Origin of the sequence: Streptomyces brasiliensis, from assembly GCF_014647875.1 — a bacterium.
GTDB lineage: Bacteria > Actinomycetota > Actinomycetes > Streptomycetales > Streptomycetaceae > Streptomyces > Streptomyces brasiliensis.
On the sequence record NZ_BMQA01000018.1, the window covers coordinates 1 to 112,843 of the forward strand.

Genomic DNA, 112,843 nt, shown 5'->3' on the forward strand with positions numbered 1-112,843 from the left:
GGGCACGGCCGGTTCTGAGGGGGCTCCGGCGCAGCAATGCGCCGGAGCTACCCGACGAGTACTCCGGCGAGAAGGAACCCAAAGCACTCCAGCGGTTCTTGAACCTCACCCCTTGGAGCGCGGATCTGATGCGGGAGCTGGTCCGCGACTACGCCATGGAACGCTTCGCGGATCCCCGGGGTGTGCTGATCGCCGACCCCACCGGATTCGAGAAGAAGGGCAACAAATCAGCCGGGGTCCAGCGGCAGTACTCCGGCACCCTCGGACGTGTCGATAATTGCCAGATCGGGACGTTCCTGGCCTACGCCAACCGTCGTGGCGACCGTGTACTGATCGACCGGGAACTCTACCTGCCCAAGGATTCCTGGGCCGTCGACTTCGAACGCCGTCGGGAGGCCGGGATCCCGGAGGAGGTGGCCTTCCGCACCCGTCCACAGCAGGTCCAGGCCATGATCGAGCGCGCTGTGGCAGCCGGGGTGCCGTTCTCGTGGTTCGCCGCGGACGAGGAGTTCGGCCAGAACAGGATCCTGCGCAGGTACCTGGAAGCAGAGGGCATTGCCTACTGCATGGCTGTCCCGAAATCCACCGACGTGAACACCGCGGGCATCACCACCAACCCCGACTCCCCGACCCGGTTAGACAACCTGGCATCACACCTGCGGCCCAGGGACTTCTCCCGGCGCGCGTGCGGGATCGGAGCGAAAGGATTCCGCACCTACGACTGGGCCGTAATCACCGGACGGGACGGGCACCAGTACGTCGTCCGCCGTACCATCGCGGACGGGGAGACCGACTACTTCCACTGCTACAACCCGCGCGGGGAATCACTGTCGGAACTGGTGGCGGTCATCGGACTGCGCTGGCCGATCGAGGAGTGTTTCGAGGCGGCCAAGCAGCAGGCAGGGCTGGACAACTACCAGGTACGCAAATACGACGCCTGGCATCGCCATATCACCATGGCCATGCTGGCGTTGGCATTCTTGGCCGCGATGGCCCGAACCCCGCAAAAAGGGGCTCTTCATGCCTGGGCGGTGACCACGGGCCACGAACACGACGGCTCGCGGCCCTGACCACCGCCGAGGTCCGACGACTGTTCAACCTGATCGGCTTGACTCCCACCGCCATCGACCAGGGACTTCGCTGGTCGATCTGGCGACGTGCGCATCAGGCGGAGGCACGACGGCACCATTTCCGAAAGCGGCTAAGACTCCAGATGATCAAGATCTAGCCCTGGAGTACTAGTGCTTGACCACATAGACACCTCACCTTGCTATGCCGTCAAGTTCTCGGGATGAGTCCTCCGGACAAGGCACGGTCGTAGAGCCGCTGGTGCCACTCGTTGGCGTCGGGTGCGGGTTGAGTGGTGAGCACGGGGTTCGGGCCGGTCTCGATGAGGTGGAGGAGCGTCCAGGCGACGCCGTAGCAGTCGTCCGGGCCGAAGCAGGAGACGAGCGCCCCGGCTTCCTCTTCCGTGACCGGCTTCGAGATCGCGTTGAGCTGCCGAACGCGTCTGTCGATGTCTTCTTCGGTCGCGTCCCAGTCGGGGAGCGGGCCGTCGGCGATGAACGTCTGTACTTCGGGTCGCATGTGTGAATGATCGGCTTCCGTCGCCACCGCGAGCAATGCCTCTTCAGTGGTCACGCGGCTGTTGCCTCTGCCGGAGACGGCGCGGGGAACGCGGACTGCTCGTTGAAGAGTTCGCGCTTCTGGAGGCAGTGGTAGAGCCGATCATGCGGTTGAAGAGGTTGCGTTGGGCGGCTGCGTGCCAGTCTCCGTGCTCGCGTCGCATGGCTGGTTAGCGTCACTTGGTGAAAACCCGGTCGGAGGGGCGCGGGGCCAGGGACTCGACAATGCGCCGCCCTGTTCCGCTCGGGTCTGCTGGAACTGCTGCGCGAGAACGGCAGGGACCAGCTGATCCTGTGCGGGGTGTACGCCCACGTGGGCGTGCTGAGGACGGCGCTGGACGCCTCTCGCACGATGTGCAGCCGTTCCTGGTGGCCGACGCGGTCGCCGACTCCTCCCTCGATCGCCGATCACCGCGACAACTGCCGCGCTCGGTCGGCGTGCGGACGGCACGCCGACGCCGCTCCCCGGCGAGGCCGGGGAGCGGCGAAGTGTGAGGCCGTGGCTCCGGCGCTGCACGGTCAGCTGCCCTGCAACCCCGCGAGGTTGATCCGGCCACCCTGCAGCTGCGCGTGGTGCGGGGCGGCAAGCGAGGCGTCGGTGATGTACAGCTCGGTGCCGCGCACGGCGGTGGCGGTGGGGCTGGCCAGCCCGTCGGCCGCAGTGAGCACGGTGGCCTTCGTGCCGTTCGGGTAGACCACGTCCACCTTGTCCTGCGTGTTCACCGTGGCGAACACGATGTCGGAGCGGGAGGACAGGAAGTTGAAGTCGTCAATGCCCACCTCACCATCGGTCACCTGGTGGATGCGGCCCGGCTTCCCGGCAGCGGTCACGGGAACCCGCAGCAGGGTGCCCTTGTTGAAGTTCGTGACCCACACCGCCCCGTTGTGGTAGCGCAGCCCGTTGACGCCGATCGGCAGCGAAGCCGTCGGGTCCGGCGCGAGAGCCTGGTCGGTCAGCCACTTCCTGGCTTGGCCCCCTGCGACCGGGACGGCCCAGATCGTGCCCTTGTAACTGTCGGTGACGTAGAGTATCTGTCCGGCAGGGTCGATCGCGAGCCCGTTCGGCAGGCCGTCTGCGGGCAGGGCCGCGAGGCGGCTGGGGTGGCCGCCCGGGGGCAGCTTCCACACTCCTGCGCGCGAGGCGTCCTTGGACCACACGTTGTAGTAGATGGTCCCGTCGCTGCCACGGGTGTTCCCGGTGAAGCCGTCACCGAGGACGCCGGTCACCAGCACAGTCCTGTGCTTCCCGTTGGCGCTCAGGCGGACCAGCTCCGGCCGCTGGTCGGCGTAGCTGCCCAGCATGGAGACAGTGAGGGTGCTGTCCGGGTTGACGGTGATGTTCTCCGGTACCTCCCCGGCGGACCAGTCGAACGGGGCGACGGTCTTGACGGCAGTGACGACCGGCTTGGGGTGTTCCCGCCCCGCGGCGGCCGACGCGTAGGGGGCCGACACGAAGACGGCCGCTGCGGCAGCTACGGCCGCTGCGGCCGCAGTGAGGTCGAGTCTCTTGCTCATGGGTTGGGTTCTTTCTCTTCGCTGTTGTGCGCTGTTGTGCGGTGCTGTGCGGTGGTGGATGAGGCGGCCGTGGGCCGGGTCATCGCAGGGGTGAGGCGGGGGTGGGTACTACGCGGGTGACGACGGTCTTTTCGGGGATGAGCAGGCTGCCGACGGCCGGGCCGATCTCGTTCTTCCAGCGGTCGTTCTGGTAGACGGCCTCGTAAACGGCTTTGCTCTGCGTCTCGTCCTCGAACCGGCGGATCCACACGTACCCGTCCTCGTCCTCGTCGTCGACGAAGGAGGCGGTCACGTCCATGCCCAGCGAGGCCTGGAACGGGATGACCACGTCCTCCATGTAGCGCACCCATTCCTCGCGGCGGCCGGGCCGCGCCTGGTAGCGGCGGATCTCGTAGTACACGGTGCTGCTCCGTACTGTTTGCGGGGACGGTCAGTCGGTCACGGTGAGGACGAGCTTGCCGCGGGTGCGGCCGGCCTCGCCGCGGGCGTGGGCCTGGGCGGCCTGCTCCAGCGGGAAGGTCTCCTCCACCTCGACGGCGATCTCACCGGCGTCGATCAGGCCTGCGATCGTGGCCAGTGCGGGACCGTCCGGCTCGACCAGGTACGCGGTGACGCGTACGCCGGCCGCCTCGGCGGCCTGGGCCAGCTCGGGGGAGACGCCGGCCGGGACGGCGACCAGCAGGCCGCCCGGGCGCAGGACCTTCAGCGAGCGGGTGCTGGTGTTGTCGTGGGCGTCGCCCACCAGGTCGATGACGACGTCGACGTCCTTGACGGCGTCCTCGAAGCGTGTGGTGGTGTAGTCGATGGTCTCGTCGGCGCCGATTTCCTTGAGCCAGGGGTGGCGTGCGGCGCTGGCGGTGGCGATCACGTGGGCGCCCAGGTGGCGGGCGAACTGGACCGCGAAGTGGCCCACTCCGCCGGCGGCGGCCGTGATCAGGACGCGCTGGCCGGCCTGGACGTGGGCGGTGTTGACCACGGTCTGCCAGGCGGTCAGCGCCGCCAGCGGCACGGCGGCCGCGTGCGCGTGGTCGAGGGTGGCCGGCTTGCGGGCCCACTGGCGGGCCGGTGCGGTCACGTACTCGGCGTAGCCGCCGGCGGCGCGCGGGAACCACGGCATGCCGTACACCTCGTCGCCGACCTTCAGGGTGGTCACACCGAAGCCGACCTCCTCGACGACGCCGGAGACGTCCCAGCCCAGGATCAGCGGGAACGTCTGCAGTCCCGCCATGCCCTGGCCCTCGCGGGTCTTCCAGTCCACCGGGTTGGTCCCGGCGGCGTGCACCCGCACCAGTACCTCGGTCGGCAGCGGCTCGGGGCGCGCGACCTTCTCGACGGTCAGCACCTCCGCTCCGCCGAACTCGCTGATGGTGACTGCCCGCATGGTGTTCCCGCTCATGTTGTCCTCGCTCACGTCTGTCTTGCTCTTGCTGCAGCGGGGATCGCGTCCCCGCTGCACAAAGAGTGGCGTGCGCTCGCCAAGGCGGGTGAGTGGCTGGAGGGCCACCTGTCGTACCTTTCCAGCCATGTCACATCGCGTCGCTGTTCCCGCCCTCGACGGAGTCCTGCCGCTGGATCTGGGCATCCCGGCCTGGGTGTTCAACGAGGCCCGTAAGCTCGGCCAGGCGCAGTTCATCGAGCACCCGGTGCCGCAGGACACCGACCGCTCCACCTCGGTGACCTGCCAGTGGGCTGGACCGGCCGGCTGAGCCGATCACGCTGGAGGACCGTCCCACGGATCGCCACCGCTGCGACTTCGGCGACCCCGTCGCCCTGCGTCGACGCGCAGAGTGTCAAGACGTCGACCAGCGTCCCGGTCTCGAGCCAGGGCACGGACGCCGGGAAGAAGATCGTCGGCCGTTCTCCTGAGCCCGCACGAGCGCGTCCTTCATGTGCGTGAAGCGCTCTGAAGTTCCCCCAACTCCCGTGGTGGATGCGGTTATCTGCCGCCGTCCATCACGAAGGAGTTGGAGGTGCAATGCGCGCGCACAGGGTGCTGACGCCCGGGTCGACGACGGAGTCGTGGACGCTGCTGGGAGATGATCTGCGACCGGTCGATCCGGTGGAGCCGTTCCTGCAGCACATCGCCTCCGGCCGGCCCGGGCGGACCAGGACGATCAAGCTGAAGTCCGGGCGGAAGCACCTTCGCGTCCTGACCGCCGCCCAGGCCCAGAAGATCCTGGACTGCTGCGAACACCTGCGGAACCGGCTGTTGTTCGCCTCGCTCCTGGACACCGGGGTCCGCGTCGGTGAGGCCCTGGGCCTGCGGCACGAAGACATTGAGATCGCTGAGAAGCAGGTGATGGTGGTGCCGCGGGACAACGACAACCGGGCCCGGGCGAAGGCCGGCCGCACACGAGTCATCCCGGCGAGCGCGGAGTTGATGCGGTTGTACTCGGACTGTCTGCACCGCGAGTACGGCGCTCTCGACTCCGACTACGTCTTCGTGAACCTCTTTGCCGAACCAAACGGCCGTCCCTGGGCCTATCCGGCCGTCTATGACCTGGTCAGACGGCTACGGAAGACCACCGGGATCGCATTCGAGCCCCACCAGTACCGGCACACTGCGACCTGGCTGCTGCGTCGCGGGGCGGGCCCTGTCGGGCACTCCCGTCAGTGCGGCGGAGCGCGTTCTGGCCGTGGTCGGCCCTGGTCACTCCCGCCCCTGCCGACCTGCGCGCCGTCGCCCTTGCCGTACGCGGACACCGACGCTGCCCACGCTTGTCCGGAGGTGCCGCTGCCGGCACATCGTGCAGCCTCGGTGCGGGAGGACGGACGACCCGGCGCATCGTGCTGCACGACCTCGCGCACGTGGCCGCTGACCGCGTGACAATGACGCGCCGTCGGACGGAAGTTCGCGGCGTGTCAGCCGCGAGGCCTCAGCCCGTCGACGACGACGGTGAGCATGCGGTCGAGCTGGGGATGCTGATCGGGGGCGCCGGCCGCGGAGAGCACGCCGGTGAGAATGCCGCCGACGTCGACCGGATCGATGTCGTCGCGCAGTTCTCCTGCCTCGGAACCGGCCTGGAGCAGCATCCCCAGGATGTGCTGGACCTCGTCGCACACAGGTCCGGTGCCGAAGCGTCCGGAAGCGCTCATGGCGACCAGGGCTTCGCAGATGCCGCGCCGCTCGCCCGCCCACTCGGCGAAGTGGAGCATCCAGGTGAATAGAGCCTGGGCGGGCCGTTCGGTAGCCAGGAGGGCCTGCGCGTCATCGCGCAGCGGGCGGATCTGGTCACGGTAGATCTCTTCGACCAGATCCTCCCGGGTGGGGAAGTGCCGATAGAGGGTGCCGCTTCCCACGCCCGCGCGTTTGGCGATCGCGTCCAGCGAGATCGTCCGCCCGGAGGCGAAAGCCTCGGCGGCCGTGGCGATCAGGTGCTCGCGGTTGCGTCGGGCGTCGGCGCGCAGGGTCCTTCGCCGACACCGACGCTCTCCTGAGCACGGTGTCCGAACGTTTCGGCACTCTCGACCTGCTCTTCCTCAACGCGGGTATCTTCCGTCCCGCACCGGTCGCCGACGTGACGGAGGGGTCGTTCGACGAGCAGGTCGACGTCAACTTCAAGGGTCAATACTTCACCCTCCAGAAGGCCCTTCCGCTCATGAACGACGGCGGATCGATCGTCCTCACCGTGGGCATCGGATCCCGTCGCGGCAGCCCTGGCGCCACCCTGGGGGCGGCGACGCGGGGCGCCCTGCTGGCGATGCTGCCCTCGCTCGCGCTCGAACTGGCTCCGCGCAGGATTCGCGTCAATGCCGTGAGCCCCGGGGCGACCGAGACCCCGCTCTTCGACAAGCTGGGAGTCCCCCGAAGCGGCCGGGACGCCATGCGCTCGAAGATCCCGTTCGAACGCTTCGGATCCAGCCAGGAAATCGCGGAAGTCGTCGCCTTCCTCGCCTCGGACGCGGCCAGTTACGTCACCGGGCAGGACGTCGCCGTGGCGGGCGGCTACGGGCTCGGCATCTGAAGACCGGGCAGGCCGACCAACGGTCCAGGCTCGCGCACACCACGAACCACACACCTATCAGGAGAACAACGATGTCACTCACTCTCGACACCTACCGGCCGCTGGGCCGCTCAGGGCTGCTGGTCTCACCGCTGGCGCTGGGCGCGGCCACCTTCGGCACCGAGTGGGGCTGGGGCGCCGAGCGCGAGGAGGCGCGCAAGCTGTTCGACCGCTACACCGAGCTCGGCGGCAACTTCTTCGACACCGCCAGCACCTACACCAACGGCAGCTCCGAGCGGATGCTGGGCGAGTTCGCCCGCGGCAACCGCGAGCGGCTGGTGCTGGCGACGAAGTACTCGACGCTGCGCACCCCCGGTGACCCCAACTCCGGGGGCACGCACCGCAAGAGCATGATCGCGTCGGTGGAAGCCAGTCTGCGACAGCTGAACACGGACTACATTGATCTGCTCTACCTGAACGTCTGGGACTTCAGGACGCCGGTGGAGGAGATCCTGCGCGGCCTGGACGACCTGGTGAGGCAGGGCAAGGTTCTGTACGTGGCGATCTCCAGCGCCCCGGCCTGGCAGGTGTCGCGCATGCAGGCGATCGCCGACCTGCGCGGCTGGTCGCCGCTGGTCGCGCTGGAGATCGAGTACAGCCTGATCGAACGCACCGGGGAGCGTGACCTGATCCCCATGGCACGCGAGATGGGACTCGGCGTGGTCCCCTTCTCCCCGCTGGGCGGCGGGGTGCTCACCGGCAAGTACAGCCGCGAGCACCTGAAGTCGGCGGCCCCCGTCGCCGGGGAGACCGCGGGCAGCCGCATGAGCCTCAACGCCGCCCTCGGCATGGTCACCGAACGCACCCTCGCCATCGCCGACGCGGTGAAGGAAGTGGCCTCCGAGCTGGGCCGTACACCCGCCCAGGTCGCACTGGCCTGGGCCCTGAACGCCCCGGGCGTGGCGGCACCCATCATCGGCGCCCGCACCGTCGCGCAGCTCGACAACAACCTCGGTGCCCTGGACGTCGACCTCACGCCGTCCCAGCTGGCCCGCCTCGACGAGGTCAGCGCCATCGACCTCGGCACCCCGCACGCCCTGCTCGCCAGCGACCACATCCGCACCGTCACCTCGGGCGACATGAAGATCGAAACCCGCCGCTGACGCGCCCCACGAACGGCGACATCCACACGTATCACCATGTTTTCTGGAACGGAGCAACCTCGGCATGGGTAAGTACAGCGACAAGAACGTCGTGATCACGGGCGGCAGCAGCGGCATGGGACTCGCGGTGGCGGAGCTGCTGGTACGGGGCGGGGCCCGCGTGGTGATCACCGGCCGCTCCCAGGCCAAGCTCGACGCGGCCCGCGAACGGCTCGGCGAGAACGCCGTGGCCGTCCGGGCCGACGTGGCCTCACTGTCCGACCTGGACATGCTCGCCGACCTGGTGAAGAGCGACTTCGGCTCGGTCGAGGCCCTCTTCGTCAACGCCGGCATCTCACCCCTCACCCCCCTCGGGTCGACCACCGAGGAGATGTACGACGAACTGTTCGCGATCAACGTCAAGGGCGCCTTCTTCTCCGTGCAGAAGCTCGCCCCGCTGCTGAGCGCGAACGCCGGCGTCGTCCTCACCACCTCGGTCGCCAACGTCATCGGCCTGCCGGACACCAGCGTCTATGCGGCAGGCAAGGCGGCGCTGCGCTCGATGGCCCGCACCTTCTCCCGCGAGCTCCTTCCGCGAGGGATCCGCGTCAACGCGATCAGCCCGGGCCCCATCGACTCGGGCATCCTGGAGACGATGGGCTTGTCCCGGGAGGCCGCCGACGCGTTCAGGGCGGAGCGGACCGGGAGCAATCCCATGAAGCGATACGGCACCGTCGAGGAGTTCGCCACGGCGGCTGCGTTCCTCGCCTTCGACGCCACGTACACCACCGGCATCGAACTGGCCGTGGACGGCGGCGAAACCCAGCTCTGAGAGGCTGCCCCCGGCCGGCGGCGAACCACCGCCCCGTGCCTTCTTCACGTGCGACAACTCTGCCGTCCCGACCTGCGCCGCGGTGTCGGGACGGCGCCGTTCCTGACGACGGCCTCCGACGAAGCGGCCTCCGACGACAACCTCCAACCACGCGGTCGCACCGGCGCGGCACGCGCCGGGGCGGGTTCGGGTCAGCCGGGGGAGGAGCCGGTTCCCCCGCCGCCTTCACGGGCGTCGAGGAGTTCGTCCCAGTGCTCGGCCGCCCATCGGCACGCGGTGTCCAGCGGTTCCAGCATGCTGCGGCCCAGTGGTGTCAGCGCGTACTCCACCCGCAGTTTCGGGTCGTTGTGCACCGTGCGTGACACGAACCCGTTCCGCTCCAAGCCGCGGAGCGACTGGGTGAGTGCCTTCGGGGTGACGCGGGCCTGTGGCACGCGGAGTTCGGAGTATCTGCGCGGGCCGTCGTCCAGGCAGAGGAGGACCATGGCTGCCCATTTGTCACCGAAGCGGAAAGGCAGCAGCGAGGACGGGCACAGCTCGTCGAACAAGTCGGCCGGCAGCGGTGGCCGTTGCGTCATCGAGGGTCTCCCGTCTCCTGTCTTGGTATCCAGATGGTGACCGACCTCCTGGATATCTTCCGGAGCATCGACTCAGCGGGAGGTATTCCGACGCCGGGCAGGATCTCGTTTTCCAGGAGGATGGCCGCCCTCCTGCGCGGCAACTCCGCCGATCCGCACCCGTTCTCCTCCAGCAGGCAGCCGGCTCGCCGACCGCACCTCACCGGGGCCACCGGGCGCGAACGAACACCATCATTTCCATCTGTAGAGGTAAGGCAGAAGATCATGCGTGCAGCTCGTTTTCATGAGTTCGGCGGCCCGGAGAGCCTGGTGATCGAGCAGGCCCCCGACCCCCACCCCGGACCGCGGGAGATCCGCGTCCGCGTCACGGCGGCCAGCGTCAATCCCATCGACTGGAAGCTGCGCGCCGGCGCCCTGCAGGAACTGGTCGCTGTGGAGCTGCCCGCCATTCCCGGGCGCGACGCCGTCGGTGTGGTCGACGAAGTAAAGGGAGTGAGCATCGGCGACCGCGTCTTCGGACTGGGCGGTGTCACCGGCGCGGTCGCGGAGCTGTTCGTCCTCTCGGCCTGGGCACACGTCGCAAACACCTGGACCGACGAGCAGGCCGCGGGCGCCGGCCTCGCGTCCGTGACCGCGATGGGTGGCCTGAACGCGCTCGGTCCCCTCGCGGGACGCACTCTTCTCATCGAGGGTGCCGCCGGAGGGGTGGGCAGCGCGGCAGTCGAGATCGCGGTGGCTCGAGGTGCCACCGTGATCGGGACGGCCAGCGAACGGAACCACGCATTCCTGACCTCTCTCGGCGCCGTTCCGACCACCTACGGCCCCGGCCTCGCGCAGCGCCTCTCCGTTCTCGCTCCGCACGGCGTCGACATCGCCCTCGACACCGCGGCCTCCGGATCCCTGGACGACCTCGTCGCGATCACCGGCGACCCGACGCGCGTCGCGACGGTCGCCGACCCCGCAGGCGGGCAGCGCCTGGGTACACATGTGGTCGACGCGAAGAACGACTCCTCTCTCCTGTCCGAGGCCGCGGAACTGGGCCGACAAGGCCACTACACACCCCGTATCGGACAGATCTATCCCCTGGAGCGGATCGCCGACGCCCACGCGCACGCCGAGCGCGGACACACCCGCGGAAAGATCGTGATCCGGTTCTGATCCACACGTCGTCGTGAACGCGGGTCCACCGTCCCATAGGTCGGACGTGGGGCCCGGACAGACGGCCAGGCCGGCCGGCGGATTTCCCCGCCGGCCGGCCTGGCCGTCTGTCCGGGCCCTCGCCGTCGCGCTATACGGCCTGGGCCGTGGGCAGGATGGTCAGTTCGCTGATGTTGACGTGTCGGGGAAGGGCCGTGATGAAGGCGACGGTCTCCGCGATGTCCGTGTCGCGCAGGCACTCGATGTCGCGGAGCAGGCCGGCCATCATGTCGCTGGCGTCGGGGTCGGTGACGTGGTTGGGCAGTTCGGTGTCGACCATGCCGGGCTCGATGGCGCTCACCCGTACGTTCTTCGGGCCCAGTTCGACGCGGATCAGACGGGTCAGGTGGCTGATGTAGGCCTTGGTTCCGGAGTAGATCGAGTACTTCTCCAGGATGCGCGTCGCCGCGATGGAGGAAGTGTTGATCAGGTCGGCAGGCTTTCCACCTTCGGCGGCGGCGGTCAGGTGCGGGAGGAAGGCGGCGATCACGTTCATCACTCCCGTGACGTTGAGATCGATCTGCCGCTGCCAGTCGTCGACCTTGAGCTCGTCGATGGCGGAGATGAGCTGGACGCCCGCGTTGTTGAACACCAGGTCCGCCGGTCCGAGTGTGTTCGCCACCTGGCCTGCCGCCGTATGGACGGCTGCGCGGTCGGTGACGTCGACGGGCAGGGAAAGGACCTGCCCGCCCCTCGAAGCGATGTCGGCCGCGAGCGCTTCGAGCTTCTCCCGGCGGCGTGCGACGACGGCGACGGCGGCTCCGAGTTCGGCGAGCCGACGGGCGGTGGCCGCACCCATTCCGCTGGAGGCGCCGGTCACCACGGCCACGCGGCCGTCCAACGGCCGTCCGGTCAGCAGGGATGTCGGGGCAGATGTCATGGCGGGGTTACTTCCTGTTCAAGAGGTGCCACTGAAGGCGATCAGGCGGCGTCGTCGCAGGCGGTGGCGGCGGACTTGTCCTGCCAGGCCTTGAGGTCTTCCTGAAGGCTCTGGATCTTGACCAGCTGGCGTTCGATCGCGTCGCGTCCCAGGGCCAGATGCCCGGGGAGCTTGTCGCCGCCGACGACCTCGTGGATCAGGGCGGCGCCCTTGACGGGGTCACCGAGCTGGCGGTGGTTGGCGGTGTCGGCCCAGTCCAGGGTGACGTGGGCGGGTGTGCCGTCGTAGGCGGGGATACGCCCCGCGGAGGTCGACAGGGAACTGGTGTCGAGGAAGTCGGTGCGGAAGACGCCGGGCTCCACGACCATGCTCTGGATCCCGAACGGCTCCAGTTCCACCGCCAGTGCCTCGGCGATACCGGACACCGCGGCCTTCGAGGCGCTGTACATGCTCACTCCGGGCTCGCCCTCGAATCCGGAGCGGGAGCCGATGTGCACGATCTTCCCCGCTTCGGCCGCCCGCATGACGGGCAGGACGGCGCGGGTCATGTTGATCAGAGCGAAGACGTTGAGGTCGAACAGCGAGCGCGCCTCGGCGTCCGTGATCTCCTCCAGCGCCCCGAGCAGGCCACGGCCCGCATTGTTGACAAGAACATCGATCGTGCCGAAACGCTCCACGGCCGCTTCGACGGCAGCCGTGATCTCCTCACTCCGGGTGACGTCGAGGGCGACACCGAGAACCCGGTCGGAGGCCCGCAGCTCCTCCGGCAGTTTCCGCGGATCCCGCGCGGCGGCCACGACCGTGTCGCCGCCCCGCAGCGCGGCCAGAGCGATCTCCAGACCCAGCCCGCGCGCCGCACCGGTAATGAACCAAGTAGCCATGAGAAGCCTCCATCGATGGTCGAAAGGTGCCCCTGCCACCACGTCCGGTGGCGAGGCCCGACATCCACTGAACCAGCTCTGAGCAGGCAAAAGAGGCCGCAGAAGGGCCCACCTGATCGGGGGACAAAGTGGGCCACCCTCCCGCCGTCGGACCCCTCGCGCATGCGCGATGCTGGATCCATGGACCGTGAGCACCACACCAGCACTTCGATGGCGGAGTTCCTGCGCTCCGCCCGCTCGCGCCTCACCCCGCAGGAGGCCGGGCTCGACGACCCCAGCCTGAGCCGACGTCGGGTCTCCGGCCTGCGCCGCGAGGAACTGGCCCGGCTGGCAGGGGTGAGCGTGGACTACTACACCCGCCTCGAACAGGGCCGCAGCCGCAGCGCCTCCGCGGAGGTCCTCGACGCGCTCGCCACCGCCCTGCACCTGGACGACGCCGAGCGCAGCCACCTGCACACCCTCGCCCGGCCCCAGCCCGCCCGCCGCCGCCGTCCCCGCCCCCAGCGCATCGACCCCGCCACCTGGGACCTGCTGGACACCCTCCAGCAGGCCGGCCGCCCCGCCTTCGTCCTCGGACGGCGCCTCGACGTACTGGCCCACAACCAACTCGCCGGACGACTGATCACCGACTTCCGCGCGCTCCCCGCGGCCGAGCGCAACCAGGCCCGCTTCGTCTTCCTCGACCCGCACGCCCGCGAGCTGTACCGGGACTGGGCCCACGTCGCCGCGGACACCGCCGCCATGCTCCGCCTCGACGCCGGCCGCCACCCCGACGACCCGGCCCTGAGCGCCCTGGTCGGTGAACTGTCCATACACAGCCAGGAGTTCCGCCACTTCTGGTCCGACAACAAGGTCCACCGGCGCACCACCGGCACCAAGGACTACCACCACCCCCTCGTCGGCGACCTCACCGTCACCTACCAAGCCCTCACCCCCGCAGACGACCCCGACCAGATCCTCTTCATTTACGGCACCGAACCCGGCAGCCCCTCCGAGACCTCCCTGCGCCTGCTCGCCGGATGGGGCATGGAGCCGGCCGACGCCAAGGGCATCACCGCACGGACTCCCTGAGCAGGCTCGGAGAGGCCAATCGCCGGGAGGGGGCAGGGCGTTCCGGGAACCTGTCCGGCGACGCCACGGAGTGACGGCGGCACGAGGACGGGACGGCCGCCGACGTCCACGGTTCAGGCTCGCCGGTCACCGTCGCGGACCACCGACGGCTGCGGCCGGCCTCGTCGTCGTGCCGCCGGAGGCCCGATCGGGGGGCGCGTCGAACGTCACTCCGCTGAGCGCCCGGCTGGAACGACTCGGCGTGGTCCGGCAGGCGCCGCACGCCATGACAGCGGGGTCCTGGCCGGGCGCCCGGATGCCGTCGGCGTACGTGGGACCGACGCGGCACGCGGATGCTCGAAGGCGTCGTAAAGGCTGTCGATCTCGGGCCGTAGCGCCTCCACGTGCTGGGCGACCATCCCGAAGACGAACCCCGCTTCGGTCAGACGCTCACCGTGGAACGCGGTGCTCTCCAGCACGTCCAGCGGGGGCTTCACCGCCCGGTAGGCCGTCTCGGCGGCCTCCGGATCGTCGAACAGTGCCAGGTTCACCATGGGCACCTCTGACGAGCCGTGGGCGATGGACAACGAACGTCCGGCAGCGAACGATCCACCGCGCAGCACCTTGTGGCCGGATGTGCCGTCACATCGCGTACGTAGGTCCTGCGAAGCCGCTGAGCCGGCTCCTCGTGGACCCGCCGCACGGGCTGTACCGCCAGTCGTGGGCACCCCGCCACCAGCGTCACGGGACGGTTTCGGCGCGGGCTGGTACGCCCCCGGGGAGCCGGTGCCGGCCCGCTACCGCAGGGCGGTGCCGATCTGGGGCGACCCGTCGTTCGCCGATCTCGCCCGGGCCGTCCGCACCACGGCGCTGCTCGCGGCCGTACGGGACGCGACCCTGCCGGGTGCGGACGGCGAGGCCGCGGCGGAGCCTTTCGCCGCGGGGGAGTGGCTGTTCAGCCACAACGGGGCCGTGGCGGGCTGGCCGGTCACCCTGGTGCCGCTCGTGGCGACCCTGCCGCCCGTGGACGTGCTGTCGCTGGAAGCCCGCAGCGACTTCGCGTTCGTGTGGGCGCTGGTGCACGCACGGCTGCGGGCCGGCGAGGACGAGGGGCAGGCCCTCGCGGACACCGTGCTGGAGGCCGCCGCGGCGGCCCCCGGATCCCGGCTCAACCTGATCCTCACCCAGGGCCACAGGATCGCCGCCACCGCGTGGGGCGACACGCCGTGGTACTTGGCCCGGTCGGACGGCGGGACGGTCGTGGCCTCCGAGCCGTACGACGACGATCCGCACTGGCGCGAGGTCCCCGACCGCACTTTGCTGACCGCGAGCCGCACATCCGTACGGCTCACCCCGCTTCATCCGGGGAGCGGGCCGAGGACGGAAGGCGCGCGGTCGTCGCAGCGCAGGGGCACCATGGTGAATTCCCACTTCGTTCCGACCAGACCTTGTTGAAGCGGGCGGCGGGAAGGGGCGGGAGGATGGCGGGTTAGACCCCTGTCGTACTATTCCAGCCATGACGCATCGCGTGGCGGTACTCGCCCTGGACCAGGTCATGCCGATGGATCTCGGCATGACGGCCCGGGTCCTCAACGAAGCCCTCGACCCTGCCGGGGAACGGCTGTACACGGTGACCACCTGCTCCATCGGCGGCAGGCCCGTGCGGACCAGTGAGGGTTTCCGGGTCGTCGCCGACGACGACGAATCGCTCCTGGCGACGGCCGACACCGTGGTGATCGCCACCCAGGAACCCGACGCCCACCTCCTGGCCACCGGTGAACTGCCCGCCGACCTGGCCGCCGCCTTCGCCCGGATCAGACCCACCACCCGTGTGGTCAGCCTGTGCACGTCGGCCTTCCTGCTCGCCGCCGCCGGCCTGCTCGACGGACAGCGCGCCACCACCCACTGGGCCCTGTGCGACGCCCTCGCCCGCCTGTTCCCGGAGATCGACGTCGATCCCGACGTGCTCTTCGTCGACAACGGGCGCATCCTGACCGGCGCGGGCGGCGCGGCAGGCATCGACCTGCTCCTCCACCTGGTTCGCCGTGACCACGGCGCACACGTGGCAAACGCAGCGGCACGACACTGCGTAGCGGCTCCCTGGCGTGAAGGCGGCCAGGCACAGTTCATCGAGCACCCGGTTCCGCAGGACCCCGGCCTGTCCACCTCGTCCACCCGCGAGTGGCTGCTGGACCGGCTCGCCGAACCCCTCACCCTCCAGGACATGGCCCGTCACGCCCACATGAGCGAACGGACCTTCACCCGCCGCTTCCGCGCCGAAGTCGGCACCAGCCCCCTGCAATGGCTCCTGCAGAGCCGCCTGGACCACGCCCGCCGTCTGCTGGAATCCAGCGACCTCACCGTCACACGTATCGCCACGGCCACTGGTTTCACCGACCCCACCGTCCTGCGAAAGCACTTCTACGCGCGCCTCGGCCTGTCCCCGCTGGCCTACCGCCGCACCCACCGCCCACCGGAGCCCGCGCGGACCGCACTCGTCCCGGCGTGAGCGGCAGATGTGGCGGATGTGGCTGATGCGGTCGGTCGGGAGGGCGTATCCGGTTGCCGTGGCGCCCGGCAGCACGGAGCCGCGGCACATCACGTGCAGTCCGACCTGGCCGGGCTCCGCGCAACCGCTGCCGGGAACACTCCCTCGTGGTCAGGCCTGAAGCAACGCGGCCGCGACCTCGTCCGGATGGGTGAGCATCGATTCGTGGCCGCCCGGGACCATCACGGGAGTAAGCCCCAGACGGTCGGCGAACTCGGTACCGGGTCGCGCCAGCACCTGGTCGTTCTCGCTCAGGACATAGGCTGCCGGGATACCCAGGGTCGTGACCTCCGGTACGTCGAGCGCGTCCAGGAAGTAACCTCCGGGCTGGGGCACGAGCAGGTCGAAGAACAGCCGTCGAGTCTCCTCACCTGCCTCGGGGAGGAGCAGTGGCACCTGCTCCGGGGTGACGGACACGCTTCCGTCGGGCGACGTTTCGATCCCCGCCCGCAGCATGATCGCGTAGTCCGGGTTCTCATCGATCAACGGGACTCCCCGCGCCGGAACCAGGGCGTTGTAGTAGATCACCTTCGAGACACGCCCCGCCAGCTCGTGGGCAGCACCTGTGACGGGGTACCCACCCCAGCTGTGCGCCACGAGTGTGACGTCCGCCAACTCGCGCTTCTCGACCTCCTGGACGAGATGGGCTGTCGCGTCGGACAGACGCAGTCCTTCTCGTGCGTCGCCGTCCGCCACCCCGGGCATGGTCACCGTGACCACCTCGCATCCGGCGGCTCGCAGCCGCCGTGCCACCGGTTGCCAGGCCCAGCCGGCCTGCCAGGCTCCGGGAACGAGTACGAATGTTGAGGTCGTTGACGTCATGTCGCTGGACCCTTTCCGTGGTTGCTGAAATTCGTCATCTTCGAAAAGCGGTTGGCGATCGGGGGATCGTCACACCACCACGACGTACGGCCGCTCAGGAGAGTTCGACGAGCTGAGAGACCTCTTCGGCGAAGTACCGGGTCGCACGGGGGCCGTGCATGAGGCGCCCCCGAATCAGGTCGTCCGCCTGGCGTGGGGAGCACGGCCCGGCGGCCGAAGGGATGCTCCGGGCCGTATCGACCCGGTCGAGGACCCTCGGCCGCCGCACGACAGCTTGTGGCGACCGAGGGTCTCCTGGGCTGGGCCTGCCGCCTACGGCGTGGTGGGGCGCCGCGTGGTGGTCACCGGTAGATGGACTTGATCTGCTGGTAGTTGCGCAGGGCTTCCGGGCCGAACTCCCGGCCGAGTCCGCTGGCTTTGACTCCGCCGAAGGGTGCCGCCGGGTCGACGGTGTAGTGATTCAGACCGATGGTTCCGGTGTGGATCCTGCGCGCGACGCGCATTCCGCGTTCGTCGTTGTCCGTCCATACGGAGCCGCCGAGGCCGTACTCCGAGTCGTTCGCGATCCGTACGGCGTCGTCCTCGTCGGTGTAGGCGATGACGGAGAGGACGGGCCCGAAGATCTCCTCGCGGGCGATGGTCTGGGAGTTGTCGACGTCGGCGAATACGGTCGGCGTGACGTAGAAGCCCTTCTCGGAAGCGGGCCGGGTGCCGCCCACGACCAGCCGGGCGCCTTCGGCCTTGCCCTTTTCTATGTAGCCCTCGACCCGGTCACGCTGGCGCGCGCCGGCCATCGGGCCGATCTGCGTACCGGGGTCCAGCGGGTCACCGACGGTCAGGCCGCCGACCAGGGAGGAGACCGCGTCGACGACCTCGTCGTAGCGGCTTCGCGGGGCCAGTACGCGGGTGCTGGCGAAGCACGCCTGGCCGTTCGCCAGCAGTGTCGCGTGGAAGAACGGTTCGGCGATCGCCGTGCCGAGGTCGACGTCGTCGAGTATGACGGCAGCCGACTTGCCGCCGAGTTCCAGCGTCACCGGACGCAGCAGGCTGCCGCAGGTCGCGGCGATCTGCCGGCCCGCCGCGGTGGAACCGGTGAAGGCGACCTTGTCGACGTCGGGGTGGGAGACGAGGTACGCGCCGACCTCCCGGCCGGCCGGGACGATGTTGATGACGCCGGGCGGCAGATCGGCTTCCTCGACGGCCTCCGCGAAGAGGACCGCGTCGAGCACGGTCTCGGGGGACGGCTTCAGCACGAAGGTGCACCCCGCGGCCAGACCGGGTGCGTACTTGGTCGCGGAGAGGAGCTGGGGCGCGTTCCAGGGCACGATGGCCGCCACCACACCGAGGGGTTCCCTGCGGACGTGGACGGGAGCACCGAGCATCCCGTCGCGGATGTCCTCGCCCGTGTCGTCGCGGATCAGGTCGGCGTAGTACCTCAACAGCGTGGTCGGGAGGACGCCTTCGACCTGTTCGGACAGCGTGATCGTCATGCCGTTCTGAGCGCTGACGGTCCGCGTGACGGCTTCCTTCCGTCGTTCGAGGGCATCGGCCAGGCGGCGGAGAGCGTCCGCCCGCCGCGCCGGTTGCCAGGCGGCCCAGCCGTGGGGATCGTCGAAGGCGGCGCGGGCCGCGTCGACGGCCGCGTCGATGTCCTTCTCGGTGCCGGCCGGGACGCTGCCGAGGACGTCCTCGGTACTCGAACCGAGGACCGTGATCTTCTCGGCGGACGCGGGTGTCACCCACCGACCCCCGATGAAAAGCGACTCGTGATGCGGATTCACCATGTCTCCTTCTGCGGGTGTGATCTCACGCCGCGCACTCCCTCGCAGCGTTCGGCTGGAGGGCGGCGGTGGGCGCACTGCGGATGTGGGACGAGGCCGGGCAGGCTGGAGAGGAGGGGGCGCTGCCGGAAGACGACCTCGCATCGGTGGAACCGGATGGCGTGCCGGTGCGGAGCCCGCCCAGGCCGGCGCCCGGCGATCCCCGCCGGGGTGGGACGGGACCCGGGCACGAACCGGGCCGTTGATCGGTCAGGCCGTCGACCGGCCGGTCGGCCAGTCGGCCGGTCGGCCGGTCGTTCCGTCCCGTCCGCCGGTCAGTCGAAGGTGTAGTTGTACTTGCCGGCGACCGCCGCCATCGCGGTCACGTCGGCCTCGGTCAGCGGGGGCCCCACGACTCCGCGTCGGCCCGGAGTTCCGATCTCCTGGAACATTCCGTCCATGCCGCCCGGCGCGTAGAGGAAGTACATACGGGCGGGCTTCGTCGCACTGCTGTTCCTGAAGGAATGACGGACCCCCTTCGGGACGTACACCACACCTCCCGGCTCCACCTCGTACTTGTCGTCACCGGCCTCGATCGTGAGGTGACCGTCCATCAGGATGAACGTCTCCGATTCGCCGTGGTGGGTGTGCGGAGGCGGGCCCGCGTCGGCGGGAACCACCGCCTCTATGAGGGAGAGCTCTCCGTTCGTCTCCTTCGACGAGAGGAGCGTCGTGTAGGTGTCCCCGACGAGGAAGACGGGCTCTCCGCTGTCCGCGGGGACATGGCGGGGAGAGAGGGGAAGTGACATGACATCTCCTTGTGTGTCACGTGGGTGTCCGGGACTACGCGGATCTGAGATACGTGGATCTGGGACTACGCGGATTCGCCTCGGGCGTGAGGGTGCTCGCACACGCCGTGTACAGACGCGTCGTGCTCGGCCGTGATGCGCTGGTCCGTGCGGCCCTCGGTCGTGACCCGTTCGAGGAGCGGTGTTTCTGGTACCTCGAACAAGTCACGGGTGTGATGCAGGGATTGCGGGACAGCCCTAAGGTCATGGACCGGATCGCACGCCGGCTCGGGCGCGTCGAGCCTCGGGCCGAGGCCGGCTGTGTCACGTCACTCGACGATGAGCTGGACGGGGACGTTGCCGCGGATGGCGTTGGAGTACGGGCAGACCTGGTGGGCCTGGTCGACGAGGTCTTCGGCGGTTTCGCGGTCGATGGTGCTGGGCGGTGTGATGCGCAGGACGACGGCGAGTCCGAAGCCTTCGCCCTGCTTGCCGATCGATACTTCCCCGGTGACGGTGGTGTGGGAGAGGTCGACGCGGGCCTGTCGGCCCATGATGCCGAGTGCGCTGGCGAAGCATGCGGCGTAGCCGGCGGCGAAGAGCTGCTCGGGGTTGTTGCCGTTGCCGCTGCCGCCCAGTTCCTTCGGGGTCGCGAGCTGCAGGTCCAGGGATCCGTCCGAGAGAACGGCGCGGCCGTCACGGCCATGGGTCGCGGTCGCGACCGCGGTGTAGAGCGCGTCCATGACTGGTACGTCCTTCTGCGATGGGGTGTCGACGGCAGGCACCGTAGTTGTGACGTGTGGTGATGAAGGGCGGTGCCTGCCGTCAGGGCGTGTGTCGAGGCCGCCTGCCCCCGGCATCAACATGCGAGGTCGTTGCCGAGCGGTCCTGAGTGGCGTGCCCGGACGAGCCACGGGCCTGGCGGCAGGGGAGTGCCGGGGCAGGCCCGTGGAGCTAGGGCTCTACAGAACGTTCGTTCTTGTCGAGTAGCATGCACGACGCGAACCTCGACGTCAACACCGAACGTCCACCACCTGCCGCATCGCGCTCGCGAAGGGCAGCATGGAGAAGCTCCGCACACGACTGAAGTCGCGCACTCACCGAACTGCCCGCCCAGGTCGTCTCCGACCTGGGCGAGATCCTCGTGCAGAACAGGATGGCGGTGGCCTTGCTCGGCGAGCAGACCGCGCACACCGGACTCGCCCGCAGCTTCACCTGACGTTGGTTCACCCAGCCCGCCACGCGGGCGCTCTACCCCCGCGAAGACCACGAACACCAGAGCCAGTTCCAGGTCGCGGACCTGAACGCCGCGGTCGCACTGCGACCCCGGGACCCGCGGGCCGCGAAGCTTGTCGGCGCCCTGCGCGCCGCCGGCGCGGAGTTCGACGCATTGTGGGAGCGCCATGACGTCGCCGTACGCCGCAGCGACCGCAAGAGCAGCGTCCACCCCACCGTCGGCGTCGTCCGCATCGACTGCGAAGTACTTGCCACAGCCCAGCAGGACCAGCGGCTGCTCGTCTTCACGCCCCGGCCGGGCAACGATGCCGCGGGACAGCTCCAGCTGCTGCGCGTCATCGGACAGCAGAATCTCACTGCCCCAGATCCTCTGCCGGATTCCCTGCCGGACCGCCTGACCTGATCCCAGCAGAGGCGGCCTTGGGGGGCTGACGTGACGTCTTGCCGAAGAGCCCCCTGCGTTACCGATCATGCAGGTTCGCGATCACGGCCGGGCGCCGGACGCCGAACAGCCCCGGGTGGCACGGCCGAAGGCGGCAACTCTCTCTGCCCCCGTCCCCGTGCAGATACTGCTCGCTGCCGGAGGGGCGGGGGCGGCGGCCGCTTCGCCGGGCGCGCGGGCGTACACCTCGGGCAGCCACGTGGTCTGCGGGTCAATACACCTAGAGCCGCTCCGGGGCCGGCCCCGGCAACGGACTGGCGCCCTCGGGGCGCAGCCCGTCGATGATGATCGTTAGATAGCGCCGCCACAGGTCCGGTGTCGGGTCCGACATTGCCGCGATGGTGTGGACGGTGGCACAGGTCAGCAGCAGGACGTCTGCCCCGGTGACATCGGCTCGCACGACGCCGTCTCGACGCGCCCGATCGACCAGCACCCCGGCGCTCGCGAGCAAATGGTCGCGGATTCCGGCGACCACGGGGTTGCACTCGCTGGCCGCCCGTAGGAACGCGAGGCCCTGCTGCTGCAGGATCTCCGCGGTTGCGGACAGGAATTCCCGTAGTGCCACACCGGAGTCGGGCGACTCCGAAAGGCGTCGGGCAACGGCCACGAGCCGGGCGAGGCGATCACCGGCTACGGCCGCGACCAGAGCGTCCTTCGTGGCGAAGTGGCGGAAGACCGTGCCCTTTGCCACGCCCGCCCGGCGGGCTATGTCGGCGACCGAGGCGTCGATGCCCCGCTCCGCGAACTCGGCCTCGGCCGCTTCCAACAGCGAAGCGCGGTTGCGGACGGCATCGGCACGGGCCGGACGGGCTGCTGAAGACATATCGACATCCTAGCAAGTTGACCAGTCGGTCATGTTCGACTTAGGGTCCGATCATGACCGCACGGTCACCTTTTTGTCTGATCGTCACGCAACAGATCAAGGGGCTCTTCCATGCGAATCCACGGAGCGACCGCTCTCGTCACCGGTGCCAGCCGAGGGTTCGGTCGCCACCTGACCGAAGAACTGATACGGCGCGGCGCCAAGGTCTACGCGACCGCTCGCCGCCCGGAACTCGTCGACATCCCAGGCGCTGAGGTGCTGTCGCTCGACATCACCGACAGGGACTCCATCGACGCCGCCAGCCGGACTGCCGACGATGTCGACCTCCTGGTCAACAATGCGGCCTCCACTGACGTGGCAAGCCTGATGACCGGTGACCGCGCCGCGATCAGGCATATGATCGACACCCACTTTTTCGGCACACTCGACATGATCCGGGCATTCGCTCCCGTCCTGGCCAAGAACGGCGGCGGCGCCATCCTCAATGTCCTGTCGCTCACTGCCTGGACCACTGTTGAGGCGAATACGGCTCTTTCCGCCGCCAAGTCCGCGCAGTGGGGCTTGACCAACGGTGTGCGGCTGGAGTTGGCGGGCCAGGGGACCCTCGTCACCGCGCTTGTCGCCGGGCTCATCGGCACCGCGACGCTGCGCGACGCCATGAAGGACACCGGATTGAAGTTCTCCGCTGAGGTGATGAACGACCCGGCCACTCTCGCCCGTCTCGCGCTGGACGGCGTCGAAGCAGGAGAGATCGAGATTCTCGACGGTCTCAGCGTCGAGGCCAAGGCTGCCCTCGCCGGCCCTCCTCGCGCCTTCGACCTGGCTGCCGTGGCAACCCGGTGAGAGTCAAGTCTCAGCGTCGGCCAGAGGCGGCAGCAGCGTCTCGTGGCGATGAAAGTGGCTATATCGCGCGACGTCCGCGCATCGACAGAAAGGATGGGGGATGCCCGAGCTGCAGATCGACGAGCACATGATCCACTACGTGGAGCACGGCGAGGCGGGATCGCCGCCGCTCGTGCTGGTGCACGGACTGTACGGCGAGTCCGCGGGGCTGGCGCCGCTCGCGCAGCGCTTCGCCCGGCGGTTCCGGGTGATCGCGCCGGACGCCCTCGGGCACGGCCTCTCCTCGCATCCGGCCGAGTTCGGCATCGAGGACCAGGGGCGGGTCCTGGCCGGGCTCATCGCCGCCCTCGGCTACCAAGAGGCAGCGATCCTCGGCATCTCGATGGGCTCCTACCTCGCCGCGCAGGCGGCGATCCTGGAGCCGGCGCGGGTCTCCGGGCTCGTGCTCGTCGTCTCGAAGGCGCACGGCCGGACCTCTTCCATAGCCGCCTATGCGGCCCGGAAGGGCTTCGACCTCACGACGGCCACGCCGGAGGAGACGACTGCCTTCCTGGCCGGGACGCTGTGGTCCCCGCACACTTCACAGGCGCGGCGCGACGAGATTCTGGCCGCCCAGCTCGCGGCGCAACGGGTCGTCCTCACCCCCGAGGAACGGACCACGATTGACCGCTCGCTGCGCGGCTTCGACCTCCGACCCGGTCTCGCGACGATCACCGCGCCGACCCTCGTCGTCTCCGGCCGTGCCGACGGCCTGAACCCGCCGGAGGTCGGCCAGGAAGTCGCCCGTGGTATCCCCGGCGCCCGTTTCGAGGTCTACGAGCACTCCGGCCACCAGCTGGCCTCCGAAGAGACCGACCGGCTCGTCGAGGACGTCGAGGCGTTCCTCCAAGGCTGAGGGCAGTCGGCGCGCCTCCCAGAAGCGGGGGCGGCACGGGAGCCGAAGGGCTGGGTGGACAGCGGTCTCGTCGGAGAAGTGCCCGCAGGCGCTGACCGACCAGGAACGGTGTTCACCCCTGCGTTGGAGTAGAGGTTCACGTACGACGAAGGCCCTCGTGGCAGGTGTCCCCTGGGACATCTGCCACGAGGGCCTGAGGTGTGGTCAGGACGCGGGTTCCGTCTCCGCCGCCTTGGCGAGGCCGCTGGAGGCGCTCAGGGGGACCTCCTTGATGAACAGGGTGATCAGGAAGGCGATCAGGGCGATGGGGGCGACGTACAGGAAGATGTCGCCGATGCCGTGGCCGTAGGCGCCTTCCAGCCAGGTGCGGACGGGAGTGGGCAGGATCGTGAGGTCGGGCAGTTGGCCGCTTCCGGATGCCTTCGCGGCGGTGGCCTGGTCCTGCGGGCTGAGCTGGGTGATGGTCGCGAGGGCGTGGCGGCCGATGCGGGTGGTGAGGATCGAGCCGAGCACCGAGACGCCCACGGCGCCGCCGAGCGAGCGGAAGAAGGTCACCGTGGAGGACGCGGCGCCGAGGTCGTTCGAAGACACCTGGTTCTGCGTGCACAGGACGAGGTTCTGCAGGGTCATGCCGACGCCGAGTCCGACCAGGGCCATGTAGGTCGCTATGTACACGTAGGGGGTGTCGTGGCGGAGTGTGCCGAGCAGGGCCAGGCCCGCTGTCAGCAGGGCGCCGCCGGTCAGGAGCCATGCCTTCCACTTGCCGGTGCGGGTGATGAGTCGGCCGGAGACGGTGGAGGAGATGAACAGGCCGGTGATGAGCGGGATCGTCATGACGCCCGACATGGTCGGGGACTCACCGCGTGCGAGCTGGAAGTACTGGCTGAAGAAGACGGTGCCCGCGAACAGGGCGATGCCGACGAACAGGGAGGCGGCGGAGGCGAGGGCGATGGTGGGGTTGCGGAACAGCCGCAGCGGGATGACCGGCTCGTCGGCCTTCGTCTCGACGAACAGGAAGACCAGCGTCAGCAGGAGTGCCGTGCCGACCAGTGTGCCGGTCTGCCAGGACAGCCAGTTGTACTTGTCGTCGGCGAAGGTGACCCAGATCAGCAGGGTGCACACGGCGGCGGTGATGAAGAAGGCGCCGGCCCAGTCGACCTTGACCTGACGTTTGGTCACGGGCAGGTTCAGGGTGCGCTGGAGCACGATCAGGGCGATGACGGCGAAGGGGACGCCGACGAACAGGCACCAGCGCCAGCCGAGCCAGGAGGTGTCGGTGATGACGCCGCCGAGCAGTGGGCCGCCGACGGTGGCGACGGCGAAGGTGGCGCCCAGGTAGCCGGAGTAACGGCCGCGCTCGCGCGGGGAGATCATCGCGGCCAGCACGATCTGCCCGAGGGCGGACAGGCCGCCGCCGCCGATGCCCTGGATGACCCGGGCGGTGATCAGCGTGGCGGGGTTCTGCGCGAAGCCGGCCACCAGGGAGCCGACGACGAAGATCACCAGTGCCGACTGGACCAGGATCTTCTTGCTGAACTGGTCGGCGAGCTTGCCCCACAGGGGGGTGGAGGCGGTGACCGTGAGGAGGGAGGAGGTGACGACCCAGGTGTAGGCGGACTGGCCGCCGCCGAGGTCGCTGATGATCCGCGGGAGCGCGTTGGTGACGACGGTCGAGGACAGGATGGCGCAGAACAGGCCGAGCAGCAGTCCCGACAGGGCGCGCATGATCTGCGCATGGGTCATCGGCTCGTGGGCGGCCCCTTCCTCGTGCGGGGCGTGCGTGTGCACACCTGTGTTGGGGGTGGTTGTCATGGGGTGTGGTTCCTTGTCTGGTGTCAGTGGGGTGTTACGCGGCAGGGGTACGGGGGCGGTGGGCGTCCTCGGTCGGGTCTGCGAACGCGTGCTGTCCGGTTTGGCGGGCGTCGAAGTCGGTGCGTAGCCGGGCCAGCAGCCGGGTCAGTCGGCGGATGTCCTCGTCGCTCCAGTCGGCCAGCCGTGTGGCCAGTTCCCAAGAGCGGCGGTCGGACAGTTCGGCGAGCCGGGCGTGGCCTTCGGGGGTCAGGTGCAGGACGCCGGAGCGCCGGTCGGCGGGGTCGGGGTTGCGGTCGACCCAGCCCAGCATGGTGAGTTGGGTGACGTGACGGCTGGTGACCGACGGGTCGACACGGAGCAGTTCGGTGAGCCTGCCGATGCGCATGGCACCGTGACGGCCGAGAAGGGCCAGCACCGTGGCGGAGTTGTCGGAGCCACCGGCCGGCACGATCCGGCCCAGCTCCCGGCGTACGGAACCGACGGCGCTCAACTGACGCATCAGCTCCTCGTACAGGGCGTTCTCGGCCACGTGTGTATCTCCAATGTCATTGCTTGAGGCAACTATGTGTCCACGGACGCGGCGCGGGATGGGACACGCTGGGAGTGCCGCGTCGAGAGGTTTTCTGTTCTTGGCGGACAGGGCCGTGCGGATCGCGTCGGGCGTGACCGTCCGACGCGATCGCGACGGCTGGCGAGGCGGACCGTTCCTGGTGGGAGGTCATGGCCTCCCACGGTGTGGGGCCGTCGTGCGGGATGGATCCTTCGAAGAGGCTCTCCACGTCTCCGGCGACCTGTCGGCGTCCGAGGTGTGGTCCGGTCCGTCGGGGTGGCGGAGGCGGGAGGGGTCAGGGTGCCTGGTCCGCGGTGCTGGCGAGGGAGGGTGTGGGGTCGGACTCGGTCGCCGAGCCGGTGCGGGCCAGGAGGATTCCGTCGACGCCCTTCCGGAAGGTCGCGGAGACCAGTGCGGGGTCGAAGAGGCACCCGGCCGCCATGGCGCCGTCCCGGAGCATGACGAGGTGGCGGGCGGCCGGGCCGGCGGGGGCGTCGCTGATCGGCGCCAGCATGTCCGTGACGGTGTCCAGGAACCATTGCCGGTGACCCAGGACGACCTGGTGGATCGGATGGCTGAGGTCGGGGTATTCGGCTGCCGCGTTGAGGAAGGCGCAGCCGCGGAAGCCCGGCTGAAGGATGCCTTGGGTGATGGATTCGGCGACGGCCTGTACCTTGCCGACGTCTGACGGGCTGCTCGCCCGGGCGGCGGAGATCTGGGCGCGGATTCCCCGGTCTGCCTGATCGAGGTAGGCGAGGACGAGTTCTTCCTTGCCCGCGAAGTGCCGGTACAGCGTGGCCCGGGTCACCTTCGCTTCAACGGTGATCCGGTCGATGCCGACGGAGTGGATTCCCTCCGCGTAGAAAATCCTGGTCGCCGTACTGAGTAGCCGTGCTCGCGCCTCGGAGGCGCTACCGCTTTCTGGGGTCGGGTGCATGATGGCAGGCTAGCAAACAATGAGATAGAACGTTCGGTCTTGACAAGGGTTTACTGAAGGCGCTTGTATTGGCGCTACCGAACGTTCTCCTTCGGTGTGGGCCTGGGTGGCACCGGGCCTGTCGCAGTACGGGTGCGGTGGTTCGCCGCTGCCTGGCCGGCGGGTTCGTCTGCCGGCTGTTGTCCGTGTCTGCGCCGGGTCGGGCTTCTGCGTCCGGGTCTGCCATTTGTGTTCGGGTCCGCGGGTTGTGGGTCCGTTGTCGTTCTGAGAGGTCTGATCATGCGTTTTCGTATTTCGCGTCGTGTCGCGCTTGCTGCTGGTGCTTTGACGCTGTTGGGTGTCACGACTGCTCCGGGTGTGGCGATGGCGACCGACAAGGGGCATTCCCCCGCGGCCGCTTCCGCGAAGCCGACCGTCGTCCTGGTGCATGGGGCGTGGGCGGATTCGTCGAGTTGGTCGCAGGTGCTGGAGCGACTGCGCAAGGACGGTTATCCGGTGCGGGCGATCGCGAATCCGCTGCAGGGGCTGACCAGTGACTCGGCCTACGTCTCCAGCTACCTGTCGACGATCAAGGGCCCTGTGGTGCTGGTCGGCCACTCCTACGGCGGCGCGGTGATCACCAACTCGGCCGCCTCGGACCCGGATGTCAAGGCTCTGGTCTACATCGCGGGTTTCATCCCTGAGAAGGGTGAGACGGTGGGGGATCTGGCGGCCCAGTCCTCGCCGGCGATTCCGCTGGTGCAGACGGAGGTTCCGGGCGGTACGGATGTGTCCATCGATCCGGACCACTTCCGGGACGCGTTCGCGGGTGACGTCGACAAGACGACGGCTGCCGATCTGGCGGCGGTGCAGCGGCCCGCCAACACCAAGGCGGTCACGGATGCCAGCGTTCAGGAGGCGTTCCGCACGATTCCGTCCTGGAGCCTGATCACCCGCCAGGACCACGCCATCGCTCCCGCGCTGCAGCACTCGATGTCGAAGCGGGCCGGCGCGCACACCGAAGAGGTCAACGCCTCCCACGCCGTGATGATCAGCCACCCCAGCGCGGTCACCCACATCATCGAAGACGCCGCCCGCAACACCAAGTGACACACCCGCGCACGAACGTTTCACCGGCCGGGGCCGCTGCGCCCAGGGCCGGCCGGGCCGCAGCACGGCCTCGGTCCGACCTCCCGGCGGCCCCGGTCTGCCACGGCTCACGAAGCGACGCCACCCCCCACGTTTTCGCCAAGCTCACCAAGACAGAGGTGCCACGAACGTGACCACACACCCACAGCTCGGCCGTCTGACCGACGCCCTGCGGCGGACCATCCCGGTAGGCCCGGTGGTGTCCACCGGGGAGCAGTACGACACGGGCCGGCACATCTGGAACGGCGCCGTGTCCGCCCGGCCCGGCGTCATCGTCCGGTGCGCCGATCCGGCCGAGGTGGCGACCGCCGTACTGGCCGCGCGCGAGTTCGACGTGCCGCTCACCGTGCGGGGTGGTGGTCATGACTGGGCCGGGAGGGCCCTGAGCGACGGCGGCCTGACCATCGACCTCTCCGGTCTGCGCCGGGTGTCGGTGGACTCGGGGGCGAGGGTCGCCGAGGTGGCGGGAGGGGCCACGGCCGCCGATCTCGCCGCCGCGGCCCAGCCCTTCGGACTGACGGCGGTGACCGGCACCGCCGGTTCCGTCGGCATGGCGGGCCTGACCCTCGGCGGTGGCTACGGGCCGCTCAGCGGCCGCTTCGGCCTCGCCCTGGACAACCTGCTGTCCGCCGAGGTCGTGCTCGCCGACGGCTCGATCGTCACGGCCGACGCCGAACGGGAGCCGGAGCTGTTCTGGGCCCTGCGCGGCGGCGGCGGCAACTTCGGTGTCGTCACCTCGATGCGCGTACGTCTGCACTCCGTGCCGACGCTGCTGTCCGGCATGGTGCTGTTCCCTTGTAAGCAGGCCGGGTCGGTACTGGCCGGGCTGTCGGACGTCCTGGCCGGGAGCCCGGACGAGCTGACCGTGCAGTCCGGTGTCCTGCCCAGCCCCGACGGCAAGCCCGTGGTGTTCCTCTCACCCACCTGGAGCGGAGACGACGTCACGGCGGGAGAACGCGCACTGGCGCGGCTCGACACCCTCGGCACACCCCTCGTCTCCCAGGTCGCCCCCGCCACCATGCCCGCGATGCTCGCGTCCATCGACGCGCAGTTCCCCTTCGGCCGGCACGTCGAGATCCGCACGCGTTCCGTTCCGTCCCTGACCTCGGGAGTACGGGACGTACTGAGCCTCGCGGGTTCCACCCTGACCTCGCCCTACTCGGCGGTGTCCGTGCACAGCCTGCACGGAGCCGCGACACGAATACCCGTGACGGACACGGCGTTCGGCAACCGCGACCCGCACCTCATGATCGAGATCATCGCCCAGTGGGAGCCCACCGACCCCTTGGCGCAGGAGCACCGCGCCTGGGCCGGCGACCTGGCCGACGCCCTCGAACCCGAGGCGCTGCCGGGCGGCTACCCCAACCTCCTCGGCCCGGACGCGGCCGCCCAGATCGCCCACGCCTACGGCCCCAACACCGAGCGGCTGCTCACGGCCAAGCACCGGTACGACCCGTACGACGCCTTCAAGGCCACCCCCCTGCCGGACCCTTCCCAAACCCAGTGACGGCCCGTCGAAGCAGTCGGCCCACTCTCCGCGCACGCGGGCGACTTCGTCCCAGCGCCGCCCACTTCCCGAGTCCATCGAATACCGAGGCAGACCGTTGAACCTGCGCAACCACATGACCCGCTACGCCGCGATCACCGGCTTTCTGGGAGCCGCCACCGTGCTGACCGTTCCTCAGGCCATGGCCGTGGACGCCCCCGCGAACACCGCATCCGTCAGCGGCTCGGTGGGTACGGCCAAGCCGCTCGGTGCGCTCGGCCCGCTGACGGACCTCGTCATCCAGCGCATCCTCGTGAGCGATGGCGTGGCGGCGTCCAAGTTCGGCACCGACTCGCCCATCGAGGACCCGGTGCGCGAGGCACAGGTACTGGAGCAGGTCCGGACCCAGGCCGAGGCTACCGGGGTGAACCCCGACGATGCGGCGGCGTTCTTCCAGGACCAGATCACCGCGAGCAAGGTCGTGCAGAAGGGGTTGTTCGCCCGCTGGACCGCTCACCCGGAGGAAGCGCCCACGACGCGCCCCGACCTCGGCCCGATCCGTCAGCAGCTCGATCAACTGACCACGGGCCTGCTCCAGGAACTCAAGGACACGCAGGCATTGCGCGAGAAGCCCGTCGCATGCACGGTGCAGTTGGCCCTGGCCACCGGGTCGGGGGCCGTGCTGGAGCACCTGGACCCGCTCCATCGTCAGGCGCTCGGGACGGCGACACACTCCGTGTGCCGCCCGAGTAAGTGACAGGACGACACCAGGCATGACCAACCTGCCCCGGATCAGCGTCAGTTGGTTCGGGGCATCCGGCAGATCCGGGAATCCGGCAGATCCGGGAATCCGGCAATCAGGAGTTCCAGGAGGAGAGACGGACACATGAACTCTGAGTCACCGCAGGGGCGGGGCGCCCCCGTCGGCCGGCGGGTCTTCCTGGGCACGCTGGGGCTGGGCGCGCTCGGTATCGTCGCCGCCCCCGCTCTGCAGCGTGGCACGGAAGCCGTGCTGAGCGGCGACCCCACCGGGCTGACGGGGCTGCTCCCGAACGGAGGGGGCTTCCGCTACTACTCGGTCACCTCGTCCGTGCCGCACAAGGACGCCAAGAACTACCAGCTCACCGTCGACGGCCTGGTCGACCGCCCGGCCAGCTACACCCTGGCCGATCTGCGGGCGCTGCCCCAGACCCGTATGGTGCGCGACGTGCAGTGCGTTACGGGCTGGCGGGTCCCGGGCACGCCCTTCGAAGGGGTGCGCCTGTCCCACCTGCTGGACGCCGCCGGGGTGCGCTCCACGGCCGGCGCGGTGCACTTCACCTGTTTCGACGGGGCCTACACGGAGAGCCTCACGCTGGAACAGGCGCGCCGCGCGGACGTCCTGGTCGCCCTGCGGATGCAGGACAAGGACATCGGCCACTCCCACGGCGGCCCCGTACGCCTCTACGTGGCGCCCATGTACTTCTACAAGTCCGCCAAGTGGCTCTCCGGCATCACGGTCACACAGGACGTGGAACCGGGCTTCTGGGAGGAGCGCGGCTACGACATCGACGCCTGGGTGGGCCGATCGAACGGACGGGACGATGAACCGACGACCTGACCCTCGGCAGACAGCCGCACGCCCCGAGCTCGCCCCGCGCGTGCGGCGGTTCAGCGCGGCCGAGCGCTGGGCGCACCGCGCCACGGCCGTGCTCATGGGCGTGTGCGTCGTGACCGCGGCCTTCCTCTACCTGCCCGCGCTCGCCGAACTCATCGGCCGCCGAGCCCTCGTGGTCACCGTGCACCAATGGGCCGGCATCGCACTCCCGGTCCCGGTCCTGGCCGCGCTCGGCTCCCGGGCGCTGCGCGCCGACCTGACCCTGCTCAACCGCTTCGGCCCGCACGACCGACGCTGGCTGCGCGCGGCCCTGCACCGGGACAAGCGGCGGTCCTCGCGCCCGGCGCACAAGTTCAACGCCGGACAGAAGATCTACGCCGCCTGGGCCGCCGGCGCCACGCTCGTCATGCTCGGCACCGGGCTGATGATGTGGTTCACCCACCTCACCCCTCTGACCTGGCGCACCGGGGCCACGTTCGTCCACGACTGGCTGGCCCTGACCCTCGGAGTCGTGCTCGCCGGCCACATCGGCATGGCCATGGGCGATCCGGAAGCCCGCCGGGGCATGCGCACCGGCTCGGTCGCCCGGGAATGGGCCGAGCGGGAACACCCGCTCTGGCTGCGGGAGCGCAAGTCGTCACGCTGACGGGCATGTCCGGTGGGGCCTGGAGGTGCAGGATCGCGGGGGCGGGCCGAGAGGTCCGGTCGCGGGAGGCCAGGAGCGCCGGCCGTTCCAGGCGCGGTCGGGGCGGCCGCGCCGGGCGGCGCGGCCGTCAGGCGGCGCGGGCCTGGAGAATGCCTTCGACGCCCTGGAGGAAGGTCTCAGAGACCAGTTCGGGGTCGGAGAGGCAGCCGGAGGCCATGGCGCCGTCCCGCAGCATGACGAGATGCCGGCCCGCGGGCCCGGCGGGAGCGGAGCCGGTCTGGGCCAGCAACTCCGTGACCTTCTCCTGGAACCACTGCCGGTGGGCCAGGACGGCCTGGTGGACCGGGTGCTCCGGGTCGGAATACTCGGCCGCCGCGTTGAGGAAGGCGCATCCGCGGAAGCCCGGGGAGCGGATCCCCGCGGTGATGGCCCGGCACACGGCGCGGACCTTGTCGGCCCCCGACTCCTCGGCCGCCTGGGCCGCCTCGATCTGCGCCCGGAGGTCCCGGTCGGCCTGCTGGAGGTAGGCGAGGACGAGGTCTTCCTTGCCGGCGAAATGGCGGTACATCGTGGCACGGGTGACCTGCGCCTCCGCCACGATCCGGTCGATGCCTACGGAGTGGATCCCCTCGGAGTAGAAAATCCTGGTCGCCGTGTTCAGCAGCCGCGCCCGCGCTTCCGACGTGCTGCCATCTCTGGTCTTCTGGCTCATGCGTCCAGGTTATCGAAGGGCGAGGGAGAACGATCGGCCTCGTCGGAAGGAGGCCAAGGTTATCGCCGGCACCGCTACTCAGGCGGCCGGCGTGCCACGCGACGCGCGGAAAGGCGAGCGAGTCACCGGCCAGCTCACGTCTGGTCGGCTCGGGAACAGTCGGTCGGCGCTACAGGGCCGCGGTAAGGGATGGGGTCGGCACCACCGTGTGGCGGCACCGCGGGGGGTGCTGAATGGATGAGATAGAACGGTCGGTCTTGACGTGGGCCTGTCGCAGCCCTTTAGTGAAGCTACCGAACGTTCTCCCTCGCCGTGCGGGACCGGATGCTGCCGGGCCTGCGACCGAGGCTGGTGTGGTTTGCCGCGCCTGGCCCGCGGGCGAGTGGCAAAAGATCACGGCCGCGCACGTGGCCGTGTCGAAATCCGTTGAAGTCGCAGAGGAGATGCACGTATGGGATCGCATCGGTTCGCAGGTCACGTGGCCCTGGTCACCGGGGGCGGGTCCGGCATGGGGGCGGCGATCGCCCACCGGTTCGCAGAGGAAGGCGCGACGGTCGTCATCGCCGGACGCGACGGGGAAAAGCTGAGCCGGACCATCGAGCAGGCGCCTGAGGGCGGCACGATCGTCCGGCGCATCGTCGACGTCCGTGACGAGGCGGCTGTCGTCGAGCTGGTCGACGGGACGGTCGAGGACTTCGACCGCCTGGACGTCCTCGTGAACTGCGCCGGCGTCAGTGACGTCGGCCTGCTCGTCGACCTGGACACGCGGGACTGGCAGGACATCATCGCCGTCAACGCGAGCGCGGTCTTCTACGCGGCCAAGGCCGCCGTCCCGCACCTGAAGAAGACCAAGGGCAACATCGTCAACATCGGTTCGTCCAACGCGCTGCGCAGCAACTACGGCCAGCCCGCCTACGGCGCCGCCAAGAGCGCCGCGGAAAGCCTGAGCGCCAGCATCGCGATCGAATACGGTGCCGACGGTGTCCGCTCCAACACGGTGCATCCCGGCTTCATCTATCCGACCGGCATGACCGGACCGCTGGCCGGCATCCCCGGTGCTCTCGACGCGTACTCGGCCCACATCCCCATGCGCCGCACCGGCACGCCCGAGGAGATCGCCGCCGTTGTGGCCTTTCTGGCAAGCGCCGAAGCCAGCTACGTCAACGGTGCGACCATCACGGTTGACGGCGGACTGAACCAGGTTCTGCACCTTCCCTCGACGTCTGAGATCGCCCAGGCCAGCCTCGATCTCGCGTGACGGTCTGCGGACGGAGTCGGCTGGTCGGAGGGACCGGAACGACCGTATCCATAAGCAAACTTGAGGCAGCACCGCCCCGATAACTCGTAAGCGTTTCCCGCCGCCGGGGGAAGGACGCCGATCAGGCGGGTGTTTGCAGCCCGCGTCGTGGTCCACCGTTGTCCCGTGACCGGCGCGCCGGTGCGCCTGGTGCGCCTCCGGCCCCGGCGTTCGCACGGCGTGCATCGCGGAGAGAAGTAACGCCGTCGACCGGCTTTTCTCGTCCGCCGGTGCCGCTCGCCCGCGTCCCGGAAACCGGCACATGCCGCACCCGTCTCCCCTGCCCAGCCGCCACCTCAAGAAGATCGACTCGTGGCGGCGTCGTCCGAGGCCCGACAGATGCTCGCCGCGCTCCGCCGTACGCCGTGGAGCCGCACAACAGGTGGGTAGAACGTTTGGTCTTGACAAACGACGGCACTCTTGCCAGTCTAGCGAACAGAACGTTCATTCTTCCTGGAGAGGTCCTGATGCCGGCCGTATCCAGCGGCGGCTTGAGACGACATCAGCCCTCACCGCCTGGACCGGGCGATCGTGCCGGTCCGGGAGATGTACAACCGGCCAGAGCGACAAGGCCGACCGCAGGAACACCTGAACTTGCCCTCTTCTCCGTACACCACTGAAAGGGATCATCGTGAGCGCCATTGCTGCTCCGTCCGATACCACCGGGACGGCCTCTGCCCTGCGGCGGCTCTACTTCGTCCGGTTCGCGTTCGCCATCGTCTGGGCCATCGTGATGTTCACGATGACCGACGAGATCACCGCGTTCGGGGCCGTGCTCCTGGTCCTGTACCCGCTGTTCGACGTGGGTGCGGCCATCTACGACGCGAAGGTCTCGCGCGGCACGGGATCGCCCACGCTGCTGTACGTGAACGTCGCGGTCAGCCTCGTCACGGCCATCGGCCTGGCCGTCGCCTGCGCGTCGGGTATTCCGGCCGTGCTGCGCGTGTGGGGTGCCTGGGCGGTCGTGGCCGGCCTGGTCCAGCTGATCGTGGCCATACCCCGCCGCAAGATGGGCGGCCAGTGGCCGATGTTCCTCAGCGGTGGCATCTCGGTCCTGGCCGGAGCGTCGTTCATCGCGACGGCCGGTGCGGACGATCCCTCGCTGACCAATGCCGTCGGCTACGCCGTCCCGGGCGGCATCTTCTTCCTCCTCTCCGCCCTGCGCCTCGGGCGCGCCGCGCAGGAGAACTGACATGGGTAACAACACGTACGACGTCATCGTGATCGGCGCCGGTCCGGTCGGGGAGAACATCGCCGACCGGGTCGTGCAGGGCGGGCTCAGTGTCGCCATCGTCGAGCGGGAACTGGTCGGGGGCGAGTGCTCCTACTGGGCCTGCATGCCGACCAAGGCACTGCTGCGGAGCACCGCGGCACTGCGCGCGGCCCGGCAGGTTCCGGGATCGCGTGAGGCGGTGACCGGCGACCTCGACGTCGCGGCCGTGCTCCGCCGCCGTGACAGCTTCGCCTCGCAGTGGAACGACGACGGGCAGGTGGCCTGGCTCGACTCGGCCGGGATCACGCTGTACCGGGGCCAGGGACGGATCAGTTCCGACCGGGTTGTCGAGGTCACCGACGAGTCTGGTACCGCGACGTCGCTGACCGCGCGGCACGCGGTCGTGATCGCGACGGGCAGCGCCGCTCTGCTGCCGGACATCCCCGGTCTGCGCGAGGCGGAGCCGTGGAGCAGCCGGGAAGCGGCCGCCGCGCGTACGATCCCCGGCCGGCTCGCCGTCATCGGCGGCGGCGTCGTGGCATCGGAGATGGCGACGGCGTTCGCCGCCCTGGGCTCGTCGGTGACGGTCCTGGCCCGCGACGGCGTACTGCCGCACTCGGAGCCCTTCGCCGGCGAACGGGTCACCGAGTCGCTGCGGGAAGCCGGTGTCTCGGTGCTCCTCGGTTCGGAGGCCGGGGCCGTGAAACGGGGCAGTGACGGCACGGTGCACATCACCCTGACCAACGGTCAGCTTGTCGAGGCTGACGAGGTACTCGTCGCCATCGGCCGCACGCCGAACACCCAGGACATCGGCCTGGACGCTGTCGGCCTGAAGCCGGGCGCCTGGCTCACGGTCGACGACACCCTACGGGTGGTCACAGATGACGGGGCGCCGCTGGGGGACGGGTGGCTGTACGCCGCGGGTGATGTCAACCGGCGCGTGCTGCTGACCCACCAGGGCAAGTACCAGGCGCGTGCCGTGGGTGATGTCATCGTGGCGCGCGCGACGGGCGAGGCGGTCGACGACGGTCCGTGGGGCCGTCACGTGGCCACGGCCGACGAGCGCGCGGTGCCTCAAGTGGTCTTCACCGAGCCGGAGATCGCCTCGGTGGGACTGACCAAGGCGGCGGCCGAGGACGCCGGGCTGCGCATCCGTGTCGTCGACCACGACCTGGGGGCCGTCGCGGGGTCGGCCCTCCACGCCGACGACTACCGGGGGCACGCCCGCATGGTCGTCGACGAGGACCGCGGGGTGATCGTCGGCTTCACACTCGTCGGTCCCGATGTCGCGGAACTGCTGCACGCCGCGACGATCGCGATTGTTGGCGAGGTCCCCCTCGACCGGTTGTGGCACGCGGTTCCGGCGTATCCCACCGTCAGCGAGGTGTGGCTGCGGCTGCTGGAGGCCTACGGCCGCTGACCGGCCGGCTACGCGGAACACGGACCGGTTGGGTCGTGCGAGCGGCTCGGTGAAGCGGGACGACGGCATCGTCGTCCCGCTTCACCGAGCCGCCGATACGTGTTCCGCGGCAGCGGAAATCCGAGATTCGACAGTCAATCTCGCCGCCTAACTACGCGACATTGCCTTCAGGGCCGAGAAGTTGACCTCCCCTTCCGGACGTCAGGTATGCCTGCGCGATGCTGTAGGGGCGCCGCACCTTGCGATCCTCTTGCGTCAAGGTCGGCTGCCGTGGCGGCGTTTGCCCGCCCTGCCCCGATGCGAGGGGCTCACATTCAGCGAAACAGTGGGAGACGTCAGTCTTCATGAACGGTGCCGAAACACTTCTTCAAACTCTGCTCGACAACGATGTCAACGTATGCTTCGCCAACCCCGGTACGTCGGAGATGCAGTTCGTGGCCGCGCTGGACCGTCATCCGGCCATGCGCGGTGTGCTGTGTCTGTTCGAAGGTGTGGCGACAGGGGCTGCCGACGGCTACGCCCGGATGGCCGGCGGTCCAGCCGCGACACTGCTGCATCTGGGACCGGGCCTGGCAAACGGCCTGGCGAATCTGCATAATGCCCGCCGGGCACGTACTCCCGTGGTCAACATCGTCGGCGACCACGCTTACACGCACAAGGACCTGGACTCGCCCTTGGAGTCCGACATCGACGCCGCCGCCGCGACCGTCTCGAGCTGGGTTCGCCGACCCGCCACTCCCGCCGACGTCGGCCCCGACACCGCCGCCGCGGTCGCCGCGGCCTTGGGTGCCGGTGCCCCCGACGACCCGGACCCTTCACGAACCGGTACCTCCGGCGCGGTGTCGACACTCATCGTGCCCGCGGATCTGTCCTGGTCCCCGGGCACCTCGTCGTCGCCACGTCACGCGCGACATGCGCTGCGAACCGTCCCTGACAGCGACATAGATGTGGTCGCCGCGCTGGTCACCGGGCCCGAACCCACCGCACTGCTGATCGACGGCACCGGCCTGTCCGAGAGCGGCCTGCTGGCCGCGGCCCGCATCCGGAAGGCCACCGGAACACTCGTCTTCTGCCCGACATGGCCCGCCCGGCTGCGTCGGGGGGCCGGCGTGCCCTCCATCGAGCCCCTGGGCTACCGAGCCGAAGCCGTCGGCCGCCAGCTGTCAGGTATCAAGCACCTCGTGCTGGTCGGGGCACGAGAGCCAGTGACCTCGTTCGCCTACCCAGGGCGCCCGGGAATCCTCACCCCACCAGGGATGACCGTGCACTCCCTGGTCCCGGACGCCGGCTTCGACGTCGCCGACGCCCTGACCAGACTGGCCGATGCCGTCACACCAGACCTTGCCGTCCCGCTGCCTGTGCCCGATGCCCCGCCGCGGATTCCCAACGAATCCTTGCGCACGGAGAACTGGGCGCAAGTGATCGGCGCGTTGCTCCCCCAAGAAGCAATCGTGGTCGACGAGGCCATCACGGAAGGCATGAACACACTGGCCCCGGCCACGGCCAACTCGCCCGCGCACGACGTACTCGGCCTGGTGGGCCTGGCGATCGGACAGGGTCTTCCTGTCGCCGTCGGCGCAGCCATCGCCAGCCCTGAAAGGCCCGTCGTCTGCTTGCAGGCCGACGGCAGCGCCCTCTACACCATCTCTGCCCTGTGGACCCAGGCCCGCGAGGCACTGAACGTGACAACCGTCATACTCAACAACCGCTCCTACGCCATTCTGCGTGCCGAGCTGGACCGCGTCGGCGCAGGTGAGGTCGGGCCGGCCGCCCGTGCGCTACTCGACCTGAGTCGACCCGACATCGACTTCACCGCGCTCGCCACCGGCCTGGGCGTTCCCGCCACCCGCGCCAGGAGCACGGCTGAGCTCGCCGAGCAGTTCTCCGCCGCGCTGGCCGCACCCGGTCCCCATCTGATCGAGGCGATGCTCCAGTCCGACTGACACTGCGAAACAGTACTGGCTGCTCTTGAGACAGCAGGGCGGCCGTTCTCCACGCTCGAAGCGTCGAGCGACATCGCGTGGACAAACGGCCGCCGGTGCCGACGCTAGCGATACAGAACGTTCTACCTTGACAATGACGAGCGGTGTGCGAAGATCTATGAGGTAGAACGTTCGTTTCGTCTTTGAGGTCCGATGTGCCTTCCTGCCCTCAGCTGTCCCGGGCCGCCGAGTACCTGCCCGAGGTGCTCCGTCCAGCGATTGAGAAACACCGCGACGAAGCCGAGGATCTCCGCAGCCTTCCGGGAGGACTCCTTGACGACCTGCGCGCTAACGGGGCGTTTCGTCTCAACACACCAAGCGAGCTAGGTGGGTTCGAGCTGCCGCTGGCCGCCACCACGGCCCTGATCGAACGGCTTGCCCGGATCGACGGCCCGACGGCCTGGATCGTGTGGAACCTCACCGCGGGCTTCGTCGCCGCCTTTCTCAGCGAGGCGAGTGTCGATCGGGTCTGGGCCGACGGCCCGGACCCGATGATTGCGCACTCGAGCCAGCCGGGTTTCCTGGTGCCGAGCGACAACGGGTTCCGGCTCTCCGGTGAGTGGAAGATCGTCAGCGGGGCCGATGCGGCCCAGTGGCTGGGGCTTTTGGCACTCGTCATGGAGGACGGGCGGCCGCGCATGACCGAGGTCGGCCCGGACTGGCGTTTCCGTCTGGTCCCCCGTTCGTCGGTGACGGTGCGAGACACGTGGCACTCGGATCGCCGAAGTATCCGGGGACTGCCTCCATGACACCTGGGTGGAAACCGGGGATGCAGCCCCCGGGTTTCCATGTCGGCAGTCGAGACGAGTAACCACTGTGACCATTGTCGCCGACAGCGTCGCAGCTGGCGCCGCGAGCCCGATCGCCGAGCCGACTGCGGTCCGGGCGCACCGGACGCGCACGGACGCCCTGCGCAACCGGGAGCGGATCGTCGCGGCTGCCTGCGACATGTTCGTGGAGTACGGTCCCGACGCCCCGATGGACGAGATCGCCCGCCGCGCGGGCATCGGCAACGCCACCCTCTACCGGCACTTCGCCGACCGCCGCGCCCTCACGCACGCCGTACTCCTGTCCGTCGTGATCCGCACCGCGGAGCGCGCCGAGGCAGCGGCTCAGGTGGCCGCGGCCGGTGGCGACCCCTGTGCCGCGCTCTCCCGCTTCGCGCACAGGGCACTGGACGACAAGATCGGCGCCCTGTGCGGACTGTTCGTCAACGGTGGCGAAAGCCCCTCGGCGGAGATCGCCGCACGGGCCGCCCGCCTGGAAGCCGCCGTCAAGGAACTGATGGAACGGGCCAGGAAGGATGGCGGGCTGCGGTCCGACGTAACCCTCAAAGACCTGATGCTGGCCATATCTCGGCTCGCTCGCCCGCTTCCAGGCATCGACTCCCCCGCCAGCGACCTGCACCGCCAACTGCAGCTCTTCCTCAACGGCCTGAAGACGCCGTATCCGAACCCGAACGACTGAGCGCGCGTGACGCATCGCGCCCCGAGCCCTTTCCCTTGTACGACGTGTACAGAAGTGGACACCTCCATGCCTCCGACCCTCGCGGCGAACGCCGAAAAGGCACTTCCCGATCCCCAGCGCTGGAAAGCGCTGGTGTTCATCTCCATCGCCCAGCTGATGGTCGTGCTCGACGCGACCATCGTGAACATCGCGCTGCCGAGCGCACAGCAGGACCTGCACATCTCCGACGCGAACAAGCAGTGGGTCATCACCGCCTACGCCCTCGCCTTCGGCGGCCTGCTGCTCTTCGGCGGCCGGGTCGCCGACCTGTGGGGCCGGAAGCGTACCTTCGTAACCGGGCTGATCGGCTTCGCACTCGCCTCCGCCATTGGCGGCTTCGCGGGCAACGAGGCGACGCTGCTCGGCGCGCGCGCCGCGCAGGGAGCCTTCGGCGCGCTGCTGGCGCCCGCGGCCCTGTCACTGCTCGCGACGACCTTCACCGACGCCAAGGAGCAGATCAAGGCGTTCGGCGTCTTCAGCGCCATCGCCGGTGGCGGCGGCGCGGTCGGGCTGCTGCTCGGCGGCGTGCTGACCGAGTACCTGGACTGGCGCTGGACCTTCTTCGCCAACATCCCCTTCGCGGTTGTCGCCGTTCTGGGCGCGTACCTCGTGATCCGCGAGCCGGAGGGCAGTCGCAACCAGTCCCCGCTGGACATCCCCGGTGTGGTGCTGTCCACCCTCGGCCTGGTCTCGCTGGTCTACGGCTTCACACGCGCCGAGAGCGCGGGCTGGTCGTCGATCTCCACGATCGGCCTGTTCGTGGCGGCGGCAGTGCTGCTGGCCACCTTCGTAGCGGTCGAATCCAAGGTCCGCCATCCACTGCTGCCGATGCGAGTGATCGCTGACCGCAACCGCGGCGGTTCGTACCTCTCGCTCGGCCTGGCAATCATCGGGATCTTCGGCGTCTCCCTGTTCCTGACCTACTACCTGCAGGTCATCCAGGGCTACTCAGCGGTCAAGACCGGCCTCGCCTTCCTGCCGCTGGTCGTCGCCCTCATCATCGCCTCCACGCAAATCGGCGCCCGGCTGGTGAACCGGCTGTCGGCCCGCGCTCTGATGGCACCCGGGTACGCGGTCGCCGCAATCGGGATACTGCTGTTCACCCAGCTTGACGTCGACTCCTCCTACGCGGGCGGGATCCTGCCGGGCCTGGTGCTGCTGGGCCTGGGCCTGGGGACGGCTTTCACCCCGGGGATAGCACTGTCCACCAACGGGGTAGAGCCGCGTGACGCGGGCGTCGCTTCCGCGATGGCCAACACCTCGCAGCAGGTGGGCGGTGCGATCGGTACGGCGCTGCTGAACACGGTCGCCGCGACCGCAACCACCGACTACCTCGCCTCCCACGTGGCAGGCGCCAGCGATGCGAAGCTGCTGCAGGCGCAGGGCCTGGTGCACGGCTACGCCCACGCGACCTGGTGGGCGGTCGGCATCGAGGCCGTCGCGGCGGTCCTCGCGCTGATCTTCGTCACCGCGGGCAGGCCCGGCACCGTGAAGGTCGACTCCAGCGAGGGAGGGGACGGCCCGTCCGACGCGGGCTCTGCGCAGGACTCGGTGCCGGTCGTCCTGCACTGACCGCCACCACCCGCTGAGCCGTGAGTCCCCGCCCCACCTGGGCGGGGACTCACGGCCGTTGGCCGTAGGTCTGCTGGTCGACATCCGCAGGCAGCTGACCGGCCTGCTCGCGGTCTGCGTCGGCGACCTGGAGACCAGGGACGGAGAGATCTCCTGGTTCGGCCAGAGCGACTTGACCCCAGTGCTCACCGCGTATCGACGGCTCGGTGAAGTGGTGTCAGCCGCCGGTCCGTGGGACCGGCGGCCGTCCGTAAGGCCGGCCCCGGCGGCGGGGCATGGCCTGGATCACTGCGGATCAGATCACCTCGGCCAGTTCCGTGAATACCTCCGGTCCGCCTCCGAGCGTCATGTCCTGCCGTCGAGTTCGGACCAGGAGCAGCGAGACCAGGGCGCTGACGGCGAGGAAGGCGGCGGCGACGATGAACGCTATGTCGTATCCGTGGACCAGCCCCGCGGAGTGGGCGGCGGCGGAGGTGCCGTGGTCGGCGATGTAGCCGGCGGTCGCGGTGGCGGCGATGGTGTTGAGCAGGGCTACACCGAGGGAGTTGCCGACCTGTTGGGTGGTGTTGACCAGAGCGCTGGCCACTCCGGCGTCAGCGGGGGCGACCCCGACCAGGGCCGCCGAGGTGAGGGGAACGATCGCCAGGCCGAGGGCCAGGCTGGTGATGATTTCTGCCGGCAGGACGTGACTGGCGAAGCCGCTGTGCGTGTCGAGCTGGGCGAACAGCACCAGGCCGACGGCGCCCAGCACCATGCTCCCGACCAGCAGGGTCCGAGCCCCGATCCGGGCCATCACCTTGCCGGCCACGGTGGCTCCGACGAAGGTCCCGATGGAGTACGGCAGGTAGGCAAGGCCGGTCTTCAGCGCCGAGTAGCCGAGGATGCCCTGGAAGTAGTAGGTCAGCAGCAGGAACGTCGAGAACATGCCGGCGATGGTGAGCAGGTTGGCGAGGAAGGCGCCGCCTCGGGTGCGGTCGGCCAGTACCCGCAGTGGCAGCAGGGGGTGCTTGGTACGGGCCTCGATGATCACGAAGGCGGCGAGCAGGATCACGCCGAGGGCCAGGAGCGTGAGCGTGGTTCCTGACGTCCAGCCATTGGACTCCGCCTTGGTGGAGCCGTAGACCAGGGCGACCAGGCCGGCCGTGACCGTGGCTGTGCCGAGCAGGTCGTAGTGTGCCTTGCCCTCGGCTTTGCTCTCGGTCACCAGCAAGCGTGAGCCGACCAGGGCGACAATCGCGATCGGCACGTTGACCAGCATGGTCCATCGCCACGACGCCCACTGCGTCAGCATTCCGCCCATGATCAGGCCGATCGATATTCCGCCGCCGGAGATGGCGCCGTAGATCCCGAAGGCGCGGGCCTGCTCCTTGGGGTCGGTGAAGGTGACCGTCAGCAGCGAGAGAGCGGCAGGGGCGAGCAGGGCGGCGAAGCCTCCCTGGAGCGCGCGGGCCGCGAAGAGCATGGCTTCGCTCTGGGCGAGTCCGCCGAGAGCCGAGGCGGCAGCGAAGCCGACCAGGCCGATCTCGAAGGTTCGCTTGCGGCCCACGAAGTCGGCGATGCGGCCGCCGAGCAGCAGCATGCCGCCGAAGGCCAGGCTGTAAGCGGTGAAGACCCACTGGCGGTCGGCTACCGAGATGTGAAGGCCGGTCTGTGCCGAGGGCAGAGCAACGGTCACGATCGAGGCGTCGAGCACGACCATGAGTTGGGCGAGGACGATCACGGCAAGCGCTCGGAAGCGGCGCGGGTCTGCGACAGTGCCCCCGGTTGTGGAGGCTCTGTGGGTACTCATGCGGTCAATACCTTTCAAAGGGGAGTAGGTCGGGTCGCAGACAGCAGCCCGGCCCGATCCCCGAACGGGTCGGTGTACGTGGACGAATCGGAGCCCGAAGAACGGCGGCGAACGGCCTGGGCGCAAGCCCCGTGTCCGGCTCGGTGCCGGCCAGGCGGGCGGGGTGCCGTGCCGCACCCGGCGCACTAAGTGAACCGATCGGTCTGGATAAGACTAGCGGGCCGCGAATGAGGGCGCAACAATGCACACCGAGCGGTATACTTAGCGTATGACCGAGCTGCACAAAGGGCCGCGGGGACAGCGCCGTGGGAGAGGTGCACGTGAGCGCATCCTCGACGCGGCGCAGAATCTGTTCCGCGAGCAGGGCATCAACAACACCGGAATGAACCAGCTCTGCGAGGTGGCGAACGTGTCCAAGCACACCGCCTACCAGCACTTCACCAGCAAGGACGAGCTGATCACCGAGCATCTGCGCCAGCAGGACCCCGGCACGATGCCCGAGGTGTTCGACCGTGCCGACCTGACGCCCCGCGAACGACTGCTCGCGGCGTTCGAGAAGCCGGCGACCTCCACACCGGGGGGGACACGCCTGTGCCCGTTCATCGAGGCCGCCGTCGAGATCACCGATCCGGAGCACCCCGCGCGCATACTGGCGCGCGAGTACAAGAAGTCCGTCGCCGCCCGGCTGACCGAGACTGCCCGAGAGGCAGGCGCCGTCGACCCGGAACTGCTCGGAGAGCAACTGGCATTGCTGCTCGACGGCGCCTCAGTCCGGACCCGGACGCTCGGCACCGACACCGACCCGACCGCCGCCGGCATCGCGGCCACGCTGATCGAGCACGCCATCCCGGAGACCGCACCGCCGCGGCCTCGCGACTCGGCGGGCGAGATGCCACGAGCGTAGAAAGCAGGCCGGGGAGGGCTCGCCGAGGCCATCGCCGAGCCCTCCGGCCATACCAGCGGGTCCCGATGCCGGCTTCACTGAGCTTCTTCAGCGTTGCCGCTCCAGGGTGAGGGTTGCCTTGGCGATTGACGTCATGCGGTCCTGCCTTGTTCGTGGGTTGGATGGGTCGTCGTAAGGTCCAGAGGCCCAGAGACACCGGGTATGGCTTTCATGCGGTTGCCGTCGGTGCTTCCCCTGACCTTGGCCGCCCGGTGTCTCACGACGACTCGGCCGCTGATTAGTAGCTGCGAACGCCCGCAGGCGGATCGTGACCCCCGGACATCGATCCCTCTGCCCCTGCCGAGCCTGCACAAGGTCTTCGCCGCGCTCGGTGACGAAAGCCGCCTGGCCATCGTCCGGTTGCTGCTCGACGGGCAGCCGCGAACCTCCGGCGAGATCGCCGAGCAGGTGTCGCTACCGGCCTCGACCTGCTCCTATCACCTCACCAAGCTGCTCAACGCCGACATCACCGTATGCGTCGCCGACGGCACGTCGCGCCAACCGGTACTGCGTCGCGAAGTGCTCGATGACAGCCTCCCGGGACTGCTCGACTTGATCCGCCACGGCGTACCTTCGTCCGTGGAAAGCCCTTCTGGCTCAGTGCCGGGAAAGGGAGCCACCGACTGACATCGGGTTGAAGACGCGGCTTTCGGCCCCTTCGCAGTCGGGGGACGCCAGCGCGCCTGCTCTGGAGGTCATCTCATTGGCAAGCAGCTGCGCGCCGGGTACGGCGCCGGGGGCAGGGCCGGTACGACGGCCGGGAGCCGGTCGGTGAGGCCGGTAGCAATCTTGCGGGTGACCGCGAGGTGTTGAACGGCGGTGTAGGCACAAGGGACAGCGTCGAGGACCGGCTCGATGTCTCAAGCCGCAGCGACCGTAACTAGACTTTGATCATGACAATCTCACTGTCCGCGCTGGATCTTGTGATCGCCGAATCCAACCGCACCGCTGCCGAATCGCTCGACATGACCCGCCGGACCGTGCGTCGACTGGACGAACTCGGCTACCGGCGAGTCTGGTTCGCTGAGCATCACGGAGTCGAACTGGCGGCGAGCGTGGTACCGGCGGTTCTGATGGCCCACTTCGCGGCCCTGACCAAGCGTATCCGGCTCGGGTCCGGCGGTGTCCTGGCGCCCAATCACGCACCACTGGCGATCGCGGAGCAGTTCGCCACCTTAGCGACGCTGCATCCGGATCGCATAGACATGGGCATCGGCCGCGGTCCGGGTACGTTCGACCAGTCGATCGTGCGGGCGTTGCGCCGGGGCGGCGAGCCGACCACGGATGCCGAGTACACCGAAGACGTAGCCGCGATCCTGAAGTACCTTTCCGGCGAAGGCGGAGTACAGCTGATAGCCGGCTGGCAACCGGACGATGGAGGTGCCTGCCCGTGGCTGCTGGCGTCCAGCCCGGCCAGCGCGGAGCTGGCGGCTGGGCTGGGACTGCCGATCGCGCTGGCGCACCACATCCGGCCGGAGCAGAGCATCGCCACGGCGGAGCGCTACCGGGAACGCTTCACACCGTCGCGGTGGGCGGACCGGCCCTACGTGATGGTCGCGGTCGAGACGGTCGTGGCCGACACGGACGAGGAGGCCGCACGCCTGGCGCGCCCGGCCGACATCGCGAGGCTCAAGCCGTCGGCGCTGCTCTCCCCGGAAGAGGCGGCTCTGCACGGGATTCCGGAGGAGGCGCGCGGTACTGTGCGGGCGTTCGCCGCGGCGCAGGCGCGCGGCACGGTGGAGACGGTGCGACGCCGGTTCGCGGAGATCGTGCGGCAGACCGGCGCGGACGAGTTGATGCTGTTCGCCGCCGTGTATGACGCCGACGCACGGATCCGCTGCTACGAACTGGCCGCGGAGGCCGTCGATTGAAGTGCTCTCCCGGCTTCAGCCGGGAGATTCCTGCCTACCTCGCGGTGGCGGGCTTGACGCCGCGGGGACGCCTGATGACTGCCCTCCCGGCAGCCGGGACGAGCGCGTGGCCCGTCCGGTACAGGTGCAGGATGTTTTGGGCCGCGTTCTGGTCGGCGTTGCCGGACCATGCGCAGTCGGGGTTCTTGCACACGAACAGGGCCTGGCTGTGTCGGCTGCCCGGTGTGGTGTGCCCGCAGGCGTGGCAGCGTCGGGAGGTGCCGGGGGCGGGGACCTTGTGCAGGGTGCCGCCGTGGCGGGCGGTCTTGTAGGTCAGCATCGTTACGGTGCGGCCCCATGCCTCCTGGCTGATGGAGCGGTTGAGGCCGGACTTGTGCGCGATGTTCCTGCCGGGTTGTTCGATGGTGTCCCGGGCGGAGGTGACCATGTTCGTGATGGTGAGTGCTTCGACCACGACGGTGGCGTACCGGCGGGCGATGGTGGTGGTCGTCTTGTGCTGCCAGTCGACGGCGCGGCGCGTGGCTTTGGCGCGGAGCTGTTTGATCTGGTCGTAGGTGCGCTGCAGGCGGCGGGAGGTCTTCTCCCCATGCATGCGGTGCTGCTTGCGCCGGGCGGCGCGTCGTTCCAGGCGCAGGAGCTTGGTCTTCTCGGGCGGGTTCCGTTCCCCGCACGGGCGCTGCCGTGGGCCCCGTCGGAGCGAGGCCGCCGTGGACGTCGTGGCGGAGCGCGCCGCGGTCAGGACGCGCTCCACCCGTCGTCGGGGGTCTGCTCGGTGCACCTGGTGTCGCCACCGGTTCCGGTTCCACGGCTGTCGCTGACGCGCCTGCCGCGCACGCCCGTGCGCCACCACGGCGTGGCCGACGACCGGAGTTTCAGCCACTGGAACCGCTGGTAATCGTTGAACGCCCTGGCCGACGGGCATGCCCGGTGCCGCGGAAGCCGTCGGGGCCAAAGACCACCAGCGGCACCCCGTATCTTCAGCCTCGCCTTGCCGCGACCAGCACGGGTCCGCCCGGCACCGTAGGGAAGGCCCGTTCGTCCAGCAGTCCGTACGCGGTGAGCGTCTTCGTCATCCGGTCCGCGTCGTAGGCGTTGCCGCCGTTGCGTACGGCGTGCCAGCCGGCGACTGCCTGGCGCAAGGGGTCGGGGGCCGCCGGGTTGGTGCCCACGACGATCCAGGCGCCCGGTTTCAGAGCCTCGATCAGCCGCGGCAGGGCGTGCGTCAGGGCTTCCTCCGCCAGGAAGGGCGCGGGCAGCCAGACCATGTCGTAGGCGCCCTGCTCCGTCAGGTCCACCACGTCGGCGTGGCGCAGGGTGACCCGGTCGGCGGCCTCGGTACCGGCCGCGGCCAGTTCCTCGCGCGCCAGCCGCAGCACACGCTCCATGACGTCGATACCGACGACCTCGGCACGCGGAAACGCCTCCGCCAGGGTCAGCGCCAGAGCGGCGATGCCGGTGCCGACGTCCAGGATGCGGCTGCCCGGTATGTCCAGCCGCTCGGCGAGACCGGACAGGGCGGGGACCACGGTGCCCGCGATCGCGCGGCCGGTGCCGGCGGACGCACGGCCCTGGTTGCGCAGCACCTCGTCGCCCTGGTCCGTCCAGCCGCCGGTCTCGCCCTTTTCCCCCGCGGCGGCCGCCACCGCCTGGCGCAGCGAACTCAGACGCGCCTGAGCCGCGCTGCGGTTCGTCGGGCCGTCGGGGTACCGGTAGGAGGGGTGCAGAGACGGCGTGTCCCCGTCCCGCTGTATCAGGCCGACCGCTTCCAGCACGGCGGTGCGCTGCGGGTCGGCCGCCAGGGCATCGGCCTGCGACGTCGTCGCGGCGTCGTGCAGGGTGGCGATCAGGGCCGCCTGGGCCCAGGCCGCGGCCTCCAGGGTGCTGGACGGGTCGTCGTCCAGATCCAGGGAGAGGGCCGGGGACGGAGGTCGTACGGACATGAGAAGACCTTCCCGCCTGTGGGACTCGAAGTACGGTAACCATATCCCATCGACAAGACAGAACGATCGGTCTTGACAAGGTGCAAGCGTTCTTGCCAACCTCTGGGTGCAGAACGTTCGGCCTTGCCAGGTGGCTCGGGTGGGCCGGGTCGCTCAGCGTCCGCGGCCCGCGTCCCCGTGCGTTCGCCGAATTCCCAACGATCAGTCATCAGGGGTCATTCATGCGTGTCTTCCTCACCGGTGGGAGCGGCTTCGTCGGGCAGCGCCTGATTCGCCAACTGCGCTCCGAGGGCCACACCGTCCTTGCCCTCGCCCGCTCCACCGTAAGCGAGCGGAAGGTGGCCGAGGCGGGAGCGCAGCCGGTGCGGGGCGACCTGGCCGGGCTCGTCATGGAGGGGGACGCGGTCGCCACGCCCCCGGCCTGGCTGAAACTCCTGTACGACGTCGACGCCGTCGTACATGCCGCGGCCCGCATGGAGTTCTGGGGCGACGACGCGGGTTTCCGGGCCGACAACCACGATCCGTCCGTCGCCCTGCACGCGGCTGCGGTCGCGGCGAAGGTGCCCCGGTTCGTGCTCATCAGCGCAGCCGGTGTGTCCACCGGTACGCAACGCGCCGTCGTGGTCGACGAGGACACCGACAACGGCACCCCCGTCATCGCGTACTGCCGGATCAAGCTGGCAACCGAGAATGCGCTGCGCGCCGTCGTATCGCCGGGAACGACCCTGGTGATCCTGCGGCCACCGTTGGTCTGGGGCGCGGGGATGAACATCGCCGAAACGGCCGCAGACGCCGCCAAGGGGCGTTTCCTGTGGATCGACGGCGGCCGGCACGTCGTGGACTTCATCCACGTCGGCAACCTCGCCGACGCGGTCCTGCTCGCCCTCACCCAAGGTCGCCACGGTGTCCCCTACTACGTCACGGACGGGAGCCCCATGGCGGTCCGCGACTTCTTCACCCCGCTGTTGGCGAGCCAGGGCGTCGACGTCTCCGCCGCCCGGAGTCTCCCGTCGTCCGTCGTCGCGCCGATCGTGGCGCTCATGGATCTCGGCGCCCGGGTCCTGCGCAGGCGTACCCCACCACCGCTCACCAACTGGCTGGTCGCATTCCTGGGCCGCGACCGCGTCTACGACATCAGCGCCGCCCGCAACGTCCTCGGCTACCGACCGCGCGTGTCCCTGGACACCGGCCTGCTGGAGATGGCGACCCTCGCCGGCCTCGATCACGCCGACGCGGCGTAGCGAGTCGGCAGCCGCAGGGCCCCCTCGCGCCCGCCGCCATGAGCCGGGATTTCCCACCCCGGCGGGACTCCATCGGTCTCACGGCCGGTAATTCCCGCGCAGTTCCATCACTGCGGGAGGCGGCAGCGACCCGTAAGGCCGCACCTGGAACGCCTGGAAGAGATAGGCCAGCAGGCGCCGGGAGGCTGCGAGGGCGGCTGCTCTCGGTTGCCCGGCGAGGCCGCTGTTGGCCACGAGCAGGAGGGTGACGTCCGCGAGGTCGAAGTCCTCGCGCAGCTGTCCGCTCTCGCGGGCACGCCGGACCAGCAGCGCCATGCCCTCTTCGGCGCAGTCGCGTTCGTGCTCGTGATCGAGGGCGTCGGGGAACCGGTCGAGGAACACGGAGGCGAAGCCGCGGTCGGTCACCTGTGTGGCACATACCTTCTCCAGGAGTGCGTACAGGCCGTGCCCGGGATCAGGGTCCGCGAGAGCCTCGTCGAACGCCTTGGCGCACAGGGCGAGTTGCTCGGTGAAGGCGGCGGCGACCAGCTCGGCGCGAGTGGGAAAGCGGCGGTAGAGGGTGGCCACGCCGACGCCGGCGCGGTGCGCGGCGGCGCTCATCGGGGCGTCGACGCCCCGGGCCGAGAACACCTCGCGCGCGGCATCGAGAATGCGCCCCCGGTTGCGCCGGGCGTCGGCGCGCAGGCCCGCGGGATCCGTGTCGCCGGCTACGTCGCCGACGGGCCCGGACCGTTTCTGAGATGGCTGAACAGGCAATGTCTCTCACCTCGAGCTAAACGGATGACGTCGTCCACCAAGCGCGTCCTCGTCACCGGGGCGAGCAGAGGCATCGGCCTCGCGATCGTCAAGGCGTTCCGTGCCGAAGGCGCCGAAGTCGTCGCCGTGTCCCGGAAGATCACATCCGAACTCGAGGCCACCGGAGCCACGTTCGTTGCCGCCGACCTCGCCGAACCCGACGCCCCGCGACGGATGGTCGAGAGCGTGCTCGATGCGGACCCGCGCCTGGACGTCCTCGTCAACAACGTCGGCGGCGGGGACCCGACCCCGGAGCTGCTCGCCGATCCCTTCGGCGGCACGGCCGACGACTGGGCCGGCGTGTTCGCCCTGAACCTCGGCGCGGCCGTGGAGACCACCCGGGCCGTGCTCCCCGCGCTGACCCGCTCCCGGGGCGCGGTGGTGAGCATCAGCTCGCAGAACGCCCGCGATCCACGGCGGGTACCGGTGTCCTACTCGGCGGCCAAGGCCGCGCTCAACACCTTCTCCCGCGGCTTGGCCGAGCTGGTCGCGGAGTCGGGGGTCCGGGTCAACGTCGTCACGCCGTCCTCCACGCGGACCCCCGTGTGGACGGGCGAGGACGGACTCGGTGTCGAACTCGCGGCGCGCATGGGGCTCGACCGGGACGCGCTGCTGGCCCGGGTGCCTGAGTTCACCGACATGGTGACCGGTGCGTTGATCGAACCGGCCGAGATCGCTCGCGCGGTGCTGCTGCTGGCGTCTCCGACCATGCCGAGCGCGGTCGGCTCCAACTGGGTGGTGGACGGCGGCGCGCTCAAGACCCCATGACGGCCCGACGTCCGACGGCTTGCGCGGCTCCCTGTCCGTGACGGCCCTCCCGAGCCACGGGCAGGGCGGCCTCGGCCCGGTCGCGACCGGCGCGGAGACCGCGCCCCCGGTGCGCGCGGCGCCATGGAACCGGCCGGGCGATGCGGTACCCAGGGCGGAAGGCGGCGCTGAGCTTGTCCGAGCCCTCTGGCAACCCCTGCATGACGGGCCAAGCTCGCTGGCCGTCGCCCGTGGCAGCGCGGGGCAGGCATCGCCGACTGGACCGCGTACGCCCGCAGATGAGTCCGACGGGCGCCGCGAGGGGCCGCCGGCGACTGCTCGACCTGCACGGCGCCGGCGCCGGCCGCACCGCCAACTCGCGGTGGGCAGCCGCCACCCCTGGCAGCGTCCACGGCGCTCCTGCTGCCGGGTGCCGGTGGCGATACTGGCGGGGTGGACGGCGCCGTGGACGCGCAAGCGACAGGTCGGGACGAGCCTCGCGCCTACGGTGTTGCCTCACGCTCCCGGGCGACGATGAGCCTCGTGACTCACTCGACCAAGGCGTGAGGCAGGTCGAGTTCGGCAGGACAGGGAACCAACGGGCCCCTCCGCTGACGGTTGAGACGTCGGACACCGCTCTCAACGGCGAGGGATCCCTTTCCGTGGCGCACCCCGAGCGACATCAGCGGCGTCACCCGATCATCGGCCACACGGAAAGGCTCACTCACATGGCGACAACGGCTACATGGCGACAACGGCGTTCTTGCCGCCGTCGACCGAGATCGAGGCTCCCTGGAGGTAGGTGGCCTGCGGCGAAGCCAGGAACCGGATGACCTCGGCGATCTCTTCGGGTCGGGCACCCCGTCCCGCAGGCAACGAGCTCAGGAAGCCGTCGTACGCGTCGCCGTACGCCTCGGTGGCCGGGGTGATCACGAAGCCGGGGTCGACCGAGTTGATCTGGACGCCACGTGGACCGTACTCCGCGGTCCAAGATTTGGTCAGCATGCTCAACGCGGCTTTGGACGCCTGGAAAATGCTCGTACCGGCGGAACCCATGGCGGTGCTCAGGCTGCCGATGTTGATGATTTTCCCGCGGCCGCGCTCCGCCATGGGGGGCGCGAACGCTGCGACGAGGAAGTAAGGCGCCTTCACGTGGGTGTTGAACGAGGCGTCGAACATGTTCTCGGTAGCATCTTCGGTCAGCGCGAATCCGCCGCCTCCAGCGTTGTTCACCACGACGTCAAGGGGACCGTCGATGGCGTCGAAGATTCGCTTGATGAGGTTACGTACCTGTGCCGGATCGCTGAGGTCGGCGGGCAGGTCAACGGCGTGGCCGCCGGCGGATTCGATCAGATCGCGCGTTTCTGCTGCACGGTGAGGGTCACGTCCGGTGACGACGATGCTGTATCCGTCCTGCGCGAGGCGGATCGCCGTCGCCCGGCCGATGCCGCTCGTAGAGCCGGTGATCAAGGCCCATGACGTCTCGGTGGCGCTGCTCTCGTGCTCCTGCGAATTCCTTGACACATTTGCTCCTGTTGACTTTGGAAGCGTCTGCTATACGTCGCAGACCAGGCACACGTTCGGTGCCGGGCGGGCCGGGTAATCCGGTCAGAGGGTGGGGTCGCCACTGGGAATGCCGATGACGGTGCGTCCGGCCGGCTCGTAGTTGGCCGCCGACAGGATGGCGTGCTGGGCCGCGGCGTGCCCGTCGTGGAACAGCGTGCCCAGCCGGCTCGACTCGTACAGGGCGGTCGAGCCGCCCAGCTCGTACATCGAGGTGAGTACGGCGCGCGCGGTCTCGCCCGCGTGGGAGTACGCGCCCCGTACGGCACCGCGCTCCGCCTCCGTCGCGGGGCGGCCGGAGGCCGCGGCGGCGTCCAGTCTGCCGAGCTTGCTCAGCAGCAACGCCGACGCGGCGTCGACCTGCGCGCCGGCCCGGCCGAAGGCGGCCTGAATGCGGGGTTGTTGCGCGATGGGCATGCCGTCCGGCCCCAGCTTGGTGCGCGTCAGCTCCGCCATCTCGTCGATCGCTGCCCGGGCGATACCCAGTACCACGGCCGCGCCCCCGGAGGTGATCTGGTTGGTCAGCGGCAGGCGGAAGAGCTGGCGGTCGATGCGGGCTTTCGTGTCGGACGCCACCATCATGTCGGCGGCCACCTGTACGTCCTGGGCGATCACCGTGTTGCTGTTGGTGCCCCGCATGCCGGTGGTGTGCCACGTGTCTCGCACCGTCACCGCCGAGCGGGGGACCAGGCAGAAGCGCCAGTCAGGGCCGGTCTCGGTCATGCGCGGCTGCCCGCCGTCCAGGACGATTCCCAACAGCCCCAGCCACTGGGCCGAATCGGCCCCGCTGACGAGCTTCCACTCACCGGACAGCCGGAACCCGTCGTCGCTCGGCACCAGGAAACCCGGCTGGCTCGAGTGCGCGATCATAGGGTCCGGGCCATCGGCCCAGATCCGGTCCACGCTCGCCTCGTCGAGAAACGCGGCGGTGAAGCCCGCGTTGAGGTTCCACACGATCCAGGCCGTCGGGCCGTCGATCCGCGCGAGCCGTTCGATCAGGGCCGTGGTGGTGGCCAGAGGCAGTTCGAACCCACCGAGCTCGCGCGGTGTGTTGAGGCGAAAGGCCCCGTTGGCGCGGAGGTGGTCGAGGAGTTCCGCCGGAAGCCTGCGCCCCTCCTGGGCTTCGTCGCGGTATTTCTCGATCGCTGGACGAAGCAGCTCGGGCAGGTACTCCGGAGCCAATGAGGACTGCGGGTAGGAAGGCACATCAGATCCCTAGGTGGAACGAACGGTCTATCTCGTGAACCTTCGCATCGCCACGTGATGCTGTCAAGACCGAACGTTCTCCACCGTTAGTTCAAGCAGGCCGGAGCATCGCGGTCGGAGACCTGTGGTGTGTCCGTGGACCGAGGCTTCATCGAGGAGGCCAGAGTGACCCGCGCCGAGCGACTACGGCGTCCGGTTCCTGAGCGTCGTGGTGTCGCGGGGGACGGTGAGCCCGGGTGTGCCGTACCTGGGCGGATGGCGGCCTGGTTGCGGCCTTCGGCCGGGCCGAAGCTGAGGTCATCACCTACACCACACGGGCCCACCGCCCCGGCACGACGAACGGGATCTCCCCTTGACTGCCTCCGGTACCCAGCCCTGCCGTGCTCGAACAGCTTCAGCGCCGATCCACCGACCCGAAGCGGCGCATCCTGTTCACCGGCGCGACCATCGTCACCATGGACCCCGACTCCGGTGTCCTGCACGCCGCAGACCTGCTCATCGAGGGCGTCACGATCATGGCGGTCGGTCCCGGCCTGAGCCCGGAGGGCGCGGTGGTCGTCGACGCGACCGGCACGATCCTGGCCCCCGGTTTCGTCGACACCCACCGGCACGCCTGGGAGACGCAGCTGCGCCGGATCATGCCGGACGTCGACGACCTCGGCGCCTACGTCATGTCCACCCTTGCCGGTTACGCCACGGTCTACCGGCCCCACGACATGTACGTCGGGACGAAGCCGGCCGCGCTGACGGCGATCGACAGCGGCATCACCTGCATGCTCGACTTCTCCCGCACCCCCGAACAGTCCGACGCCGCGATCCAGGCCCTCGTCGACACTGGCATCCGGTGCTCGGTCTTGTGGCCGTAGGCCATCTTTTTCTGCCGCTCGCGCTCGGTGGCGCTCAAGGCTATCGGGCGAGCAGCGGCAACGGGCACGGTAGGCAGGCCGATCGGGAGAAGTAGATCACGACGGGTAGCACCCTGCCGCATGTGCTGCCCGAACGATCCGGCCCGCGGAACCAGCCGTGGGAGCGACCGTCGGGGCTTCGACGCCTGGCTGTTCCGTGAGGAGCAGGGCGCCGCTGGCCCTGGCAACCGCGGACCGTCGGGGCCGGGGGATCCGGCGGTCCGCAGCGTAGAGCTACGACCAGGTGGTGTCGGTAAGGCGCTCGTACACCTCGATGTACTTGGCGCGGGACTGCTCGACGATCTCGGTCGGGAGCGCCGGCGGGGGGTACTCGCCGCCGCGGTCCCAGCCGGCGGCCGGAGAGGTCAGCCAGTCGCGGATGAACTGCTTGTCGAACGACAGCTGGGGGCGGCCGGGTTCCCACTGGTCGGCAGGCCAGAAACGGGAGCAGTCGGGGTCAGCACCTCGTCGGCGATGACGAGTCGCTCGTTGTCGAAGCCGAACTCGAACTTGGTGTCGGCCAGAAGGATTCCGCGGTCGCGGGCGATGTCCCGGCCTCGGCCGTAGACCGCGAGGGTGGTCTGACGGAGCAGCGCCGCGGTCTCGGCGCCGATCTGATGGGCCACTTCCTCGTAAGAGACGTTCTCGTCATGCTCGCCGACCTCGGCCTTGGTCGCGGGGGTGAAGATCGGCGCGGGGAGCTGTGAACCGCCCACCAGTCCCTCAGGTAGCGCGACGCCGCAGGCGGTGCGGTGTTGCTCGTATTCGGCGAGGCTGGAGCCGGCGAGGTAGCCGCGCGCGACGCATTTTGTCGGTTGCCATGGCCATGGCCTTGTGGAGTGCAGAACCACTGGCGTGCTGGTGCCACCGCGTAAGCCGGGACGGCCGCCTTGGCCTCGCTGCCCGGGCTGCGGACGGCCGGACTCGTTTCGGTGTGCGGAACATCGCTGGGTTGGCAGCTGAGGCCGTTCAGTGGCCTGGCCGGCGTTCGAGGGAACCGCAGGCCCCTCGAACGCCGGTAACGCCTCTTGCTCCTCCGGGTAGCCACGACTGGTTTCGTTCACTTCAAGCAGCAGCCCGGTAAGCCATCCGCAATCCGAACTTCGGCTATGACTTTTCGCTGGTCAGGTGTGGTTCGGTGGGTTCTGCGGCAGGGTCGCCCGCGTCCACCTTCCGCTGTAGCAGTGGGGGAGCGGCGTACAGCTGCTCCTTGTACTTGACCATCATGTGGCCAGGGTGCAGAGCTCTGGTGGCGCGTTGAGGAAGAGCCTCTCCGTCTCATTTACATCCTTTGTCCGGCCTGGCCAAACGATGTTCGTTGAGGAGCCTTGGTTCTCCTGCTGTTCCGTGAGGCGGAGGAAGTCCATGCCCATCGGGCACGAAGACGGCGGCGACGAGCCCATAGTGGGTCGGTTCCATGTCGGCTGGCACAAGGAGGGAAGGCCCGTGGCTGCATCGTCCTGGCGCGTGACCACAAGGGTGCCATTCGTTGCGGACGCCCTTGTCACCCATTTTGTGAGTCCCTCTGTGGCTGGGGAGGTCAGCGGCGGAGGCGTCACGGAGGTGCTCACTGGTTGCAACCGCGTTCCGGTCATTCTCGCTGGACAGAGGGCGGTGACGTTCCGCATGGTGCTACAGGGAGCTGGAGAGATCTTCCACAGTTGCGACGGGTATCGGTTTCTCGAACCGATGTCGGAGTCTGGCGATTTGTGTGGGTGCCCCTCAACACTGAAGGAACGTAAGGCTGAGGCCCTTGCCGGCCGTGGGCCGGTGCCCGCAACTCAGATTCGGTTCCGGCTGGCAGACCTGCCTACCATTGGGCTGTTCACCCTGAACTCCTCATCATGGGCGTTGGCTGAGTCTCTGCCCCGGTTGAGGCGCGCGCTCAGCTTGGAGGGCGGGCCGGTGCAGTGCATGCTCCGCTACCAAATCGTGGAATTCACTACGCAGTCGGGCCTAGAAGTCAGTTACCGGAGGCCAGTGGTCGAACTGGCAGGTATCACCATCGGCATCGGCGTGTCGGCGGAGGCTTCGAGCTTGCGGCGTGAGCCGCGTCGTGGGGCAGGGGGACGTACCCCCCGCACAAAGAGGTGGCCACGTGCGTAATTTTCGTTTCCCCGGTGACGCATGACACGAGGCTGCCGAAATCCTTAGGGGCTTGAGATAGCTTTACGGATGCGATGGTCGATGCGAATGTCATGGGCCAAATGCTGCAAATGTGCTGCGCATCCGGGGTGCTGTCGCGGCATGGCCGCCACCGAGCTCGCCGCATCCCCCGCCAGGGTGGAAATCCACGTGGATATCGTGGCTTGAGGGGACCACTGATCCCATGAGGAGTTCCACTCGAACGCGCCGCTGCAACATGTCTCAAGTAGCTCCAGTTCGCTTGCGGCGGCGGCCTTCTTGGCTATGGCGATCAGCCACATGATGACGGCATCCACCTCGCCGCGCTCCGGCGGTCGGTGCGAACCCAACAGCTGGGCCATGGAGTGCGTTATCTCGATGGCGCGGCCAGGATCGGAAAGGAGCGCAGGTATGAGGGGATCCAAGGGGGTATTGATCAGCAGGTCGCAATAGAGGGCCGCATCATCGTTCTTTGCGGCAGCCAACGCGACCAGCTGCTCTGCCGCGTCGGGCGATCCCCCGGCCAGTTCCCTCTGCAAGTGCTCGCCGATCAGAAGAGGTGGATCCTGCGGCTCGTCTAGCTCTTGGCTGACGATGTCAAGGAGATCCGAGATCGTGGCCGGCCGCCGCGCGGGGTCCATCTGGGTGGCTTCACGTACAACGGTGCGCCAAGGGCCCGACTTTGGAACCAGGGGAACATTGACGAGGGGGGTCTCACCGGTGACAGCCCATCCGATGAACTGGCCGAGGCTATAGATGTCGACTGTCGGGCCCACTCCGTGGGCGTCGTTGTACAGCTCTGGCGCGGCAAACCCGTCGGACCCCAGGAACACGCCCACCCGGGTGCGCTGCGCGTCGGTCGTCTGCCCCGAGGGGCGCTTCACGATCCCCCAGTCCGCGAGAACCCACCGGTCGTTCAGGAGGATGTTGGCGGGCTTGATGTCCCGATGAATCCATCCTTCTCGGTGCGCCACGGTAAGGACGGAACAAAGGGCTTCCACGAGCGAACGCAGGGTATGGATGTCGGCGAACCGGTCCCGGCATTGCTCGGCGGTGGCCTGTGCGTACGGCATGACGAACCAAGTGTTCTCGTGATCGAAATCCAGTACGGGCATGGCGTGCGGGTGCCCGTGGAGCCTCCTGCCGAACTCGATCTCTCGGCCCATTCGGGCTATTTGACGCGGAAACGGGTATTTGTCGCGCAGCTTCTTGAGGGCGACGACCTGACCGGATGGCTTGTGTGTCGCCTTGAACACGTCCGCCTGTCCTCCGCCGACCAGGGGAAGGCGCTCGCATCGGTAGTCCTTGCGTTTGCCGCGCAGGGTATGCCCGGTGAGTTCTCCGCGCTGTGGCACGACCAGCGGCTTACCGGCGATCTCTTCCAGTTCTGCGGATCCTGTGACGAACGTGATGCGGCTTCGCGTGTTGGCGATGGCCGAGGCGAGATCCCCGTCGACGAAGGCGTCTGAAGCAGCAGGTCGGCGTGCAGTCACCAGGTCCCGAAAGACCTCCTCGGGGAGAACCCCACTGCCAGGTACTGCAACACTTCGACTTGGTCCTCGGGAAGCAAGGGGCCGAACGCAGTCAGCTGGGCTCTATCCGTGACCGTCCGTACGGCTTCCAGCGTCTGATCGTCGATGCCCAGCTCGTGCAGGGTCCTGTCGGAGAACTGGGCGAACAGCCGAGACGGAAGAGCCGTTGCCGCCTGTGCCGACTTCAGCTGTTCTATGGCCGCCACGTCGCGCACTTCGAGCCTGTGGGTTGCAGCATTGACGCTGTAGATCCGCTTTGAAGCCCACATGACTGCCTCATCATGTGGCAGCACCTTCAGGAGAAGGTAGGTCTCGCTTCCGTCGTCCGGCGCGAGGATGACGCCTCGCCAGAAGGCTGTGATACGGATCGTCCTGATGCGCGGGTCACGGGCCATGGACACAACCGAGAGCTGGAGTCCCTTGTCTGATCTCAGTTCCACCGTGGTCAGCGTCTGGAACTTGGCCATGGCCTTGCGAACGCCGGCCCGCACTGGCTTGTCCAACTGCTCGTACTCGGCCCAGAGGGTGTTCGCGACGGCGAGCTGCGGCAAGAGTAACTCCCCTGGGATTAAAGCTTGATGGTAGGCCAGTCAGGGTACCGCCGCCGTACGGAGGGGTGCTGACGGCTGAGCGGGACGGGACTGGAGACCTCTGGCTGAAAGGAAGCAGATTTGGTTCTGCTGCCCTCACCTTCTACGGCTGGGAGCTCCACTGGGCCGCCGCGTTCTCTCCCCGTGCGGCGCGGTCTCGTGCCCGGCCGCATGCTGAGCGCCGACCGCGGGCAGCGTGACCTCGCCACGTTGAGGTGCTGGGCTGAAAAATCGCTGGTGCATCGTCGGGGCAGGTGGCTAGGGTCGTGTTCGTTCCTGCGGTTGCTCCGTGCCGCCGCTGTCCGCTGCGAGTGACCTGGGAGGTGTTGACCGATGGCTGTCGTCGCGATGGGCGTTGCCCGCATCCGGAAGTTCGTCAAGTCCACCCCCGTGGCCACCGGCTGATCACACCTGTTTCTTTCCGCGTCCGAGTACGCGGTGCCGGGGGCCACCCATGTGAAGGGTCACCCCTTGTCTTCCTCTTCTATTTCGAGTTCGGCTTCGTCACACTCGCTCGCCGCGTATGGCTGGGACGAGGGTTGGGAGGCTGAGTTCTCCCCGTATGCCACGCAGGGGCTCGTACCGGGCCGGGTGGTCCGCGTCGATCGCGGCCTGTGTGATGTCGTCACCCTGTTCGGCACCGTCCGCGCCGACACCGAGTTCGTCGTACCCCGCGACCCCATGAAGGTCGTGTGCACGGGCGACTGGGTCGCTGTCGACCCCGAGGGCGCCAATCCCCGTTACGTGCGCACCCTGTTGCCGCGCCGAACCGCGTTCGTACGCTCGACCTCGTCGAAGCGTTCCGAGGGCCAAGTACTGGCCACTAACATCGATCGAGTCATCATCTGTGTGTCGCTCGCAGCCGAACTCGACTACGGGCGGATCGAGCGATTCCTGGCCTTGGCCATGTCCTGCTCGACCGGTGAGGCACCGCTGCATAAGTCGGCGGACTCCTGGGAGTCGGGGGCGCAGCCCGTGGTCGTGCTCACCAAGGCCGACCTCGTGCCCGACCCCGTGACCCTCGCGCACCTCGTGCAGGACGTGGAGACGGCGGCGCCCGGCGTGCCGGTGCTCACCGTCAGCGCACTGCACGACGACGGGCTCGACGTCCTCGTCGCGACCGTCGGCGACGGTACGTCCGTACTGCTCGGACAGTCCGGTGCCGGCAAGTCGACGCTCGCGAACGCGCTGCTCGGCGAGGACGTGATGGACGTGCGGGCGGCGCGGGACATCGACGGCAAGGGGCGGCACACCACCACTACGCGCAATCTGCTCGCGCTGCCCGGTGGGGGTGTGCTGATCGACACGCCCGGACTGCGGGGCGTCGGTCTCTGGGATGCCGAGACCGGTGTCGGGCAGGTGTTCTCCGAGATCGAGGAGCTGGCCCGCGCGTGCCGGTTCCACGACTGCGCGCACGAGAGCGAGCCCGGCTGCGCGGTGCTGGCGGCCCTCGAGAACGGCGACCTCCCGGTCCGCCGCCTGGAGAGCTACCGCAAGCTCATGCGCGAGAACCAGTGGATCACCGCCAAGACCGACCAACGGCTCAGGGCCGAACTCCGGAAGGAGTGGAAGAAGAGGGGAGCGGAGGGCAAGGCGGCGATGGACGCGAAGCGGGGGCGGTGGCGATAGCCGGTCGGCGCCGCCGGCGGTGCCCGTGAGGTGAGGCCGCCGGCTCCGGCCGGGCGCGGGCGCCCGCCCGCGCGCCTGGCGGTCTGCCTGTGCGGCGGTGCCGGCCTGACTGTGCAGCGGTGCCGGGCGCCGGCCGGCACCGCCGCGCCGATGCGCCCCGTGCCGTTCCGCCGATTCGGCGCGCCGCCGCCCGCGGTCCGTCCCGTGGCGCCGGCTTCATGTCCGATTTCCGCCAGCCCGGTGTCCGCCCCTCCCGCACACTGGATCGTGTGATGGACGAAGACAGCAGGTACGAGGCCGTGCGGAGTCGGGATGCCCGGTTCGACGGCGCGTTCTTCTTCGCCGTCGAGACGACCGGGATCTACTGCCGGCCCAGTTGTCCGGCGGTGACGCCCAAGCGGCGGAACGTGCGGTTCTTCGCGACCGCGGCAGCCGCGCAAGGCTCCGGATTCCGGGCGTGCCGCCGGTGTCGCCCGGACGCCGTGCCCGGTTCCGCCGACTGGGACGTCAGAGCCGACGTCGTGGGGCGGGCCATGCGGATGATCGGCGACGGGGTCGTGGACCGGGAGGGCGTCGCCGGGCTCGCCACGCGGCTCGGCTACAGCGCCCGGCAGGTCCAGCGGCAGCTCACCGCGGAACTCGGCGCCGGGCCGGTCGCGCTGGCCCGGGCGCAGCGGGCGCACACGGCCCGGGTGCTGCTGCAGACGACCGATCTGCCGATCACGGAGATCGCGTTCGCCGCCGGCTTCGCCAGTGTGCGGCAGTTCAACGACACGGTCCGCGCCGTGTACGCCGCCACCCCGAGTGAGGTGCGCACCGCCGCGCCCCGGGGCCGGGACGCGCGCCGGGCCACCCCGGGCACGGGGATTCCGCTGCGGCTCGCGTACCGGGGGCCGTACCGGTCCGGCGAGGTCTTCGACCTCCTGGAGCGCGAGGCCGTCGGAGGGGTCGAGGAGATGAGCGGAGAGCCCGGCCGCCGTACTTACCGGCGCACCCTGCGCCTGCCGTACGGCACCGGGATCGTCGCCGTCGACGAGCGGACCGGCGCCCCGAAGGCGGGGCCCGCCGCACACCCCGGCGGCTGGCTCGACGCACGGCTGCGGCTGAGCGACCCACGGGACCTGACGACGGCCGTGCAGCGGTTGCGGCGGCTGTTCGACCTCGACGCCGACCCGTACGCGGTCGACGAGCGCCTCGGCGCCGACGAGCGGCTCGCCCCGCTGGTCGCCGCCCGGCCCGGCCTGCGCTCGCCCGGCGCCGCCGACGCCGCCGAACCGGCGGTCCGGGCCCTGGTCGGACGGGCTGAGGCCGAGCGGCTGGTGCGGCAGTACGGCAAGACGCTCGACGCCGCCAGCGGGAGCCTCACCCACCTCTTCCCCGAGCCGGCCGTCCTCGCCGGGGCCGAGCCGGGCGGCACCCTGGGCGCGCTGGCCGCCGCGCTCGCCGACGGCACCGTACGTCTCGACCCGGGCGCCGACCGGGACGACGCGGCGGCGGCCCTGCTCGCCCTGCCCGGGATGGACCCTGCCGTCGTCGCCGTCATCCGCGTCCGCTCCCTGGGCGACCCCGACGTGGCCCCGCCCGGCCGGGACGACGTATCGGACGCGTGGCGGCCCTGGCGGTCATACGCCCTGCAACACCTGGACGCAGCACGGGAATCGGAGCCGGCATGAGCCTCGACACGACGTACTGGACGAGCGTGGAAGGCCCCCTCGGCCTCCTCCTCCTCACCGCCGGCCCCGGCGGCGCGCTGACCTCGCTGTCCGTGCCGGGCCAGAAGGGCGGGCGTACCGTACAGGACGACTGGCGGCGCGACCCCGGGCCGTTCCGTGCTGCCGAGGAACAGCTGGCCGCCTACTTCGCCGGTGAACTCAACGCGTTCCGGCTCGAGTTGAGCACCCACGGCACCGAGTTCCGGGAACGGGTCTGGGCCGCGCTCGACTCGGTCCCGTACGGCGCGACCACGACGTACGGCGAGATCGCCGCGCGCATCGGCGCCTCCCGGGCCGCGGTCCGCGCCGTCGGCGGCGCGATCGGCGCCAACCCGCTGCTCATCGTGCGCCCCTGCCACCGGGTGATCGGCGCGGACGGCTCCCTGACGGGCTACGCCGGCGGCCTCTACCGGAAGGTGTGGCTGCTGAGGCGGGAAGGCTCGCTCGACGGCCAGGGCCTGTCCGGCGGATCTTGCCGGACAGGCCCTGGTCCCGAGGAGGGCTCAGCGCTTGAGCGTGAAGGTGAAGCCGCCGGAGAGTCTGCCGCTCAGCCGGACTGCCGAAACGAGCTTCCCCTCCGTGATCAGTCTCTCGACCTCGGCCCGTGAAAGATCGCAACCTTCAGAGATCAGTCGCACCGGCCGGACGGGAATCGGCGCCGTGAAGCGGACCGAGACGTCGATCACCTCGCGGTCCAGGTGATCCGATCCGCCGGTGTCGAGGCGCCAGGCGTTGTCCCAGTCGAGGGCGATTCGATTACGGCGCCGCACGACCGGATCCTGGAGCAGCTCAGCTGTCAGGCCAGGGTCGTTGTCATGCAGCCGGTCCAGCAGTTCAGGTCGTACGGAGCGCACATTCATCCGCTCCAGGACCGTGAGCTTTTCGGTTTCCCCGCAAGCGGTACAGAGCACGAGGAGCCAGGCGTCGATGAGCTTGTGGTTCGCGTTGACGCGGAATTTACCGCTCGCCCGGAAGCGCTCGGACGCGCACGCGTGGCAACGGCGGAGAACGAGCGGCAGGCAAGTGGGCATGACCACCAAGTTGTCGAGCACAGAAGTACACCGGTTTCAGTGAGAAGTCCGCAGCAGAAAGGAGCGCGGCGCAGATGCGCGACGCGCGACGAATCAGCGCTCGGGAGGTCTCACAGGGTGTACAACGGCACGTCCTTTGCCAGACGACTTGGTTCGGCAGCACGGTAATGGCGCAGAGCGGGGCTGTCCCACTGGTTTTCGACCACGGTGACGGTGCCGTGTCAGACGTAGGCCCGCCTGCCGTACCGCGTGGGCCAACGCCCGTCCCGCCGGCCCGTCTTGGGCAAATGCGGCTTCAGCCGGGGCTGCTCGTCATTCGTCGGATCTCCCTGTCCCACGACGGGCGCAACGACCCCGGCACGAACCAGTCACATGATCCGCCGGACAGGGTCAGTCGTCCTCCAGGCCCCAGCTGAGGACCCGTCGCGGGTGGATGCGGATGAGCTCCTCGCTGAACTGCGGGCCCAGCTCATGGGGACCGACGAGGAGTTCGGCCTCGCCGCGGATGTCGACGCCCCGCACCTTCCACGGCCTGACGCTGGCGATGTCGTCGACGACGAGGGCGACCTTCGGGTTCTTCTCCAGGTTGCGCCACTTCTTCGTGGCACCCATGGAGTAGCCGCCGATCAGGATCGTCCCGTCGTCCTGCGGGAAGAAACCCACGGGGTTCGCCTGGGGCTGCCCGTGAGCGTCCACGGTGGCCATCCGGCCCAGCCGCTGCGAGCGCAGGTAAGCGCGTTCGGCCTCGCTGAATTCGGTCATGCAACCAGCCAAGCACGCGCACCCGCCCGGCACATCGGGACGTGGTCCTACGACCGCCGGCCTAGGGCGTACCGCCGTCACTCCGTGTCGGCGTGGGCCTTCCGTGCCGTCTCGTCGTCCACCGACAGCAGCTGGCCGTGTGGCGTGCCGGGGCCGGCGTGCCGGGACCGGCCGCCCCGGACGGCAGTACCTCGGCCGAGGTGGCGGTGGCGAGCCGTTGGGCCGTGCGGGGGCGTCGGTGGTGCGGCTCGGCGGGTTCGGGGTGGTGGTGTGTCAGCGTCTGCTCCTGCGGGGGAGCGGAAAGGCGGGCGTGCGCATGGTCAAGGCCGGAAGAGCGGTCTCGGTGGCGCTCCTGGTGTTGGGGGGTTCGGCGTTGGTGGCCGCACCGGCCGTAACCGCCGAACGCGCCCCGCACGCTGAACCCGCCGCGCCGACCGGTTCCGCCCGGCGTGCCGTGCCCGCCGCCGCGCTTCTCGTTTCCTCCCGGTGTGCCGATTCCGCCCTGGTCCTCCGGTCCGTCCCGGGCGTCGAGGCCTCCTCGGCCGATGTGTCCCGCTGGACCGGTACCTGGGAAACAGCCCCCTCGGGTACCGCCCCCGCGCTCCCCGGTGCCGCCATTCGCAACGTCGTTCATGTCAGTGTCGGTGGGTATGCCGTGCGGATCCGGGTCAGTAACCGGTTCGGCAGCGTGCCCCTGGCCCTCGATGCGGTCACCGTCGCGCTGCGTCGTGCCGACGGGCCCGACGCCGTACCCGGTTCCATGCGCGTCGCCGCCTTCCACGGTGCCCCGAGCGTCACCGTGCCGGTCGGCCAGGACCTCGTCAGCGACCCGGTCCCACTCACCGTACCGGCCGGCGCCGATCTCCTCGTCACCGTCCACACGCCCGCCGACTCCGGTCCCGCCACCTGTCACCGCGACGCCCTGCAGACCAGCTACGTCGCCGCGTACGGCGCCGGACGGGCCGCCGACGAGGACGGTGCCGCCTTCACGGTGACCACGAGCCGCTGGTACTACGTCACCGGCGTCGACGTACGCGGCCGCACCACCGGCACCGTCGTCGCGTTCGGTGACTCCCTCACGGACGGCGCCGGCTCCACCCCGGGCACCAACCACCGCTGGCCCGACCGGCTCGCCGTACGCCTGCGCGCCCGGTACCTCGGTGTCCTCAACGCCGGGATCTCCGGCAACCGACTGCTGCGCGACGGCGTGGGACCCAGTGCGCTCGCCCGCCTCGATGCCGACGCGCTGTCCCGGGCCGCGGTGCGCGCGCTGATCGTCCTCGAAGGCATCAACGACATCAAGGGGACCCCGGCGGCCAGTGACGTCCGCGCCTATGAGACCGCCTACCGCACCCTCGTGGCCCGCGCGCACGCCCAGGGGATCCGTGTCGTCGGGGCGACTCTCACGCCGTACGGCGGCCACGGCTCCTTCACCGCCGCCGGCGAGGCCGTACGGCAGCGTGTCAACGACTTCATCCGCACCGGTGGCACCTTCGACGCGGTCGCCGACTTCGACGCCGCCGTGCGCGACCCGGCACGACCGCAGTGGATCCGGCCCGCCTACGACCCCGGCGACCATCTTCACTTCAACGACGCGGGCATGCGGGCGCTGGCCGACGCCGTCGATCTCCCTGCCCTGCTGGCCGAGGCCGCAGACGCAACCGACGCCCCCGGCCGAGCCGTCACCCCTGGATGACCGCCACCAGCCACGCCCCCAGGATCAGCAGGCAGGTGAAGAACTCCGTCAGCACACTGGAGCCGCCCGAGCGCATCGCCGTCCGCAGCGCGGCCATCGCGTCGCCGTGACTGCCGAGGCGCAGCCGTTCGTGGAGGTAGATCCCGGCGATGAAGCCGGGGATCGCGCCCACCACGGGGATCAGGAAGAAGCCGAGGAACGCGCCCGCCCCCGCCCACGCCTCCGTCCGGGGCGTCGTACCGCTCGCGCGCAGCCCCCGCCGGGGCGGCAGCGCCCAGCGCACCACCTGCCCCAGGAACAGCACCACGGTGGCCCCCACCAGCACGATCCAGGCCGCCGGCCGCGGATCCTGCAGCGCCCACCACAGCACCCCGGCCCACACCAGCCACGACCCCGGCACCCCGGGGACCAGCACCCCGCACAGGCCGAGCACGATGACCAGGCCGACCAGCAGGAGTTCCCACACTCCCATCTGCCCAGAGTGCCGGAGCCCGCGTCGGCGCGCAGGCCAAGTACGGGTCATTCCTGGGCGTCCCGGGACACCCAGCCCCGCTCGTAGGCGTGCCAGCCCAGCTGGAGCCGGGTCGTCACCCCGGTCAGGTCCATGAGCCGCTTCACCCTGCGCTGTACGGTCCGCAGGCCCAGGTCGAGCTGTTTGGCGACGCTCGCGTCCGTCAGCCCGGCGAGCAGCAGGGACAGCACCTCCAGATCGGTGTCGTCGGGGCCGTCCGGCTGCTGCTCGGTGACCCCGGACGCGCCGAGCCTGAGCGGCAGCGCGTCCCGCCACACCGACTCGAACAGCCCGCACAGCAGCTCCAGCAGACCGCTCGCGTGCACGACGAGCGCGGCCGGTTCCGCGCTGCGCGAGGTGAGCGGCACCATAGCCAGCGACCGGTCGGCCACCACCAGCTTGGTCCGCACCTGGTCCACCACCCGCACCTGCTCGTCCCGGCGCAGCGCCTCCGCCAGCTGCACGATCCCGTCCGGCAGGTCGAGGACCGACCGCTCGAGCACCACGCGATAGCGCACCCCGCGGCCGACCGCCTGCTCCTCGGCGACGTTCTCCACACCGGAGACGACCATCGGGTTGTCGGTGACCAGCGCGCACACCTCCTCGGTGGCTGCCAGCTGCATCTGCAGGAAGCGCTGCGCGACCGCCGCCGCGCCGGTCACCACCTCGACCAGGTCGTGCACGGCGGGCTCGGCGGCCGACGCCCGGTACTCCTCCGCCAGCAGCGCTGCCGCCAGTTCGGCCTTCTCCAGCTCGTGCCGCTGCTGGGTGAGCAGCGCGCCGAGGGCCACGCCGGGGGGAGCCGCGACCCAGCGGCCCGGGCGGGCCGAGGACTGGGCCGCGAGACCGTGCCGCTCCAGACTGCGCAGCGCCCGCTCCGTGTCGTGCTCGGCCAGCGCCAGCCGCCGTGCCAGATCGGGCACGTCGGCGGCGCCCACGGACACCAGCGCCCGGTACGCCGACTCGTGCGTCTCGTCCAGACCGATCGCTGCCAGCATCAGCCCCTCGCCCCTCCTGGAAACCACACCCCCGGGTACGGCCCTGGCGGAAACCGGCCACGGCGCAAACCCGCCTCGGCACATCATCGCCGTACCACAGGTCACTCTGCCAAGGTGTCGTCACCGCGGTATCGATCACCACCTTTCGCGGCCCCCTGCCGGGCCGCGGACAGACAGGGCACGCTCTGGCCGAGCGGCCGGACGCGTCCGGCCGCTCGGCCGCGGAGACGGTGACGCGGCCCCATGAGCGCGTGAACGCGCGAAGGGGACATGGGTCCGGGTCCCTTCAAGTCGCCGGGCGGTTCTCCCGTGGGGGGTGGAGCCGCCCGGCGACCTGTTTCTGGGGCGCGCTCGTCTGCTTACCTGACTCGTACGGCAGTTCGCCGCGTCCCTCGACACGCCAAGCGAGACGGCCGGGTGCGCCGCATTTTCGGGATGCCCCGTTTTCATACGGGCCGTGCGGTGGACAATTAGGGGCATGAGCCAGCAGGGGGGTAGGCCCACCCGTCGCGAGGACGACTGGTGGGGCGAGCTGTACGACGACTCCACCGAGGACACCGGGCCGACGTCCGCGGCGGATTCCCTGGACGACAGGTTCGCCTCGGCTGCGAACACGGTGACCGAGGGACCGGCAGCGGTGGAGGACGCCGAGCCGGCCGGTGAGTGGGGCGACGCGGAGACGGTGCCGCGCGGTGACCCGGCTCCCGGGACGGCGGTGCCGACGCAGCGTGCCGCGCCCGCTCCGGACGACGGTCTCCCAAAGCAGCGGTCCTCCTGGGAACCACCACTGGCGAAACCGGCGACGCCGGAGGCCCCGGCGACCCTCCCGTCCGTCCCCGCGTCACGGATGCCGCCGGACCTGTTCCGACCGCCCGCCACCGAGCGGGACAGCGCGCCACCCGCGCGGAACGCCGTATCCCAGGAGCTGGCGTCGCCTCCTGCCCGGCAGGGACCCACGCCGTTTGCCGCCCCGCAGGAGCCCACGCCGCCTCCTGTCCGGCAGGAACCGGCACCGTCCGTCGCCCGGTCCGAGCGGGACACCGCCCTGGACCTCGGCACGGCGGAGCCGCCGTCTCCGGCCGCCGCGGAGGGCGACCGGATCACCCCCGCGTCGCCCCCGCCCCCCGCGGACCGCACCCCGATCACCCCCGCGCCCCCTCCCACCGTCACCGTCGACCACGTCGGCTCCGGGCCGCCGACCTACGACGCCGAGCCCACCGCCCTGCCGCTCGCCGACCCCGACGAGCTGGACGATCTCGTCGCGGACACCGTGCTGGACGGGGCGCGGTACGGGGCCTGCACGTTGCGGGCCGTGTCGGTGCGGGGGGACTCCGCCCGGTTCCGCGGGGAGCCGCGGCGGGACTCGTTGCTCACCGCCCGGTTCGGTACGGGGGAGCAGGCGTTGATCCTCGTCGCCGTTGCCACCGGCGTCCGGGCCACGCCGGGTGCGCACCGGGCCGCGGCCGAAGTGTGCCAGTGGATCGGGCGGGCCGTGGGCCGCAGCCATCTCAGACTCGTCGAGGACATAAGGGGCGCCCGGCGCGGGGACCTGAAGTCGGGGCTGCACCGGCTCACCGACCGCAGCCTCGGCAAGCTCCGCGCCAGCGCGAGCGAGCAGGGCGTCGACCCGGATGAGTACGCGGCGACCCTGCGCTGTCTGCTGCTCCCGGCCGACCCGGAGTGCCGTACCCGGGTGTTCTTCGGTGTTGGAGAGGGCGGACTGTTCCGGCTGCGGGACGGCGAGTGGCAGGACATCCAACCGCACGCCACCGCCGCCGACGCCACCGGCGAGCCCGTCGTCGGCTTCGGCTCGCTGCCGCCCGAGACCCGGGACGGCGACCGGCTCACCATGGACCTGGGCATCCCGACGCCGCCGAGCCCGTACGAGCCGGCCCCGCAGCCGCGCCGCGAGCCCTTCCGCTTCCGTGCCTCCGTCGCCCGCCCGGGTGACGCGCTGCTGATGTGCAGCGGCGGCCTGGCCGAACCGCTGCGCGGCGAACCCGCGCTCTGCGCCTACCTGGCCCGGCGCTGGTCCGGCGGCACCCCGCCAGGCCTGGCCGCGTTCCTGGCGGACACACAGGTCAGGGTGAAGGGGTACGCGGACGACCGTACGGTCGCGGCCGTTTGGGAGGCGTAACACCCGCCCCTGTGGATTCATGGAACTCGACCACCCCGAAACCTCGGACGGATCCGCCGCAGACCGAAGGGGCATGCGAGAGCCATGGCCAAACAGAACGTCGCCGAACAGTTCGTCGACATCCTCGCCCGCGCCGGTGTGCGCCGTCTCTACGGCGTCGTCGGCGACAGCCTCAACCCGGTCGTCGACGCCGTCCGCCGCAATTCCGCCATCGACTGGATCCACGTACGCCACGAGGAGACCGCCGCGTTCGCGGCCGGCGCCGAGGCCCAGATCACCGGGAAGCTGGCCGCCTGTGCCGGCTCCTGCGGCCCCGGCAACCTGCACCTCATCAACGGCCTCTACGACGCCCACCGCTCGATGGCGCCGGTCCTCGCCCTCGCCTCGCACATCCCTTCCAGCGAGATCGGCCTCGGCTACTTCCAGGAGACCCACCCCGACCAGCTGTTCAAGGAGTGCAGCCACTACAGCGAGCTGATCTCCAACCCGAAGCAGATGCCCAGGCTGCTGCAGACCGCCATCCAGCACGCGGTCGGCCAGAGCGGCGTGAGCGTGGTGTCCCTGCCCGGTGACGTCGCCTCCGAGCCCGCCCCGGACAAGGCCGCCGAGACCGCCATCGTCACCTCACGGCCCTCCGTGCGCCCCGGCGACGCCGAGATCGACCGGCTCGTCGAGATGATCGACCGGGCCGAGAAGGTGACCCTCTTCTGCGGCAGCGGCACGGCGGGCGCGCACGCCGAGGTCATGGAGTTCGCCGGGAAGATCAAGTCGCCGGTCGGGCACGCGCTGCGCGGCAAGGAATGGATCCAGTACGACAACCCGTACGACGTCGGCATGAGCGGTCTGCTCGGCTACGGCGCCGCCTACGAGGCCACCCACGAGTGCGACCTGCTGATCCTGCTCGGCACCGACTTCCCGTACAACGCCTTCCTGCCCGACGACGTGCAGATCGCGCAGGTGGACGTGCGGCCCGAGGTGCTCGGCCGGCGCTCCCGGCTCGACCTGGCCGTGTGGGGCGACGTCCGCGAGACCCTGCGCTGTCTCACTCCGCGCGTGCGGACCAAGGAGAACCGGCGCTTCCTCGACAAGATGCTGAAGAAGCACGCGGACGCGCTGGAGGGCGTGGTCAAGGCCTATACCCGCAAGGTCGAGAAGCACGTGCCGATCCACCCCGAGTACGTGGCCGCCGTACTCGACGAGATCGCCGACGAGGACGCGGTGTTCACGGTCGACACGGGCATGTGCAACGTCTGGGCCGCCCGCTACATCTCGCCCAACGGCCGCCGTCGCGTGATCGGTTCGTTCTCGCACGGCTCGATGGCCAACGCGCTGCCGATGGCGATCGGCGCCCAGTTCACCGACCGTGGTCGGCAGGTCGTGTCGATGTCCGGCGACGGCGGATTCTCCATGCTGATGGGCGACTTCCTGACCCTGGTGCAGTACGACCTGCCGGTGAAGATCGTCCTCTTCAACAACTCCTCATTGAGCATGGTCGAGTTGGAGATGCTGGTCGCGGGCCTGCCCTCGTACGGCACCACGAACGTCAACCCCGACTTCGCCGCCGTGGCCCGCGCCTGCGGTGCCTTCGGGATCCGGGTCGACAAGCCCAAGCAGCTCGCCGGCGCGCTGAAGGACGCCTTCAAGCACAAGGGGCCCGCCCTGGTCGACGTCGTGACCGACCCCAACGCACTGTCCATCCCGCCGAAGATCAGTGCCGAGATGGTGACCGGCTTCGCGCTGTCCGCCTCGAAGATGGTGCTGGACGGCGGCGTGGGCCGCATGGTGCAGATGGCCCGTTCTAACCTGCGGAACGTGCCCCGGCCCTGAGCCGTGTGACGTGTGCCGGGAAGCGCTCGATTTCGGCCAGTTTCCCGGCGTCGGCGGGGCCGCCCGGGCAGGAAACCGGCCGCCCCGTCTCTCCGGGACGGGGCGGCCTGCCGACGAAGGGCGGCCCCGCCGAAGGAATCGCCGGTACGGCCGGACTCGAGCGCCGGGTCAGCCGCCCTGCAACCGTGGCCGAACGGTCGGCCGCCCACGATTCCACATGACTGCGCCCGTGCTCACGGGGCATGGATCCCCGTGAACGTGTTCGATCAGGAGGGGTACCGGTACACGGCGTGCGGGCGGGGGTCATGAAGAGGCATGCGCGAAGGGGCGGTCCCGTGGCGATCGGGGCGTCCTCGGTGAAGACGGTGGAGGAAGAGACCGACGACATCACGAACCGGGTCCGCGCGCCGCAACTGCGGCGCAGACTGGGCCGGGAGGACCTGCGAGAGGTCCCCGAAGCGCGCAGGGCGCTGCGTGAACTCCTGCGGCACTGGGGAAAACCCGGCCGCTCCGAGATAGCCGAACTGCTCACCAGCGAGCTGGTCACCAACGCACTCGTCCACACCGACCGGGACGCAGTCCTGACCGCGGTCGTCGGACCGCGCCGACTGCGTGTGGAGGTACGGGACTTCGTGGCCCGCAGGCCGCGGCTGTGCGCGCCGGGCGCCGAGGAGGGCACCCACGGCCGGGGACTGGTCCTGGTGCAGTCCCTGGCGGACGCCTGGGGTGTCCGGACGCACGGCGTGGGCAAGTCGGTCTGGTTCGAACTCGGCCCGGAAGCCGTCTGACGCGCGGCGGGCCGCCGTACACCGGACGGCAGCCGACGAAACGGGACGGGCGCGTGACCCAGATGGTCACGCGCCCGTCCCGTGGTGCTTCGCCGATGTCAGCCGAACTGCTGCTCGAGGTCCTTGAGCTTGCGCTCCAGGGAGTCGAGCCGCGGCAGGGCCATCGTGTCGTCCTCCGCGGTCAGGTCCACGGTGATCGGGTCAGCCGCTTTGCGGACGGGCTGCAGAGAAGGCCTCGTACGGACGGGCAGTTGCTCCGGCGCCGCTATGGCAGGCTCCGCGGAGACCTGGGCGGGTCCGGCCTCCAGGGCCTGCGGCTCCGCCTGCCGTCCGCCGGGCCGGGGGATGAACCCGCGGTGACCCCGGCTGATCGCCTTGAGCTGCGCCCGCTCCACCCGCTGCTGCTCGCGCCGCCGCAGCCGGGCCTCCTCCTTGCGCTGCTTGTCCTCGCGCACCTCCTCGACCGCCTCGTCCAGGCTGCGCACGCCCTCCAGGAGCATCAGCGACCAGGCCTTGTAGGTCTCGCGCGGGGCCCGCAGCCAGCGGACGATACGGATCTGCGGCAGCGGGCGCGGCACCAGACCCTGCTCGCGCAGTGCGGCCCGGCGGGTCTGCTTCAGCGCGCGGTCGAAGAGCACGGCCGCCGACAGTGACATGCCGGAGAAGAACTGGGGCGCGCCCTCGTGGCCGAAGCCCCTGGGCGCGTGCACCCAGTTGAACCAGGCCGCGGCGCCCGCGAACGTCCACACGAGTATCCGGGAGCCGAGCGCCGCGTCACCGTGGCTGGCCTCGCGCACCGCGAGCACCGAGCAGAACATCGCCGCACCGTCGAGGCCGAACGGCACCAGATACTCCCAGCCGCCGCTGAGGCCGAGGTTCTGTTCGCCGAAGCCGACCAGTCCGTGGAAGGAGAGGGCGGCGGCCACCGCCGCACAGCAGAACAGCAGCACGTAGGAGGCGGTGCCGTAGAGGGCCTCCTTGCGCCTGCGGCGCTCCTCGCTGCGCTCCCATGAGTCGTCCGCGCTCGCGTTCTCCCCGGAGGTGCGCTTGCCGCGCGCGAGCACCGCCACCGCCGCCAGCATGCCCAGGAGCAGTACGGCGCCCGGAAGCAGCCAGTTCAGCGATATGTCGGTCATTCTCATCTGGGTCCCTTGCATGGGGATAGGGCGTGATGCCCGCCATAGTGGCCCAATTCCGCGAGTCCTCACGGGGTTTCGGGGCAAGAGGCCGCCAAGGAACGCGAGGGGATGCTCAGGGCGGCGTTCTGCTCGAACTGCCGCTTGAGGGGCGGGAGTTGAGTTTGAATAAGACTACCCGTACGGGTGGTTCCGCGGAAAGTTCCCGCAAAAAGTGAGGAAGTCGTGAAGTGTCTGTGGCCGTACGGGTGTGCCACTCGCCGACGATCTTAGCGGAGGGCGGACCCTGCTCCGTCCTGAGGGCGCCTCAGGCGGCCGCTGCCGCAGCGGTGTTGTCGGCGCGGCCGGTGTCTCGGTTGCGCGGGCAGGTGGGGCATATGTCCTGCGGCCGCACCGTGTAGAACATGCAGCAGCTCACCCGGTCCCGGGTGGCCGCCGGCTCGCCGCCCGGACCCGTCACCACACGGAAGGCGGCGCGGCCCGCGTACGGCCCGGTCGCGCCCGGCAGCAGCAGCTCCAGCTCCCGCAGGGCCCGCCGCTCCTCGTCCGCGCCGAGCAGCGAGGCGATGTACCAGAGCCCCTCGACGACCTCGTCGGTCGCGGTGCCCCACAGCGCCCGCCCGCGCCGCCGCATGCGCGGTCCGAACGCGGCGAGGACCGGCTCAAGGTGCTCGGCGACCGCCGCGCGCACCTCGGCCCGCAGCGCCTCCTCGTCCGGTACGACGACGGCGCCGGGCAGCGCCGCCGCCGGGTCGCCGGGGAGACAGGCGAAGGAGACGGGGCGGACGGCCATACGGCCGGCGGTGAGGTCGTACGAGACACGTGTGACGGGGAGGCGCGGTACCCGGCGGTGCAGGAACCAGGGGAGGGTGATCAGCAGGCAGGCGGGCCAGGCGTACCGGTGCAGGCCGAAGCTCGCCACGACGTCCGGGCGGGCCCGCCGTCCGTAGTCGCGCAGCACCTGCGCCTCGTTCCAGGCCAGGAACGCGTCCAGGCCGGGTCCGCCCGCCGCGAGCTCTGCCGCGCCGATCCAGCCCGCGCCGTTCGGGTCGGGGGCGTCGGCAGTCAGTTCCGTCACAGCCAGTCCCGCGTACGCCTCGGTGAGCCGGGCGTACGCGGCGGAGAAGGCCGAGGCCAAAGCGGGCATGACGGAACCACCGATCAGCGATCGCGGGCGGGACAAGGCAAGTAAGGCTTACCTTACCCATTTCGTCGGAAATTTGAACTGCCGCTCCGGGCGCCTATGGTGCTTGACGGACGACTGACCAGCCGTCCTGCCGACCCAGCTGCCGACACCCCGGAGGAGGACCCCGTGAGACAGGGTGTGCACTCCGCCAGGACGGGCGTTCCGGAGCCCCGGCCCGGAGCGGGCGAGGTGCGCGTGCCGCAGCAGCCGCGGGCCGTGGACGCCGTGGACTCGGCGGCCGTGGACGCGACCCGGGAGCGCGGTGCCCCCGCGCCGGGCGCCGCCCGTGGCGAACACACGCACTGCGAGCAGCCGATGCCGCAGCCCCGGCCCGCGGTCCAGCGGGCCTCGGTGCGCGGGCAGATCCTGGACGCCCTGCGCAGCGCCCTGGTCACGGGTGAGCTGAAGCCCGGCGAGGTGTACTCGGCGCCGGCGCTCGGGGAGCGGTTCGGGGTGTCCGCGACGCCCGTGCGCGAGGCCATGCAGCACCTCGCGCGGGAGGGCGCCGTCGAGGTCGTGCCCAACCGCGGGTTCCGGGTGATCCGGCGCGGCGCGCGCGAACTGTCCGAGCTGGCCGAGGTCCGGGCGCTGATCGAGGTGCCGGTGATGCTGAGGCTGGCCCGCACGGTGCCGGGGGAGCGCTGGGCGGAGCTGCGACCGCTCGCCGAGGCCACGGTGCGCGCGGCGTCCACGGGTTGCCGTGCGACGTACGCCGAGTCGGACCGCGCCTTCCACCGGGCGGTCCTGTCCCTCGCCGGCAACGAACAACTCGTCCAGATCGCCGACGACCTGCGCCGCCGGGCCCAGTGGCCCCTGATCGGCGCCCAGCCCCGCCTCGCCCGCGCGGAACTCCTCGCGGACGCGTCGGAACACACGGCGCTGCTGGAGGCCTTGATCGCGAGGGACCTGGACGTGGTCCCGGCCCTGGTGACCGAACACTTCAGGGGCGGGGCGGGTCGGTGACGGCGGCGGAGTTTCTGTAGCCGGCGCCGGCCGGGGCGTTTCGCTCGCCACTGGGGGAGGCACGACTGCCCGCAGCCACGACAGGTACGTGGGCCGCTCCGGGTGCGTGTCGCGCCGGCAGTACGTCTGCCCGTCGGTCAGTCGGCGTCGCCGCCCGCTCCCGTCGCCGCCTGCGAGAAGCCGTCGTGCCACGCGGCCTTCGCGCCCGAGTCGCCGATGCGGTAGACGTCGACGACCGCGCCCACCGCCACCGCCACCGACAGCACCGCCACGGCTGTCCGTACAGGCACGGCGGACCAGCGCTCGGCCGACGACTTGCGGGCCGCCCACCAGACGGCGGCCGCCAGCACGAACAGGCCCAGGGCCCAGGGCAGCAGCCCGTCGCCCAGTTCGGCGTGCCGTCGCACCAGGGCGTTGCTGTCGACGTGTTCCTCCAGCCACTCGCCCGCCGATGTCGCCAGCGGTACGCCGGCGAGTGCGACGAAGGCGAGTATCGGCAGCAGGACGCCCAGCCGTCGGGCCGCCTGTGGCCACACCGCGCCGACCACCAGGGCCAGCGCGGCCAGCGGGACCAGGACGACGACGAAATGGACGAGCAGGACGTGCGCGGGCAGGCCGTTCACGAGACTCATGGGGGCGTTCCTCCGCAGGTCGGGGGCGCCAGCCTGGCACAGGAACCTCTTGGTTCCCTCTCAGGCGGTCGCCGCCCCCGGTGCCGGTGGAGCCAGCTGCTCCGCCAGCCAGGTCGGCACGCCGCCGAGCAGGCGGAACAGGCGCCGGGCCTCCTCCCGCAGCCGGGACGCCTCCGGCTCCGGCTCGGTGTCGGCGAGGGATGCGAGGGCAGGAGCCGTACCGACCAGGTAGCCCAACTCCTCGCGGATCCGCAGGGATTCGGCGAAGCCGTGCCGGGCCTCCGCCAACTCGCCTTCCCGCAGTGCCAGTCCGGCCAGATGCCGCCAGGTGAAGGACAGCAGCAGCGGATCGGAGTGCGCGTCGGCGGCCGCGTGAGCACGCCGGTACGCGGCGCGGGCCGCCTGCGGCGAGCGGGCGAGGTTCTCCGCCAGCAGCCCGCGGCGGAAGTCCAGCATGGCCCGGCCCGGCGCCCCCGGAGGGATCAGCGCCGCCGCCCGCCCCAGCGCCGCCCGCGCCTCGTCGGCCCGGTCCCGCACCGCGTGCAGCGTGGCCGAGTACGCAAGTTGCCCGCGTTCACAAGCGGCCGCCCCGCGCTCCTCGTCGCTCTGCGCCAGCGCCTCCGCCGTCCGCAGCGCGTCCTCGGCCTCGGCCCAGCCCCGCTCCGTGTACAGACACCGTTCGACCAGCAGCGCGGCCCGCTGGAGCGCGGCCGGTGCGGTCTCCGGCCTGAGCAGCGCCGCCGCGTCGGCCCAGCAGGCCCGCGAGCGCAATCGCCATACCGCGGTCTGGAGCGGATCGTCACCGGCGGTCGTTCCGTTACCAGACATGGCGGAATGCGCCACGTTGCCCTCCCCGAGCACACCATTGAGCTGTTGAGTGGTGGCGGCATTCCAGCACCAATGCGGGGGCCCGGCCAAGGGGGTGGGTGAAGGATTTCACAAAGTCGTGGGACGGCACGCCACTTGGGACCCACCCGCCGCACCCTTGTGTTACGTCAGCTCATGCGCAGCGCGAGGAAGAAATCGAGCTTGTCCTCCAGGCGCGAGAGGTCCCGGCCCGTCAACTGCTCGATGCGGCCCACCCGGTAGCGCAGCGTGTTGACGTGCAGGTGGAGCCGGGTGGCGCAGCGCGTCCAGGAGCCGTCGCAGTCGAGGAACGCCTCCAGCGTCGGGATCAGCTCGGCCCGGTGCCGGCGGTCGTAGTCCCGCAGCGGGTCGAGCAGCCGGGCGGTGAAGGCGCGCCGCACGTCGTCCGGCACGAACGGCAGCAGCAGCACGTGCGACGCCAGCTCCTGATGGCCCGCCGCGCAGACCCGGCCAGGGCGCGCCGCGGCGACCCGGCGGGCGTGCCGCGCCTCCTCGAGTGCCCCGCGCAGCCCCTCCGCCGAGTGCACGGCCGCGCTGACGCCGAGCGTGACCCGCCCGTCGTCGTTCAGACCGGCCGACAGCGGCTCCCGTACGGCGTCCAGGAGGACGTCGGCGAGGATCCCGGCCTCCGAGCCGTCGTGCTCGGCCGAGACGGCCGGCAGCGGGACCAGCGCGACGGCCTCATCGCCCGTGTGGGCGACCGCTATCCGGTCGGAGGGCTCGGGGCCGGTGGCCAGCGGGTCCACCAGGATCTCCTCGAGCAGCGACTGGGCGACCGGACCGCACTCGACCTCCGTGCCGTCCCACTCGACCCGGGCCACGACGACCTGCCAGTGCGGGGCCGAGCCCAGCCCGGGCAGCAGCACCGGAGCCGCGACGCGCAGCCGCGCCGAGATCTCGGCCGGTGCCGCGCCCGACTGCACCAGCTCCAGGACCTCCTGCGCGAGCCGCCGCCGCACCGTGCGTGCCGCGTCCCGCCGGTCCCGCTCGACGGAGATCAGCTGGGTGACGCCCTGGAGCAGATCCAGCCGTTCCTCCGGCCAGTCCCCGGCGTCCGCCTCGACGGCCAGCAGCCAGTCCGACAGCACGGTCTCGCGCACGTCCCGGGTGCCCTGCCCCGAGCGGCCGCTGGAGCGGATCGGGAAGAGCGAGTACGCCGTGGTGTCCAGCAGCACCCGGTGGGGCCCCCGGCGGCCCGAGCGGGCGGCGGCCAGGTACTCGGCCGCCAGCAGGGCGCAGGTCTCGGCGGGCAGCGCCGGGCCCGCGACCTTGGAGCCCGCGATCAGCCGTCCGGCGGGGGAGAGCACCCAGGCCCGCAGGTCCAGGTCGGAGCCGAGCAGGTCCAGCACCACGTCGGGGCCGCCGCCCGCCGGGCCCGAGGTCATCAGCCGGCGGTGCCGGTCGACCACGGCCGCGAGGTCCCCGGCGCGTTCGCCGGACACCTGCCGCACGACGTGCTCGGTGATCGTGGCGAACGCCACCGACTCGTCGACGGAGAACAGCGGCAGCCGGTGCCGGGCGCAGGCCACCACCAGGTCGTCCGGGATGTCCCGCAGCTCGGCCTCACCGGCCGCCAGAGCCGCCACCCCGGCCTGCACGAGGAGCCGTACGAACGGCTCGGAGTCGGCGGCGTCGCGGCGCCAGGCCAGGCCCGTCAGCACCAGCTCACCGCCCGAGAGGTACCGGCTGGGGTCCCGCAGGTCGGTGGTCATGACACCCTGCACCGTCCGGTCCAGCTCGTCCTCGCCGCCGAGCAGCCGCAGGCCCAGCGCGTCGGTGTCCAGCAGAGCGCGCAGCCGCATCTCGTCGCCGCCGATCTTTGTCTCGAAAACTACGATGAATCTTGAAAGGAGTCGTGGGAGGAGGCCCGCCGGAGGGAGCGTGCGCCGCCCTCGTCGGTGGCCGGGCCGTTTCCTGCGTTTCCACAGGAAAGCCAAGAGGTTACTGATGACCTCCGTTCATACGAATCTACAAGATGCCCGCGCTGGCCAGCCAACTCCTTCATGGTTTCAGTGACTGACCCGGTCGGAGCACGGCCCTGTGTACTGGCTCCACTTCGCGTCAACAGCACATGAACGAGCCGGGCCCGCCGCACACGGATTGGCTCAATCCGAACGACCCACGAGACGAAGAAGAGAGCCGGTCATGGACTTCCTTCGCCCCGCCAGCTGGGAGGAGGCGCTCGCCGCGAAGGCCGAGCACCCCACCGCTGTGCCGATTGCGGGTGGCACCGATGTGATGGTCGAGATCAACTTCGACCACCGCCGGCCCGAGTACCTGCTCGACCTGAACCGCATCGGCGACCTCTACGAGTGGGAGGTCGGCGACGACAGCGTGCGGCTCGGCGCCTCCGTGCCGTACACGAAGATCATGGAGCACCTCCGGGCCGAGCTGCCCGGTCTGGCCCTCGCCTCGCACACGGTCGCCTCCCCGCAGATCCGCAACCGTGGCGGCGTCGGCGGCAACCTCGGCACCGCCTCCCCGGCCGGCGACGCCCACCCCGCCCTGCTGGCGGCGGGCGCCGAGGTCGAGGCCGCGTCGGTGCGCGGCACCCGCCTCATCCCCATCGACGACTTCTACACCGGCGTGAAGCGCAACGCGCTCGCCCCCGACGAGCTGATCCGTGCCATTCGCATCAAGAAGGCGGACGGACCGCAGCAGTACTCGAAGGTGGGCACCCGCAACGCCATGGTCATCGCGGTCTGCGCCTTCGGTCTCGCCCTGCACCCCGGGACCCGCACCGTCCGCACCGGCATCGGCTCCGCCGCCCCGACCCCGGTCCGGGCGAGGACCGCCGAGGACTTCCTGAACGCGGCGCTCGACGAGGGCGGCTTCTGGGACAACGGAAAGATCATCACTCCGTCGGTCGCCAAGCAGTTCGCGGACCTGTGCGCCGCCGCCTGCAACCCGATCGACGACATCCGGGGCACCGCGAACTACCGCCGCCACGCGGTCGGTGTCATGGCCCGCCGGACACTGACCTGGACCTGGGAGTCGTACCGCGGCACACGACGCGCCGCCTGTCAGAACGGGGGCGCTGCGTGATGCGCGTCAACTTCACCGTCAACGGACGTCCGCAGGAAGCGGACGACGTGTGGGAGGGCGAGTCCCTGCTGTACGTGCTGCGCGAGCGCCTGGGCCTGCCCGGCTCCAAGAACGCCTGCGAGCAGGGGGAGTGCGGCTCCTGCACGGTCCGCCTGGACGGCGTACCCGTGTGTTCCTGCCTGGTCGCGGCCGGCCAGGTCCAGGACCGTGACGTCGTCACCGTCGAGGGCCTCGCGGACTACGCGAAGCAGCGCGACCGCGTTACTTCTGGCGGGACCGCACTGGACGAGGCCAGGCAGTGGGCGGCCAGGGGGACCGACTCGCAGACCGGTGAGGGCGGCGAACTCTCGCCGATCCAGCGGGCGTTCATCGACGCCGGTGCCGTGCAGTGCGGCTTCTGCACCCCCGGTCTGCTCGTCGCCGCCGACGAGATGCTGGAGCGCAACCCCGACCCGAGCGACGCGGACATCCGCGAGGCGCTGTCGGGCAACCTGTGCCGCTGCACCGGCTACGAGAAGATCATGGACGCGGTCCGCCTGGCGGCCGCCCGGCAGGGAGAGGAGGTCTGACCATGCCGTCCCCCACTCTCGGCTTCGCTCGAGCGGGCGGTGCCCCCAGCGGCACCCCCACGAAGATCACCCAGGGTTCGCAGACCCGCGGCGGCATCGGCGAGTCCACGCTCCGCCCGGACGGCACCCTCAAGGTCACCGGTGAGTTCGCGTACTCGTCCGACATGTGGCACGAGGACATGTTGTGGGGCCATATCCTCCGCTCCACGGTCGCCCACGCGGAGATCGTCTCCCTCGACACGGGCGAGGCCCTCGCCACGCCCGGCGTGTACGCCGTGATGACGTACGACGACCTGCCGACCGAGGTGAGGACCTACGGCCTCGAGATCCAGGACACCCCCGTCCTGGCCCACGGCAAGGTACGCCATCACGGCGAGCCCGTCGCGATCGTCGCCGCCGACCATCCGGAGACCGCCCGTCGCGCCGCCGCCAAGATCAAGGTGGAGTACCGCGAGCTGCCGGTCATCACCGACGAGGCCTCGGCGACCGCGCCGGACGCTGTCCTCGTCCACGAGAACCGCGACGACCACCACATCGGCCACGTCCCGCACCCCAACATCGTGCACCGCCAGCCGATCGTCCGCGGCGACGTCTCCGCCGCCCGGGAGCGGGCCGACGTCGTCGTCGAGGGCGAGTACTGCTTCGGCATACAGGACCAGGCCTTCCTCGGCCCCGAGTCCGGTCTCGCGGTACCCGACGAGGACGGCGGCGTCCACCTCTACATCGCCACCCAGTGGCTCCACTCCGACCTGCGCCAGATCGCGCCCGTGCTCGGCCTGCCCGAGGACAAGGTGCGCATGACGCTGGCCGGCGTCGGCGGCGCGTTCGGCGGCCGCGAGGACCTGTCGATGCAGATCCACGCCTGTCTGCTCGCCCTGCGCACCGGCAAGCCCGTCAAGATCGTCTACAACCGCTTCGAGTCCTTCTTCGGACACGTCCACCGCCACCCCGCGCGGCTGTACTACGAGCACGGGGCCACGCGCGACGGCAAGCTGACCCACGTCGCGTGCCGCATCGTCCTGGACGGCGGGGCGTACGCCTCCGCGTCCCCCGCGGTCGTCGGCAACGCCTCCTCGCTCGGCATCGGGCCGTACGTGGTCGACGACGTCGACATCGAGGCCATCGCCCTCTACACCAACAACCCGCCCTGCGGCGCGATGCGCGGCTTCGGCGCGGTCCAGGCGTGCTTCGCCTACGAGGCGCAGATGGACAAGGTGGCGAAGGAACTCGGCATGGACCCGGTCGAGTTCCGGCAGCGGAACGCCATGGAACAGGGCACCATCATGCCGACGGGCCAGCCCGTCGACTCCCCGGCCCCGGTCGCCGAACTCCTGCGCCGCGTCAAGGCGATGCCGCTGCCGCCGGAGCGCCAGTGGGAGAGCAGCGAGGGCGCCGACGTACGGCAGCTGCCCGGTGGTCTGTCCAACACCACGCACGGCGAGGGCGTCGTACGCGGCATCGGCTACGCGGTCGGCATCAAGAACGTCGGCTTCTCCGAGGGCTTCGACGACTACTCGACGGCCAAGGTGCGCATGGAGGTCCTGGCCGGCGAGCCGGTCGCCACCGTGCACACCGCGATGGCGGAGGTCGGCCAGGGCGGCGTCACCGTCCACGCGCAGATCGCCCGCACCGAACTGGGCGTCACCCAGGTGACGATCCGTCCGGCGGACACCCAGGTGGGCTCGGCGGGTTCGACCTCGGCCTCGCGGCAGACGTATGTCACCGGAGGCGCCGTGAAGAACGCCTGCGAGCTGGTCCGTGAACGGGTGCTGGAACTCGGCCGCCGCAAGTTCGGCACCTACCACCCCGCCTGGGCCACCGCCGAGTTGCTGCTCGAGGACGGCAAGGTCGTCACCGACGGCGGCGAGGTGCTGGCGACCGTGGCGGACGTCCTCGAGGACGAGGTCGTCGAGATCGAGGCGGAGTGGCGGCACCGGCGGACCGAGCCCTTCGACCTGCGCACCGGCCAGGGCAACGGCCACGTCCAGTACTCCTTCGCCGCGCACCGGGCGGTCGTCGAGGTCGACACCGAACTCGGCCTGGTCAAGGTCATCGAACTGGCCTGCGCCCAGGATGTCGGCAAGGCGCTCAACCCGCTGTCGGTCATCGGCCAGATCCAGGGCGGTACGGCGCAGGGACTGGGCGTAGCGGTGATGGAGGAGATCATCGTCGACCCGAAGACGGCGAAGGTCAGGAACCCGTCCTTCACGGACTATCTGATCCCCACGATCCTCGACACGCCGACCATCCCGGTCGACGTACTCGAACTGGCCGACGACCACGCCCCGTACGGCCTCCGAGGCATCGGCGAGGCGCCGACGCTGTCCTCGACTCCGGCGGTCCTGGCGGCGATCCGCAACGCGACTGGTCTGGAACTCAACCGCACGCCGGTACGCCCGGAACACCTCACGGGCAAGTGAACCTCCTGGGGTTCGACCGGTGATCTGTTTCCTGGGGGACATCGTCCCCCAGGCCCCCAACTGTCCGTCCTGGGCCGTCCCCCGGGTCGTGCACATCCCGAATCCGGTGCCCGGCAAGGCGGTTGTACGGGTGCCCCGATGAACCTTGGGAGACGGCACCATGACCCAGCAGTCACTGGAGCCCGGGACCACAGCCGAAGACGCGGGCGAAGGAACCCGCGTCCCCGCCGGCCGGTCCTGGCTCGACAGGTACTTCCACATATCCCGACGAGGATCCACCCTCGCCCGCGAGGTCCGCGGCGGCGTCACCACCTTCATGGCGATGGCGTACATCCTGCTGCTCAACCCCCTGATCCTCTCCGGCAAGGACGCCGCAGGCGACACGCTCGGCCAGAAGGCCCTGATCACCGCCACGGCGTTCGCCGCGGCCCTCACCACCCTGCTGATGGGCTTCGTCGGCAAGGTGCCGCTGGCCCTCGCCGCCGGGCTCTCCGTGTCCGGAGTCCTGTCGTCCCAGGTCGCCCCACAGATGACCTGGCCGCAGGCCATGGGCATGTGTGTGCTGTACGGCGTCGCCATCATGCTCCTGGTCGTCACCGGCCTGCGCGAGATGATCATGAACGCGATCCCGCTCGCGCTCAAGCACGGCATCACCATGGGCATCGGCCTGTTCATCGCCCTCATCGGCTTCTACAAGTCCGGCTTCGTGCACCAGGGCGAGGCCACCCCGGTCACCCTCGGCCCGGCGGGCGAACTCGCGGGCTGGCCCGTGCTGTTGTTCGCCGGCACGCTCCTCCTGATCTTCATGCTCCAGGCCCGGGGCGTTCCCGGCGCCATCCTCATCGGCATCGTCAGCGGCACGGTCGTCGCCGCCGTCCTGAACGCCGCCGGGGTCGTCGACCCGAAGCAGTGGGCCGCCGGCGCCCCCGAACTGCACGGCGGCGCGGTCTCGATGCCCGACTTCTCGCTCTTCGGGCACGTCGAGTTCGGCGGCTGGGGCAAGGTCGGCGCGATGACCGTCGGCATGATCGTCTTCACGCTCGTGCTCGCCGGGTTCTTCGACGCGATGGCGACCATCATCGGCGTCGGCACGGAGGCCGGGCTGGCCGACGACAGGGGCCGGATGCCGGGCCTGTCCAAGGCACTGTTCATCGACGGCGCGGGCGGCGCGATCGGCGGTGTCGCGGGCGGCTCCGGCCAGACCGTGTTCATCGAGTCGGCGACCGGCGTCGGCGAGGGCGCCCGCACCGGCCTCGCCTCGGTCGTCACCGGAGCCTTCTTCGCGGCCTGTCTGTTCTTCACCCCGCTGACCGCGATCGTGCCGCAGGAGGTGGCCTCCGCCGCCCTGGTGGTCATCGGCGCGATGATGCTGATGAACGCACGGCACGTCGACTGGGCCGACCGCGCCACGGCGATCCCGGTGTTCCTCACGGTCGTCCTGATGCCGTTCACCTACACCATCACCACGGGCGTGGCTGCCGGCGTGATCTCGTACGTCGCCATCAAGACCGCCCAGGGCAAGGCACGGGAGATCGGGGCGTTCATGTGGGGCCTCGCGGTGATCTTCCTGGTGTACTTCGCTCTCAACCCGATCGAGGGCTGGCTGGGCGTGCACTAGCCCGGCCCTTGACTCCCTTTTCCGCAACCGCAGTCGAGGAGACCGAGATGCTGGACGTCGCCGACGAGCTGAACCGGTGGGCCGAGCAGGGACGCGACTTCGCCGTGGCCACCGTGGTGGCGGTCGGCGGCAGCGCCCCCCGGCAGCCGGGCGCCGCCCTCGCGGTGGACGCGGACGGCACGGTCGTCGGCTCGGTCTCCGGCGGTTGTGTGGAGGGTGCCGTGTACGAACTGTGCGCGCAGGCGCTCCAGGACGGCGAGACGGTCCTGGAGCGCTTCGGGTACAGCGACGAGGACGCCTTCGCCGCCGGCCTGACCTGCGGCGGTGTCATCGACGTCCTGGTGACTCCGGTACGGGCGGCCGATCCCGTCCGTCCGGTGGTCGCGTCCGCGCTGGCCGCCGCCGCGAGAGGGGAGGCGGCGGCGATCGCGCGGATCGTGACGGGGCCGGCCGAGCTGACGGGCCGCGCCGTGCTGGTGCGCCCGGACGGCTCGTACGACGGCGGCTTCGGCGGCCACCCGGAACTGGACCGGACGGTCGCCGCCGAGGCCGGCGCCTTTCTGGACGCGGGCCGCACCGGCACCCTGGAGATCGGCGAACAGGGCTCGCGCTGCGGCGCCCCGCTCACTGTCCTGGTGGAGACCTCTGTACCGCCGCCCCGGATGATCGTCTTCGGCGCGATCGACTTCGCGTCCGCGCTGGTCCGGATCGGCAAGTTCCTGAACTACCGCGTGACGGTGTGCGACGCCCGCCCCGTCTTCGCGACGCAGACCCGCTTCCCCGAGGCCGACGAGATCGTCGTCGAGTGGCCCCACGAGTACCTGGGCCGTACGGCCGTGGACGCGCGGACGGTCCTGTGCGTCCTCACCCACGACGCCAAGTTCGACGTACCGCTCTTGCGGTTGGCCCTGCGTCTTCCGGTCGCCTATGTCGGTGCGCTGGGCTCCCGCCGCACCCATCTGGACCGCAACCAACGGCTCCGTGAAGTCGGCGTCACGGACCTGGAGTTGGTCCGGCTGCGCTCTCCGATCGGCCTCGACCTCGGTGCCCGCACTCCCCAGGGGACGGCCCTGTCGATCGCGTCGGAGATCGTCGCCGACCGGCGCGGCGGCAGCGGGGTCTCGCTGACCGGCGCGCACACCCCGATCCACCATGACGGGGCCGGGAAACTCCCGGAGCGGATCGAGTCGGTGGTGTGAGCCCGGCGTTGGCCGTCACGCCGTTCCGAGCAGCCTGTTCACCGCCCGCCCGAACACCGCTCGGGACGCACCGGTCAGGACGGGATCGACGACGGACGGGAGCCCGCGGACACGGAGTCGCTCGTGCCAGACGACCCGGGTGCGCCCGCCGGGGCCCGGGCGGACGTGCAGTTCGGCCCATCCGAGGACCACCCGGCCGCGCTTCTCCAGACGGCACAGGCCGGGGGAGTCGTCCTCCGGGGGCTGCCACACCGTCACCTCCATCGGGTCGTCGAACGCGAGGGGACCGACGCCGGAGCGGGCCACGAAGCGGGTTCCCACGCGCGTCGGCGGGGGTGTGAGGACGGTGATCCGGGTCAGTGGGACGGAGTCGGCGTGCCGCGCCCACTCCGTGAGCCGACGCCACGCCTCGTCGATCGGGAGTGGTGCGGTGCGCTGGAGCAGGAATTCGGCCACGGCGGGATCCTAGGGATCGTCCAAGGCTCGAGGGGCAAAGTCTCGCTGGCGAGCTCGTGGCCCTCGGCGGCCATCCTCTTGACCGGATCCGGGTACTTGTCGATGTGCCGCTCGCCGAGCAGGAAGAAGGACGACGGGACCCCCTTCTCCTTCAGGATGCCGAGGTCGACGGCCTGATCGAAGACTGGACATGCCGGGATGCACGGCGAGTATGGACGCGGTGTATAGACGAGGTGCATAGCAGGCCGGGCGCCCGGCGCGGGGCCGTATCACCATGGGTGGGGTAGGGAGGTGTGGCGATGCCGGAACTGTCGGAGCGGGAGGCGCGGCTGCGGTTCATGGCCGCGCGCGTGGCACGGCTGGCGACGGTGGACCCGGCGGGCCGTCCCCATCTGGTGCCGGTCGTGTTCGCGGGGCAGGGTGCCGACGGCCTCGTCATGGCGGTGGACGGCAAACCGAAGACGACGACCCGGCTGAAGCGGCTCCGCAACATCGCCGCCCACCCGTCGGTGTGCCTGCTGACGGACGCCTACGACGAGGACTGGGACCGGTTGTGGTGGGTCCGCGCGGACGGGGACGCACGGGTGATCGAGGCCGGTTCGCCCGACGCGGCTGACGCGGCGGCGTACGAATCCGCCCTGGCCAACCTGCGTGCCAAGTACCCCCAGTACGAGGCCGCTTCACCGACCGGCCCGGTCGTCACCGTCACCGTCCTGCGCTGGAAGGGGTGGTCTGCGAGCGACGAGATGTGACGGCCGATCTCGATCCCGGCCGGGCTGCACCAGTTCGACGACCGGGCGGGCGCAGTACCCGGCAAGGCGCGGACGTGCCGCCGCAGGCGTGGCGGGGCGCGCGGCCTTCGTCGTGACGGTGCGTCGAGGCGGCATTAAAACCGCGTAAAGATTGCCGGAAGCAGGCAATGCCGATCATCGCCGCTCCATGTGAACATGCCTGCGGCAGCGGGGGGAGGGCAAGGAGAGGCGGTGATGACGAATGGCCTGGTTTCTGGGTCTCGGCATTGTGGGGGTCGCCCTTCTTGCTCTGTCGCTCCTTCTCGACGGCGTGCTCGAGGGAATCTTCGACGGCCTGGACGCGCTCGACGGCGTCGCCGACGGGTGGCTGTCGCTGCCGGTCGTCGCGGGATTCGTGTCCATGCTCGGCTTCTCGGCGGCGATCGTCATGGGCACCACCGGGCTGGGCGCGGTGGGCGCCACCGCGATCGGCGCACCTGCCGGCGTCGCCACGGGCTGGTTCGCCCACCGGCTCAGCCGGACGCTGATGCGGGGCGAGAGCGGACAAGCGCCCCGCGGCGACGACCTGATCGGTCTGCCCGCTTCCGTGGTGACCGCCATCCCGGCCGGCGGCTATGGCGAGGTGCTGCTCCAACTGGCCGGACAGCCGGTGAAGTTCGCGGCCAGGAGCCAGAGCCCGGAGCCGGTGGCCCGGGGCGCCGAGGTCTGGGTGGACCAGGCGCTGTCGCACACGGCGGTCTCGGTGCGCCCCGTGCGGCACTGACGTCCCCCTGTTGCTCACTCATTCTCAACTGCTGGACGATTCAGGGGTATTGACATGAGTCCTGTCGTGTTCGCGGTGGTGGGAGTCGTCGTACTCCTCGTACTGATCGCGCTGGTCGTGGTCACGCGGTACAAGGTGGCGGGCCCGAGCGAGGCGTTCATCGTCACCGGCCGGCGTGGCAAGAAGTCCACCGACCCGGCCACCGGTCGGGTCTTCACCGACAACAGCGGGCAGAAGGTCGTGGTCGGCGGCGGCGTGTTCGTCGTGCCGTTCGTGCAGCAGAAGTTCACCCTCGACCTGTCCTCGCGGCACATCCCGGTCGCCGTCCGCGGCGCGGTCACCCTGCGCGGCGTGAAGGCGAATCTGGACGGGGTCGCGATCGTCAAGGTCGGCGGTACCGAGGACTCGATCCGCGCCGCCGCGCAGCGGTTCCTGATGCAGCAGGACGGCATCGTCGGCTTCACCCAGGAGGTGCTCTCCGGCGCGCTGCGCGCGATCGTGGGACGGATGTCCGTGGAGGACGTCATCCGGGACCGGGCCGCCTTCGCCGGGCAGGTCGCCGAGGAGGCCGAGGCGAGCCTGTCCGGGCAGGGGCTGGTCCTCGACGCCTTCCAGATCCAGGACATCACCACCGAGGGCTCCTATCTGGAGGACCTCGGCCGTCCGGAGGCCGCCCGCGCCAAGCAGGAGGCGGACATCGCCGAGGCCGTGGCCCGGCGGGCTGCCGAGCAGGCACGGCTCAAGGCCGAGGAGGAGATCGCCGTCGCGCAGCGGACCTTCTCCCTGAAACAGGCGGAGATCAAGGCCGAGACGGATCAGGCGACGGCCCGTGCCGCGGCGGCCGGCCCGCTCGCGGAGGCGGCCCGCCGGCAGGAGATCCTCGCCGAGCAGGAGAAGGTCGCCGAGCGGCAGGCCGCGCTGACAGACCGTCAGCTCGACACCCAGGTCCGCAAGCCCGCCGACGCCCAGCGGTACGCCGCCGAGCAGGAGGCCGAGGCCAAGCGGGTCGCCCGGGTCAAGCAGGCCGAGGCGGAGCGGCTGGCCGGCATCGCCGCCGCGCAGGCGGAGGCGGAGCGGGCCCGGCTGGTCGGTGAGGGCGAGAAGCAGCGCCGTAGCGCGCTCGCCGAGGCGGAGGCCATCGAGGGCCTCAAGCAGGGTGAGGCGGAGCGGGCCCGCCGCGGGGCGATCGCGGAGGCGGTCCGGCTGGAGGGTGAGGCCGAGGCGGCGGCGATCGGAGCCAAGGGCGCGGCCGAGGCCGAGGCGATGCAGAAGAAGGCCGATGCGTACGAGCGGTACGGCGACGCGGCGATCCTCCAGATGCTCGTCGAGGTGCTCCCGCAGGTCGTCGCGAAGGCGGCCGAACCGCTCGGCGCCGTGGACAAGATGACCGTCATCTCCACGGACGGCGCGAGCAGGCTGCCGCGCGCGGTCGCCGACAACGTGGCGCAGGGCGTCGAACTCATCGGCTCCACCACGGGCGTCGACCTCGCCGAACTGCTGAGGGGCATCACCCAGCGGGCCAGCGGTGCGCAGGCCGCGGCCGAAGCCAACGGGAAGATCGAGATTTCCGGCTGACGGGGGAGTCGAGCCGGAGCACGGAGCCCGGGCGGTGACTGCCGCCCGGGCTCCGCGGCGTGCGGACAGCGGGGCAGGAGGAAGCGGTGCGCCGGGAGTTCATCGACGACTTCTCTACGGCCACAGCGACCTGGGCCGGCCGGCCGAGCGAGCCGAACGCTTCGGTCTGCTTCTCTCGCCCGCCCACGCCCACTCGCTCGCCGTGGCCGAGGGCGGGCAGCCGGTGCTCGGCCATCAGCCGCGCCGCTGTCATGGCGCCGCTGACCGATACCGACGGTCTGTACTCCACTGCCGGGTCACGTGCCCGCACGGTCGGCTCATGTGGTCGCTCCCGCCGACGATGACGGTTCCGATCAGATTGCGGGAGATGGGCGTGCGGCCTCCTGGCGAGTCAGCGGTACGCCAGGAGATACGGACCGGCCTGCCGAATCAATCATTGCTCAGCGCAAAATTTGCCTGCCGCCGGGCGTGGGTGTCGCGCACCTCACGGGTCAGGTCGACGGCCGCCCCTGGATCACCGTCGGGGTGGTCTGCCGCACCTGCGGCAGCGTGGTGACCATGTGGGCGACCACGCGTTCGCTCACGCAGACATGCAGATGGGGGATGTCGCCGGGGAACCGGGCGAAGTCACCGGCGGCGAGGACCACCGGCTCGGTGATCGGGCCGGTGCGCAGCTTCCCGCTGATCACGTAGAGGTGGTGCAGCGTGCCGGCGGTGTGCGGGGCGACGGGCTCGGGATCCTTGCCGGTGCGCTCCAGGCGCAGCACCAGCGTCCGGACGTAACCCGAGCCGTACACCTCGTCCAGGAGCCGCTCCGACCACGTCCCGTTGTCGGACCACTCGCCCTCGCCGTGCCGCTGCACGTAGACCGGGGTGCCCCACTCGGTCAGCAGTCGGCGGGCCGGGACGTCCATGGCCGCGCCGAGCAGGGACAGCGTCTCCACGGTGGGATTGCCCGAGCCCTGTTCGATCTTCGAGAGTGTCTGTTTCGACAGACCGGACCGGCGGGCCAGCTCGCCCAGCGACATGGCCCTCTCCAGCCGGAACCGTCGTACGTTGCGGGCCACCAGATCGTTCTCATGACCCGAGCCGTCATTTTTAATGTGCATACTGTCATTGTTGACGGACGGGCGTGCCTGCGCACATCCTTGTCACGTAAAAGTTTCCATACGGTGTACTGAATTTGACGCCGGCCCCCTCGAAATCTGAGGTGAACCGCCATGACCACAGCTTCTGTCGCCTCCCAGGCCCGCGACGACCGGGCCGCCGTCGACAAGGCCGTCAGCCTCCTGCTCGCCTTCGGCGACCGGGCGAGCAGCGGTGTCGGCGTCAGTGAGCTCGCACGGCGGACGCAGCTGAGCAAGTCGACCGCCCACCGTGTGCTGGGCATGCTGGAGCGCAACGGCGTGGTCGAGCGCGTGGGCACGGACTACCGGCTCGGCGAGCGTCTGCACGAACTGGGGCGCGCCGTGTACGCGCCCGGTCACGAGGGCGTCCGCGATCTGCTGCTGCCGTATCTGACCGACCTCTACGATCTGACCCGGCACACCGCCCACCTCGCCGTGCTGCACGGCGCCGACGTGGTCTACCTCGCAAAGCTCTACGGCCACCGCTCGGCGCTGGTCCCGTCCCGCATCGGCGGCCGGCTCCCCGCGCACGCCACCGCCGTCGGCAAGGTCATGCTCGCCTACGACCCCAAGGCCGCCGCCCAGGCGACGTCCGGACCGCTGACCCGTTTCACCCGCCGCACGATCACCGACGCCGGCGCCCTGTCCACCGAACTGGACCGCATCCGCCGCCTCGGCGTCGCCTTCGACGACGAGGAGAGCAGGCCAGGCCTGAGCTGTGTCGCCGCCCCGGTCCTGGACCGGGCGGGCCGGGCGGTGGCCGCTCTGTCCATCGCCGGCCGGCGCGGCCACATCGACACACAGCGCCTCAGCACGGACGTACGCCGCATCGCGGCGGCCGCCTCGCAGGCGTGGGCCAGGCAAGCGCCCCGGAGGGGCGCTGGGCTGTGTTGACAAGCGGCTCCGCCGCGGGGCGCGACCGGCCACGACGGCGCCGCAGCCGGATGACGGCATGACGCGGCACCACCGGCGAAGCTCCCCGCACCCCTAGCGGAGCGTCTGCGCAGTCGCCACGGCGAAGCCCGCGATCCACTCCGGAATGGGTGCGTAGAAGCGCGACGTCATCCGGTAGTGCCCACCCGCGGCCAGAGAAGCGAACGCCGCGATCCAGGTCCGCACCTCGTGCGCCGAGCCGCCCCCCTCCGCGCCCATCCACTCCACCGTCCAGGAGTCCACGTCCGCCAGTCGGCCGCTCTCCAGCGTGTCCAGGACGAGGTTGTCCCACGCCGGGTTGATGGGGATCATCCGGGCCGAGCCGGCGGCGTAGTCGCGGCCCGCCTGGATCACGCGCTCCTCGCCGCGGGCCCGCTGCTCCGGCGTCGGCGGATGGCCCTCGATGAGGGCGTCGGCGACCCGGGGCGGGGCGCCGTCGAGGACCGGGACCGGCGGGTCGTGGGAGAGCCCGCCGGAGCCGAGGAAGAGCACCCGGCGGTCCAGTTCCGCCGCGGCCTGTCCGATCGCCGTGCCCAGCGCCCGGATACGGCTCACCGGTCCGAGCGGGGTGGCGACGCCGTTGACGAAGACCGGGACGACCGGGACCTTGTCGATCCCGCCGAACAGTACCTCCAGCGGCTGCACGAAACCGTGGTCCACGGTCATACGGGCCGACACGGTGAGGTCGACGCCGCGGTCCAGCACCCCGCGCGCGAGCGCGCCCGCGGCCTCCGCGTCGACCGACAGCGGCCCGGCGGCGGAGCCGAAGTCACCGACGGCGTGGGCGTCGGTGGCCAGGCAGAACGGGGGCATCTCCTTGTAGAAGAAGCCGTTGTAGTGGTCCGGGGCGTACAGGACGACCAGGTCGGGGTCGAAGGCGCGGACGAACGCGCGCGCCTCCTCGACGGCCTTCTCGACGGCGGCGAGGACCTCGGGTGCGGGGTCGTTCTTCCCGATCAGGGGGGAGTGGGACAGCCCCACGGCGGCGGTGTTCACGACAGCTCTCCTTCAGTCACGTGAGGCGCGGGAGGGTGGACGACGAGCTTCCCGGTCAGCCCCCCGTCGATCATGAGCTGGAAGCCCTTGTGGATCTCGCTCAACGGCAGGGTGCGGTCGATGACCGGGCGCAGACCGGTGGCGTCCATCAGCTTCAGCAGGGCGACCAGTTCACCGCGCGTGCAGCCGGTGGAGCCGAGGATGCGCTGCTGGAGGTAGAAGACGCGGGCCAGGTCGGCGGGCGGGTTCGTGCCGCTGGTGGCGCCTGCGATCACCAGGGTTCCGCCCGGCCGGAGCGACTTCAGCGAGTGCGACCAGGTCGCCTCGCCGACCGTCTCGACGACGACGTCCACCCGCTCGGGCAGCCGCTCACCGGTCGGTACGGCCTTGCGCGCGCCCCACGACTCGGCCTGCGCCCGCTTGTCCGCGCTGCGGCTGGTGGCGTAGACGACGGCTCCGGCGGCAGCGGCCAGCTTGATCGCTGCCGAGGCGACGCCGCCTCCGGCGCCCTGCACGAGCACCCGGTCACCCGCGCGGATCCCGGCCCGGGTGAAGAGCATGCGGTACGCGGTGCCCCAGGCGACGGGCAGACAGGCGGCCTCGTCGAAGGTGAGCCACGTCGGCTTGGGGATCAGATTGCGGCGGGGGACGGCCAGGTACTCGGCGAAGGCACCGTCGTGCTGCTCGGACAGCAGCGCGCGGTTCGGGTCGAACGTCTCGTCACCCGCACCGGCGTCGGCGTCGGCGATCACGGGGTGGACGAGCACCTCGTTGCCGTCCTCGTCGTAGCCCGCGGCGTCGCAGCCGAGGACCATGGGCAGCCGCTCGGGCGGATGGCCGACGCCGCGCAGCGTCCACAGGTCGTGCATGTTGAGCGACGACGCGACGACACGGACGAGGGACCAGCCGGGCCGGGGCTCGGGCCGGGGAACGTCTGCCACGACGAGACCGGCCAGCGGGTCGGTCGCGCTCTGGGAGACGGCGGTTGCGGCAAGCATGCTGCCACGCTCTCCCGCCGTCGCGTCTGCCGACAGCGCGTGTGCCGTCGTACGGAACAGCCGATGGAACCCGCGCGCCCGCTGCTGTTCCCTTACGGCCATGACCTCGACGATCGAACCTCAGGGCGCGGCCACCCCGGCCCCGCGCGGGGCCCTGCGGCGCCCGGCAGACCTGGCACGCACCATCGACGTCTCCGGGCTCGTCGACACCGAGGGCGGGCTGCTGGACCGTGCCGTCTTCACCGACCAGGAGCTGTACCGGCAGGAGCTGCGCCGCGTCTTCGCGCCCAGCTGGCTGTTCCTCGCGCACACCGACCAGTTCCACAAGCCCGGCGACTTCTTCACCACGTACATGGGCGAGGACCCGGTCATCGTCACCATGGACCGGGAACGCCGTATCCGCGCCTACCTCAACTCGTGCCGGCACCGCGGCGCCCGCGTCTGCCGCGCCGACTCCGGGACCACCCGCAACTTCACCTGCACCTACCACGGCTGGTCCTTCGACCTGGCGGGCTCGCTGGTGAGCGTCCCCAACAAGGACGGCTACCCGGAGTCCTTCCGCACCGGCGACTGGGGCCTGGTCGAGGTGCCGCACGTGGAGACGTACCACGGGCTGGTCTTCGGCACCTGGAACCCGCAGCCGGTGCCGCTGCGCGAGTCGCTCGGCGACATGGCCTGGTACATGGACGCGATGCTCGACCACGACGAGGAGGGCACCGTCGTCGTCGGCGGGGTCCACAAGTGGGTCCTCGAGGGCAACTGGAAGCTGGCGGCCGAGCAGTTCGCCACCGACTGGTACCACGTGAACATGAGCCACGCCTCGGCGCTCCAGGTCCTCGCGCCGGCCGGCAAGAAGCCCAAGGACGAGGTCGTGCACCGCACCGGCCGCCAGTACTCCGACGCGAACGGCAACGGCGCGGGCTTCCCCGTCCACCCCAGGAACCGCTTCGACGCGCAGACCGTGCACAAGTGGACGGACTACGACGCGCTGCGCGAGCGGCTCGGCGAGCCCCGGGTCGAGGGACCGCTGACCAACGGACACGCCACGGTCTTCCCCAACTTCTCGTATCTGCCGGTCAACGGCTCCATCCGCGTCTGGCACCCCAAGGGACCCGACCGCATGGAGGTGTGGGCCTGGACCATCGTCGACAAGTCCATGCCCGAGGACGTCCGTGAGGCCCAACGCCTGTACAACCTGCGGACGTTCGGACCCAGCGGGATCTTCGAGCAGGACGACGGCGAGAACTGGAGCGAGGTGCAGGCCATTTCCCACGGCTTCATCACCAACGGCGTCGCCCTCAACTACCAGATGGGCATGGGCAGCGAACGCGAGGACGGCCGCTACCCCGGAAAGACCAGCGAGCTGTACAGCGACGCGGCCGGCCGCGCCTTCTACGGGCGCTGGCGCGAGCTGATGAACACCCCGGCCTGGCACGAGACCCGCCACGAGGAGAAGAAATGAGTGACGGCATCCGCGTCGCGTCCCTGGACGACATCCCCGAGGGCGAGGGCATCGCCATCGACAAGGCGATCACCGGAACCGACGACAACATCGCCCTGCTCCGCGACACCGACGACACCGTGTGGGCGCTCGACGACACCTGCACCCACGAGGACGCCTCGCTGGCCGACGGCTGGGTGGAGGACGGCTTCGTCGAATGCCCGCTGCACTCCAGCAAGTTCTGCCTGAAGAACGGCGAGGTCCAGGGCCTTCCCGCCACGAAGAACGCCTGCCCGCACCGCGTCGAGGTGCGCGACGGTGAGGTCTACCTCTTCCCGAGGGAGACCCCGTGACCCGCCGTGTCGTGATCGTGGGCGGCGGCGTCGCCGGCGTCAGCGCGGCCGGCGCCCTGCGCGCCGGAGGCTTCGACGGCGACGTCACGCTCGTGGACGCCGGAGACTTCCCCTACGACCGGCCGCCGCTGTCCAAGGAGTTCCTGGCCGGCACCAAGGACATCAAGCAGATCGCCCTGCAGGCCCCCGAGTGGTACGACGACCAGAACGTCCGCCTGGTCAACCGCAGCGTGGCCGCCGCCCTGCGCACCGGTGAGGGCAAGGTGGAGCTCGCGGACGGCACCCTGCTGCCCGCCGACCGCGTCGTCCTCGCCACCGGCGGAGGCGCCGCCCGGCCGCCCATCCCCGGCATCGGCAGCCACCGGGTGCACGTCCTGCGCACCGCCGACGACGCCGACCGGCTACGGTGCGAACTCACCCCGGGCGCCAGTGTCCTGGTCGTCGGCGCCGGACTGATCGGGGCCGAGGTCGCCTCCACCGCCGTACTACTTGGCTGCGAGGTCACCCTGGTCGACCCGCTCGCCACGCCCCTCGCCGCGGCGCTCGGTCCCGAGCTGGCCGACTGGCTGCACGGGCTGCACGGGCGCAACCGGGTCACGACCGCACAGGCGTCGGTGGAGTCCTTCGCCGACCGCGCCGACGGCATCGAGGTCCGCCTCGCCGGAGCGGCCGCCCCGCAGGTCTTCGACACGGTCGTCCTCGGCGTGGGCATGGTCCCGCACACCAAACTCGCCGAACTGGCCGGACTGGAAGTGAACCGCGGCATCGTCGTCGACACCGGCCAGGTCACCTCCAACCCGGCGGTCCTCGCCGTCGGCGACCCCGCGCGCACCCGCCACGACGGCGAGCTCCTGCCCCGCACCGAGCACTGGGAGGCCGCCCAGCACGACGGAGCGCGGGCCGCCGCCACGATCCTCGGCACCCCGGCACCGGCCGGCACGGCCCCCTGGTTCTGGACGGACCGCTACGGCCGTCACCTGGAAGCCGTCGGCCACATGGACCAGGCGGCGCAGACGGTCCTGCGCGGCTCGCTCGACGACCCGGCGTTCGCGCTCTTCGGCCTGCGCGACGGACACGTCGTCGCGGCTGCCGCGGTCGACGACTCCACCGCCGTACGCGCCGCCCGCCGGATGATCGACCGCCGTGTCCCGGTCGACGCCGACCGGCTCGCCGACCCGGCCGTGAACCTGCGCGCGCTGCTGCGCGGCTGACGTGCCGCTCCACGGCACACCTCGTACCGCCGTCGGCGGAGAAGGGATCGAATGACACCGTGAGTACGACGACCGAGCGGCAGCCCGGCACCCGCGCCGACCGCGACACGCACTTCGAGGTCGAGCAGTTCTACTACGAGGAAGCCGCCCTCCTCGACGACGGCCGCTACGCCGACTGGCTGGATCTGCTCGCCGACGACCTCGACTACTGGATGCCCACGCGCACCAACCGGCTGCGCCGTCAGCAGGCGCTGTCGGTGGCCGCGCGGGGCGAGGCCGCGTTCTACGACGAGACCAAGGAGAGCCTGGCCTGGCGCATCCGCCGGTTCGACTCGGGCATGGCCTGGTCCGAGGACCCGCCGTCGCGGACCCGGCACCTGGTGACCAACGTGATGGTCCAGCACATGGATCCGGCCGAGAACCCGCAGTTCACGGCGGACGACCTGCATGTGCGCTCCGCGTTCCTGGTCTACCGCAACCGCCTCGAACGCGAGGAGAATGTCTTCGCCGGAAGCCGCACGGACGTCCTGCGGCGCGTCGGGGACGGCCTGCGCGTGGCCCGCCGGACGATCCTTCTGGACCAGAACATCCTCCAGGCGAAGAACATCTCGACCTTCTTCTGATCCCCCTTCTCCTTTTTGATGGGAACTGTCGTGACCGACCTCGAACTCAAGCACCACCGCGTGACCACCTCACTGGGCGAGATCGCCGTGGCCGAGACCGGCGAAGGACCGGTGCTGGTGATGCTGCACGGCGGTGGGCCCGGTGCCTCCGGTGTCAGCAACTACCACCAGAACCTCCCGGCCCTGGCGAAGCACTTCCGGGTGGTCCTGCCCGACCAGCCCGGCTTCGGCGACAGCTACCGTCCGACCGAGGAGGACCTGGCCGAGCGGTCCATCACCGAGATCGCTGTCGACGCCCTCTACCAGGCGCTCGACTCCCTCGGCATCGACACCTTCCACCTGCTCGGCAACAGCCTCGGCGGCGCGGCCGCGATCGCCATGGCCCAGCAGCGGCCCGAGCGCGTGACCCGGCTGGTGCTGATGGCCCCCGGCGGCGGCTGGCTGCCCTTCGGGCCGACGCCCACCGAGGGCCAGAAGGAGATGTTCCGCTACTACAACGGCGGCGGACCCAGCGAGAAGAAGATGGCCGCGTTCATCCGCACCATGGTCTTCGACCACAAGCAGTTCGGTGAGGACGTCGTCCGGGCCCGCTACGAGGCGTCCCTCGACGAGGGCCACATCGCCTTCTACCACCGCTACAACGCCGCCTTCGCCAAGCGCGGCGGCATGGACCCGCTCTGGCGCGACCTGCACAAGATCAAGGCGCCGACGCTGCTGCTGTGGGGCCGTGACGACCGCACCATCACCCTCGACGGCGCCCAGCTGATGCTCAAGCAGATCCGTGACGTGCAGCTGCACGTGTTCGGCCGGTGCGGTCACTGGGTCCAGCTGGAGCGGCAGCGCGAGTTCGAGGAGCTGGTCTCCGGCTTCCTCGCGGAGCAGAAATGAGCGGCGGCTGGCTGGACGGGTACGCCGTCCTGATCACCGGCGGTGGCGCCGGCCTCGGCCGCGCGGTCACCGAGCGCTTCCTCGCCGAGGGCGCCTCGGTCACCGTCTTCGGCCGCGACAAGGACCAGCTGGACGAGACGGTGGCCGCCGCCCCCGACCCGTCCCGGATCCACGCCGTCACCGGTGACGTACGGGACTCCGAGCGACTGCACGCCGCCGTCGCCGAGACTGTCGAGCGCTTCGGCAAGCTCGACACGCTCGTCGCCAACGCGGGCGTGTGGGACTACCAGCGCCGGCTCACCCGGCTCGGCGCCGAGCAGCTGGACACCGCCTTCGACGAGATCTTCTCCATCAACGTCAAGGGCTATCTGCTGGCCGCGGAGGCGGCCTGGCGGGAGCTGGTGAAGACACGCGGCAGCATTGTCATGACGCTGTCCAACGCCTCCTTCTACGTCAACGGCGGTGGCCCCCTCTACACCGCCAGCAAGCACGCCTGCCTGGGCCTCATGCGCGAACTCGCCTACGAACTCGCCCCCAAGGTCCGCGTCAACGGCGTCGCATGCGGCGGTATGAACACCGATCTGCGCGGCCCCGAGTCCCTGGCCCTCGGCGACCGCTCGATCTCCGCGTCCTTCGCCAAGAAGGGCCCGGACTCCGCGCCCCCGCTCATCCCGCTGCACGACTCCAGCACGGACCCGCGCGACTTCACCGGTCCGTACGTCCTGCTCGCGGCCCGCGACCAGAGCGGCCCCATCACCGGACACGCGATCTCCGTCGACGGCGGCATCGGTGTCCGCGGATTCGCGCACGCCGCGGGCGGCGACGACCTCTGAGCCGACGGACGACCCATCCCTGACAACCGACGACGACGAAGCTCGACGAGGAGCCGACAGTGACGAGACCCGAGCCGCGCGCCTTCGGCCCGAGCGCCGACCTCAACCCGGCCACCGCGGTCGCACGCAACGCACGCCACCAGGGCGACAGCGTGGTCGTCCGCTACGCCGGCGGCGACCTGACCTACGCCCGACTGGACGACAAGGCCGCCCGGCTGGCGAGCGTCCTGCGGGCCGGCGGCGTCGCACCTGGCGACCGGGTGGCCTACCTGGGCCTCAACAGCTCGGCATTCCTGGTGACGATGCTCGCGGTCTTCCGGCTCGGCGCCGTCTTCGTGCCGGTCAACTTCCGGCTCGCCGAGCCCGAACTGCGCGGCGTCCTCGGCGGCAGCGGCGCGATGGTGATCGTCTGCGAGGAAGGGCACCGTACGAGCGTCGAAGCGGTGCGCGGGGAGACGGAGCTGGGCCGTTTCCTGCTGATCGACGACGACCCGGAGGTGCCGGCGGCGAGCGAGGCGCCGGGCTGGGAGCCCTGGGCGCCGCTGATCGCCGACGCGCCGCCGAGCGGCGAGCCTGTGCCGCAGCATGCCGACGACCCCGCGATACTGATGTTCACCTCCGGCACCTCGGGCACCCCCAAGGGCGTCGTCCTGACCCACGGCAACGCCTGGTGGAACTCCGTCAACGTCGAACTGCGCCTGGACACCCGCCGCGGCGACGTCACCTACGCCTCCGCACCGCTCTTCCACATAGGAGCCCTGAACACCTTTGTCCTGCGTACCCTGGTCCGCGGCGGGACCGTCGTGGTGCCCCGCGCGTTCGACCCGCAGGCGTGCCTGGACGATCTCGTGACCCACCGGGTCAATTCGATGTTCGGCGTCCCCCAGATGTTCACGGCGCTGGCTCGCGTCCCCGGGGTCTTCGACAGCGACCTGAGCGCGCTGCGGTCGGTGGTGGTCGCGGGCGCCCCGGTCTCCCCGTCCCTGATCCGCCTCTACGCCGACCACGGCGTCCTCCTCCAGCAGGCGTGGGGTCTGACGGAGACGGCCCCGTTCGCCACCCACCTGCCGGCCGAGCACACCCTGGACAAGGCCGGATCCGCCGGTATCCCCATGCCGTACACCCAGGTACGGGTCGTCGACGCCGGCACCAACGAGCCGCTGAAGCCGCACGAGCCCGGCGAGATCGTGGCCCGCGGCCCGAACGTCACCGTCGGCTACTGGAACAACCCGAAGGCCACGGCCGCGGCCTTCGACAGCGAGGGCTGGTTCCACTCCGGGGACATCGGCTACTTCGACGAGGACGGCTTCCTCTACATCGTCGACCGCCTCAAGGACATGATCATCAGCGGTGGCGAGAACGTCTATCCCGCCGAGGTCGAGCGCATCCTGTCCGCCATGCCGGGCGTCGTGGACGTCGCCGTGGTCGGGGTCGCCGACGAGCAGTGGGGAGAGACCGTCGCCGCCGTGGTGACCGCGGCCGACGACGCGCAGATCACGCTGGACGACGTGCGCGAGTACGCCGCCCACCATCTCGCCCGCTACAAGCTGCCCCGCCGCCTGAAGCTCGTCCGGCCGATGCCGCGCAACGCGTCGGGCAAGCTCGACAAGGCCGTGATCCGGCGTCTGGCGACCGAGGAGAACTGAAATGATCATGGCACCCACGGTCCCGGCCGGCCTCGCCCTGGGCCCCGGCTGGAACGCCGTCCACACCTCCCGCGGCCGCGCCGCGGCGGACCTCCGGGTGAGCCGGGACGGGGTGACGGTGGACGTGCGCCTGGAACGCTGCGCGGCGGGCCGCCTGCGCGACACCTACCCGGTCGGCGCGCACGACGTGGAGGTACGGGTGGGCGCGGGGTGCCCGCAGGCGGTACGCACGGAACTGCTGCGCACGCTGACGGACGCCGTCCTCGCGGCGGACCCACGCTGCCGTCGGGTCGTGCACGCCGTGCGCGTCGGCGACGCCGACGGCCTGGCGTCGGCGAGGTCGGCCGGCTTCCGCCACGCGGTCGACGTCGACCTCGGCCGGGAGGAACTCGGTCTCCTGGTCAAGGAGCCCGACTGGGTGACGGCGACCGACATGGACCTGGACCGCGTACCGGGCGCCTGAGCACCCGGTCGCCGATCCCGTCGGCAGGTAAGAGAACGACAAGAGTTTCCGAGCCGGGCGAGCGTTCGACCTGCGGTCTTACCCGAACGTGTGAATTCTTTGGGAACTCCCATACCTACCTGGAGTCGCACACGCCGGGACAGTGACAAAGCTGGTCGTATCCGTCTACGGCCGGGAGTCTCCCGCGCTGTTCACAGCCCCCGTCGGGCAGGAACAGGGCCTCTTGTCCGACGGGCGGCCGTTCCCCGGCCCGGGTTCGTCGCTGTCACGGACCGGACCGGGCCGGGCGCGGTCACGTCGCGTGTAGGTCCCCTGCGGTGCACGGTGGGACTCATGGTTACCTGGCAGCAACGCTTCACACGGTCGTGGCGGCCGAGCCGTCTGCTGTTGCTGGTCCCTGCCGGACTCATCGGCGCGATCGTCGGCGCCGACTTCGTGACGCCGTCCGACATCGTGCTCGGCCCTCTCCTCGTTATCGCCCCCGCGGTCTCCGGCTGGTTCGAGGGCCCCGCGGCCACGGCCGGAGTGGGAGCGGCGGCGGTGGCGGCCCAGGGGTTCATCGGCTGGCGCTCCGGCATGCTGTGGACACGGAACGTGCTGGTGCAGGTGATCGCCCTGGCCGTGCTCTCCCTGCTGATCGTCGTCTTCTGCGTGGTCCGTGACCGGCGTGCCCGTGAGCTGGCGCAGGTACGGTCGGTCGCCGAGGCGGCCCAGCGTGTGCTGCTGTGGCCGTTGCCCGGCCGGCTCGGCACCCTGCAACTCGCCTCCGTCTATCTGGCCGCCGAGGAGGAGGCCGAGATCGGCGGCGACCTGTACGCGGCCGCCCGCAGCCGGGACAGTACCTGGCTGGTCATCGGTGACGTACGGGGCAAGGGCCTGCCGGCCATCGGGGAGGCGGCTCTGCTGCTCGGCGCGTTCCGCGAGGCCGCGTACCACCATGACGCCCTGCCCGCGCTTGCCGCCTCCCTGGAAGAGAGCGTCACGCGGTACCTGGCGGACTTCGAGCCCACGGACGAGGCCGGTGAACGCTTCGTGACCGCGCTCCTGCTGGAGATCCCCGACGCCGCCCCCGTCGCGCGCGTCACCAGCTGCGGCCATTTGGCACCCGTGCTGCTGCGTCCCGGCCATTCCGTGACCGTCCCGGACCTGGCGCCCGCTCCTCCGCTCGGTGTCGGCCTCACCGACCCCGACGACGTCACGGTCGACGTACTGCCCTTCGCCGTCGGCGACACACTGTTGCTGTACACCGACGGTGTCGTCGAGGCCCGCGACCGGGCCGGCGCCTTCTACCCGCTCGCGGAACGCGTCGCCCAGTGGGCCGGGCAGCCGCCCGAGTCCCTGCTCCAGCACATCCACCGTGACCTGCTCGGCCACACCGGTGGACGTCTGGGCGACGACGCGGCCCTCATCGCCGTCCACCGCACCCGCGCGCACCACCGCATGCTGCATGCAGCCGGCTGAGAACCGTTGTTCCACCGCAGGCTGAGCAGTGCGTCGGCCAGGCGTGCGGCTCGAGGGAACCCGAGGAGGAGGCGCCACGGACCACCCCGCTGCGCCCGCGACCCTGAACAGATACGTCGCGCGCCGGCGTTGAGAGGGGCCCCACCCTGTACGGGGCGAGGCCCTTCTCGCGGCCGTTTCGGTTCGGTTCTTTGTGGCCGCGAGAGGTAGGTGAGGGCGCGACGGGATGGAGTGCGTCCCTGGAGCGAGACGCAGGGTGTGAGTGAACCGCTCCGGGGCTGATGGGAGGCTCCGGACTGTCCCGAGTCCGGCGGAGTCGACTTGCTTGGTTTCAGCCCAGGCCCAGTGCTGCGTCCCTGCCCGCATTTCCCACGTACACGCTGTCGTCCACGGCGTCGGGCGCCGGCAGCCTGCGCGGCAGATATGTATCCACGGCCGCGCGGCTGTGTATCTGCCACGTATCGACCCCGCCGAAATCCGCGCTGACCAGGGGCCGAGCCCCTCCCGTACGCGGTCCGGTGGGGCATGATGGGGGACCGACCAGAACCACGCCGCCCGATGGATGCGCGTGTCTGACTCCTCTCCCGTGACGGTCCTGCTCGTCGAGGACGATGATGTGATCCGCAGATCCGTCGCGATGGCCCTGGAACGATACGGCTACCACGTGACCGTGGCCGGCGATGGGTTGACCGGACTCGAACTCTCCCGTGCAGGCGGGTACGACCTGCTGCTGCTCGACGTCATGCTGCCGGGTCTGGACGGCATCGGGCTGTGCCGCCGGATCAGGGAGACCAGCATGGACCCCATCCTGATGATGTCCGCGCGCAGCGACTCCGTCGACGTGGTCTCCGGGCTGGAGGCCGGCGCCGACGACTACGTCGTCAAGCCCGTCGACACCGCGGTCCTGGTCGCCCGGATCCGCTCGCTGCTGCGCCGGGCGGCGTACGCCCCCTCGGAGCAGCCCGAGCGGGCCGGACGTACCGAGCCGGACGGCCGGCTGGTCTTCGGCGATCTCACCATCGATCCCGCGGCGCTGGAGGTGTACCGGGACGGCGAGGAGATCGCCCTCGCCCCGACCGAGCTGCGGCTCCTCCTGGAGTTCGCGGCACACCCCGGCGTCGTGCTGAACCGCCAGACCCTGCTGCGTAACGTGTGGGACTACGGCTGGGACGGCGACTCCCGGGTCGTCGACCTGTGCGTCCAGCGGCTGCGCAAGAAGATCGGCGCCGACCGCGTCGAGACGGTCCGCGGCTTCGGCTACAAGCTGCGGCGCTGAACCGGAGGGCCGAGATGCCGATCGTACGGGGACTGCTGAACCCCCGTTCCGTGCGCTGGAAGACCATCTTCCTGGTGACCCTGGCCTGCGCCGCGATGGCACTGACGGTCGGTGTGCTGGTGCACGAGTCGACCCTGAAGCGGTCGATGCACGAGGGCGCCGGCAAGGCCGCCGAGGCGCTGACGAGGGCGATCCAGGACGCCCGGAACTCCGGCGAGGCACCGCCTCTGGCGGCCCCCGGCGACCTTCCCGACCCCCTGCTGCGCCAGGTGCGGCTGCACGGCGAGGGCACCTTTTACGAGGACAAGCGGTACGCGCGTCCGCAGGCACCTGGCCGAGACGACGGAGAGGGACCCGGACAGCGCCGAACACTTCATCACCGCTCTGCTGGTGGCTGGCCTCTCTAGAGCCAGTCCCGCCGCTTGAAAATGAGGTACAAACTGATGCAAACCACTCCCATCAGTCCGATCGCGAAGGGATAACCGAACCCCCAGTGCAGCTCGGGCATGTGGGAGAAGTTCATGCCGTAAATAGTGCCAACGAGTGTGGGAGCAAACAGAATCGCGGCCCAGCTCGAGATCTTCTTGATCTCCTCGTTCTGTTCGAAGCCCGCCTCCGCCAGCGCCCGCATCTCCGCGTTCTGCTGCTGGGTGACCAGGGTCGCGTTGACCGTGAGGATCTCGGTGAGGGCCTGGCGGAAGCCGTCGACTCGTTCGCTGGTGTGCGTGACGTGGTCGGCGACGTCGCGGAGGTAACGCTGGAGTTCCTCGTCGGTCTCGTACTTGGCGAACCCGGCGATCAGGCTGTGCAGCATGCCGACCAGGGGACGCGTGGCGCGCTGGAACTCGACCATCTCGCGGGAGAGTTCGTAGATACGGCGGGAGACCTCGGGATCGCCGCGGAAGACCTCGGTCTCGATCTCGTCGATGTCGTTCTGGACGCCGGAGACGACCGGCGCGTAGCCGTCGACCACCGCGTCCAGGATCGCGTACAGGACCGCTTCCGGGCCGAGTTTGAGCAGGTCGGGGGAGTCCTCCATGCGGGTGCGGACCGCCGAGAGATCGGGCGCCGCGCCGTGCCGGACCGTGACCACGAAGTCCGGGCCGACGAACACGTGCAGCTCGCCGAAGTCGACCTCCTCGGGCGCGTCGAGGTAGCGGGCGGCGCGCAGGACGACGAACAGTGTGTCGCCGTACCGCTCCAGCTTCGGGCGCTGGTGCGCCTCCAGCGCGTCCTCGAGCGCGAGCGGATGCAGGTCGAATTCCTCGGCCAGGGAGAGCAGTTCGTCCGCGGTGGGACGGGCGAGGCCGATCCACGCCATGCCGGACGGCTGCCGGCGCAGTTCGCGGTACGTCTCGGCGAGCGTGGTCGGCAAGGAGACTCGCACGCCGTCGCGGTAGAGGGCGGCCTGCACGATGCTGACCGTCTCCGCCGGTTCCGCGGCCGGCTTCGCGGTGGTGGGGGCAGGTGGCTCGGGCGTGGGCGGCTGGGCCGGGGGCTGGGCCCGGCGCCAGACGGGCTTGCGGGAGTTCCTGGAGGCGGGGCGGGCGCGTCGCTCGGGCATCGCGGGCTGCCTCTCGGTCGTTCGAGCCTACGGCGGTGCGTCACCGCGTAGGGCGGGTCTCGCCTACGGCGGCCTGTCACCACGTAGGGCAGGTCGGGCCCACGTCGGCGTGATCACCGCGCGGGACGGGCGTGCCTACCGGCGTGATCGACGAGCAGGATATCCGGGGCACACGGAGTCGGCGCCGGGACGGGGTGCGGGAATCGGTGAGAGTTGCGGACCGAAGGTGTCCGCAAGGGCCACTAGCGTGCCGGACATGATGAAGCGGAGCACCGGGGAGCCGGGCGTCACGAAGCGGAGCCCCATGAAGCGGAGCACCGGCGAACCGGGCGCCGCGAAGCCGGGCGCCGCCCGAGCGACGGCGCCCCTCATCGGTACCCGCGCGCTGAACCGTGCCACCCTCGAACGGCAACTGCTCCTGCGCCGATCACCCCTGTCCGCCGAAGCCGCCCTGGCCCACCTCCTCGGCCTCCAGGCGCAGAACGTCCAGCCCCCGTACCACGCGCTCGCCGCCCGGCTCGACGGCTTCTCCCCGGAGGACCTCGCACGGCTCATGGCCGGCCGCGCGGCCGTCCGCATCGTCACCCTGCGCTCCACCATCCACACCCACACCGCCGACGACGCCCTCACCCTGCGCCCGCTCGTCCAGCTTGCCCGGGACCGTGAACTGGCCGGTTTCCGCAAGGGGTTGGCCGGTGTCGATCTGAATCGGCTTGCCGTACTCGCCCGTGAGCTGGTCGAGGAGGAGCCACGCACCATGGCGCAGTTGCGCGCGGCCCTGCTCGCCGAGTGGCCGGACGCCGACCCGCAGTCCCTTGCCATCGCCGCCCGCTGCACGCTCCCTCTCGTCCAGGTCACCCCGCGCGGACTGTGGGGCCGCAGCGGCCGGGTCGCCCTCACCACCGCCGAGCACTGGCTGGGCCGCCCCGCCGAACCGGTCCAGGCGCCGGACGCCACGGTGCTGCGCTACCTCGCCGCCTTCGGACCGGCCTCCGTGCAGGACATGCAGACCTGGGCCGGACTCACCCGCCTGCGCGACGCCTTCGAGCGGCTGCGCCCCCGGCTCGTCACCTTCCGCGGCCCGGGCGGCACCGAACTCTTCGACCTCCCCGACGCCCCACGCCCCGACCCGGACACCCCGGCTCCGCCCCGTTTCCTGCCCGAGTTCGACAACCTGCTCCTCTCCCACGCCGAGCGCACCCGCGTCGTACCGCCCGAGCACCGGGGCCGCACCTGGCGGGGCAACCAGGCCCATCGTGCCCTCCTCGTCGACGGGTTCCTGGCGGGCGTGTGGAAGCTGGACGAGCGTGCCCTGGTGGTCGAGGCCTTCGGCCGGCTCACCAGGGCCCAGCGCGAGGAGGTGATGGCCGAGGGCGCGCGGATGCTCGCGGTGCTGCATCCGGGCGCCGGGTACGACATCCGGTTCGGCACGGTCGTACGGCCGTAGCGGCGGACGCGCGGTCTCAGTCGGCCCGTCCCGTCACCGCCACCGTCAGCCCCAGACCCACCATCGTGAACCCACCCGCCCCGCCGATCAGCGACAGCCGTCGGTCCGAGCGGGCGAACCAGGTGCGGGCCGCCGACGCGGTCAGCCCCCACAACGTGTCCGTGACCAGGCCGATGGAGATCGGGACGAGGCCGAGCAGCAGCATCTGCAGCGGTACGTGGCCGGCCGGGTGGTCGACGAACTGGGGGAGTACGGCCGCGAAGAAGACGACACCCTTCGGGTTGGTGACGCCGACCAGGGCGCCGTCCAGCACGGTGCGCAGATCGCCGCGGGCCGGAGCCGCGGGCGTCGCCCGGATCGCCGACGCCTTCAGGTCCTTGCGGTGCCGGAAGGCCTGGACGCCCAGGTACACCAGATACGCGGCGCCGGCCAGCTTCACCGCCAGATACACCGTCACCGAGCGTTCGACCAGCGGGCCGATGCCCAGTGCGACCGCGACGACGAGCAGGTACGAGCCGACGACGTTGCCGATCGCCGTCGCCACGGCCGTGCGCCGCCCGTGGGCGAGCGCCCGGCCGATCACGAACAGCACGCTGGGACCCGGGATCACGATGACCAGCAGGGACATCGCGGCGAAGGCCAGGAACCGGTCCGCGGAGACCACCAGCGTCACTCCTTCGTGTGCCGTGCCGTGCGCCGGCCCATTCAAACAGGGCGCGGCAGACATGGGTAGGGGGGCGTTGCGGGCCGCTCGTGGTGGCTCGCAACGCCCCCCTGGCACGGTCCTGAGGGGTACTCAGGAGTTCTCTTTCCGGGTCAGGAGTCGACCTGCGTGGTCACCAGGTTCGAGAAGGTGGTCAGCCGGGTGTAGACACCCGGGTAACCGGCCTCCGCGCACCCCTCTCCCCAGGAAGTGATCCCTGCCAGGACGCCCCCGATGAGCAGGGGACCGCCGCTGTCGCCCTGGCAGGTGTCTACGCCGCCGGACGCGTATCCGGCGCACACCATGTCGGACTGGATGAAGTCCGAACCGTAGGAGCCGCGGCAGCTGGAGTCGGACACGATCGGGACGGTCGCGGTCCGCAGCTGGTTCGACGGGCTGCCGTTCTCCGAGGTGGTGCCCCAGCCGAGGATGCGGGCCGTGGTGCCGGCCGCGTACACACCCGTCTGGGAGGAGGAGACGTACGACGCCGTCGTGTACGGCATCGAGGTCGAGAGGGTCAGGACGGCCACGTCGTCGCCGTCGTTGGCGTCCGTGTAGTCGGGGTTGATCCAGATCTTGCTGACCCGGCTGACCGTGCCGTTGGTGCCGTTGAGGTACGTCCGGCCACCGACCACGCGGAGGCTGCCCGTGGTCTCGCCGACCATGCAGTGCGCGGCCGTCACGACCTTCTTGGGCGCCACCAGGGTGCCACCGCAGAACTGGTTCTGGGCCGCGTCCGTGATCTGCATCATGAACGGGTACGCGGTGGTCGTGGTGGTCGTGCCGCCGACGACGGGCTCCGGAGCGGCGACCGCCGAGGGGGCGGCGATCAGCGCGGTCGTGGCGGCGGCAGCGGTCGCCAGGACGGCGGCGGCGGTCTTTCTTGCACGGGTGAGCCCGAACATGAGTCTCCTCGTGGGGGTTTGCCGGTGGGGGATTCGCACGGGTGTGGGGGGTTGTCACGGGGGTCGCGGGACCGACCCCCGTATGCCCGGGCGAGCGGCACGCCCTTACGCTAGGACCCGGAACCCCGACTCCCAATGAGGGAACCCCCTAGGGGCGTAGGGCAGGGAAAACCCTCGGTCCGGGTCAGTAAACCGGCAGTGATCTCACTTCGTGCGACGCCCCGCCGCCAGTCGGACGATATCCACCCGCGAGCGGATCCCCAGCTTGCGGTAGACCCGGGTCAGGGTGGCCTCGACGGTCTTCACACTGATGAACAGGCGCGCGGCGATCTCCCGGTTGGTGGCGCCCTCCATGACAAGTCCGGCGACCTGACGCTCCATCGAGGCCAGTGCCTCGAGACCGTCGCGCCCGGCGGGAGCGGCGGCCGGCTGCGGCTCCGGTGCCATGCTGGCCTCCTCCACCTGGCGCAGCCACGGCAGCGCGCGGCAGCGGCGCAGCAGCCGGGTGGCCTCGTCGTACGACGCCTGTCCCCGGGGGCGCAGCCGGGCCAGCGCGAAGGCGGCTCGCGCCTCCTCCAGGCCGTAGCCCAGTGTGGCCAGCCGGTCCTGAGCGGACGTCAGCTGGGCGACGGCCGCCTCCTGGTCGCCGTGTGCGGCGCGCACCAGTGCCTCGGCCCGGTCCAGTACGGCGAGCACGCTCTCCCGGCCGAGCCGCAGCGCCTGCTCCCGCGTGACGTCGATGACGTCCTGCGCTTCGGCCGTCTCGTCGATCTGCACCAGCGCCTCGGCGAGGTCGCCGTGCCAGCGGCCGCGCGCCGGGTCGGTGACGCCGAGACGCACCTCCAGTTCGCGCACCCGGCGCAGCGAGCGGACCGCGCCCGCCGGGTCCCCGGCCACGAACTGCGCCTGTCCCAGCGCCCCCAGGGCACGGGAGAGGTACATCAGGTCGCCGTCCTCCTCGGCGTGCTCCGCCGCCTCCCGGGCCAGGGCCAGCGCCCGGTCCACGTCCCCGCCGGAGGCCTCCGCGATCGAGGTGATCATGGCGCAGGCCGTCTCGCCGATCCCGATGTCGCGGGCCAGCCGCAGGCTGTCGCGGGCCAGGTCCAGCCCGCGTCCGCAGTGTCCGGCGCGCAGCTCGACCTCGCCGAGGCTGCGCAGGAAGTGCACCTCGCTCTCCACAGAGCCGCGCCGCCGTACCTCGCGCAGCAGCGCGGTCATGGTCGCACGGGCCTCGGTGAGCTGGTCGCTCATGAGCAGCCAGCGGAACCGGGCGCTGCCCGCGCCGTTGTGGTGGCAGGCCACCTGAGGGTCCTGCGGCTCCTTCAGGGCGCGCTTGATGGTGGCCGGGGCGTTCGGATGGCCCATCAGGGTCTCGGTCTGGGCCTGGAAGGCCAGGGAGAGCAGTTCGGTACGACGGTCGCCGCCACGAGCGGCCAGCTCGGCGGCGTGCGCGGCGGCCTGGCGGGCCTCGGCGAAGTCGCCCTGCACGATCAGCCCGCGCCAGGCCAGCTGGTAGTGGACCAGCGCCAGCAGACGCGGGTCGTCGCCCGCGTCGGCCAGGGCCTGCGGGAAGACGCTGTCGACCTCGGTCATGGTGTGGCCGGCCGTGTCGATCACGATGATCCAGGCCCGCACCCGGTCCGCGGGCACGGTGGCCCGGGTCAGCACCTCACGGGCGATGTCCCGGGCGAGGTCGAGCTCGCCGGCCGTGATCGCGTCCTCCGCCGCCTGCAGCCGGCGCTCGTCCGGGCCGGGCGTACCGTCGGCGGGGGTGTGCCGGGTGGCGAGCAGGCCGAGTTGGGCGGCGACGGACGGCGCTCCCCGGTCGCGGGCCAGCGCGGCGGCCTCGGCGAGGTGGGCGGCGGCCTCCGGGTCGGTGCCGGTGGTGGCCAGGGCGAGATGGCGGGCCCGCTCGATCGGGTCGGAGGCCGCCGTGGACAGCGCGGCGTGCGCGGCGCGCCGCTCGTGGGCGGGTGCCTCGGCGTACAGCGCGGCCGAGATCAGGGGGTGCGCGAACCGTACGGTGGGACCGGCCGGGCCCTCGATGTCGGTTGCCAGCAGCCCGAGTTCGGCCGCCTGGGCGCACTCGGCCTCGGCGTTCTCACGGCCCGCCGCCAGCAGCAGCGCGGGGGTCGGCCGCGCGCCGGCGCTGGCCACCAGCAGGGTACGGCGGGCCTCGACCGACAGCATGTCCAGGCGGTTGAGCACCAGCGCGCGCAGCGAGGTGGGCACCGGCAGCGGCTCGCCCGGCCGGGGCGGGGTGGAACTCTCGGCGAGGGCGCGGCCCAACTCCAGTGCGAACAACGGGTTTCCGCCGCTGGTGCGGTGTATCTCGCGGATCGTGGAACGCGACAGACCGGTGTGCCCGCGGTGGTCGAGCAGTTCGGAGACCTGGGCGCGGGAGAGCGGACCGAGATGCAGGGCGGCGGTGTCCGGCGGGGACGCGCGTAGATGGCGGTCGTACTCCTGCCCCTCGGTCCGTACCGCGCACAGCAGTTGGACCGGGGTGCCGCCCAGGCGGCGGGCGGCGAAGCCGAGGAGTTCCGCGCTGGCCGGGTCCAGCCACTGCAGGTCGTCGGCGACGATCAGGACCGTGCCGTCGGCGGTGAGTGCGCGCAGCGCGGACAGCACCGCAAGGCGCAGCGCCAGGCCGTCGCGCTGGAGGATCGATTCGCCGCGGCCGGTGAGCGCCGACTCCAGGGCGGTGCGCTGGGCCGCGGGCAGCCGCGCGGAGACCCGGTCGAGGACCAGACCGAGCAGGTCGGCGAGCGCGAGGAAGGGCAGATGCGATTCGGACTCGGTGGCCGAGCAGCGCAACACGGTGTGCGCGGCCCCCGCGTATTCGGCGGCCAATGCCCGCAGGACGGTGGATTTCCCTATTCCGGCGGGGCCGTGGAGCAGCACACTGCCGCCCGAGGTGAGCTGCTCACGGGCGTCCGTGAACAGGTCCTCCCGGCCGATGACCAGGTCGGGGCGGCATCGAGCAGGCTCCTGGAAGTCCCGTCGCACGGTCACCGCTCCCCTCGTGTGTCGTGTCCGGGCCAAATTCTAGGCAATGATCCTTGAATTTCGGACGGTGAACGTGGTGAGGGAAATAACAGCGGTCCCGCGCAAGGATATTCACGCCGTCCCCAATGAAGGCTGGTCCGAATGAATGGACAAGGTTCCTTACGACTACGGCAGCAGCCCGGCCCTGCGGGCCGCCGCCACCGCCTCACCGCGGGTGTGGGCGCCCAGTCGGCGCATGGCCGAGCGCAGATAGCCCTTGACCGTCTCGGGGCGCAGGCCCAGGCGTTCCGCCACCGCCGCGTTGGTCGCGCCCGCCGCCACGCAGGCCAGGACGTCCAGTTCGCGCGGCGCCAGGCTCAGGCGGCCGCGCACCGGCTCCGGTGCAGTCAACAGCCCGCAGGCGGCGAGGAGTTCGGCCCGCAGGGCAGGGTCGGGGATCCTCGGCGCCAGGGCGCGCAGCGCCGCATGGGCCTCGCGCACCTGCTCCCAGGCCACACCGGCCGCGTCGGCGACCGGCTCGGGGTGAGCCGCCGCCAGCAGATCGCGGGCCTCGTCCCGGACCACCAGCGCCTGTTCCACGTCCCGCGCCACCGCCACCGCCGCGCTCAGCGTGCGGTCGCCCAGCGGCTGGGCCGCACGCAGGGCGCCGTACAGCACGCCGCGCACCCGGCGCCGTACCACCACCGGCACGGCCAGCACCGAGTGCAGGCCCTCCGCGGCCACCGGAACGTCGTACTCGTGGCTGATCTGCCGCGACGCCGAGTAGTCCGTCACCGCGCAGGGGCGGGCCAGCGCCACCGCCTTGCCGCCCAGGCCGTTGCCCGAGGTCACCGTGAGCGAGCGCAGGGCAGGCGTCGCCGTGCCGCTCAGCTCACTGATCCGCACCCGTGGCCGGCCGGGCTCGACCAGGCCGCCGAAGGCGACCGGGAGCCCCGTCGCGCGCCGAAGCCGGGCCAACGCGCCCTGTATCTCCACCACCCCCGAGCCGTTTGCTGCCACCTGTTCGCCCTTTCATCGCGGCTTCCGTGCCGTTCACACCCCCGTTCGGGGGTAGTGAGACCTGCGTCACGGATTACACGATGCCAGAGAGCCGCCCGGCAAGGTCCGGAACCGATCGACCAGGAATGGGGACAGATGACTACGGCGACGGAGGTGTTCCGCGGGGCCCGGGACTTCCTGTTGGAGCACCGCGACGACTACGCCACGGCCTACGAGGGCTTCTCCTGGCCCCGGCCGGAGCACTTCAACTGGGCCCTGGACTGGTTCGACGTCATCGCGGACGGCAACGACCGCACCGCCCTGCACATCGTCGAGGAGGACGGCGGCGAGACCAAGCTGTCCTTCGCCGAGCTGTCCGACCGCTCCGACCGCGTCGCGAACTGGCTGCGCGAACGGGGTGTGGGCGCCGAGGACCGGATCCTCGTCATGCTCGGCAACCAGGCCGAGCTGTGGGAGGCCGCGCTGGCCGCGATGAAGCTGCGTGCCGTCGTCATCCCGGCCACCCCGCTGCTGGGCCCCGCCGACCTGTGCGACCGCGTCGAGCGCGGCCGGGTGCGGCACGTGCTCGTGCGCGCGGCCGACACCGCCAAGTTCGACGAGGTGCCCGGCGACTACACGCGCATCGCCGTCGGCGGCGCCCCCGAGGGCTGGTCGGCGTACGAGGACGCGTACGCCGCCTCGGCCGGCTTCGCCCCGGAGGGGCCCACCGCGGCCGACGACCCGCTGATGCTCTACTTCACCTCGGGCACCACCGCCCGCCCCAAGCTGGTCGAGCACACCCACATCTCGT

The 112,843-nt window shown here is 70.5% G+C and carries 103 protein-coding genes and 9 pseudogenes (1 of these 112 cut by a window edge); 65 read left to right on the plus strand and 47 right to left on the minus strand.

Annotated elements, in window-relative coordinates:
* Positions 1–1,070 (plus strand): IS701 family transposase (locus tag IEZ19_RS25170; RefSeq protein WP_229840714.1); only part of this gene is annotated, 1,070 nt, incomplete at its 5' end.
* Positions 1,071–1,278: 208 nt separating this feature from the next.
* Here the strand turns inward: IEZ19_RS25170 and IEZ19_RS25175 are convergent.
* Both IEZ19_RS25175 and IEZ19_RS25180 read right to left on the minus strand, forming a co-directional pair.
* On the minus strand, positions 1,279–1,587 hold the full coding sequence (locus tag IEZ19_RS25175; protein ID WP_189313566.1) for a hypothetical protein: 309 nt from the start codon (positions 1,585–1,587) through the stop codon (positions 1,279–1,281).
* A gap of 50 nt (positions 1,588–1,637) precedes the next feature.
* Positions 1,638–1,786: pseudogene (locus IEZ19_RS25180) on the minus strand (IS110 family transposase); the annotation flags it as partial.
* 68 nt (positions 1,787–1,854) lie between these two features.
* On the opposite strand from IEZ19_RS25180, the pseudogene IEZ19_RS50985 reads away from it, so the two are divergent.
* A pseudogene (locus IEZ19_RS50985) lies at positions 1,855–2,027 on the plus strand (isochorismatase family protein); the annotation flags it as partial.
* A gap of 117 nt (positions 2,028–2,144) precedes the next feature.
* Here IEZ19_RS50985 and IEZ19_RS25190 read toward each other — a convergent pair.
* The 3 genes from IEZ19_RS25190 to IEZ19_RS25200 form a co-directional block, all read right to left on the minus strand.
* Entirely contained in the window at positions 2,145–3,140 is a 996-nt protein-coding gene (locus IEZ19_RS25190) for an SMP-30/gluconolactonase/LRE family protein (protein ID WP_189313567.1), read from the minus strand.
* 79 nt (positions 3,141–3,219) lie between these two features.
* Complete coding sequence (locus tag IEZ19_RS25195) at positions 3,220–3,540, minus strand: NIPSNAP family protein (protein WP_189313568.1); 321 nt, start codon at positions 3,538–3,540, stop codon at positions 3,220–3,222.
* 30 nt (positions 3,541–3,570) lie between these two features.
* Positions 3,571–4,536, minus strand: a complete 966-nt coding sequence (locus tag IEZ19_RS25200) for an NADP-dependent oxidoreductase (protein ID WP_189313697.1) — start codon at positions 4,534–4,536, stop codon at positions 3,571–3,573.
* 127 nt (positions 4,537–4,663) lie between these two features.
* Here IEZ19_RS25200 and IEZ19_RS50990 point away from each other — a divergent pair, with 127 nt between their 5' ends.
* The 3 genes and pseudogenes from IEZ19_RS50990 to IEZ19_RS25215 all read left to right on the plus strand — a co-directional run bounded on the left by IEZ19_RS50990 (position 4,664) and on the right by IEZ19_RS25215 (position 5,967).
* Positions 4,664–4,846 (plus strand): hypothetical protein, encoded by a 183-nt coding sequence (locus IEZ19_RS50990; RefSeq protein WP_229840721.1) that lies wholly within the window; start codon positions 4,664–4,666, stop codon positions 4,844–4,846.
* A 68-nt stretch (positions 4,847–4,914) separates the two neighbouring features.
* Positions 4,915–4,998, plus strand: a pseudogene (locus tag IEZ19_RS25210) (IS5 family transposase); the annotation flags it as partial.
* 117 nt (positions 4,999–5,115) lie between these two features.
* Positions 5,116–5,967: a tyrosine-type recombinase/integrase gene (locus IEZ19_RS25215; protein ID WP_229840723.1), complete on the plus strand. Its 852-nt coding sequence runs from the start codon at positions 5,116–5,118 to the stop codon at positions 5,965–5,967.
* 35 nt (positions 5,968–6,002) lie between these two features.
* On the opposite strand, the gene IEZ19_RS25220 is transcribed toward IEZ19_RS25215, so the two are convergent.
* The gene (locus tag IEZ19_RS25220) at positions 6,003–6,548 is read right to left on the minus strand and encodes a TetR/AcrR family transcriptional regulator (RefSeq protein WP_189313698.1); all 546 of its coding nucleotides are present in this window, start codon (positions 6,546–6,548) and stop codon (positions 6,003–6,005) included.
* Positions 6,549–6,583: 35 nt separating this feature from the next.
* Here IEZ19_RS25220 and IEZ19_RS25225 point away from each other — a divergent pair, with 35 nt between their 5' ends.
* The 3 genes from IEZ19_RS25225 to IEZ19_RS25235 all read left to right on the plus strand — a co-directional run bounded on the left by IEZ19_RS25225 (position 6,584) and on the right by IEZ19_RS25235 (position 9,058).
* On the plus strand, positions 6,584–7,105 hold the full coding sequence (locus tag IEZ19_RS25225) for an SDR family NAD(P)-dependent oxidoreductase (RefSeq protein ID WP_229840726.1): 522 nt from the start codon (positions 6,584–6,586) through the stop codon (positions 7,103–7,105).
* A 71-nt stretch (positions 7,106–7,176) separates the two neighbouring features.
* On the plus strand, positions 7,177–8,247 hold the full coding sequence (locus IEZ19_RS25230) for an aldo/keto reductase (protein ID WP_189313569.1): 1,071 nt from the start codon (positions 7,177–7,179) through the stop codon (positions 8,245–8,247).
* Positions 8,248–8,311: 64 nt separating this feature from the next.
* Positions 8,312–9,058 carry an SDR family oxidoreductase gene (locus IEZ19_RS25235; RefSeq protein WP_189313570.1) on the plus strand — a complete coding sequence of 249 codons (747 nt, stop codon included), beginning with the start codon at positions 8,312–8,314 and terminating at the stop codon, positions 9,056–9,058.
* A gap of 191 nt (positions 9,059–9,249) precedes the next feature.
* On the opposite strand, the gene IEZ19_RS25240 is transcribed toward IEZ19_RS25235, so the two are convergent.
* On the minus strand, positions 9,250–9,636 hold the full coding sequence (locus IEZ19_RS25240; protein WP_189313571.1) for a winged helix-turn-helix transcriptional regulator: 387 nt from the start codon (positions 9,634–9,636) through the stop codon (positions 9,250–9,252).
* A 264-nt stretch (positions 9,637–9,900) separates the two neighbouring features.
* Between IEZ19_RS25240 and IEZ19_RS25245 the strand changes: the two genes are divergently transcribed.
* Positions 9,901–10,794, plus strand: a complete 894-nt coding sequence (locus IEZ19_RS25245) for an NADP-dependent oxidoreductase (protein ID WP_189313572.1) — start codon at positions 9,901–9,903, stop codon at positions 10,792–10,794.
* Positions 10,795–10,924: 130 nt separating this feature from the next.
* On the opposite strand, the gene IEZ19_RS25250 is transcribed toward IEZ19_RS25245, so the two are convergent.
* Positions 10,925–11,713: an SDR family oxidoreductase gene (locus IEZ19_RS25250; RefSeq protein ID WP_189313573.1), complete on the minus strand. Its 789-nt coding sequence runs from the start codon at positions 11,711–11,713 to the stop codon at positions 10,925–10,927.
* A 41-nt stretch (positions 11,714–11,754) separates the two neighbouring features.
* Positions 11,755–12,594: an SDR family oxidoreductase gene (locus IEZ19_RS25255; protein WP_189313574.1), complete on the minus strand. Its 840-nt coding sequence runs from the start codon at positions 12,592–12,594 to the stop codon at positions 11,755–11,757.
* Between the two features lie 180 nt (positions 12,595–12,774).
* On the opposite strand from IEZ19_RS25255, the gene IEZ19_RS25260 reads away from it, so the two are divergent.
* Positions 12,775–13,665, plus strand: coding sequence for a helix-turn-helix transcriptional regulator (locus tag IEZ19_RS25260; RefSeq protein WP_229840729.1), 891 nt, complete (start codon positions 12,775–12,777; stop codon positions 13,663–13,665).
* Positions 13,666–13,871: 206 nt separating this feature from the next.
* Here IEZ19_RS25260 and IEZ19_RS25265 read toward each other — a convergent pair whose 3' ends face one another.
* A complete protein-coding gene (locus IEZ19_RS25265) occupies positions 13,872–14,198 on the minus strand; it encodes a hypothetical protein (protein ID WP_189313708.1) in 327 nt (108 codons plus the stop codon).
* Positions 14,199–14,278: 80 nt separating this feature from the next.
* Between IEZ19_RS25265 and egtC the strand changes: the two are divergent.
* A pseudogene (gene egtC, locus IEZ19_RS25270) lies at positions 14,279–15,099 on the plus strand (ergothioneine biosynthesis protein EgtC).
* A gap of 61 nt (positions 15,100–15,160) precedes the next feature.
* On the plus strand, positions 15,161–16,153 hold the full coding sequence (locus IEZ19_RS25275; RefSeq protein WP_189313576.1) for a GlxA family transcriptional regulator: 993 nt from the start codon (positions 15,161–15,163) through the stop codon (positions 16,151–16,153).
* A gap of 150 nt (positions 16,154–16,303) precedes the next feature.
* Here the strand turns inward: IEZ19_RS25275 and IEZ19_RS25280 are convergent, their stop codons facing one another.
* From IEZ19_RS25280 to IEZ19_RS25295, 4 genes are all read right to left on the minus strand, one after another.
* Positions 16,304–17,014: an alpha/beta fold hydrolase gene (locus tag IEZ19_RS25280; RefSeq protein WP_189313577.1), complete on the minus strand. Its 711-nt coding sequence runs from the start codon at positions 17,012–17,014 to the stop codon at positions 16,304–16,306.
* 341 nt (positions 17,015–17,355) lie between these two features.
* Positions 17,356–18,798, minus strand: a complete 1,443-nt coding sequence (locus tag IEZ19_RS25285; protein WP_189313578.1) for an aldehyde dehydrogenase — start codon at positions 18,796–18,798, stop codon at positions 17,356–17,358.
* A 311-nt stretch (positions 18,799–19,109) separates the two neighbouring features.
* Positions 19,110–19,583 (minus strand): cupin domain-containing protein, encoded by a 474-nt coding sequence (locus IEZ19_RS25290; protein ID WP_189313579.1) that lies wholly within the window; start codon positions 19,581–19,583, stop codon positions 19,110–19,112.
* A gap of 308 nt (positions 19,584–19,891) precedes the next feature.
* Complete coding sequence (locus IEZ19_RS25295; protein WP_189313580.1) at positions 19,892–20,305, minus strand: organic hydroperoxide resistance protein; 414 nt, start codon at positions 20,303–20,305, stop codon at positions 19,892–19,894.
* Positions 20,306–20,793: 488 nt separating this feature from the next.
* Here IEZ19_RS25295 and IEZ19_RS25300 point away from each other — a divergent pair.
* Positions 20,794–21,201 (plus strand): annotated as a pseudogene (locus IEZ19_RS25300) (MmyB family transcriptional regulator); the annotation flags it as partial.
* A 259-nt stretch (positions 21,202–21,460) separates the two neighbouring features.
* On the opposite strand, the gene IEZ19_RS25305 reads toward IEZ19_RS25300, so the two are convergent.
* Positions 21,461–22,063, minus strand: coding sequence for a TetR/AcrR family transcriptional regulator (locus tag IEZ19_RS25305; protein WP_189313581.1), 603 nt, complete (start codon positions 22,061–22,063; stop codon positions 21,461–21,463).
* A 111-nt stretch (positions 22,064–22,174) separates the two neighbouring features.
* On the opposite strand from IEZ19_RS25305, the gene IEZ19_RS25310 reads away from it, so the two are divergent.
* Both IEZ19_RS25310 and IEZ19_RS25315 read left to right on the plus strand, forming a co-directional pair.
* On the plus strand, positions 22,175–22,906 hold the full coding sequence (locus IEZ19_RS25310; RefSeq protein WP_189313582.1) for an SDR family NAD(P)-dependent oxidoreductase: 732 nt from the start codon (positions 22,175–22,177) through the stop codon (positions 22,904–22,906).
* A 100-nt stretch (positions 22,907–23,006) separates the two neighbouring features.
* Positions 23,007–23,801, plus strand: a complete 795-nt coding sequence (locus IEZ19_RS25315; protein ID WP_189313583.1) for an alpha/beta fold hydrolase — start codon at positions 23,007–23,009, stop codon at positions 23,799–23,801.
* A 207-nt stretch (positions 23,802–24,008) separates the two neighbouring features.
* Here the strand turns inward: IEZ19_RS25315 and IEZ19_RS25320 are convergent.
* The 3 genes and pseudogenes from IEZ19_RS25320 to IEZ19_RS25330 all read right to left on the minus strand — a co-directional run.
* A pseudogene (locus IEZ19_RS25320) lies at positions 24,009–25,544 on the minus strand (MDR family MFS transporter); the annotation flags it as partial.
* A gap of 103 nt (positions 25,545–25,647) precedes the next feature.
* Positions 25,648–26,142 carry a MarR family transcriptional regulator gene (locus tag IEZ19_RS25325; RefSeq protein ID WP_189313585.1) on the minus strand — a complete coding sequence of 165 codons (495 nt, stop codon included), beginning with the start codon at positions 26,140–26,142 and terminating at the stop codon, positions 25,648–25,650.
* Between the two features lie 316 nt (positions 26,143–26,458).
* Positions 26,459–27,100 (minus strand): TetR/AcrR family transcriptional regulator, encoded by a 642-nt coding sequence (locus IEZ19_RS25330; RefSeq protein WP_189313586.1) that lies wholly within the window; start codon positions 27,098–27,100, stop codon positions 26,459–26,461.
* A gap of 363 nt (positions 27,101–27,463) precedes the next feature.
* On the opposite strand from IEZ19_RS25330, the gene IEZ19_RS25335 reads away from it, so the two are divergent.
* The 5 genes from IEZ19_RS25335 to IEZ19_RS25355 all read left to right on the plus strand — a co-directional run bounded on the left by IEZ19_RS25335 (position 27,464) and on the right by IEZ19_RS25355 (position 31,957).
* Positions 27,464–28,189 carry an alpha/beta fold hydrolase gene (locus IEZ19_RS25335; protein WP_229840734.1) on the plus strand — a complete coding sequence of 242 codons (726 nt, stop codon included), beginning with the start codon at positions 27,464–27,466 and terminating at the stop codon, positions 28,187–28,189.
* A gap of 169 nt (positions 28,190–28,358) precedes the next feature.
* Entirely contained in the window at positions 28,359–29,735 is a 1,377-nt protein-coding gene (locus IEZ19_RS25340; RefSeq protein ID WP_189313588.1) for an FAD-binding oxidoreductase, read from the plus strand.
* Between the two features lie 97 nt (positions 29,736–29,832).
* Positions 29,833–30,471 carry a chorismate mutase gene (locus IEZ19_RS25345; protein WP_229840746.1) on the plus strand — a complete coding sequence of 213 codons (639 nt, stop codon included), beginning with the start codon at positions 29,833–29,835 and terminating at the stop codon, positions 30,469–30,471.
* Positions 30,472–30,600: 129 nt separating this feature from the next.
* Entirely contained in the window at positions 30,601–31,314 is a 714-nt protein-coding gene (locus tag IEZ19_RS25350) for a molybdopterin-dependent oxidoreductase (RefSeq protein ID WP_189313589.1), read from the plus strand.
* Complete coding sequence (locus IEZ19_RS25355; RefSeq protein WP_189313590.1) at positions 31,298–31,957, plus strand: cytochrome b/b6 domain-containing protein; 660 nt, start codon at positions 31,298–31,300, stop codon at positions 31,955–31,957. Before IEZ19_RS25350 ends, IEZ19_RS25355 begins: the two co-directional genes overlap by 17 nt.
* 127 nt (positions 31,958–32,084) lie before the next feature.
* Here IEZ19_RS25355 and IEZ19_RS25360 read toward each other — a convergent pair whose 3' ends face one another.
* Positions 32,085–32,669 carry a TetR/AcrR family transcriptional regulator gene (locus IEZ19_RS25360; protein ID WP_189313591.1) on the minus strand — a complete coding sequence of 195 codons (585 nt, stop codon included), beginning with the start codon at positions 32,667–32,669 and terminating at the stop codon, positions 32,085–32,087.
* A gap of 451 nt (positions 32,670–33,120) precedes the next feature.
* Here IEZ19_RS25360 and IEZ19_RS25365 point away from each other — a divergent pair, with 451 nt between their 5' ends.
* The 7 genes from IEZ19_RS25365 to IEZ19_RS25395 all read left to right on the plus strand — a co-directional run bounded on the left by IEZ19_RS25365 (position 33,121) and on the right by IEZ19_RS25395 (position 41,659).
* Positions 33,121–33,927 (plus strand): SDR family NAD(P)-dependent oxidoreductase, encoded by an 807-nt coding sequence (locus IEZ19_RS25365; protein WP_189313592.1) that lies wholly within the window; start codon positions 33,121–33,123, stop codon positions 33,925–33,927.
* Between the two features lie 670 nt (positions 33,928–34,597).
* Positions 34,598–35,158, plus strand: coding sequence for a hypothetical protein (locus IEZ19_RS25370; protein ID WP_189313593.1), 561 nt, complete (start codon positions 34,598–34,600; stop codon positions 35,156–35,158).
* 1 nt (position 35,159) lies between these two features.
* Positions 35,160–36,599, plus strand: a complete 1,440-nt coding sequence (locus IEZ19_RS25375) for a dihydrolipoyl dehydrogenase family protein (protein WP_189313594.1) — start codon at positions 35,160–35,162, stop codon at positions 36,597–36,599.
* A 344-nt stretch (positions 36,600–36,943) separates the two neighbouring features.
* Positions 36,944–38,542, plus strand: a complete 1,599-nt coding sequence (locus IEZ19_RS25380; RefSeq protein WP_189313595.1) for an acetolactate synthase large subunit — start codon at positions 36,944–36,946, stop codon at positions 38,540–38,542.
* 182 nt (positions 38,543–38,724) lie between these two features.
* A complete protein-coding gene (locus IEZ19_RS25385) occupies positions 38,725–39,330 on the plus strand; it encodes an acyl-CoA dehydrogenase family protein (protein ID WP_189313596.1) in 606 nt (201 codons plus the stop codon).
* Positions 39,331–39,403: 73 nt separating this feature from the next.
* Complete coding sequence (locus IEZ19_RS25390) at positions 39,404–40,048, plus strand: TetR/AcrR family transcriptional regulator (protein WP_373297047.1); 645 nt, start codon at positions 39,404–39,406, stop codon at positions 40,046–40,048.
* Positions 40,049–40,114: 66 nt separating this feature from the next.
* Positions 40,115–41,659 carry an MFS transporter gene (locus tag IEZ19_RS25395; protein ID WP_189313598.1) on the plus strand — a complete coding sequence of 515 codons (1,545 nt, stop codon included), beginning with the start codon at positions 40,115–40,117 and terminating at the stop codon, positions 41,657–41,659.
* A 295-nt stretch (positions 41,660–41,954) separates the two neighbouring features.
* Here IEZ19_RS25395 and IEZ19_RS25400 read toward each other — a convergent pair whose 3' ends face one another.
* Positions 41,955–43,448, minus strand: a complete 1,494-nt coding sequence (locus IEZ19_RS25400) for an MFS transporter (protein ID WP_189313599.1) — start codon at positions 43,446–43,448, stop codon at positions 41,955–41,957.
* 268 nt (positions 43,449–43,716) lie between these two features.
* Here IEZ19_RS25400 and IEZ19_RS25405 point away from each other — a divergent pair, with 268 nt between their 5' ends.
* From IEZ19_RS25405 to IEZ19_RS25415, 3 genes are all read left to right on the plus strand, one after another.
* Positions 43,717–44,352: a TetR/AcrR family transcriptional regulator gene (locus IEZ19_RS25405; RefSeq protein ID WP_189313600.1), complete on the plus strand. Its 636-nt coding sequence runs from the start codon at positions 43,717–43,719 to the stop codon at positions 44,350–44,352.
* A gap of 201 nt (positions 44,353–44,553) precedes the next feature.
* Positions 44,554–45,018 (plus strand): ArsR/SmtB family transcription factor, encoded by a 465-nt coding sequence (locus tag IEZ19_RS25410; protein ID WP_229840748.1) that lies wholly within the window; start codon positions 44,554–44,556, stop codon positions 45,016–45,018.
* A gap of 266 nt (positions 45,019–45,284) precedes the next feature.
* Positions 45,285–46,262, plus strand: coding sequence for an MsnO8 family LLM class oxidoreductase (locus tag IEZ19_RS25415; protein ID WP_189313601.1), 978 nt, complete (start codon positions 45,285–45,287; stop codon positions 46,260–46,262).
* 34 nt (positions 46,263–46,296) lie between these two features.
* On the opposite strand, the gene IEZ19_RS25420 is transcribed toward IEZ19_RS25415, so the two are convergent.
* Together IEZ19_RS25420 and IEZ19_RS25425 are read right to left on the minus strand one after the other, a co-directional pair.
* Positions 46,297–47,040, minus strand: coding sequence for an RNA-guided endonuclease InsQ/TnpB family protein (locus IEZ19_RS25420; RefSeq protein WP_506005003.1), 744 nt, complete (start codon positions 47,038–47,040; stop codon positions 46,297–46,299).
* A 199-nt stretch (positions 47,041–47,239) separates the two neighbouring features.
* Positions 47,240–48,202 (minus strand): SAM-dependent methyltransferase, encoded by a 963-nt coding sequence (locus IEZ19_RS25425; RefSeq protein ID WP_189313602.1) that lies wholly within the window; start codon positions 48,200–48,202, stop codon positions 47,240–47,242.
* A 221-nt stretch (positions 48,203–48,423) separates the two neighbouring features.
* Between IEZ19_RS25425 and IEZ19_RS25430 the strand changes: the two genes are divergently transcribed.
* Positions 48,424–49,443, plus strand: a complete 1,020-nt coding sequence (locus IEZ19_RS25430; RefSeq protein WP_189313603.1) for an NAD-dependent epimerase/dehydratase family protein — start codon at positions 48,424–48,426, stop codon at positions 49,441–49,443.
* A gap of 78 nt (positions 49,444–49,521) precedes the next feature.
* Here the strand turns inward: IEZ19_RS25430 and IEZ19_RS25435 are convergent, their stop codons facing one another.
* Complete coding sequence (locus tag IEZ19_RS25435; protein ID WP_189313604.1) at positions 49,522–50,199, minus strand: TetR/AcrR family transcriptional regulator; 678 nt, start codon at positions 50,197–50,199, stop codon at positions 49,522–49,524.
* 24 nt (positions 50,200–50,223) lie between these two features.
* Between IEZ19_RS25435 and IEZ19_RS25440 the strand changes: the two genes are divergently transcribed.
* A complete protein-coding gene (locus tag IEZ19_RS25440) occupies positions 50,224–51,006 on the plus strand; it encodes an SDR family NAD(P)-dependent oxidoreductase (protein WP_189313605.1) in 783 nt (260 codons plus the stop codon).
* 720 nt (positions 51,007–51,726) lie between these two features.
* Here IEZ19_RS25440 and IEZ19_RS25445 read toward each other — a convergent pair.
* Together IEZ19_RS25445 and IEZ19_RS25450 are read right to left on the minus strand one after the other, a co-directional pair.
* The gene (locus tag IEZ19_RS25445) at positions 51,727–52,509 is read right to left on the minus strand and encodes an SDR family NAD(P)-dependent oxidoreductase (RefSeq protein WP_189313606.1); all 783 of its coding nucleotides are present in this window, start codon (positions 52,507–52,509) and stop codon (positions 51,727–51,729) included.
* A gap of 84 nt (positions 52,510–52,593) precedes the next feature.
* Entirely contained in the window at positions 52,594–53,754 is a 1,161-nt protein-coding gene (locus tag IEZ19_RS25450; RefSeq protein WP_189313607.1) for an acyl-CoA dehydrogenase family protein, read from the minus strand.
* Between the two features lie 380 nt (positions 53,755–54,134).
* On the opposite strand from IEZ19_RS25450, the gene IEZ19_RS25455 reads away from it, so the two are divergent.
* The gene (locus IEZ19_RS25455; RefSeq protein ID WP_308429002.1) at positions 54,135–54,620 is read left to right on the plus strand and encodes an amidohydrolase family protein; all 486 of its coding nucleotides are present in this window, start codon (positions 54,135–54,137) and stop codon (positions 54,618–54,620) included.
* 273 nt (positions 54,621–54,893) lie between these two features.
* Here the strand turns inward: IEZ19_RS25455 and IEZ19_RS25460 are convergent.
* Positions 54,894–55,474 (minus strand): annotated as a pseudogene (locus tag IEZ19_RS25460) (phosphoribosylaminoimidazolesuccinocarboxamide synthase); the annotation flags it as partial.
* A gap of 550 nt (positions 55,475–56,024) precedes the next feature.
* Here IEZ19_RS25460 and IEZ19_RS53565 point away from each other — a divergent pair.
* Positions 56,025–56,765, plus strand: coding sequence for a recombination directionality factor (locus tag IEZ19_RS53565; RefSeq protein ID WP_373297044.1), 741 nt, complete (start codon positions 56,025–56,027; stop codon positions 56,763–56,765).
* 44 nt (positions 56,766–56,809) lie between these two features.
* Here the strand turns inward: IEZ19_RS53565 and IEZ19_RS25465 are convergent, their stop codons facing one another.
* Both IEZ19_RS25465 and IEZ19_RS25470 read right to left on the minus strand, forming a co-directional pair.
* Positions 56,810–58,276 carry a serine/threonine-protein kinase gene (locus tag IEZ19_RS25465; protein ID WP_189313608.1) on the minus strand — a complete coding sequence of 489 codons (1,467 nt, stop codon included), beginning with the start codon at positions 58,274–58,276 and terminating at the stop codon, positions 56,810–56,812.
* On the minus strand, positions 58,273–58,866 hold the full coding sequence (locus tag IEZ19_RS25470; RefSeq protein WP_189313609.1) for a hypothetical protein: 594 nt from the start codon (positions 58,864–58,866) through the stop codon (positions 58,273–58,275). Before IEZ19_RS25470 ends, IEZ19_RS25465 begins: the two co-directional genes overlap by 4 nt.
* A 510-nt stretch (positions 58,867–59,376) precedes the next feature.
* Between IEZ19_RS25470 and rsgA the strand changes: the two genes are divergently transcribed.
* The 3 genes and pseudogenes from rsgA to IEZ19_RS25485 all read left to right on the plus strand — a co-directional run.
* Positions 59,377–60,534 carry a ribosome small subunit-dependent GTPase A gene (gene rsgA, locus IEZ19_RS25475; protein WP_189313610.1) on the plus strand — a complete coding sequence of 386 codons (1,158 nt, stop codon included), beginning with the start codon at positions 59,377–59,379 and terminating at the stop codon, positions 60,532–60,534.
* Between the two features lie 272 nt (positions 60,535–60,806).
* Positions 60,807–62,207, plus strand: a complete 1,401-nt coding sequence (locus tag IEZ19_RS25480) for an AlkA N-terminal domain-containing protein (protein ID WP_189313702.1) — start codon at positions 60,807–60,809, stop codon at positions 62,205–62,207.
* Positions 62,204–62,692: pseudogene (locus IEZ19_RS25485) on the plus strand (methylated-DNA--[protein]-cysteine S-methyltransferase); the annotation flags it as partial. The gene IEZ19_RS25480 and the pseudogene IEZ19_RS25485, both read left to right, overlap by 4 nt.
* 57 nt (positions 62,693–62,749) lie before the next feature.
* On the opposite strand, the gene IEZ19_RS25490 reads toward IEZ19_RS25485, so the two are convergent.
* Both IEZ19_RS25490 and IEZ19_RS25495 read right to left on the minus strand, forming a co-directional pair.
* The gene (locus IEZ19_RS25490; RefSeq protein WP_229840750.1) at positions 62,750–63,298 is read right to left on the minus strand and encodes a DUF1062 domain-containing protein; all 549 of its coding nucleotides are present in this window, start codon (positions 63,296–63,298) and stop codon (positions 62,750–62,752) included.
* Positions 63,299–63,667: 369 nt separating this feature from the next.
* Positions 63,668–64,039, minus strand: a complete 372-nt coding sequence (locus IEZ19_RS25495) for a PPOX class F420-dependent oxidoreductase (RefSeq protein ID WP_189313612.1) — start codon at positions 64,037–64,039, stop codon at positions 63,668–63,670.
* Between the two features lie 217 nt (positions 64,040–64,256).
* Between IEZ19_RS25495 and IEZ19_RS25500 the strand changes: the two genes are divergently transcribed.
* Complete coding sequence (locus IEZ19_RS25500) at positions 64,257–65,735, plus strand: SGNH/GDSL hydrolase family protein (RefSeq protein ID WP_229840752.1); 1,479 nt, start codon at positions 64,257–64,259, stop codon at positions 65,733–65,735.
* Here the strand turns inward: IEZ19_RS25500 and IEZ19_RS25505 are convergent.
* Both IEZ19_RS25505 and IEZ19_RS25510 read right to left on the minus strand, forming a co-directional pair.
* On the minus strand, positions 65,722–66,207 hold the full coding sequence (locus tag IEZ19_RS25505) for a DUF456 domain-containing protein (protein WP_189313613.1): 486 nt from the start codon (positions 66,205–66,207) through the stop codon (positions 65,722–65,724). The two genes, IEZ19_RS25500 and IEZ19_RS25505, sit on opposite strands and share 14 nt — an antisense overlap.
* A 47-nt stretch (positions 66,208–66,254) precedes the next feature.
* Positions 66,255–67,244, minus strand: a complete 990-nt coding sequence (locus IEZ19_RS25510; protein ID WP_189313614.1) for a helix-turn-helix transcriptional regulator — start codon at positions 67,242–67,244, stop codon at positions 66,255–66,257.
* Between the two features lie 478 nt (positions 67,245–67,722).
* Between IEZ19_RS25510 and IEZ19_RS25515 the strand changes: the two genes are divergently transcribed.
* From IEZ19_RS25515 to IEZ19_RS25525, 3 genes are all read left to right on the plus strand, one after another.
* Positions 67,723–69,381, plus strand: a complete 1,659-nt coding sequence (locus tag IEZ19_RS25515; protein ID WP_189313615.1) for a protein phosphatase 2C domain-containing protein — start codon at positions 67,723–67,725, stop codon at positions 69,379–69,381.
* Between the two features lie 84 nt (positions 69,382–69,465).
* Positions 69,466–71,208, plus strand: a complete 1,743-nt coding sequence (locus tag IEZ19_RS25520; RefSeq protein WP_189313616.1) for a pyruvate dehydrogenase — start codon at positions 69,466–69,468, stop codon at positions 71,206–71,208.
* Positions 71,209–71,543: 335 nt separating this feature from the next.
* On the plus strand, positions 71,544–71,996 hold the full coding sequence (locus IEZ19_RS25525) for an ATP-binding protein (RefSeq protein WP_373297045.1): 453 nt from the start codon (positions 71,544–71,546) through the stop codon (positions 71,994–71,996).
* A 98-nt stretch (positions 71,997–72,094) separates the two neighbouring features.
* Here the strand turns inward: IEZ19_RS25525 and IEZ19_RS25530 are convergent, their stop codons facing one another.
* Together IEZ19_RS25530 and IEZ19_RS25535 are read right to left on the minus strand one after the other, a co-directional pair.
* Positions 72,095–73,138 (minus strand): DUF2637 domain-containing protein, encoded by a 1,044-nt coding sequence (locus tag IEZ19_RS25530; RefSeq protein WP_189313618.1) that lies wholly within the window; start codon positions 73,136–73,138, stop codon positions 72,095–72,097.
* A gap of 301 nt (positions 73,139–73,439) precedes the next feature.
* The gene (locus IEZ19_RS25535; protein WP_189313619.1) at positions 73,440–74,279 is read right to left on the minus strand and encodes a (2Fe-2S)-binding protein; all 840 of its coding nucleotides are present in this window, start codon (positions 74,277–74,279) and stop codon (positions 73,440–73,442) included.
* Positions 74,280–74,444: 165 nt separating this feature from the next.
* Between IEZ19_RS25535 and IEZ19_RS25540 the strand changes: the two genes are divergently transcribed.
* Positions 74,445–75,281: a GntR family transcriptional regulator gene (locus IEZ19_RS25540; protein ID WP_189313620.1), complete on the plus strand. Its 837-nt coding sequence runs from the start codon at positions 74,445–74,447 to the stop codon at positions 75,279–75,281.
* 137 nt (positions 75,282–75,418) lie between these two features.
* On the opposite strand, the gene IEZ19_RS25545 is transcribed toward IEZ19_RS25540, so the two are convergent.
* From IEZ19_RS25545 to IEZ19_RS25555, 3 genes are all read right to left on the minus strand, one after another.
* Positions 75,419–75,913, minus strand: coding sequence for a DUF2231 domain-containing protein (locus IEZ19_RS25545; RefSeq protein WP_189313621.1), 495 nt, complete (start codon positions 75,911–75,913; stop codon positions 75,419–75,421).
* A gap of 60 nt (positions 75,914–75,973) precedes the next feature.
* Positions 75,974–76,741: a hypothetical protein gene (locus tag IEZ19_RS25550; RefSeq protein ID WP_189313622.1), complete on the minus strand. Its 768-nt coding sequence runs from the start codon at positions 76,739–76,741 to the stop codon at positions 75,974–75,976.
* Between the two features lie 167 nt (positions 76,742–76,908).
* On the minus strand, positions 76,909–78,582 hold the full coding sequence (locus IEZ19_RS25555) for a PucR family transcriptional regulator (protein WP_189313623.1): 1,674 nt from the start codon (positions 78,580–78,582) through the stop codon (positions 76,909–76,911).
* Positions 78,583–78,925: 343 nt separating this feature from the next.
* Here IEZ19_RS25555 and IEZ19_RS25560 point away from each other — a divergent pair, with 343 nt between their 5' ends.
* The 5 genes from IEZ19_RS25560 to IEZ19_RS25580 all read left to right on the plus strand — a co-directional run bounded on the left by IEZ19_RS25560 (position 78,926) and on the right by IEZ19_RS25580 (position 85,631).
* A complete protein-coding gene (locus IEZ19_RS25560) occupies positions 78,926–79,825 on the plus strand; it encodes an FAD binding domain-containing protein (protein WP_189313624.1) in 900 nt (299 codons plus the stop codon).
* Positions 79,825–80,394, plus strand: a complete 570-nt coding sequence (locus IEZ19_RS25565) for a (2Fe-2S)-binding protein (protein WP_189313625.1) — start codon at positions 79,825–79,827, stop codon at positions 80,392–80,394. The genes IEZ19_RS25560 and IEZ19_RS25565 overlap by 1 nt, the downstream gene beginning before the upstream one ends.
* A 2-nt stretch (positions 80,395–80,396) precedes the next feature.
* The gene (locus IEZ19_RS25570) at positions 80,397–82,814 is read left to right on the plus strand and encodes a xanthine dehydrogenase family protein molybdopterin-binding subunit (protein ID WP_189313626.1); all 2,418 of its coding nucleotides are present in this window, start codon (positions 80,397–80,399) and stop codon (positions 82,812–82,814) included.
* A 160-nt stretch (positions 82,815–82,974) separates the two neighbouring features.
* Positions 82,975–84,432: an NCS2 family permease gene (locus IEZ19_RS25575; protein WP_189313627.1), complete on the plus strand. Its 1,458-nt coding sequence runs from the start codon at positions 82,975–82,977 to the stop codon at positions 84,430–84,432.
* Between the two features lie 47 nt (positions 84,433–84,479).
* Positions 84,480–85,631 (plus strand): XdhC family protein, encoded by a 1,152-nt coding sequence (locus tag IEZ19_RS25580; RefSeq protein ID WP_189313628.1) that lies wholly within the window; start codon positions 84,480–84,482, stop codon positions 85,629–85,631.
* Between the two features lie 15 nt (positions 85,632–85,646).
* On the opposite strand, the gene IEZ19_RS25585 is transcribed toward IEZ19_RS25580, so the two are convergent.
* Both IEZ19_RS25585 and IEZ19_RS52645 read right to left on the minus strand, forming a co-directional pair.
* Positions 85,647–86,087 (minus strand): SRPBCC family protein, encoded by a 441-nt coding sequence (locus IEZ19_RS25585; RefSeq protein ID WP_189313629.1) that lies wholly within the window; start codon positions 86,085–86,087, stop codon positions 85,647–85,649.
* Entirely contained in the window at positions 85,988–86,326 is a 339-nt protein-coding gene (locus IEZ19_RS52645; protein WP_189313630.1) for a polysaccharide deacetylase family protein, read from the minus strand. Before IEZ19_RS52645 ends, IEZ19_RS25585 begins: the two co-directional genes overlap by 100 nt.
* A 60-nt stretch (positions 86,327–86,386) precedes the next feature.
* On the opposite strand from IEZ19_RS52645, the gene IEZ19_RS25595 reads away from it, so the two are divergent.
* From IEZ19_RS25595 to IEZ19_RS51000, 4 genes and pseudogenes are all read left to right on the plus strand, one after another.
* Positions 86,387–86,839 carry a TIGR03668 family PPOX class F420-dependent oxidoreductase gene (locus IEZ19_RS25595; RefSeq protein ID WP_189313631.1) on the plus strand — a complete coding sequence of 151 codons (453 nt, stop codon included), beginning with the start codon at positions 86,387–86,389 and terminating at the stop codon, positions 86,837–86,839.
* Positions 86,840–87,080: 241 nt separating this feature from the next.
* Entirely contained in the window at positions 87,081–87,602 is a 522-nt protein-coding gene (locus IEZ19_RS25600; RefSeq protein WP_189313632.1) for an NfeD C-terminal domain-containing protein, read from the plus strand.
* Positions 87,603–87,656: 54 nt separating this feature from the next.
* Positions 87,657–89,177, plus strand: a complete 1,521-nt coding sequence (locus IEZ19_RS25605) for an SPFH domain-containing protein (RefSeq protein WP_189313633.1) — start codon at positions 87,657–87,659, stop codon at positions 89,175–89,177.
* A gap of 74 nt (positions 89,178–89,251) precedes the next feature.
* A pseudogene (locus tag IEZ19_RS51000) lies at positions 89,252–89,400 on the plus strand (PucR family transcriptional regulator); the annotation flags it as partial.
* Positions 89,401–89,668: 268 nt separating this feature from the next.
* Here IEZ19_RS51000 and IEZ19_RS25610 read toward each other — a convergent pair.
* A complete protein-coding gene (locus IEZ19_RS25610; protein ID WP_189313634.1) occupies positions 89,669–90,286 on the minus strand; it encodes a helix-turn-helix domain-containing protein in 618 nt (205 codons plus the stop codon).
* 111 nt (positions 90,287–90,397) lie between these two features.
* Between IEZ19_RS25610 and IEZ19_RS25615 the strand changes: the two genes are divergently transcribed.
* Positions 90,398–91,198, plus strand: coding sequence for an IclR family transcriptional regulator (locus IEZ19_RS25615; RefSeq protein ID WP_189313635.1), 801 nt, complete (start codon positions 90,398–90,400; stop codon positions 91,196–91,198).
* A 93-nt stretch (positions 91,199–91,291) separates the two neighbouring features.
* On the opposite strand, the gene IEZ19_RS25620 is transcribed toward IEZ19_RS25615, so the two are convergent.
* The gene (locus IEZ19_RS25620; RefSeq protein WP_189313636.1) at positions 91,292–92,233 is read right to left on the minus strand and encodes a 3-carboxyethylcatechol 2,3-dioxygenase; all 942 of its coding nucleotides are present in this window, start codon (positions 92,231–92,233) and stop codon (positions 91,292–91,294) included.
* Positions 92,230–93,231, minus strand: a complete 1,002-nt coding sequence (locus IEZ19_RS25625; RefSeq protein ID WP_189313705.1) for a zinc-binding dehydrogenase — start codon at positions 93,229–93,231, stop codon at positions 92,230–92,232. The genes IEZ19_RS25620 and IEZ19_RS25625 overlap by 4 nt, the downstream gene beginning before the upstream one ends.
* Before the next feature lie 100 nt (positions 93,232–93,331).
* On the opposite strand from IEZ19_RS25625, the gene IEZ19_RS25630 reads away from it, so the two are divergent.
* The 11 genes from IEZ19_RS25630 to IEZ19_RS25680 all read left to right on the plus strand — a co-directional run bounded on the left by IEZ19_RS25630 (position 93,332) and on the right by IEZ19_RS25680 (position 103,833).
* Positions 93,332–94,693 carry an aromatic ring-hydroxylating dioxygenase subunit alpha gene (locus IEZ19_RS25630; RefSeq protein ID WP_189313637.1) on the plus strand — a complete coding sequence of 454 codons (1,362 nt, stop codon included), beginning with the start codon at positions 93,332–93,334 and terminating at the stop codon, positions 94,691–94,693.
* Positions 94,690–95,025: a non-heme iron oxygenase ferredoxin subunit gene (locus tag IEZ19_RS25635; RefSeq protein WP_189313638.1), complete on the plus strand. Its 336-nt coding sequence runs from the start codon at positions 94,690–94,692 to the stop codon at positions 95,023–95,025. Before IEZ19_RS25630 ends, IEZ19_RS25635 begins: the two co-directional genes overlap by 4 nt.
* Positions 95,022–96,236, plus strand: coding sequence for an NAD(P)/FAD-dependent oxidoreductase (locus IEZ19_RS25640; RefSeq protein ID WP_189313639.1), 1,215 nt, complete (start codon positions 95,022–95,024; stop codon positions 96,234–96,236). Before IEZ19_RS25635 ends, IEZ19_RS25640 begins: the two co-directional genes overlap by 4 nt.
* 59 nt (positions 96,237–96,295) lie before the next feature.
* Positions 96,296–96,859, plus strand: coding sequence for a 3-phenylpropionate/cinnamic acid dioxygenase subunit beta (locus IEZ19_RS25645; protein WP_189313640.1), 564 nt, complete (start codon positions 96,296–96,298; stop codon positions 96,857–96,859).
* Positions 96,860–96,889: 30 nt separating this feature from the next.
* Complete coding sequence (locus IEZ19_RS25650; protein ID WP_229840754.1) at positions 96,890–97,747, plus strand: alpha/beta fold hydrolase; 858 nt, start codon at positions 96,890–96,892, stop codon at positions 97,745–97,747.
* Positions 97,744–98,580 carry a 3-(cis-5,6-dihydroxycyclohexa-1,3-dien-1-yl)propanoate dehydrogenase gene (gene hcaB, locus IEZ19_RS25655; RefSeq protein WP_189313642.1) on the plus strand — a complete coding sequence of 279 codons (837 nt, stop codon included), beginning with the start codon at positions 97,744–97,746 and terminating at the stop codon, positions 98,578–98,580. Before IEZ19_RS25650 ends, hcaB begins: the two co-directional genes overlap by 4 nt.
* A gap of 59 nt (positions 98,581–98,639) precedes the next feature.
* Complete coding sequence (locus tag IEZ19_RS25660) at positions 98,640–100,226, plus strand: long-chain-fatty-acid--CoA ligase (RefSeq protein ID WP_189313643.1); 1,587 nt, start codon at positions 98,640–98,642, stop codon at positions 100,224–100,226.
* A gap of 1 nt (position 100,227) precedes the next feature.
* On the plus strand, positions 100,228–100,689 hold the full coding sequence (locus IEZ19_RS25665; RefSeq protein ID WP_189313644.1) for a hypothetical protein: 462 nt from the start codon (positions 100,228–100,230) through the stop codon (positions 100,687–100,689).
* 333 nt (positions 100,690–101,022) lie between these two features.
* Positions 101,023–102,150, plus strand: coding sequence for a PP2C family protein-serine/threonine phosphatase (locus IEZ19_RS25670; RefSeq protein WP_189313645.1), 1,128 nt, complete (start codon positions 101,023–101,025; stop codon positions 102,148–102,150).
* 562 nt (positions 102,151–102,712) lie between these two features.
* Positions 102,713–103,426 (plus strand): two-component system response regulator CseB, encoded by a 714-nt coding sequence (gene cseB, locus IEZ19_RS25675; RefSeq protein WP_189313646.1) that lies wholly within the window; start codon positions 102,713–102,715, stop codon positions 103,424–103,426.
* 14 nt (positions 103,427–103,440) lie between these two features.
* Positions 103,441–103,833 (plus strand): hypothetical protein, encoded by a 393-nt coding sequence (locus tag IEZ19_RS25680; protein ID WP_189313647.1) that lies wholly within the window; start codon positions 103,441–103,443, stop codon positions 103,831–103,833.
* On the opposite strand, the gene IEZ19_RS25685 is transcribed toward IEZ19_RS25680, so the two are convergent.
* Complete coding sequence (locus IEZ19_RS25685) at positions 103,830–104,990, minus strand: magnesium and cobalt transport protein CorA (protein ID WP_189313648.1); 1,161 nt, start codon at positions 104,988–104,990, stop codon at positions 103,830–103,832. The two genes, IEZ19_RS25680 and IEZ19_RS25685, sit on opposite strands and share 4 nt — an antisense overlap.
* Before the next feature lie 304 nt (positions 104,991–105,294).
* On the opposite strand from IEZ19_RS25685, the gene IEZ19_RS25690 reads away from it, so the two are divergent.
* Positions 105,295–106,437: a winged helix DNA-binding domain-containing protein gene (locus tag IEZ19_RS25690; protein WP_189313649.1), complete on the plus strand. Its 1,143-nt coding sequence runs from the start codon at positions 105,295–105,297 to the stop codon at positions 106,435–106,437.
* A gap of 16 nt (positions 106,438–106,453) precedes the next feature.
* On the opposite strand, the gene IEZ19_RS25695 is transcribed toward IEZ19_RS25690, so the two are convergent.
* The 4 genes from IEZ19_RS25695 to IEZ19_RS25710 form a co-directional block, all read right to left on the minus strand.
* A complete protein-coding gene (locus tag IEZ19_RS25695) occupies positions 106,454–107,101 on the minus strand; it encodes a LysE family translocator (protein WP_189313650.1) in 648 nt (215 codons plus the stop codon).
* Between the two features lie 152 nt (positions 107,102–107,253).
* Positions 107,254–108,045 (minus strand): S1 family peptidase, encoded by a 792-nt coding sequence (locus IEZ19_RS25700; RefSeq protein WP_189313651.1) that lies wholly within the window; start codon positions 108,043–108,045, stop codon positions 107,254–107,256.
* Positions 108,046–108,249: 204 nt separating this feature from the next.
* Complete coding sequence (locus IEZ19_RS25705; protein ID WP_189313652.1) at positions 108,250–111,060, minus strand: helix-turn-helix transcriptional regulator; 2,811 nt, start codon at positions 111,058–111,060, stop codon at positions 108,250–108,252.
* 159 nt (positions 111,061–111,219) lie between these two features.
* Positions 111,220–112,053, minus strand: a complete 834-nt coding sequence (locus IEZ19_RS25710; RefSeq protein ID WP_189313653.1) for a helix-turn-helix transcriptional regulator — start codon at positions 112,051–112,053, stop codon at positions 111,220–111,222.
* A gap of 135 nt (positions 112,054–112,188) precedes the next feature.
* Between IEZ19_RS25710 and IEZ19_RS25715 the strand changes: the two genes are divergently transcribed.
* Positions 112,189–112,843 carry the beginning of an AMP-binding protein gene (locus IEZ19_RS25715; RefSeq protein ID WP_189313654.1) on the plus strand. The gene runs 1,016 nt beyond the window's last position, so only the first 655 of its 1,671 coding nucleotides appear in the window; its start codon is at positions 112,189–112,191; the stop codon falls past the right edge of the window.

Coding starts and splice junctions, on each gene's coding strand:
- IEZ19_RS25515 (WP_189313615.1), top strand. CDS start 67,723: ATGAGCCAGCAGGGGGGTAGGCCCACCCGTCGCGAGGACGACTGGTGG.
- IEZ19_RS25575 (WP_189313627.1), top strand. CDS start 82,975: ATGACCCAGCAGTCACTGGAGCCCGGGACCACAGCCGAAGACGCGGGC.
- IEZ19_RS25200 (WP_189313697.1), bottom strand. CDS start 4,536: ATGAGCGGGAACACCATGCGGGCAGTCACCATCAGCGAGTTCGGCGGA.
- IEZ19_RS25190 (WP_189313567.1), bottom strand. CDS start 3,140: ATGAGCAAGAGACTCGACCTCACTGCGGCCGCAGCGGCCGTAGCTGCC.
- IEZ19_RS25560 (WP_189313624.1), top strand. CDS start 78,926: ATGGACTTCCTTCGCCCCGCCAGCTGGGAGGAGGCGCTCGCCGCGAAG.
- IEZ19_RS25545 (WP_189313621.1), bottom strand. CDS start 75,913: ATGAGTCTCGTGAACGGCCTGCCCGCGCACGTCCTGCTCGTCCATTTC.
- IEZ19_RS25215 (WP_229840723.1), top strand. CDS start 5,116: ATGCGCGCGCACAGGGTGCTGACGCCCGGGTCGACGACGGAGTCGTGG.
- IEZ19_RS25330 (WP_189313586.1), bottom strand. CDS start 27,100: ATGCACCCGACCCCAGAAAGCGGTAGCGCCTCCGAGGCGCGAGCACGG.
- IEZ19_RS25570 (WP_189313626.1), top strand. CDS start 80,397: ATGCCGTCCCCCACTCTCGGCTTCGCTCGAGCGGGCGGTGCCCCCAGC.
- IEZ19_RS25285 (WP_189313578.1), bottom strand. CDS start 18,798: ATGGTGAATCCGCATCACGAGTCGCTTTTCATCGGGGGTCGGTGGGTG.
- IEZ19_RS25280 (WP_189313577.1), bottom strand. CDS start 17,014: ATGACGTCAACGACCTCAACATTCGTACTCGTTCCCGGAGCCTGGCAG.
- IEZ19_RS25430 (WP_189313603.1), top strand. CDS start 48,424: ATGCGTGTCTTCCTCACCGGTGGGAGCGGCTTCGTCGGGCAGCGCCTG.
- IEZ19_RS25630 (WP_189313637.1), top strand. CDS start 93,332: ATGACCTCGACGATCGAACCTCAGGGCGCGGCCACCCCGGCCCCGCGC.
- IEZ19_RS25295 (WP_189313580.1), bottom strand. CDS start 20,305: ATGGACGCGCTCTACACCGCGGTCGCGACCGCGACCCATGGCCGTGAC.
- IEZ19_RS25685 (WP_189313648.1), bottom strand. CDS start 104,990: ATGCCCGAGCGACGCGCCCGCCCCGCCTCCAGGAACTCCCGCAAGCCC.
- IEZ19_RS25700 (WP_189313651.1), bottom strand. CDS start 108,045: ATGTTCGGGCTCACCCGTGCAAGAAAGACCGCCGCCGCCGTCCTGGCG.
- IEZ19_RS25670 (WP_189313645.1), top strand. CDS start 101,023: ATGGTTACCTGGCAGCAACGCTTCACACGGTCGTGGCGGCCGAGCCGT.
- IEZ19_RS25240 (WP_189313571.1), bottom strand. CDS start 9,636: ATGACGCAACGGCCACCGCTGCCGGCCGACTTGTTCGACGAGCTGTGC.
- IEZ19_RS25495 (WP_189313612.1), bottom strand. CDS start 64,039: ATGACCGAATTCAGCGAGGCCGAACGCGCTTACCTGCGCTCGCAGCGG.
- IEZ19_RS25580 (WP_189313628.1), top strand. CDS start 84,480: ATGCTGGACGTCGCCGACGAGCTGAACCGGTGGGCCGAGCAGGGACGC.
- IEZ19_RS25480 (WP_189313702.1), top strand. CDS start 60,807: ATGGACGAAGACAGCAGGTACGAGGCCGTGCGGAGTCGGGATGCCCGG.
- IEZ19_RS25315 (WP_189313583.1), top strand. CDS start 23,007: ATGCCCGAGCTGCAGATCGACGAGCACATGATCCACTACGTGGAGCAC.
- IEZ19_RS25665 (WP_189313644.1), top strand. CDS start 100,228: ATGATCATGGCACCCACGGTCCCGGCCGGCCTCGCCCTGGGCCCCGGC.
- IEZ19_RS25520 (WP_189313616.1), top strand. CDS start 69,466: ATGGCCAAACAGAACGTCGCCGAACAGTTCGTCGACATCCTCGCCCGC.
- IEZ19_RS25615 (WP_189313635.1), top strand. CDS start 90,398: ATGACCACAGCTTCTGTCGCCTCCCAGGCCCGCGACGACCGGGCCGCC.
- IEZ19_RS25260 (WP_229840729.1), top strand. CDS start 12,775: ATGGACCGTGAGCACCACACCAGCACTTCGATGGCGGAGTTCCTGCGC.
- IEZ19_RS50990 (WP_229840721.1), top strand. CDS start 4,664: ATGTCACATCGCGTCGCTGTTCCCGCCCTCGACGGAGTCCTGCCGCTG.
- cseB (WP_189313646.1), top strand. CDS start 102,713: ATGCGCGTGTCTGACTCCTCTCCCGTGACGGTCCTGCTCGTCGAGGAC.
- IEZ19_RS25235 (WP_189313570.1), top strand. CDS start 8,312: ATGGGTAAGTACAGCGACAAGAACGTCGTGATCACGGGCGGCAGCAGC.
- IEZ19_RS25635 (WP_189313638.1), top strand. CDS start 94,690: ATGAGTGACGGCATCCGCGTCGCGTCCCTGGACGACATCCCCGAGGGC.
- IEZ19_RS25600 (WP_189313632.1), top strand. CDS start 87,081: ATGGCCTGGTTTCTGGGTCTCGGCATTGTGGGGGTCGCCCTTCTTGCT.
- IEZ19_RS25405 (WP_189313600.1), top strand. CDS start 43,717: ATGACCGAGCTGCACAAAGGGCCGCGGGGACAGCGCCGTGGGAGAGGT.
- IEZ19_RS52645 (WP_189313630.1), bottom strand. CDS start 86,326: ATGCACCTCGTCTATACACCGCGTCCATACTCGCCGTGCATCCCGGCA.
- IEZ19_RS25355 (WP_189313590.1), top strand. CDS start 31,298: ATGAACCGACGACCTGACCCTCGGCAGACAGCCGCACGCCCCGAGCTC.
- IEZ19_RS25595 (WP_189313631.1), top strand. CDS start 86,387: ATGCCGGAACTGTCGGAGCGGGAGGCGCGGCTGCGGTTCATGGCCGCG.
- IEZ19_RS25230 (WP_189313569.1), top strand. CDS start 7,177: ATGTCACTCACTCTCGACACCTACCGGCCGCTGGGCCGCTCAGGGCTG.
- IEZ19_RS25530 (WP_189313618.1), bottom strand. CDS start 73,138: ATGAGAATGACCGACATATCGCTGAACTGGCTGCTTCCGGGCGCCGTA.
- IEZ19_RS25510 (WP_189313614.1), bottom strand. CDS start 67,244: ATGCTGGCAGCGATCGGTCTGGACGAGACGCACGAGTCGGCGTACCGG.
- IEZ19_RS25265 (WP_189313708.1), bottom strand. CDS start 14,198: ATGGTGAACCTGGCACTGTTCGACGATCCGGAGGCCGCCGAGACGGCC.
- IEZ19_RS25565 (WP_189313625.1), top strand. CDS start 79,825: ATGCGCGTCAACTTCACCGTCAACGGACGTCCGCAGGAAGCGGACGAC.
- IEZ19_RS25310 (WP_189313582.1), top strand. CDS start 22,175: ATGCGAATCCACGGAGCGACCGCTCTCGTCACCGGTGCCAGCCGAGGG.
- IEZ19_RS25425 (WP_189313602.1), bottom strand. CDS start 48,202: ATGTCCGTACGACCTCCGTCCCCGGCCCTCTCCCTGGATCTGGACGAC.
- IEZ19_RS25360 (WP_189313591.1), bottom strand. CDS start 32,669: ATGAGCCAGAAGACCAGAGATGGCAGCACGTCGGAAGCGCGGGCGCGG.
- IEZ19_RS25605 (WP_189313633.1), top strand. CDS start 87,657: ATGAGTCCTGTCGTGTTCGCGGTGGTGGGAGTCGTCGTACTCCTCGTA.
- IEZ19_RS53565 (WP_373297044.1), top strand. CDS start 56,025: ATGCCCATCGGGCACGAAGACGGCGGCGACGAGCCCATAGTGGGTCGG.
- IEZ19_RS25175 (WP_189313566.1), bottom strand. CDS start 1,587: ATGCGACCCGAAGTACAGACGTTCATCGCCGACGGCCCGCTCCCCGAC.
- IEZ19_RS25400 (WP_189313599.1), bottom strand. CDS start 43,448: ATGAGTACCCACAGAGCCTCCACAACCGGGGGCACTGTCGCAGACCCG.
- IEZ19_RS25415 (WP_189313601.1), top strand. CDS start 45,285: ATGACAATCTCACTGTCCGCGCTGGATCTTGTGATCGCCGAATCCAAC.
- IEZ19_RS25550 (WP_189313622.1), bottom strand. CDS start 76,741: ATGTCTGGTAACGGAACGACCGCCGGTGACGATCCGCTCCAGACCGCG.
- IEZ19_RS25440 (WP_189313605.1), top strand. CDS start 50,224: ATGACGTCGTCCACCAAGCGCGTCCTCGTCACCGGGGCGAGCAGAGGC.
- IEZ19_RS25365 (WP_189313592.1), top strand. CDS start 33,121: ATGGGATCGCATCGGTTCGCAGGTCACGTGGCCCTGGTCACCGGGGGC.
- IEZ19_RS25375 (WP_189313594.1), top strand. CDS start 35,160: ATGGGTAACAACACGTACGACGTCATCGTGATCGGCGCCGGTCCGGTC.
- IEZ19_RS25680 (WP_189313647.1), top strand. CDS start 103,441: ATGCCGATCGTACGGGGACTGCTGAACCCCCGTTCCGTGCGCTGGAAG.
- IEZ19_RS25505 (WP_189313613.1), bottom strand. CDS start 66,207: ATGGGAGTGTGGGAACTCCTGCTGGTCGGCCTGGTCATCGTGCTCGGC.
- IEZ19_RS25380 (WP_189313595.1), top strand. CDS start 36,944: ATGAACGGTGCCGAAACACTTCTTCAAACTCTGCTCGACAACGATGTC.
- IEZ19_RS25290 (WP_189313579.1), bottom strand. CDS start 19,583: ATGTCACTTCCCCTCTCTCCCCGCCATGTCCCCGCGGACAGCGGAGAG.
- IEZ19_RS25625 (WP_189313705.1), bottom strand. CDS start 93,231: ATGCTTGCCGCAACCGCCGTCTCCCAGAGCGCGACCGACCCGCTGGCC.
- IEZ19_RS25610 (WP_189313634.1), bottom strand. CDS start 90,286: ATGCACATTAAAAATGACGGCTCGGGTCATGAGAACGATCTGGTGGCC.
- IEZ19_RS25250 (WP_189313573.1), bottom strand. CDS start 11,713: ATGACATCTGCCCCGACATCCCTGCTGACCGGACGGCCGTTGGACGGC.
- IEZ19_RS25555 (WP_189313623.1), bottom strand. CDS start 78,582: ATGCGGCTGCGCGCTCTGCTGGACACCGACGCGCTGGGCCTGCGGCTG.
- IEZ19_RS25335 (WP_229840734.1), top strand. CDS start 27,464: ATGGCGACCGACAAGGGGCATTCCCCCGCGGCCGCTTCCGCGAAGCCG.
- IEZ19_RS25535 (WP_189313619.1), bottom strand. CDS start 74,279: ATGCCCGCTTTGGCCTCGGCCTTCTCCGCCGCGTACGCCCGGCTCACC.
- IEZ19_RS25245 (WP_189313572.1), top strand. CDS start 9,901: ATGCGTGCAGCTCGTTTTCATGAGTTCGGCGGCCCGGAGAGCCTGGTG.
- IEZ19_RS25305 (WP_189313581.1), bottom strand. CDS start 22,063: ATGTCTTCAGCAGCCCGTCCGGCCCGTGCCGATGCCGTCCGCAACCGC.
- IEZ19_RS25395 (WP_189313598.1), top strand. CDS start 40,115: ATGCCTCCGACCCTCGCGGCGAACGCCGAAAAGGCACTTCCCGATCCC.
- IEZ19_RS25410 (WP_229840748.1), top strand. CDS start 44,554: ATGGCTTTCATGCGGTTGCCGTCGGTGCTTCCCCTGACCTTGGCCGCC.
- IEZ19_RS25350 (WP_189313589.1), top strand. CDS start 30,601: ATGAACTCTGAGTCACCGCAGGGGCGGGGCGCCCCCGTCGGCCGGCGG.
- hcaB (WP_189313642.1), top strand. CDS start 97,744: ATGAGCGGCGGCTGGCTGGACGGGTACGCCGTCCTGATCACCGGCGGT.
- IEZ19_RS25255 (WP_189313574.1), bottom strand. CDS start 12,594: ATGGCTACTTGGTTCATTACCGGTGCGGCGCGCGGGCTGGGTCTGGAG.
- IEZ19_RS25690 (WP_189313649.1), top strand. CDS start 105,295: ATGAAGCGGAGCACCGGCGAACCGGGCGCCGCGAAGCCGGGCGCCGCC.
- IEZ19_RS25275 (WP_189313576.1), top strand. CDS start 15,161: ATGACGCATCGCGTGGCGGTACTCGCCCTGGACCAGGTCATGCCGATG.